This window comes from Bacillus sp. PK6-025, assembly GCF_056530265.1.
Window position 1 is genome coordinate 1,979,274 of record NZ_CP096509.1, and the last position, 115,343, is coordinate 2,094,616.

General features: G+C 42.9%; 127 protein-coding genes and 6 pseudogenes (2 of these 133 cut by a window edge). 93 read left to right on the forward strand and 40 right to left on the reverse strand.

Going from position 1 to position 115,343, the window contains the following annotated elements; all coding sequences use genetic code 11:
* From M1D67_RS10290 to M1D67_RS10415, 26 genes and pseudogenes are all read left to right on the forward strand, one after another.
* Positions 1-277, forward strand: the final stretch of a protein-coding gene (locus M1D67_RS10290) for a terminase large subunit domain-containing protein (protein WP_254636389.1). 371 nt of this gene lie to the left of the window's left edge; the window shows 277 of its 648 coding nt (coding positions 372-648); the start codon falls outside the window, past its left edge; the stop codon is at positions 275-277.
* 265 nt (positions 278-542) lie between these two features.
* Positions 543-1,622 (forward strand): annotated as a pseudogene (locus M1D67_RS10295) (terminase large subunit); the annotation flags it as partial.
* A gap of 11 nt (positions 1,623-1,633) precedes the next feature.
* Positions 1,634-1,804, forward strand: coding sequence for a hypothetical protein (locus M1D67_RS10300; RefSeq protein WP_198403082.1), 171 nt, complete (start codon positions 1,634-1,636; stop codon positions 1,802-1,804).
* 5 nt (positions 1,805-1,809) lie between these two features.
* Positions 1,810-3,057: a phage portal protein gene (locus M1D67_RS10305; RefSeq protein ID WP_096748155.1), complete on the forward strand. Its 1,248-nt coding sequence runs from the start codon at positions 1,810-1,812 to the stop codon at positions 3,055-3,057.
* Positions 3,047-3,676, forward strand: a complete 630-nt coding sequence (locus tag M1D67_RS10310) for an HK97 family phage prohead protease (RefSeq protein ID WP_479831808.1) — start codon at positions 3,047-3,049, stop codon at positions 3,674-3,676. Before M1D67_RS10305 ends, M1D67_RS10310 begins: the two co-directional genes overlap by 11 nt.
* A gap of 39 nt (positions 3,677-3,715) precedes the next feature.
* On the forward strand, positions 3,716-4,921 hold the full coding sequence (locus M1D67_RS10315) for a phage major capsid protein (RefSeq protein ID WP_081376398.1): 1,206 nt from the start codon (positions 3,716-3,718) through the stop codon (positions 4,919-4,921).
* A gap of 16 nt (positions 4,922-4,937) precedes the next feature.
* A complete protein-coding gene (locus tag M1D67_RS10320) occupies positions 4,938-5,231 on the forward strand; it encodes a hypothetical protein (protein WP_065643963.1) in 294 nt (97 codons plus the stop codon).
* Positions 5,232-5,256: 25 nt separating this feature from the next.
* Positions 5,257-5,706, forward strand: a complete 450-nt coding sequence (locus M1D67_RS10325; RefSeq protein ID WP_096748154.1) for a collagen-like triple helix repeat-containing protein — start codon at positions 5,257-5,259, stop codon at positions 5,704-5,706.
* Between the two features lie 15 nt (positions 5,707-5,721).
* Positions 5,722-6,072: a head-tail connector protein gene (locus M1D67_RS10330; protein ID WP_059231687.1), complete on the forward strand. Its 351-nt coding sequence runs from the start codon at positions 5,722-5,724 to the stop codon at positions 6,070-6,072.
* Entirely contained in the window at positions 6,002-6,376 is a 375-nt protein-coding gene (locus M1D67_RS10335; RefSeq protein ID WP_075213406.1) for a phage head closure protein, read from the forward strand. The genes M1D67_RS10330 and M1D67_RS10335 overlap by 71 nt, the downstream gene beginning before the upstream one ends.
* Positions 6,369-6,752, forward strand: coding sequence for an HK97-gp10 family putative phage morphogenesis protein (locus tag M1D67_RS10340; RefSeq protein WP_096748153.1), 384 nt, complete (start codon positions 6,369-6,371; stop codon positions 6,750-6,752). Before M1D67_RS10335 ends, M1D67_RS10340 begins: the two co-directional genes overlap by 8 nt.
* Positions 6,749-7,129 carry a tail completion protein gp17 gene (gene gp17 / locus M1D67_RS10345; RefSeq protein WP_096748152.1) on the forward strand — a complete coding sequence of 127 codons (381 nt, stop codon included), beginning with the start codon at positions 6,749-6,751 and terminating at the stop codon, positions 7,127-7,129. Before M1D67_RS10340 ends, gp17 begins: the two co-directional genes overlap by 4 nt.
* On the forward strand, positions 7,129-7,734 hold the full coding sequence (locus tag M1D67_RS10350) for a major tail protein (RefSeq protein ID WP_315968925.1): 606 nt from the start codon (positions 7,129-7,131) through the stop codon (positions 7,732-7,734). Before gp17 ends, M1D67_RS10350 begins: the two co-directional genes overlap by 1 nt.
* Before the next feature lie 65 nt (positions 7,735-7,799).
* A complete protein-coding gene (gpG, locus tag M1D67_RS10355; RefSeq protein WP_096748150.1) occupies positions 7,800-8,135 on the forward strand; it encodes a phage tail assembly chaperone G in 336 nt (111 codons plus the stop codon).
* Between the two features lie 2 nt (positions 8,136-8,137).
* Positions 8,138-8,320: a hypothetical protein gene (locus M1D67_RS10360; protein ID WP_096748149.1), complete on the forward strand. Its 183-nt coding sequence runs from the start codon at positions 8,138-8,140 to the stop codon at positions 8,318-8,320.
* A gap of 12 nt (positions 8,321-8,332) precedes the next feature.
* Positions 8,333-12,223 carry a phage tail tape measure protein gene (locus M1D67_RS10365; RefSeq protein WP_479831809.1) on the forward strand — a complete coding sequence of 1,297 codons (3,891 nt, stop codon included), beginning with the start codon at positions 8,333-8,335 and terminating at the stop codon, positions 12,221-12,223.
* A complete protein-coding gene (locus tag M1D67_RS10370) occupies positions 12,223-13,059 on the forward strand; it encodes a phage tail family protein (RefSeq protein ID WP_096748147.1) in 837 nt (278 codons plus the stop codon). Before M1D67_RS10365 ends, M1D67_RS10370 begins: the two co-directional genes overlap by 1 nt.
* A gap of 12 nt (positions 13,060-13,071) precedes the next feature.
* A complete protein-coding gene (locus M1D67_RS10375) occupies positions 13,072-14,781 on the forward strand; it encodes a phage tail protein (protein WP_096748146.1) in 1,710 nt (569 codons plus the stop codon).
* A 36-nt stretch (positions 14,782-14,817) separates the two neighbouring features.
* Positions 14,818-17,463, forward strand: a complete 2,646-nt coding sequence (locus tag M1D67_RS10380) for a peptidase G2 autoproteolytic cleavage domain-containing protein (protein WP_479831810.1) — start codon at positions 14,818-14,820, stop codon at positions 17,461-17,463.
* Between the two features lie 13 nt (positions 17,464-17,476).
* Positions 17,477-18,826, forward strand: coding sequence for a phage baseplate upper protein (locus tag M1D67_RS10385; protein WP_198403081.1), 1,350 nt, complete (start codon positions 17,477-17,479; stop codon positions 18,824-18,826).
* Positions 18,827-18,838: 12 nt separating this feature from the next.
* Positions 18,839-19,159, forward strand: a complete 321-nt coding sequence (locus M1D67_RS10390; protein WP_059231669.1) for a hypothetical protein — start codon at positions 18,839-18,841, stop codon at positions 19,157-19,159.
* Complete coding sequence (locus M1D67_RS10395) at positions 19,159-19,341, forward strand: XkdX family protein (RefSeq protein ID WP_479831811.1); 183 nt, start codon at positions 19,159-19,161, stop codon at positions 19,339-19,341. Before M1D67_RS10390 ends, M1D67_RS10395 begins: the two co-directional genes overlap by 1 nt.
* A gap of 63 nt (positions 19,342-19,404) precedes the next feature.
* On the forward strand, positions 19,405-19,674 hold the full coding sequence (locus M1D67_RS10400; RefSeq protein WP_069500916.1) for a hemolysin XhlA family protein: 270 nt from the start codon (positions 19,405-19,407) through the stop codon (positions 19,672-19,674).
* Between the two features lie 15 nt (positions 19,675-19,689).
* Positions 19,690-19,953, forward strand: a complete 264-nt coding sequence (locus M1D67_RS10405) for a phage holin (RefSeq protein ID WP_075753490.1) — start codon at positions 19,690-19,692, stop codon at positions 19,951-19,953.
* 135 nt (positions 19,954-20,088) lie between these two features.
* Positions 20,089-20,718: pseudogene (locus M1D67_RS10410) on the forward strand (peptidoglycan recognition protein family protein); the annotation flags it as partial.
* Between the two features lie 96 nt (positions 20,719-20,814).
* Positions 20,815-21,084, forward strand: a pseudogene (locus tag M1D67_RS10415) (peptidoglycan-binding domain-containing protein); the annotation flags it as partial.
* A gap of 32 nt (positions 21,085-21,116) precedes the next feature.
* On the opposite strand, the gene M1D67_RS10420 reads toward M1D67_RS10415, so the two are convergent.
* On the reverse strand, positions 21,117-21,452 hold the full coding sequence (locus M1D67_RS10420) for a hypothetical protein (protein ID WP_096748141.1): 336 nt from the start codon (positions 21,450-21,452) through the stop codon (positions 21,117-21,119).
* 16 nt (positions 21,453-21,468) lie between these two features.
* Positions 21,469-22,986, reverse strand: coding sequence for a T7SS effector LXG polymorphic toxin (locus M1D67_RS10425; RefSeq protein ID WP_096748140.1), 1,518 nt, complete (start codon positions 22,984-22,986; stop codon positions 21,469-21,471).
* Between the two features lie 195 nt (positions 22,987-23,181).
* Here M1D67_RS10425 and M1D67_RS10430 point away from each other — a divergent pair, with 195 nt between their 5' ends.
* Positions 23,182-23,325, forward strand: coding sequence for a hypothetical protein (locus M1D67_RS10430; RefSeq protein ID WP_021837703.1), 144 nt, complete (start codon positions 23,182-23,184; stop codon positions 23,323-23,325).
* 254 nt (positions 23,326-23,579) lie between these two features.
* The gene (locus M1D67_RS10435) at positions 23,580-23,810 is read left to right on the forward strand and encodes a helix-turn-helix domain-containing protein (protein ID WP_011198296.1); all 231 of its coding nucleotides are present in this window, start codon (positions 23,580-23,582) and stop codon (positions 23,808-23,810) included.
* Positions 23,811-23,833: 23 nt separating this feature from the next.
* On the opposite strand, the gene M1D67_RS10440 is transcribed toward M1D67_RS10435, so the two are convergent.
* Positions 23,834-24,202 carry a YolD-like family protein gene (locus tag M1D67_RS10440; RefSeq protein ID WP_479831845.1) on the reverse strand — a complete coding sequence of 123 codons (369 nt, stop codon included), beginning with the start codon at positions 24,200-24,202 and terminating at the stop codon, positions 23,834-23,836.
* Between the two features lie 101 nt (positions 24,203-24,303).
* The gene (locus tag M1D67_RS10445; RefSeq protein ID WP_096748138.1) at positions 24,304-24,879 is read right to left on the reverse strand and encodes a hypothetical protein; all 576 of its coding nucleotides are present in this window, start codon (positions 24,877-24,879) and stop codon (positions 24,304-24,306) included.
* A 627-nt stretch (positions 24,880-25,506) separates the two neighbouring features.
* Here M1D67_RS10445 and M1D67_RS10450 point away from each other — a divergent pair.
* From M1D67_RS10450 to M1D67_RS10460, 3 genes are all read left to right on the forward strand, one after another.
* Positions 25,507-25,710: a hypothetical protein gene (locus tag M1D67_RS10450; RefSeq protein ID WP_023857616.1), complete on the forward strand. Its 204-nt coding sequence runs from the start codon at positions 25,507-25,509 to the stop codon at positions 25,708-25,710.
* Between the two features lie 1,075 nt (positions 25,711-26,785).
* Positions 26,786-27,253: a DUF6323 family protein gene (locus M1D67_RS10455; protein WP_020451555.1), complete on the forward strand. Its 468-nt coding sequence runs from the start codon at positions 26,786-26,788 to the stop codon at positions 27,251-27,253.
* Between the two features lies 1 nt (position 27,254).
* Entirely contained in the window at positions 27,255-28,691 is a 1,437-nt protein-coding gene (locus tag M1D67_RS10460) for a DUF6179 domain-containing protein (RefSeq protein WP_479831812.1), read from the forward strand.
* A 112-nt stretch (positions 28,692-28,803) separates the two neighbouring features.
* Here the strand turns inward: M1D67_RS10460 and M1D67_RS10465 are convergent, their stop codons facing one another.
* Positions 28,804-29,121: a hypothetical protein gene (locus M1D67_RS10465; RefSeq protein WP_039072731.1), complete on the reverse strand. Its 318-nt coding sequence runs from the start codon at positions 29,119-29,121 to the stop codon at positions 28,804-28,806.
* Positions 29,122-29,787: 666 nt separating this feature from the next.
* Between M1D67_RS10465 and M1D67_RS10470 the strand changes: the two genes are divergently transcribed.
* The 9 genes and pseudogenes from M1D67_RS10470 to M1D67_RS10510 all read left to right on the forward strand — a co-directional run bounded on the left by M1D67_RS10470 (position 29,788) and on the right by M1D67_RS10510 (position 35,447).
* Positions 29,788-30,216, forward strand: a complete 429-nt coding sequence (locus M1D67_RS10470; RefSeq protein ID WP_101560910.1) for an HIT family protein — start codon at positions 29,788-29,790, stop codon at positions 30,214-30,216.
* A gap of 630 nt (positions 30,217-30,846) precedes the next feature.
* Positions 30,847-31,149, forward strand: coding sequence for a hypothetical protein (locus M1D67_RS10475; RefSeq protein WP_101560911.1), 303 nt, complete (start codon positions 30,847-30,849; stop codon positions 31,147-31,149).
* A 234-nt stretch (positions 31,150-31,383) separates the two neighbouring features.
* Positions 31,384-32,364, forward strand: a complete 981-nt coding sequence (locus tag M1D67_RS10480; protein WP_479831813.1) for an alpha/beta hydrolase family protein — start codon at positions 31,384-31,386, stop codon at positions 32,362-32,364.
* A gap of 59 nt (positions 32,365-32,423) precedes the next feature.
* On the forward strand, positions 32,424-32,645 hold the full coding sequence (locus tag M1D67_RS10485; RefSeq protein WP_026579662.1) for a hypothetical protein: 222 nt from the start codon (positions 32,424-32,426) through the stop codon (positions 32,643-32,645).
* 110 nt (positions 32,646-32,755) lie between these two features.
* Positions 32,756-33,353: pseudogene (locus M1D67_RS10490) on the forward strand (class I SAM-dependent methyltransferase).
* A 105-nt stretch (positions 33,354-33,458) separates the two neighbouring features.
* A complete protein-coding gene (locus tag M1D67_RS10495) occupies positions 33,459-33,941 on the forward strand; it encodes a DUF4944 domain-containing protein (protein ID WP_020451566.1) in 483 nt (160 codons plus the stop codon).
* 33 nt (positions 33,942-33,974) lie between these two features.
* Positions 33,975-34,547, forward strand: a complete 573-nt coding sequence (locus M1D67_RS10500) for a GNAT family N-acetyltransferase (protein ID WP_095290608.1) — start codon at positions 33,975-33,977, stop codon at positions 34,545-34,547.
* A 130-nt stretch (positions 34,548-34,677) separates the two neighbouring features.
* Complete coding sequence (locus tag M1D67_RS10505; RefSeq protein ID WP_026579660.1) at positions 34,678-35,154, forward strand: Rok-like winged helix domain-containing protein; 477 nt, start codon at positions 34,678-34,680, stop codon at positions 35,152-35,154.
* A 122-nt stretch (positions 35,155-35,276) separates the two neighbouring features.
* On the forward strand, positions 35,277-35,447 hold the full coding sequence (locus M1D67_RS10510) for a hypothetical protein (RefSeq protein ID WP_195536448.1): 171 nt from the start codon (positions 35,277-35,279) through the stop codon (positions 35,445-35,447).
* A gap of 352 nt (positions 35,448-35,799) precedes the next feature.
* Here the strand turns inward: M1D67_RS10510 and M1D67_RS10515 are convergent, their stop codons facing one another.
* Positions 35,800-36,420, reverse strand: coding sequence for a hypothetical protein (locus M1D67_RS10515; RefSeq protein WP_026579659.1), 621 nt, complete (start codon positions 36,418-36,420; stop codon positions 35,800-35,802).
* 560 nt (positions 36,421-36,980) lie between these two features.
* Between M1D67_RS10515 and M1D67_RS10520 the strand changes: the two genes are divergently transcribed.
* From M1D67_RS10520 to speG, 4 genes are all read left to right on the forward strand, one after another.
* The gene (locus tag M1D67_RS10520; RefSeq protein WP_020451571.1) at positions 36,981-37,565 is read left to right on the forward strand and encodes a TetR/AcrR family transcriptional regulator; all 585 of its coding nucleotides are present in this window, start codon (positions 36,981-36,983) and stop codon (positions 37,563-37,565) included.
* 80 nt (positions 37,566-37,645) lie between these two features.
* Positions 37,646-37,978 (forward strand): DMT family transporter, encoded by a 333-nt coding sequence (locus tag M1D67_RS10525; RefSeq protein WP_020451572.1) that lies wholly within the window; start codon positions 37,646-37,648, stop codon positions 37,976-37,978.
* A gap of 2 nt (positions 37,979-37,980) precedes the next feature.
* Positions 37,981-38,298 carry a DMT family transporter gene (locus tag M1D67_RS10530; protein WP_020451573.1) on the forward strand — a complete coding sequence of 106 codons (318 nt, stop codon included), beginning with the start codon at positions 37,981-37,983 and terminating at the stop codon, positions 38,296-38,298.
* 28 nt (positions 38,299-38,326) lie between these two features.
* Positions 38,327-38,869: a spermidine N1-acetyltransferase gene (gene speG / locus M1D67_RS10535; RefSeq protein WP_020451574.1), complete on the forward strand. Its 543-nt coding sequence runs from the start codon at positions 38,327-38,329 to the stop codon at positions 38,867-38,869.
* Positions 38,870-38,905: 36 nt separating this feature from the next.
* Here speG and M1D67_RS10540 read toward each other — a convergent pair whose 3' ends face one another.
* Positions 38,906-39,232, reverse strand: a complete 327-nt coding sequence (locus tag M1D67_RS10540) for a YxeA family protein (protein WP_206761302.1) — start codon at positions 39,230-39,232, stop codon at positions 38,906-38,908.
* A gap of 209 nt (positions 39,233-39,441) precedes the next feature.
* Between M1D67_RS10540 and M1D67_RS10545 the strand changes: the two genes are divergently transcribed.
* From M1D67_RS10545 to M1D67_RS10625, 17 genes and pseudogenes are all read left to right on the forward strand, one after another.
* The gene (locus tag M1D67_RS10545; protein ID WP_026579657.1) at positions 39,442-39,882 is read left to right on the forward strand and encodes a hypothetical protein; all 441 of its coding nucleotides are present in this window, start codon (positions 39,442-39,444) and stop codon (positions 39,880-39,882) included.
* A gap of 61 nt (positions 39,883-39,943) precedes the next feature.
* Positions 39,944-40,483 carry a thiol-disulfide oxidoreductase ResA gene (gene resA / locus M1D67_RS10550; RefSeq protein ID WP_105980974.1) on the forward strand — a complete coding sequence of 180 codons (540 nt, stop codon included), beginning with the start codon at positions 39,944-39,946 and terminating at the stop codon, positions 40,481-40,483.
* 76 nt (positions 40,484-40,559) lie between these two features.
* Positions 40,560-41,423 (forward strand): manganese catalase, encoded by an 864-nt coding sequence (locus M1D67_RS10555; protein ID WP_023857602.1) that lies wholly within the window; start codon positions 40,560-40,562, stop codon positions 41,421-41,423.
* A gap of 82 nt (positions 41,424-41,505) precedes the next feature.
* The gene (locus M1D67_RS10560; protein ID WP_020451579.1) at positions 41,506-42,306 is read left to right on the forward strand and encodes a DUF2935 domain-containing protein; all 801 of its coding nucleotides are present in this window, start codon (positions 41,506-41,508) and stop codon (positions 42,304-42,306) included.
* A 131-nt stretch (positions 42,307-42,437) separates the two neighbouring features.
* Positions 42,438-42,593 (forward strand): hypothetical protein, encoded by a 156-nt coding sequence (locus M1D67_RS10565; RefSeq protein ID WP_458118014.1) that lies wholly within the window; start codon positions 42,438-42,440, stop codon positions 42,591-42,593.
* A complete protein-coding gene (locus M1D67_RS10570) occupies positions 42,551-42,898 on the forward strand; it encodes a GNAT family N-acetyltransferase (RefSeq protein ID WP_229129055.1) in 348 nt (115 codons plus the stop codon). The genes M1D67_RS10565 and M1D67_RS10570 overlap by 43 nt, the downstream gene beginning before the upstream one ends.
* A 16-nt stretch (positions 42,899-42,914) precedes the next feature.
* Complete coding sequence (locus tag M1D67_RS10575; RefSeq protein ID WP_020451581.1) at positions 42,915-43,217, forward strand: hypothetical protein; 303 nt, start codon at positions 42,915-42,917, stop codon at positions 43,215-43,217.
* Between the two features lie 323 nt (positions 43,218-43,540).
* Entirely contained in the window at positions 43,541-44,146 is a 606-nt protein-coding gene (locus M1D67_RS10580; RefSeq protein ID WP_020451582.1) for a TetR/AcrR family transcriptional regulator, read from the forward strand.
* Between the two features lie 239 nt (positions 44,147-44,385).
* Positions 44,386-44,841, forward strand: coding sequence for a MarR family winged helix-turn-helix transcriptional regulator (locus M1D67_RS10585; RefSeq protein ID WP_020451583.1), 456 nt, complete (start codon positions 44,386-44,388; stop codon positions 44,839-44,841).
* Between the two features lie 368 nt (positions 44,842-45,209).
* Positions 45,210-46,149: pseudogene (locus M1D67_RS10590) on the forward strand (ring-cleaving dioxygenase).
* A 21-nt stretch (positions 46,150-46,170) separates the two neighbouring features.
* On the forward strand, positions 46,171-46,779 hold the full coding sequence (locus tag M1D67_RS10595) for a flavin reductase family protein (RefSeq protein WP_020451585.1): 609 nt from the start codon (positions 46,171-46,173) through the stop codon (positions 46,777-46,779).
* 201 nt (positions 46,780-46,980) lie between these two features.
* Positions 46,981-47,595, forward strand: a complete 615-nt coding sequence (gene wrbA / locus M1D67_RS10600; protein ID WP_020451586.1) for an NAD(P)H:quinone oxidoreductase — start codon at positions 46,981-46,983, stop codon at positions 47,593-47,595.
* Between the two features lie 310 nt (positions 47,596-47,905).
* Positions 47,906-48,046: a hypothetical protein gene (locus M1D67_RS10605; protein ID WP_023857597.1), complete on the forward strand. Its 141-nt coding sequence runs from the start codon at positions 47,906-47,908 to the stop codon at positions 48,044-48,046.
* A complete protein-coding gene (locus tag M1D67_RS10610; RefSeq protein ID WP_020451587.1) occupies positions 48,039-48,872 on the forward strand; it encodes a prohibitin family protein in 834 nt (277 codons plus the stop codon). The genes M1D67_RS10605 and M1D67_RS10610 overlap by 8 nt, the downstream gene beginning before the upstream one ends.
* 88 nt (positions 48,873-48,960) lie before the next feature.
* The gene (locus M1D67_RS10615) at positions 48,961-49,722 is read left to right on the forward strand and encodes a hypothetical protein (protein ID WP_025809940.1); all 762 of its coding nucleotides are present in this window, start codon (positions 48,961-48,963) and stop codon (positions 49,720-49,722) included.
* A 59-nt stretch (positions 49,723-49,781) separates the two neighbouring features.
* Positions 49,782-50,621 carry a thymidylate synthase gene (locus M1D67_RS10620; RefSeq protein WP_026579651.1) on the forward strand — a complete coding sequence of 280 codons (840 nt, stop codon included), beginning with the start codon at positions 49,782-49,784 and terminating at the stop codon, positions 50,619-50,621.
* A 294-nt stretch (positions 50,622-50,915) separates the two neighbouring features.
* Positions 50,916-51,344, forward strand: coding sequence for a NucA/NucB deoxyribonuclease domain-containing protein (locus tag M1D67_RS10625; RefSeq protein WP_145685458.1), 429 nt, complete (start codon positions 50,916-50,918; stop codon positions 51,342-51,344).
* Positions 51,345-51,541: 197 nt separating this feature from the next.
* Here the strand turns inward: M1D67_RS10625 and lexA are convergent, their stop codons facing one another.
* The gene (lexA, locus tag M1D67_RS10630; protein WP_020451591.1) at positions 51,542-52,165 is read right to left on the reverse strand and encodes a transcriptional repressor LexA; all 624 of its coding nucleotides are present in this window, start codon (positions 52,163-52,165) and stop codon (positions 51,542-51,544) included.
* 152 nt (positions 52,166-52,317) lie between these two features.
* Between lexA and yneA the strand changes: the two genes are divergently transcribed.
* From yneA to M1D67_RS10660, 6 genes are all read left to right on the forward strand, one after another.
* Complete coding sequence (gene yneA, locus M1D67_RS10635; RefSeq protein ID WP_020451592.1) at positions 52,318-52,629, forward strand: cell division suppressor protein YneA; 312 nt, start codon at positions 52,318-52,320, stop codon at positions 52,627-52,629.
* Positions 52,630-52,647: 18 nt separating this feature from the next.
* A complete protein-coding gene (locus tag M1D67_RS10640) occupies positions 52,648-53,295 on the forward strand; it encodes a YneB family resolvase-like protein (protein WP_020451593.1) in 648 nt (215 codons plus the stop codon).
* A 65-nt stretch (positions 53,296-53,360) separates the two neighbouring features.
* The gene (locus M1D67_RS10645; protein ID WP_020451594.1) at positions 53,361-53,594 is read left to right on the forward strand and encodes a DUF896 domain-containing protein; all 234 of its coding nucleotides are present in this window, start codon (positions 53,361-53,363) and stop codon (positions 53,592-53,594) included.
* A 163-nt stretch (positions 53,595-53,757) separates the two neighbouring features.
* A complete protein-coding gene (tkt, locus tag M1D67_RS10650; RefSeq protein ID WP_079289398.1) occupies positions 53,758-55,761 on the forward strand; it encodes a transketolase in 2,004 nt (667 codons plus the stop codon).
* Between the two features lie 154 nt (positions 55,762-55,915).
* The gene (sirA, locus tag M1D67_RS10655) at positions 55,916-56,353 is read left to right on the forward strand and encodes a sporulation inhibitor of replication protein SirA (RefSeq protein WP_003182234.1); all 438 of its coding nucleotides are present in this window, start codon (positions 55,916-55,918) and stop codon (positions 56,351-56,353) included.
* An 84-nt stretch (positions 56,354-56,437) separates the two neighbouring features.
* Entirely contained in the window at positions 56,438-56,656 is a 219-nt protein-coding gene (locus tag M1D67_RS10660) for a YneF family protein (protein ID WP_003182236.1), read from the forward strand.
* An 80-nt stretch (positions 56,657-56,736) separates the two neighbouring features.
* Here the strand turns inward: M1D67_RS10660 and M1D67_RS10665 are convergent, their stop codons facing one another.
* Positions 56,737-56,898, reverse strand: coding sequence for an aspartyl-phosphate phosphatase Spo0E family protein (locus tag M1D67_RS10665; protein WP_020451597.1), 162 nt, complete (start codon positions 56,896-56,898; stop codon positions 56,737-56,739).
* 242 nt (positions 56,899-57,140) lie between these two features.
* Here M1D67_RS10665 and M1D67_RS10670 point away from each other — a divergent pair, with 242 nt between their 5' ends.
* The 3 genes from M1D67_RS10670 (at position 57,141) to M1D67_RS10680 (ending at position 58,871) form a co-directional block, all read left to right on the forward strand.
* The gene (locus M1D67_RS10670; RefSeq protein WP_479831814.1) at positions 57,141-57,848 is read left to right on the forward strand and encodes a cytochrome c biogenesis protein CcdA; all 708 of its coding nucleotides are present in this window, start codon (positions 57,141-57,143) and stop codon (positions 57,846-57,848) included.
* 83 nt (positions 57,849-57,931) lie between these two features.
* Positions 57,932-58,303, forward strand: a complete 372-nt coding sequence (locus M1D67_RS10675; protein ID WP_020451599.1) for a response regulator — start codon at positions 57,932-57,934, stop codon at positions 58,301-58,303.
* Between the two features lie 73 nt (positions 58,304-58,376).
* Positions 58,377-58,871: a CcdC family protein gene (locus M1D67_RS10680; protein WP_020451600.1), complete on the forward strand. Its 495-nt coding sequence runs from the start codon at positions 58,377-58,379 to the stop codon at positions 58,869-58,871.
* A 35-nt stretch (positions 58,872-58,906) separates the two neighbouring features.
* Here the strand turns inward: M1D67_RS10680 and M1D67_RS10685 are convergent, their stop codons facing one another.
* The 4 genes from M1D67_RS10685 to sspO all read right to left on the reverse strand — a co-directional run bounded on the left by M1D67_RS10685 (position 58,907) and on the right by sspO (position 60,418).
* Positions 58,907-59,335: a DUF2621 family protein gene (locus tag M1D67_RS10685; protein WP_020451601.1), complete on the reverse strand. Its 429-nt coding sequence runs from the start codon at positions 59,333-59,335 to the stop codon at positions 58,907-58,909.
* Positions 59,336-59,539: 204 nt separating this feature from the next.
* Positions 59,540-59,947 (reverse strand): Hsp20/alpha crystallin family protein, encoded by a 408-nt coding sequence (locus M1D67_RS10690; protein ID WP_020451602.1) that lies wholly within the window; start codon positions 59,945-59,947, stop codon positions 59,540-59,542.
* A 136-nt stretch (positions 59,948-60,083) separates the two neighbouring features.
* A complete protein-coding gene (locus M1D67_RS10695; protein WP_003182250.1) occupies positions 60,084-60,230 on the reverse strand; it encodes a small acid-soluble spore protein P in 147 nt (48 codons plus the stop codon).
* Between the two features lie 41 nt (positions 60,231-60,271).
* Positions 60,272-60,418 (reverse strand): small acid-soluble spore protein O, encoded by a 147-nt coding sequence (sspO, locus tag M1D67_RS10700; RefSeq protein ID WP_020451603.1) that lies wholly within the window; start codon positions 60,416-60,418, stop codon positions 60,272-60,274.
* 234 nt (positions 60,419-60,652) lie between these two features.
* Here sspO and acnA point away from each other — a divergent pair, with 234 nt between their 5' ends.
* From acnA to M1D67_RS10735, 7 genes are all read left to right on the forward strand, one after another.
* Positions 60,653-63,379 (forward strand): aconitate hydratase AcnA, encoded by a 2,727-nt coding sequence (gene acnA / locus M1D67_RS10705; protein ID WP_023857591.1) that lies wholly within the window; start codon positions 60,653-60,655, stop codon positions 63,377-63,379.
* A 69-nt stretch (positions 63,380-63,448) separates the two neighbouring features.
* Positions 63,449-63,955, forward strand: coding sequence for a redoxin domain-containing protein (locus tag M1D67_RS10710; protein WP_020451605.1), 507 nt, complete (start codon positions 63,449-63,451; stop codon positions 63,953-63,955).
* A 71-nt stretch (positions 63,956-64,026) separates the two neighbouring features.
* Entirely contained in the window at positions 64,027-64,152 is a 126-nt protein-coding gene (locus M1D67_RS10715; RefSeq protein ID WP_023857590.1) for an FbpB family small basic protein, read from the forward strand.
* 68 nt (positions 64,153-64,220) lie between these two features.
* Positions 64,221-64,364, forward strand: coding sequence for an acid-soluble spore protein N (locus M1D67_RS10720; protein WP_003182261.1), 144 nt, complete (start codon positions 64,221-64,223; stop codon positions 64,362-64,364).
* 25 nt (positions 64,365-64,389) lie between these two features.
* Positions 64,390-64,626 (forward strand): small acid-soluble spore protein Tlp, encoded by a 237-nt coding sequence (tlp, locus tag M1D67_RS10725; protein WP_023857589.1) that lies wholly within the window; start codon positions 64,390-64,392, stop codon positions 64,624-64,626.
* Between the two features lie 104 nt (positions 64,627-64,730).
* Positions 64,731-65,147, forward strand: coding sequence for a YbgC/FadM family acyl-CoA thioesterase (locus M1D67_RS10730; RefSeq protein WP_020451607.1), 417 nt, complete (start codon positions 64,731-64,733; stop codon positions 65,145-65,147).
* The gene (locus tag M1D67_RS10735) at positions 65,147-65,449 is read left to right on the forward strand and encodes a hypothetical protein (RefSeq protein WP_020451608.1); all 303 of its coding nucleotides are present in this window, start codon (positions 65,147-65,149) and stop codon (positions 65,447-65,449) included. Before M1D67_RS10730 ends, M1D67_RS10735 begins: the two co-directional genes overlap by 1 nt.
* A gap of 223 nt (positions 65,450-65,672) precedes the next feature.
* On the opposite strand, the gene M1D67_RS10740 is transcribed toward M1D67_RS10735, so the two are convergent.
* The 4 genes from M1D67_RS10740 to plsY form a co-directional block, all read right to left on the reverse strand.
* Positions 65,673-66,035, reverse strand: coding sequence for a YxeA family protein (locus M1D67_RS10740; protein WP_130569491.1), 363 nt, complete (start codon positions 66,033-66,035; stop codon positions 65,673-65,675).
* A 426-nt stretch (positions 66,036-66,461) separates the two neighbouring features.
* Positions 66,462-67,493: a YdcF family protein gene (locus tag M1D67_RS10745; protein ID WP_035338659.1), complete on the reverse strand. Its 1,032-nt coding sequence runs from the start codon at positions 67,491-67,493 to the stop codon at positions 66,462-66,464.
* 267 nt (positions 67,494-67,760) lie between these two features.
* Positions 67,761-68,048 carry a HesB/YadR/YfhF family protein gene (locus tag M1D67_RS10750; protein ID WP_020451611.1) on the reverse strand — a complete coding sequence of 96 codons (288 nt, stop codon included), beginning with the start codon at positions 68,046-68,048 and terminating at the stop codon, positions 67,761-67,763.
* A gap of 102 nt (positions 68,049-68,150) precedes the next feature.
* Positions 68,151-68,744 (reverse strand): glycerol-3-phosphate 1-O-acyltransferase PlsY, encoded by a 594-nt coding sequence (gene plsY, locus M1D67_RS10755; RefSeq protein WP_023857586.1) that lies wholly within the window; start codon positions 68,742-68,744, stop codon positions 68,151-68,153.
* A gap of 178 nt (positions 68,745-68,922) precedes the next feature.
* On the opposite strand from plsY, the gene M1D67_RS10760 reads away from it, so the two are divergent.
* The 3 genes from M1D67_RS10760 to parC all read left to right on the forward strand — a co-directional run bounded on the left by M1D67_RS10760 (position 68,923) and on the right by parC (position 74,054).
* Positions 68,923-69,336: a CoA-binding protein gene (locus M1D67_RS10760; RefSeq protein ID WP_075754574.1), complete on the forward strand. Its 414-nt coding sequence runs from the start codon at positions 68,923-68,925 to the stop codon at positions 69,334-69,336.
* A 322-nt stretch (positions 69,337-69,658) separates the two neighbouring features.
* Positions 69,659-71,626 (forward strand): DNA topoisomerase IV subunit B, encoded by a 1,968-nt coding sequence (parE, locus tag M1D67_RS10765; protein WP_020451614.1) that lies wholly within the window; start codon positions 69,659-69,661, stop codon positions 71,624-71,626.
* A 4-nt stretch (positions 71,627-71,630) separates the two neighbouring features.
* Complete coding sequence (gene parC, locus M1D67_RS10770) at positions 71,631-74,054, forward strand: DNA topoisomerase IV subunit A (protein ID WP_216920680.1); 2,424 nt, start codon at positions 71,631-71,633, stop codon at positions 74,052-74,054.
* A 313-nt stretch (positions 74,055-74,367) separates the two neighbouring features.
* Here parC and M1D67_RS10775 read toward each other — a convergent pair whose 3' ends face one another.
* The gene (locus M1D67_RS10775; protein ID WP_479831846.1) at positions 74,368-75,459 is read right to left on the reverse strand and encodes a substrate-binding domain-containing protein; all 1,092 of its coding nucleotides are present in this window, start codon (positions 75,457-75,459) and stop codon (positions 74,368-74,370) included.
* Positions 75,460-75,810: 351 nt separating this feature from the next.
* On the opposite strand from M1D67_RS10775, the gene M1D67_RS10780 reads away from it, so the two are divergent.
* The 4 genes from M1D67_RS10780 to M1D67_RS10795 all read left to right on the forward strand — a co-directional run bounded on the left by M1D67_RS10780 (position 75,811) and on the right by M1D67_RS10795 (position 81,287).
* The gene (locus tag M1D67_RS10780) at positions 75,811-77,418 is read left to right on the forward strand and encodes a xylulokinase (RefSeq protein ID WP_023857581.1); all 1,608 of its coding nucleotides are present in this window, start codon (positions 75,811-75,813) and stop codon (positions 77,416-77,418) included.
* Between the two features lie 17 nt (positions 77,419-77,435).
* Positions 77,436-78,131 carry an L-ribulose-5-phosphate 4-epimerase gene (locus M1D67_RS10785; RefSeq protein WP_039072737.1) on the forward strand — a complete coding sequence of 232 codons (696 nt, stop codon included), beginning with the start codon at positions 77,436-77,438 and terminating at the stop codon, positions 78,129-78,131.
* Between the two features lie 43 nt (positions 78,132-78,174).
* A complete protein-coding gene (gene araA / locus M1D67_RS10790; RefSeq protein WP_039072738.1) occupies positions 78,175-79,599 on the forward strand; it encodes an L-arabinose isomerase in 1,425 nt (474 codons plus the stop codon).
* Between the two features lie 281 nt (positions 79,600-79,880).
* A complete protein-coding gene (locus M1D67_RS10795; protein ID WP_020451620.1) occupies positions 79,881-81,287 on the forward strand; it encodes a sugar porter family MFS transporter in 1,407 nt (468 codons plus the stop codon).
* A gap of 224 nt (positions 81,288-81,511) precedes the next feature.
* Here the strand turns inward: M1D67_RS10795 and M1D67_RS10800 are convergent, their stop codons facing one another.
* The 3 genes from M1D67_RS10800 to M1D67_RS10810 form a co-directional block, all read right to left on the reverse strand.
* The gene (locus tag M1D67_RS10800) at positions 81,512-82,294 is read right to left on the reverse strand and encodes a (S)-acetoin forming diacetyl reductase (protein ID WP_020451621.1); all 783 of its coding nucleotides are present in this window, start codon (positions 82,292-82,294) and stop codon (positions 81,512-81,514) included.
* 309 nt (positions 82,295-82,603) lie between these two features.
* Positions 82,604-82,729 carry a hypothetical protein gene (locus M1D67_RS10805; RefSeq protein WP_020451622.1) on the reverse strand — a complete coding sequence of 42 codons (126 nt, stop codon included), beginning with the start codon at positions 82,727-82,729 and terminating at the stop codon, positions 82,604-82,606.
* Between the two features lie 28 nt (positions 82,730-82,757).
* Positions 82,758-83,102: a hypothetical protein gene (locus tag M1D67_RS10810; protein ID WP_020451623.1), complete on the reverse strand. Its 345-nt coding sequence runs from the start codon at positions 83,100-83,102 to the stop codon at positions 82,758-82,760.
* A gap of 327 nt (positions 83,103-83,429) precedes the next feature.
* On the opposite strand from M1D67_RS10810, the gene M1D67_RS10815 reads away from it, so the two are divergent.
* Positions 83,430-84,842: an alanine/glycine:cation symporter family protein gene (locus M1D67_RS10815; protein WP_023857575.1), complete on the forward strand. Its 1,413-nt coding sequence runs from the start codon at positions 83,430-83,432 to the stop codon at positions 84,840-84,842.
* A gap of 45 nt (positions 84,843-84,887) precedes the next feature.
* Here the strand turns inward: M1D67_RS10815 and M1D67_RS10820 are convergent, their stop codons facing one another.
* The 9 genes from M1D67_RS10820 to M1D67_RS10860 form a co-directional block, all read right to left on the reverse strand.
* Positions 84,888-85,232 carry a hypothetical protein gene (locus M1D67_RS10820; protein ID WP_020451626.1) on the reverse strand — a complete coding sequence of 115 codons (345 nt, stop codon included), beginning with the start codon at positions 85,230-85,232 and terminating at the stop codon, positions 84,888-84,890.
* Positions 85,233-85,342: 110 nt separating this feature from the next.
* A complete protein-coding gene (gene narI, locus M1D67_RS10825) occupies positions 85,343-86,029 on the reverse strand; it encodes a respiratory nitrate reductase subunit gamma (RefSeq protein WP_026579647.1) in 687 nt (228 codons plus the stop codon).
* Positions 86,026-86,568: a nitrate reductase molybdenum cofactor assembly chaperone gene (narJ, locus tag M1D67_RS10830; RefSeq protein WP_023857572.1), complete on the reverse strand. Its 543-nt coding sequence runs from the start codon at positions 86,566-86,568 to the stop codon at positions 86,026-86,028. Before narJ ends, narI begins: the two co-directional genes overlap by 4 nt.
* A gap of 17 nt (positions 86,569-86,585) precedes the next feature.
* Positions 86,586-88,055, reverse strand: a complete 1,470-nt coding sequence (gene narH / locus M1D67_RS10835; protein ID WP_020451629.1) for a nitrate reductase subunit beta — start codon at positions 88,053-88,055, stop codon at positions 86,586-86,588.
* Positions 88,045-91,731 (reverse strand): nitrate reductase subunit alpha, encoded by a 3,687-nt coding sequence (locus M1D67_RS10840; protein ID WP_026579646.1) that lies wholly within the window; start codon positions 91,729-91,731, stop codon positions 88,045-88,047. The genes narH and M1D67_RS10840 overlap by 11 nt, the downstream gene beginning before the upstream one ends.
* Before the next feature lie 172 nt (positions 91,732-91,903).
* Positions 91,904-93,145, reverse strand: a complete 1,242-nt coding sequence (locus M1D67_RS10845; RefSeq protein WP_128822467.1) for a DUF438 domain-containing protein — start codon at positions 93,143-93,145, stop codon at positions 91,904-91,906.
* Positions 93,142-93,366: a DUF1858 domain-containing protein gene (locus M1D67_RS10850; protein WP_229129053.1), complete on the reverse strand. Its 225-nt coding sequence runs from the start codon at positions 93,364-93,366 to the stop codon at positions 93,142-93,144. The genes M1D67_RS10845 and M1D67_RS10850 overlap by 4 nt, the downstream gene beginning before the upstream one ends.
* A gap of 109 nt (positions 93,367-93,475) precedes the next feature.
* Entirely contained in the window at positions 93,476-94,579 is a 1,104-nt protein-coding gene (locus tag M1D67_RS10855) for a TIGR04053 family radical SAM/SPASM domain-containing protein (protein ID WP_023857568.1), read from the reverse strand.
* Between the two features lie 112 nt (positions 94,580-94,691).
* Entirely contained in the window at positions 94,692-95,159 is a 468-nt protein-coding gene (locus M1D67_RS10860) for a cyclic nucleotide-binding domain-containing protein (RefSeq protein ID WP_020451634.1), read from the reverse strand.
* 149 nt (positions 95,160-95,308) lie between these two features.
* On the opposite strand from M1D67_RS10860, the gene M1D67_RS10865 reads away from it, so the two are divergent.
* The gene (locus tag M1D67_RS10865) at positions 95,309-96,031 is read left to right on the forward strand and encodes a YwiC-like family protein (RefSeq protein WP_479831815.1); all 723 of its coding nucleotides are present in this window, start codon (positions 95,309-95,311) and stop codon (positions 96,029-96,031) included.
* A gap of 45 nt (positions 96,032-96,076) precedes the next feature.
* On the opposite strand, the gene M1D67_RS10870 is transcribed toward M1D67_RS10865, so the two are convergent.
* Both M1D67_RS10870 and M1D67_RS10875 read right to left on the reverse strand, forming a co-directional pair.
* Positions 96,077-96,790, reverse strand: coding sequence for a Crp/Fnr family transcriptional regulator (locus tag M1D67_RS10870; RefSeq protein WP_020451636.1), 714 nt, complete (start codon positions 96,788-96,790; stop codon positions 96,077-96,079).
* Between the two features lie 146 nt (positions 96,791-96,936).
* Positions 96,937-98,121, reverse strand: coding sequence for a nitrate/nitrite transporter (locus tag M1D67_RS10875; RefSeq protein ID WP_020451637.1), 1,185 nt, complete (start codon positions 98,119-98,121; stop codon positions 96,937-96,939).
* A 220-nt stretch (positions 98,122-98,341) separates the two neighbouring features.
* On the opposite strand from M1D67_RS10875, the gene M1D67_RS10880 reads away from it, so the two are divergent.
* The 3 genes from M1D67_RS10880 (at position 98,342) to M1D67_RS10890 (ending at position 101,803) form a co-directional block, all read left to right on the forward strand.
* The gene (locus M1D67_RS10880) at positions 98,342-98,581 is read left to right on the forward strand and encodes a DUF2164 domain-containing protein (protein WP_479831816.1); all 240 of its coding nucleotides are present in this window, start codon (positions 98,342-98,344) and stop codon (positions 98,579-98,581) included.
* A 43-nt stretch (positions 98,582-98,624) separates the two neighbouring features.
* Entirely contained in the window at positions 98,625-99,293 is a 669-nt protein-coding gene (locus tag M1D67_RS10885) for a Crp/Fnr family transcriptional regulator (protein WP_023857565.1), read from the forward strand.
* Between the two features lie 155 nt (positions 99,294-99,448).
* Complete coding sequence (locus M1D67_RS10890) at positions 99,449-101,803, forward strand: nitric-oxide reductase large subunit (protein WP_479831817.1); 2,355 nt, start codon at positions 99,449-99,451, stop codon at positions 101,801-101,803.
* Positions 101,804-101,847: 44 nt separating this feature from the next.
* Here M1D67_RS10890 and ric read toward each other — a convergent pair whose 3' ends face one another.
* Positions 101,848-102,561 carry an iron-sulfur cluster repair di-iron protein gene (gene ric, locus M1D67_RS10895; RefSeq protein WP_479831818.1) on the reverse strand — a complete coding sequence of 238 codons (714 nt, stop codon included), beginning with the start codon at positions 102,559-102,561 and terminating at the stop codon, positions 101,848-101,850.
* Positions 102,562-102,726: 165 nt separating this feature from the next.
* Here ric and M1D67_RS10900 point away from each other — a divergent pair, with 165 nt between their 5' ends.
* The 4 genes from M1D67_RS10900 (at position 102,727) to M1D67_RS10915 (ending at position 105,960) form a co-directional block, all read left to right on the forward strand.
* Positions 102,727-103,098: a DUF1360 domain-containing protein gene (locus M1D67_RS10900; RefSeq protein WP_277868623.1), complete on the forward strand. Its 372-nt coding sequence runs from the start codon at positions 102,727-102,729 to the stop codon at positions 103,096-103,098.
* A 425-nt stretch (positions 103,099-103,523) separates the two neighbouring features.
* Complete coding sequence (locus M1D67_RS10905) at positions 103,524-105,071, forward strand: cellulase family glycosylhydrolase (protein ID WP_041817446.1); 1,548 nt, start codon at positions 103,524-103,526, stop codon at positions 105,069-105,071.
* A 98-nt stretch (positions 105,072-105,169) separates the two neighbouring features.
* Positions 105,170-105,427: a YnfE family protein gene (locus M1D67_RS10910; protein ID WP_020451644.1), complete on the forward strand. Its 258-nt coding sequence runs from the start codon at positions 105,170-105,172 to the stop codon at positions 105,425-105,427.
* A gap of 26 nt (positions 105,428-105,453) precedes the next feature.
* Positions 105,454-105,960: a GNAT family N-acetyltransferase gene (locus M1D67_RS10915; protein ID WP_195536412.1), complete on the forward strand. Its 507-nt coding sequence runs from the start codon at positions 105,454-105,456 to the stop codon at positions 105,958-105,960.
* Positions 105,961-106,561: 601 nt separating this feature from the next.
* Here the strand turns inward: M1D67_RS10915 and M1D67_RS10920 are convergent.
* From M1D67_RS10920 to M1D67_RS10950, 7 genes and pseudogenes are all read right to left on the reverse strand, one after another.
* Positions 106,562-107,698 carry an alpha/beta hydrolase gene (locus tag M1D67_RS10920; protein ID WP_105980987.1) on the reverse strand — a complete coding sequence of 379 codons (1,137 nt, stop codon included), beginning with the start codon at positions 107,696-107,698 and terminating at the stop codon, positions 106,562-106,564.
* A 358-nt stretch (positions 107,699-108,056) separates the two neighbouring features.
* A complete protein-coding gene (locus M1D67_RS10925) occupies positions 108,057-108,614 on the reverse strand; it encodes a TetR/AcrR family transcriptional regulator (protein WP_026579640.1) in 558 nt (185 codons plus the stop codon).
* A gap of 21 nt (positions 108,615-108,635) precedes the next feature.
* Positions 108,636-109,814 (reverse strand): MFS transporter, encoded by a 1,179-nt coding sequence (locus M1D67_RS10930; RefSeq protein WP_035338663.1) that lies wholly within the window; start codon positions 109,812-109,814, stop codon positions 108,636-108,638.
* Between the two features lie 268 nt (positions 109,815-110,082).
* Positions 110,083-111,489 (reverse strand): right-handed parallel beta-helix repeat-containing protein, encoded by a 1,407-nt coding sequence (locus M1D67_RS10935; protein WP_105980988.1) that lies wholly within the window; start codon positions 111,487-111,489, stop codon positions 110,083-110,085.
* A 137-nt stretch (positions 111,490-111,626) separates the two neighbouring features.
* Positions 111,627-112,943 (reverse strand): branched-chain amino acid transport system II carrier protein, encoded by a 1,317-nt coding sequence (gene brnQ, locus M1D67_RS10940; protein ID WP_479831819.1) that lies wholly within the window; start codon positions 112,941-112,943, stop codon positions 111,627-111,629.
* A gap of 529 nt (positions 112,944-113,472) precedes the next feature.
* A pseudogene (locus M1D67_RS10945) lies at positions 113,473-114,345 on the reverse strand (NAD(P)-dependent alcohol dehydrogenase); the annotation flags it as partial.
* Between the two features lie 180 nt (positions 114,346-114,525).
* A protein-coding gene (locus tag M1D67_RS10950; RefSeq protein ID WP_197407309.1) for an MBL fold metallo-hydrolase crosses the window boundary here: on the reverse strand, positions 114,526-115,343 show its 3' portion. 283 nt of this gene lie beyond the right edge of the window; 818 of the gene's 1,101 nt are visible here — the last part of the coding sequence; the start codon falls outside the window, past its right edge; the stop codon is at positions 114,526-114,528.

Genomic DNA, 115,343 nt, shown 5'->3' on the forward strand with positions numbered 1-115,343 from the left:
CGCGCTCATGGCGTCTTATGAAGTGTTCCCGACCACCGAAAAACATCGGGTGTTTATTGCTGGATGGTCCCGGGAGCAGTCAGACGAAGTTTACCAGGCGATTCTTGAACAGCTGCAGCATGCTCCGATCCTTGAAGGAAAATATACATCTGCAAACGGCCGGGTAAAAAAGTATAAAACGAACTCAATAATTCAGCCTCTTTCCCGGGAGGCGCGGAAGCTCGGAGACGGTAAAAACCCTAGCTTGGGCATAGTCGATAAATTATTTGTCGCCTAACTTAGAAATAAGTTAGTGAAAATCAACCAAAAACGGTGGAATCTAAAAGCCATAGTTACAGGTTAATAAAACTGGCTCATGATAATACCGTGGTAAGCGAGAACATCACTCGCCACCGTAACGCATAGGGGCTGAGCGTTAAGAGAGCAAAAAAGCCCCCACGAGTGGTTGACACCTTACTATTCAGTTAAAGGTGAAAATATATGCTGACCTTACAGGAAACTGTAAGAAGTAGAGGATAAAAAGCCTTTACGATAACAATGTGGAATATCATGCCCACGAGACAAGTGAAATTTATGATGTGCTTGACAGTGGTATGGTCGCCCGGCGCAGCCCGTTAATGGCAATCATTACGACAGCCGGGTTTAACATGGAGCGGCCATGTTTTAAGGAATACCAATATACAAGCAAGATTCTCGATCCTGATGCCGACACAGAAAACGATGATTATTTTGTTATGATCTGCGAACTTGATCCAGATGACGACATAAAAGACGAGTCAAACTGGATCAAAGCCAACCCTATTGTTGCAACGTATCCGGAAGGTATGGAGTCACTACGCTCTGCCTTAAAGGTTGCGCTCGAAATTCCAGAAAAAATGCGAAGCTTCCTTACCAAGAATATGAACCGGTGGGTTGATCAAAAGGATAACGGCTATATGAAAATGTCAAAATGGCGCGCGTGCAGCGGTGAAATTCCTGATCTGGAAAACATGGCGGTATATCTTGGGCTGGATTTGTCCATGACTACCGACTTAACATCAGTCGGCTGGGTTGGTGTTCTTGATGGAATCTATTATGTCGGACAACATTCCTTCATGCCTGAAGGGCGCGCAAAAGAAAAAATGGCGACGGATAAAGTGCCGTATGATCTATGGAAAGAGATGGGCTACATTACGTATACGCCTGGCGACGCCGTTGATTATCAAATAGTTGAAAAATGGATCATTGAATTTATTTACAAGCATCGATTCCGGCCACAGGAAACCGCATATGACAAATGGAATGCATTGCATTTGGCCCAACGGCTTGAAGCTAAAGGCCATACCATGGTGGAGATTCCGCAAAGAATCAATCATCTATCTTTGCCGACAAAAGACTTTCGTCAAAAAGTGTATGACGGCAAAATTATTCACGGGGATGACCCGGTTTTAAATTGGGCGATCAATAACGCGATCATGAAAATTGATCCTCAGGAGAATATCATGCTGGATAAAGCAAAATCTCCTCAAAGAATCGACCCGGCTGCAGCTGTCATTAACGCATACGCCAGGGCGATGTATCACGAAACAAACCAAAAAGTAGACTTGAATGCACATTTCATGTCTGATAATTTCAGCTTTTAGGATGTGAGAGAATGAAAAAATTGCTGGCCTTTCTGCTTTTAATTTTAAATGATCTGCTGTTTGTGGTGGGGGCCGCCTTCATCCTTGCAGCTGCATACAGAGTTAACACAAACATCGGTCTGATTCTGACGGGTGTATTTTTTATGTTTTATGCCTATCTCCTGACCAAGAAAGGGAGGTGAAATAATTGCTAATTGATCGGGTGTTTGAGAAACGAACTGATTCCAAGGATATTAACGGCTTCAATGATTTGTTTTTAAATTTATTCGGCGGTAGACAGACGGCAAGCGGCGAAAAAGTGAATGAAAGAAATTCGCTTGTGCAGCCGGATGTTTTTGCCTGTGTGAATGTATTATCTGATGACATCGCCAAGCTCCCTATTCATACCTATCAAAAATTAGAATGCGGGATCGAGCGAAAGCCGAGTCATCCGGCTGCCTATGTTGTCTATGCTCGGCCCAACCCTTACATGACCGCGTTCACCTGGAAAAAACTCATGATGACTCATGTTTTGACTTGGGGGAATGGCTACTCATACATTGAGTTTGGAGCCAATGGCTATCCAAAAGGCTTGTATCCATTACGGCCGGACGCTACAAATGCCTTTGTTCATCCAAAAACGGGCATGCTGTGGTATCAAACTGTTCTCAATGGGCAGACAGTGGAACTTTTTGAGCATGAGGTATTACATTTCAAAGGCCTTTCCACTGACGGCATACAAGGAAAATCACCCATCGGCGTCGTTCGCGAACACATTGGAGCTCAGGCCGCCGCAACAAAATATAATGCGAAGCTGTATAAAAACGAGGCAACGCCGCGCGGGATCTTAAAGGTTCCTGCTTTTTTAGATGAGAAGCCGAAAGAAAATGTACGTAAAGAATGGAAACGAGTCAATCAAGGTGAAAATATTGCGATCATCGACAACGGTCTTGAATATCAACCCATCGCTATGCCGCTGCAAGAGGCACAATTCGTGGAATCGATGAAATTCAATAAGGCCCAAATATCGATGATTTACAAAGTACCTTTGCACAAGCTTAATGAGCTGGATAAGGCTACATTCTCAAATATCGAACATCAATCCATTGAATATGTGAGAAACACTCTCCAGCCGTGGATTATTAATTTCGAACAGGAGCTTAACGTTAAGCTCTTTATGGACCATGAAACGGAATCCGGCCACTATGTGAAATTCAACATTGATAGTGAGCTGCGCGGAGACAGCAAGACACAGGCCGAATATTTGAAAATACTCCATGAAATCGGCGCCTTAAATAAAAACGAAATCAGGGCATTAATTGAGCGGAATCCGATTGAATACGGAGAAAAATACATGTCCAGCTTAAACTATGTTTTTCTGGACTTTATGGAGGAATACCAGCGGCTTAAAGCTGGCGGTGCCCTGAAGGGAGGTGACAAAAAGGATGAAGGATAAAGAGATTCGGCAGTTAACCACACCTATAGAAATTCGTTCTGAGGGTGAGGATAAAAGCGAATTTGTGGAAGGATACGCCCTGAAATTTGAAAAATGGTCTGAGCGGCTTGGGGGGTGGTTTAAGGAAATTATTAGTCGGAATGCCCTGAATTCGACCGATCTAACAAATGTCATCGCGCTGTTTAATCATCGGCAAGATTTCCCGTTAGCTCGAAATACCGTCTCAGGGGACACAGGGCGGCTTGAATTAGAAGCGGACAACATAGGTCTCAAATTCCGTTTTAAGCCGTCAGATACGTCATACGCGCGTGATTTAATGGCGAATATAAAAAGCGGTGTCATAAACCAGTGTTCTTTTGCTTTTTCCTTAAATCACAATGAGGCGGATGCTGATGAATGGCGTTTTAATGATGAGGAAGACATTTATGAAAGACGGATCAATAAAATCCATCGCATATATGATATTTCACTTGTCACCACCCCGGCCTATAACGACACGGAGGCAGTCGTCGGATCCCGGAGTTTGGAGAAAGTGGAGCTGCTCAAAGAAGCACGGAGGTTGCCGGAAGACAATTTGAAAATGGAACTAGAACTATTAGACCTTATTCTCCCTGAATAGAGGTCTTTTTTGTGTCTAAAAACAAGGAGGAAACGATTTATGCCAATGCAAATGAGCAAAAAAGAAATTGAATTGAGACAACAATTTACGGAAAAGAAAAAAGAAGCTGATCAAAAGCTGCAGGAGGGAAATGCCGAAGAGGCTCGTACGCTTCTTGACGAGGCCAAGACCTTAAAAAATCAAATTGAATTATTGGCGGAAGGCCGTTCTCTTGCTGTTCCGGAATTACCGGAAGATAATTTTGGTTCAAAATTGGGGAGCGATTTGCAAAATCGATCAAACGGAAATGAAGACAAGGAAGAAAGACAAAAAGAATTTACTTCTGTCTTTGTCAAATCAATTCGTGGTAAGCGTCTGACTGAGGAAGAACGGGACTTACTTGAAAGCCCTGAATTTAGAGCTATGTCTGGTAAAAATGAGGAAGACGGCGGCATTTTAATTCCTGAGGATATTTCCAGAACTATTAAAGAATTAAAGCGGGAGCAGGAACACCAGCTTGAACAATACGTGACAGTAGAACCGGTTGCAACGCGTTCAGGAACAAGAATGCTCGAGAAAAACAGCGACATGACTCCGTTCGCGGTTCTTGAAGAAATGGATGAAATTCAAGAAACAGATCAGCCGAAATTTAGCAAGCTATCCTACAACATTGTTGATTATGCTGGAATCTTGCCTCTTTCAAATACATTGCTGCAAGATACAGACCAAGCAATTATGAACTATGTGGCAAAGTGGTTCGCCAAAAAGTCGATCACAACCCGTAATGCACTTATTCTTGCAGCTCTTGAAAAACTGAAAAAGGTTGATTTTAAAGGGTTAGATGCCATTAAGAAAACCCTTAATGTGACCCTTGATCCTGCGATTTCACCAAACGCTATCATTATGACGAACCAAGACGGCTTTGATTACCTTGACAATTTGAAAGATGGTGACGGCCGTTATCTTCTTAAAGACAACCCGACTGAGCCAACACAAAAAATGCTGTTTGGCCGCCGGGTTGTTGTCGTTTCTAACAGAGTGCTGAAAACAAAATCAGGAAAAGCACCTGTGATCGTTGGGGATCTGAAAGAGGCAATTGTCTTGTTCGACCGTCAACAGCAGTCCATCGCCTCCACGGATGTGGGTGCCGGTGCATTCGAAACCAACACAACAAAAGTGCGCGCTATTGAACGCGAAGATGTCAAACTGTGGGACTCTGAAGCGGCCGTATACGGTCAGTTAACACTTGAAGAGGCAGCAAAATAATGAGGAGGAAGCCTTGATGTCACATGTAACAAAAAACTATAACACCGATGGCGGAGATCGAACGGTCATTGGCGGTGTTTTAGAGATTGATGGCGGAAAAGTCATAAAGGACGGGCAGGAAGTTACTTTTGGCGGGGACGGATCAAATATCCGCGTGACTCATGAAATGCTCGATGACAAATCCGTTCGAAGTAACAACATCGGTACCGGCAGTGTAATGGAAGAGCATTTGAACTCGACTATTTTGAAGCGTTTTACCGATATTGAAGCCAAGCTGAAAGAGTTAGAGGGTTCATCTGGCACTGAATAAAATTTCAAGCAAAGGATGATGAAAAATGGCAGATCAATTTTTAAACCAGAGCAACGGTGTTTACACTTCCGCAGAGGATGATGGCACAGGTAAGCCTGTAACAGCTGTCTATTTGAAGAATAACAGTGAAGACAACCCTTTATACATTAAAGGGATGCAGGGGGAACCAGGGCCCCAGGGACCACAAGGGCCAAAAGGGGACAAAGGAGATACCGGCCCACAAGGCCCACAGGGAGAGCCAGGACCCAAAGGTGAGAAAGGTGATCCTGCTGTCATTGAAGACGGGAGCATCACCCACGAAATGCTTGGTGAAAATGTTGTCAGAAGTAAAAACATTGGTACTGGCAGCGTCATGCCGGATAACTTAAACAGCGAAGTAAAGGCCATGTTTGATAGTCTTCAATCTCAAATTGATGAGTTGAGAGAAAAAGTGGCAGGCTCTGACGATTCCGCGAACAATGAGCTACAAGAATAAGGCGGGTGAACCATCATGAATTTGGTGGATATGAAAAACTATCTCCGCCTAGACCACTCTGAAGATGATCAAATGTTATCGCAATTTATTGCGGCAGCGAAAAGCTATATTGTCAATGCTATTGGGCGGTTTGTTGATGGGAACCCACAATTTGAAATTGTGGTCAAAATGCTTGTCCAGCATTGGTACGAAAACAGAGGGATGTATGAGTCAGGGACAACAGGTTCGTCCATCCCTTTTACTGTTGAAAATCTATTGACGCAACTGCGTTATACGGATGATGAGGTGCAGGAAGATGAAGAAAAAGAGGACCAGCGATCTGCGGCACCGCCTGACCTTTCAAAAGAAGACCGAGATTCAGGATGAAGAGTTGAACTGGACCGAAACTTATATTGATTTATTCACCGTGTGGGGCGCTGTGGAGGGGGTTAGCTCTCTCGGAAACAATGAATCTATGATTGCGGGGGCATGGGGCGTTAAATCGCCTAAAAAGATCACCATTCGGTTTCGGCAAGATATTCAACGCGATATGAGAATTGTTGAACAGATCGGCACAAATGAAAAGGGTGAACCTGTTTTCCGAGCCTTTGACATCCTTGACTTTAACGATCCTGAAGATTCAAAAAAGTGGCTTGAAATTATGTGCCAGGAGGTGGGGCTCAATGGCTGAAATGAACTTTGAAGGGCTGGCCGACCTAGATCGATATTTTGAAAGAATCGGTGAAGACGTGGAAAAGGCGGAAGATGTGGCTTTGCAAGCCGGCGGGGAAATTATCGCGCAGCACCAGCGACAAAATGTTAATCGAAGCGATAAGAATCAGCCCCATATAGCTGATAACATTACGGTTTCAAAGGCCAGGGAATCTAAAGGCGCAGAAAAGTTCGTTTCAATTGGACCCAATAAAAAAGTCGCTTATCGGGCCAGATTCTTGGAGTATGGAACATCAAAAATGCCACCGTATCCTTTTATCGAAAAAGGCAGGAATGAAGGGGAGGCGTCAGCTGTGGAAGTAATGGCCCGTATTCTAACAGCTCCAATCAAATGAGTTTTGATGCAAAAGCAGAATTGAGTGCTGCCCTGGTCAACGATTTTTCATTAAAAGAACTGGTGACAGGCGGCTTTCATAATAGAGTCGCTTCAGATGTTAATGCATACCCAAGAGTCATATATACAGAATTGAAAAATGCTGATGATTCATATGCCGATAATCAGGCGCGATCCTCGGAGGTTCGCTTTCAGATCAGCATTTTTACCAATTCAAATACGGTTAATAAAGAAACCAAAATCGCAAAAGAAATTGACCAGCTTATGAAATCGATTGGATACCGTCGGTATGATTCACAAGATTTATACGAAAAGACAGACAAGATTTTTCACAAAGCTATGCGATATATCAAAGACTTTTTTGAGGAGGAAAAATAGTGCCAACAATTTACGGTTTAGATATGTTTCATTATGCAGAAGTCATTCAGGATGACGAAAAAGGTTTGGAATTTGGTAAGCCTGAAAGAATCCCAGGCGCGGTTAACGTAAAAGTTGATCCCAAATCAGAACAAACAAAATTCTGGGCTGATAATGGGGTCTTTGACAGCTTTAACAGCATGGGTGACATTGATTTAGAAGCAGAAATGGCTGACATGCCTTTAGACATACAAAATAAAATTTATGGACATCAAGTAGAAAACGGTGTTTCTTTTGCCAGCGGTGATGACCAAACCATTTATTTAGCTTTTGGGTTCAGAGCGAAGAAATCAAATGGAGGATACCGCTATTATTGGCTTCTTAAAGGATTACCCGAGTTATTAGGAGCCGAAGGCAAGACAAAAGAGGAAAAAGTCGATCCGCAAAGTACAAAATTTAAGGTTGGATTTCAATTGTTGCAAAATCCGAAAGGAAAGAAACGCTGGAAAGCGCAAGCGGAGGACAGCGACACATTTAATGGAGAAGGCTGGTTTGATCAGGTTGTCTATAACGGGTTACCTTTCGCAGCGGATTCTGGCGGTAAAGCAAACGATCTTGGAGACTAAAATAAAACAATCATGAGCGCTTATAGGCGCTCTTTTTTATTGTTCAAAAACAGGGAGGAATCAAGATGGAACCTATTTCAATCAATCTCAGAATCAATGATAAAAACAAAAAGTTTGTCACACCAAATTTCATTTCAGGAAAGCTGTTCCGGGAAGCGGCTGAGATCACAGAGGATATTGAGTCAACAGATGCTGAGCGCATTTTCACTGAAAAACAAATTGAATTTGTCTGTAATACGTTTGGGAATAAATTCTCAGTTGATGAGTTTGAAAATGGCATTGATGCGAGGTTGGTCACGAGAACAATTTACGGCACAGCAAACTACGTTTTAGGAAATATCGCTGAAGCCAGCCAGATTTTAAACCCTGATCCAAAAGACGGTGAAGAGCCGGGGAAGTAAATTTGTCTGACGCTGTCATTGACATGTACAACGCGTTAGAAGAAATCGGCTATACACAAAACCAGATTGATGAAATGGACATTGTTTACCACCTGCGGCGCCTGGCCCGCCGAAAAGAAGCCGGTGGAAAGCCCGCAGGAGAGAAAGAAGAAAAGCGCCTTTACATTGACCAGGTGCTCGGGTAAGGGGGTGACCGATTGGCAAAGGACATAAAAGTCAGACTGTATTCAAACTCGAACCAATTCAGAACGGAAATGCGTGCTGTTGCTCAGCAAATGAAGAACGTCAAATCTGAATTCGAAAAGAACCGTACAGCTGTAGGCGTATGGGGCAATGAATTAAGGACGTCTCAAGAAAAAGCGAAAACACTCAGCCGGCAGTTGGACATTCACAAGCGAAAAGTAAAAGCTCTTGAGCGTGCTTATGCTGATTCAGCTATAAAAAAGGGCAAAGATGCTCAAGAAACTCAGATGCTGGCTCGGCGGCTGAACTATGCGACAGCTGAAATGAATAAAACGCAAAATGCTTTGACGCAGACCACGCAGAGGATCAAAAGGCTGGAGGATGAATCTAGGAGCGCTTCTGCCACCATCCACAGAATGGGCCAAAGAATGAATGCAGTCGGCAGCACAATGAGGAATGTCGGTTCATCTGTCGCCATGACATCGGGTATTGCCTTTGGTGGTTTGGTCCTTCCTTTAAAAGATGCGGTTCAAGTTGGTATGGATTTTGAAAAGCAAATGAGTAAAGTGCAGGCGATTTCAGGCGGCACCGCGAAAGACCTCGCCAAGTTAACGGAGCAAGCGAAAGAACTTGGCGCCAGCACGTCTTTCACAGCCAGCCAAGCTGCAGAAGCACAGAACTTCCTTGCGATGACTGGATTTAAAACCAATGAGATTTACGGGGCTATGCCTGGCATGTTAAGCCTTGCAGCGGCCGGACAGCTTGAACTTGGAACAGCTGCAGATATTACATCAAACATCATGTCTGCCTTTGCATTAAAGGCCGAAGAATCGGCACATGCAGCCGATGTGATAGCCTATGCAGCATCCAACGCCAATACCAATGTTGAGCAAATGGGCGAGGCAATGAAGTTCCTGGCACCAAATGCGAACTCTCTCGGCTGGGGCATGGAAGAATCAGCCGCTGCCATCATGGCGTTTGGTGATGCCGGCTTACAGGGTACTATTGCAGGTCAAGCTTTTGGTACGTCCCTGATCCGTCTCGCAACTCCTGCCAGGAAGGCACAAAAAGAAATTGATCGACTTGGTTTTGAATTTTTTGATGCTGCCGGCAACATGAAAAGCATGCCTGAAGTCATCGCAGAAATGGAAAAGGGCATGAAAGGCATGACCAAAGAGCAGCAGGCGGCTACTCTGAAAACGATTGTCGGCGCTGAAGCCTATAAACATTGGGCTGTCCTTCTTCAAAAAGGTTCGAAAGCGCTCGGAGAAAATACGAAAAAGCTGAAAGAATCCGACGGCGCAGCCAAAAAGATGGCAGATACCATGCTTGATAATGCTCAAGGAAGCATCACAAAATTTCAGTCGGCTATGGAAGGCGCGAAAATTGCGTTAACCGAGGGACTTCTTCCTTCAATCGGTGACCTTGCGGATAAAGGCTCCGCCCTTCTTACCATGTTTAACAACCTGGATAAAGGCACACAAGCAACCATTGGAAAAACTGCGGTTCTTACTGCGGGAGTATTAGGCGTGACGACGGCTGTCGCTACACTGACGGCAGGAGTCGGCGCTCTTTTAGCTTTTACCGGTCCTGTGGGTTTGGCTATTGTCGGAGGTACGGCTTTATTGGGCTCTTTAGGAGTCGCCATGTATGCCGTTTCCGAACAAACCGAAAACATGAAGAAGAAGCAGGAGGAAGCCAGAGAAAAAACTTTGCTTTTTGGTGAAGGAGTTTCAAAGGCAACACAAAAAGCCGCAGGCTCTTATGTGGATTTGAGGGAAAAAGCGGAATCCCAACTTTTTGAGCTGACACGGGTTTCCGGTGAGGAAGCCGATAAGATGGCTACAAAATTAGTTCAAACGTATTCTGATATGCGAGACGAACTAATACAACAGCTTGAGATGTTGAAAAAAGATGCGATTGTTGTAATTGAAGGCTTGATGGAAGATACCGATAAGAACACCCAAAAAGCCGGTGAAAAAATCGTGGACAAAATGGTCGGCGATATAGACGCGGATATCGGAGAAGCCAGAGAAAAAGTCAAGGAACTGCAAAAACTTCAGAAAGAAACCGGTCTTGTCTCTTCCAAAATGAATGATGCTCAGAAACGAAAATACCAAGAGATCATTTCATATTTCGAAGAATCTACCAGCAAATTTGCGGCAAATCAAAAAGAAGCTCTTGCAATGCAAAAAGCGGTAACAGAGCAGCAAGGAAAGCTCTCTTTCAAGCAAGCAAAAGAATACAACGACAAGATTAAAAAAGTCTACGACGAGGGCAAAAAAGCCGCGAAAGAAGATTATGAATACCGGAACAAAGTCTTGAATCAGTTGTATGCACAGGGCTATATAGATGCTCAACAAAAAGAAGCTCTCTTGAAAAAAAGTACAGCAGACTTCCAAAAGACCCTTGCTAAAAATACAGCAAGTTATGAGGAAAATTCTCGTGCACTTTTCTCGAAAATGTCTAAGAACGGCGAGCTTCTTGACTTAGAAACTGGAAAGGCTCTTGAAAGACAGACGCAATTCATCTCTAATTCTATGGGGATGGTAAAAACTATTGAGGAAAAAGATTCTGAATATCAAGAACGATGGGCTCAAAAACAAATTGAATACTTAAACAAACTCGGAACAAGCAAAGAAAAAGCTATTGAGACGACCAGACAAGCCCTTGAGGATTTTTATGTCGGTCTCGGAAATACCCAGGAGGAAGCCGAAGCAAAAGCAGACGAAGCGATCCAAAACGTCCTTGAAAAAATGAACGGCGGCAATGAAAGAGCTGAACAGGCCGGACGAGAAAAAGGATCAGCATTCACTCTTGGTTTGAGCAGTACATTAGGACAGGCCCAAGAAACTGGGAGTCTTATTGGTAAAGGAGCTAATCAGGGATTAAGCCAAGGAAAGACGCAGCCGAAGCAGTTTGGAATGGAAAAAGGAAATGCCTTTGCTCTCGGTTTAAGAAACACGCTCGGGATTAATAAACAATCCAGCAGCGTGCTCCGTCAATCTGTCAACAGCGAACTGTCTAAAAATAGCGGCCAAGCCCGTACAGCCGGTAAAGAAAAAGGTGATCAACACAATGCCGGTTTAAGTTCCACAAAGCCTAAAAACAATAATACTGCAGCAAGCCTTTCAAAAAACGTGTCCGGTCGTCTCGGTCAGACAACTGACGGCGGGGGCGGTAAGAAAGCCGGTATGGACTTGACCAAAGGATTGATGAGTCAGCAAACCGCGTCTTACAATGCCGGTTCGAAGGTATCAAACAAGGCGAAATCCGGGTTGAAAAGTGTGAAAACCAGCAGTGTGGGTTCTGATTTTGTTTCTGGATTTGTTAATGGAATTAAGGGCGGAATCGGCAGTAACTCGCTTTTCAAAGCAGCTTGGAATCTTGGTAAATCTGCATTATCAGCATTGAAAAAGTCGATTGACTCCCATTCGCCGGCGAAAAAGAGTATGGCTGAAGGTAACAACTTTACAGATGGATTCGCGATAGGAATAAGTAAAACAGTCGCGCGTGCAAAACGAAGCGCCCAGGCGTTAGGGCAAGGAGCCAACCTGTCACTCAAACAGGAGATCAACAAAATGGCTTACAACATAAAAGGCGCGGCTGATGAGTTGCTGTCCTTGCGTTCGGAGTTAGTCGTCCGAAATGAAGTTGATACACCTTCTTTGAATCAGAAGCTGGATGCTCTCATTACGCTTCTTTCAAATGGTTTATCGTTTGGAGAACAAACAGAGCCAGCGGCCGCAGGCGGGCCAATTAGAATTTATCCGGCGCCTGTCAATATTGATGGAAAACAAGTGGCGGAAATCGTTTTTGAACAAGGTGACGGCAGGATTTTGGATAGGAAGAGTTTAGATCGATATGATCAAAATGCTTATCAGAGTGGGGTGAGACGAACCTGATGAACCTTTATTTAGATTTTAATAATGGCCTGGGGGAACAGAGCTTATCAAGTTTGCTCCCCCATTTTAAGTTGCTGAGCTTTACACCTGATTCACCGGCTATTGAACGGGAAACAGTGAAGATACCGAGGATCAACGGCCTTGTCTTGCCACAGCATCCCCGCGATGTTGTTTTTAAAGAGCGATCTATCAAGGTAGAAATTCTATTAAACTCGATCATCGCAGAAAATTTTTATCAGTACAGGCGAGAACTTTATGCGCTTTTGGTGAAGCCGTTCCCTTATTATATTTCAACCGATCTATTGCCTAATCTCCGTTTTCTCGTTACGTGTGACGGTAATTTCAGCATACAGAAAGAGAAACAGAAAAACCAAACTTCTTTTACTGTGGAATTTAATAACGTCACTGGCCTGGCAGAATCCAAATTTACATCTCTGACAAAGCAAAATTTTGACGGTGAACATTGGAGTCCAGGAATGAATATTCAAATGCGTGACGATCTGGAATACAGGTTCAAAAATCGAAGGAGGTTTCAGGTTTATAACACTGGGGACGCCTATATCAATCCTCTTGAGCATGACTACAATGTGACCTTATGGGCGGCCGGAAAAAATGTGACGATCATCAACCATACAAATGGTGAGAAACTGAAAATTGAACAGGAATTAAAAAAATCACAGCGCGTTTCTTTTATTAAGCAATACACGGTGATCAATAAAACACCTATCAAAACATCCGGCAGGCTCCCGGGACTCGATATAGGTATGAATGATTTTGAAATCCAGAATACCAATGATTTTGAAATCATATTCGATACCCGTTTCTACTACGCGTAAGGAGCATGCAAAATGGCAAACACAGATTTTATCAAGGAAATTGCACCAGACGCCCAAAGAGTCTATAAAAAGTATGATATTCTCGCGTCTCTCATTATTGCTCAAGCTTGCTTAGAGAGCGGATGGGGTAAAAGTGAACTGGCCCAGAAAGGGAAAAACTTATTTGGTATTAAGGGTACTTATAACGGCCAATATGTCCTCATGTGGACGACTGAATATGATAAGAGCGGAAATGCCACCCGTGTACAAGCCAAGTTCCGAAAGTATCCGTCTTGGTATCAATCATTTCAGGATTTAGCCAAGCTGTATGTGAACGGAACAAGCTGGGATCCTAATCACTATAAAGCTGTGGTCGGAGAAAAAGATTATAAAAAGGCAACCGCTGCGCTTGTAAAAGCTGGTTATGCGACTGACCCAAATTACGCAACAAAATTGAATAATCTCATTCAAACTTATAATCTAACCCAATATGATTCTATGGATGTGGTACCGAACGAACCAGATGTACCTGAAACACCGATACCGACGCCGGAGGTACCAAGCAAAGAATATGATGGGAAAGACGTTCCGCTTAATCAAAATTTGCCTACGGATGTTGATTTTCCACAGCTGCATGTACTAGCAGGAGACGGAAAGAATGTGGTTGAAATAACGGGCGTCTCGCTCGATCTGACGGACGATACGACGGGGAAGAAGAGTTTTACATTTACAATCACCAAAACGCAGGAAAATGCCATTGAATTTGATCTATTGGTGATCGATAACATTCTTTTTCTGGATGAACGGAAATTTAATCATCAAAAGTATTACATTACAAACGTTGAAATACGGCAAGAAAATAATGTGTTGAGGAAAACTGTTTCGGCCAGCCATATTTTCTCGGTCCTGCTGATCAACAATTATGTGACTGAAACGGTGTCTAAAAAAATGACAATCAAAGAGGCTTTTGATATCGCATTAAAAGGGACGCCATTCAAATATGTATTAAAAGCTCCAGTGAGTGACTTTCCGAGTGCCGAACAAGAAAACTTTGGTGACGGAAATTCCACGGAATTGGTGGATAAAATCATTTCGGATTACGGTCCTGAGCTGGATGTTGATAATTATAAGATCCTTGTTTATAAGAAAATTGGACAAAAAATCAATTTCACCTTAGATTCGCGCTATAACATGCCAGGTATTTCTATTAAGACAAACTCGCAAAATTGTACAACGCGCGCCTGGGGTTACGGGGCGTTGAAGAAGAGTAGCACCGACAGTAAAAACCCACAATATGAATTTGAGCCGATCTTATACGTACATCCGGATGAGAAAAAGTTTTTACTCGAAGGCCTGCCGCGCTGGGCCGATCCAATTAAAGATGAAACCATAAAAAAAGCCAGCAGTATGATTTCTGCATTAAAAAAACATGTGAATCCATATCCTGAATTGACTATTGAAGCAGATTTCCAAAAAATCTATGAGCCGAAGCTTTTAGAGATCGAGCAAGATTTTTGGAAAGGCGACACCATCCATGTCTTGGCTGTTACGGCATCAGGAATCATGTTTGAAGCCGATGTTCGGCTGATTTCAATTCAGTACAACCCGTTGAACCCATACAGCAGCCCAAAATTGACGTTCGCGAATTTCAGAAAAGATATTCAGGATATTGCAGTCAATCAGGTCAAGAAACTAAGGGATCAAAAACGATATATTGACCAGCTTTTCAAAACGCTCAGGTAGGCGTTTTTTATTTTGCCAAAAAAGGAGTGAGCAAAATTGATTCGGCTAATAAAAGATTATGATCATACGAGAAATTCCCGTCATCAAGCTCAGTTAAGATCTGATATTCACAACATAGAAAACACATTAAATGAACACGAATATAATTTAAAACGCCATGAATCTACCAAAGCCGCCCATACGTCGGAACAAATCGACCATGGCGGCTTTACTGTTGGAAACCGTCTTAAAAATTTATCAGCGCGCTTTGCCAACCTGGTCACAAATCACGACGGTTCAGATGTCAAAGAAGTAGTGGACGCCCGGGTGACAACTGAAGGAGAAATCGCGCAAACCTTGAAAGACCGGCTAGATTTAGAATTTAATAGGCTTGCTCAAAAAATAAAGCGCACTGTGTATGTTGATGACTTTGGGGCCGTTCCGGACGGGAAAACCGACAGCACCGAGGCTTTCAAAAAGGCATTAGGGAATGGCCGGGTGCGAATTGAGTTAAGTGCCGGTACTTATATTGTGAAAGGCATCAAGCTCCCATCCTGGACGTACTTGAATGGAAAGGGAAAAGGTATCACGACCATCAAGCTCCATGAGGATACGCCCGCCAGTGAATGGGTGATTACAAATGCAGACTATGAAAAGGGAAACAGAAATATTTTTGTACAGGGGATGTCGCTTGATTGGAACCCGAATAGACAAGGCGGAGTTCGGGCGACTGGCGGGCAACATTCCAGCTGCTTAACACTTGCCAATGTTAAATACGGCTGGGTGAAAGATGTTGAGGCGATAAACCCAGGACTGCACGGTTTTGATATTACAGCTCCTACTTATGATCATTTGCCAACAACCGATTATACGAAGAACGGAAGCCGTTATATATGGCTTGATAATTGTGTTGCTTATGGATATGGGGATGATGGGATTACCACACATTACAGTGAATATATTTTCATCTCCAATTCACATTGTGTTTATCCAAGCGGCAAAGCTCATAAACAGGGGGAGTCCAATTCCAACGGTATTGAAATTGACGACGGTTCAAAGCACGCCTGGATACTGAATTGCTATTCTGAGGGAAATGTCAGGGGCGTGGAGGTTAAAGCTCATGCCAAATGGCCGGCTGCTCAAAATGTCCATGTTATCGGTCATGTGTCTTATCGTGATGTGCGGTCATACGATATCCGTCACATCGGCCATCATTTAGCATCTGACCCTGAAAGTACGACAGCTTACGGTGTCACATTAACAGATTGTACGGCGATAGAACCGGTATTTAATTCCTTGTATAAGGACCTTTCACCGCGTGCGCTTGTCATTTCTGCCTATAAAAATGTCGTGGTCAACGGCTTTACAGCTATCGGTGACCCTTCATACGATTATAAAAACTATCCGGCTATCGCACTGCAATATCGCAGCCGAAACATCTCACTCAATGGGATTCAAGTGCGTGGGTTTAAAAAAGCTGAAGCGGATATTCGTCTTTTTGGCGGCAACCAGCGGACTGATAATGTCAACATTTCAAACTTCACGTTCTATAAATCTGCTAAAAGCGGCATTGTGATTGGCGGGGGAGTATATAACGTTAACATCAACAATGGGATCATGACAGGGGACAAGGGTGCTTATGGCATCACCTCACCAAACAGCCAAGCCAATATTGTGGGTGTTTATGCAGAGGGTTATGATTACTCGGCGATGATTAAAGGCCAAAAGTATAAATATGTGCCAAACAACTTAAAAGGCGGAACGAGGGTTGCCACAACTTCAGGATATGCGACATCAGAGACTGGTTTTCTTGCGGCTTCTTCCGGCGATCCTGTCGCTTCGGGAGAGGCTTCAGCTGTCATCGGATCAACCGGCGGATGTAAGGCACAGGGCACGCGGAATGTGGTAATCGGTTCTTCTGAAAGATCGACCGCAACCAAAGACGGAAGCCGGTCTGTCATCGGATCATCAAATAATGTCAGGATTGAGGGGGATGGAGTATCCCGAACAATTCTATCGTCACAAGCTGTCATCAACAATAAGAGCTATACGGTGGCGCTTGGATACGGTACAGGGAGTCCATCGGCTTCAAATAAAAAGGTAGAGATAAACGCAAAGGCTGGGAATGTTTTAGGCACCGGTCGTATTGAAAGTGTTTCTGACTTAAAGGACTTGGCTGAATACTTTGAATCCAAAGACGGCAGCAAGATTGATTCCGGTTACCTGGTAACGTTGGACGGCGATAAAATTAGGAAAGCAGAAAAAGGTGAAAAGGTTTTAGGCGTTATTTCAGAGACGGCCGGCGTCATTATGGGCGGCGCAGCTTTTTATTGGAATGATCGCTATTTAAGAAATGAGTTCGGCGGAATTATCTATGAAGAAATCTACGTTGAATCAGAAGACAAAGACGGTAATGTGGTAATTCAAAAAGAACTCGTTCCGAAAGAAAATCCACATTACGATCCGGATGTAGAATATATTCCGCGGGAAGAGCGGGACGAGTGGCATGTTGTGGGGCTGGTCGGCCAGGTCTATGTCAGGATTGATGATACGGTCCACGCAGGAGACAGCATCGTGCCCACAGGCGGCATTGGCACTAAATCAGAAGACGGAACAGGCTTTTATGTGATGCGTATTAAGCAGCCTTACTCTCATCAAAAAGGATATGGTGTCGCCCTGGTCTTTATGTATCCGCAGCTGTAAAGGAGGCTCATTGATGATTTATAAACAAGGTGGTATATCACTTGATATAAACGCGCGGAAATCGAGCGCACAATCAACCAATATCCAATTTTTCACCCAGGATACGGGCAGCGCAAAGCTGTCCTTTTCTTTTACAAAAGACGGCGTTCCATTGCCCCTTTCGGCCGTAGATGCCAAAATTGTCCTTCTATATGCGGATGATTCGTTTTATAAACGCAGCCTGACGCTGACGGACAAGGTAAACGGGAAAGCCGAATATGTGTTGTCTGACGAAGAACTCAAGCATTACGGCCAAGTTAAGGCCGAAATCAAGCTTTATTATACGAATGGTCAGGCGCTTGCGACGGTCTTTTTTACCTTCCACATCGAGAAAACTCTTGAAGATCAAAACATCGTGCCTGTTGCGGAGTACTATATTGACGATTTTGAAACGCTCCGGTCTGGCATTAACAAAACGGTGGCGGAGATCAGTCAAACTCTTGATGAGATTAAAGCAAAATTTGCGGAGTTTGAAAATATTGAAACAAAAGACGGGGCGACGGAAAAGGCGAATAAGGCTGAAGCGAATGCCAAGGAATACACGGACAAAGCTGAAGCGAGCGCGAAAGAATACACTGACAAAGCGGCAGTAAGCGCAAAGGAATACACAGACATTCATGCTAAAAATACGGATATTCATATCACGGCAGCGGAGCGGGATAAATGGAATGAGGCGGAGTCCCGGGCTAAGTCTCATATCAATAATCAGTCGAACCCTCATCAAGTAACGACAAAGCAGGTTACACTCATTAATGATTCAGCATTTCAAGATGCTTCTTATGAGGGAGATAATTATCCTGATGGAATCTCAACTTTTCCGCTTTTAGCTAATGAAGCCACAGGATACCCGAGTTCATATGGCGGTATTTTAAATGTGAAATCAACTCAATATCGGTTTGCCCAAGTTTTCTTTCCAGCAGGAAATTCGAAGGACCCGAGAATCTACATTCGTCATTGGTATCATAGTCTAGGTTGGACAGACTTTAGCATGATTCCAACTTCAAATGATCTAAAGCCTGCCTGGACTGAAGTTCCTTTAAAAAACGGCGCGAAACATGGGGCTAGAAAAGTTATGTGTGCGGTGGTTGGCGGTTTTCTGTGTTTAAAAGGCGAGATTATCACCAATAGAGGCGTGATTTTTGGGACGCTACCAGCTTCTTATAGACCTGACCAGCTCCGCAGTAGACTTGTTCCTATATTCGGTACAACAGGGATGTCCAAATTGTATATCGAAACAAACGGAAATATGAGGCTGGAGGGGCAAATCGCTGATAAGTCCGAGAACATAACTTCTTATGGTTTGGACGAAATTATTCCCCTATAGGAGAGATAAGTCATGAAAAATATTTTCAAATATGACAAAGAGACGTTCTTGTTGATTGATAATGATATCATTCAGCCTGATGATCAAGGGAACTATGAAATTCCGGATGGATGGACAGACATTCCATTTGACCCGGGTTTATATCTTCCGAAGTTTTTTCCGGACGAAAAGGTGTGGAAGGAGACGGCTACAAAAGAATACATTGAAAGCTTGCTGCCTCCGGAGCCTGAGCCAGACATAACCGATCTGTTGAAAAAACAAAATGCCTTGCTCTCATTGCAAATTGCACGCCTTCAGGCCGATGTTGAAGCGTTAAAAGGGGGTGGGGCATAATGAAATATCCCGCGCTTGCAGATATCAAACAATTCTATGATTGGGGGTGTTACACGGATGATGAGATGCGAGAGTATGTAAAAATCGACTGGATCACCCCGACAGAGTATGAACAGATAACGGGAAGGAGTTATGACAAACCCGCCGTCTGTGTGGATTTAGGAATGCCAAGCGCCCAATAAGGGTGTTTTTTATTTTGCCTCAAAGGAGGTGAAAACGATGTGAGAACAGGAGGATTTCAGGACATGACACAACCCAATGATTATGATGTTTTACAAAAAGAAATCGCAGAAATCAAAGCAGATCAAAGAACACAAGATCAGCGGATCACTACTCTCGAAAGAACGACTGACCGACATGATCAGCAGATCATTTCAATCAATGAAAAGCTGAACAAGATCGAGGAAAACACAACTTGGATCAAGCGCAGTATCACCGGCGCGATCATTACAGCGGTAAGCACCGGCATCATCGGCGGTGCAATCGCTGTTTTTTATAATCTACTGCAAAAATAAGGAGGAAAACACAATATGAAAAACTTAGACAAAGGCACAGTCGTCCGGACGGTGCTTCTTTTTATTGCATTGGTAAACCAGACTTTAATTATGTTCGGAAAGGCAGCTTTGCCGATCAGCGAGGACCAGGTCAATACGCTGGCTGACGCTTTGTATTTGGCCGGTTCTACGATTTTTACAATCGTCACGACCTTGGTGGCTTGGTATAAAAACAACTATGTCACAAGCAAAGGAAAGTTGCAGAAAGAGACTCTGAAACAAAAAGGATTAACAAAATGAGGTTGCCGGCTGGCAGCCTTTTTTATTTAAAACAAAATTGGAGGGTTTCAAATGGTTAAAGTCGTGAAAAACTTTGTGAAAGTCAATCAATATACCCGGCCAGGGCTGAAGTTGGCAGGAGTGAAAGGGATTGTCATGCACTATACGGCCACGCCCGGTGCGTCCGCACTGAATGAGCGAAATTATTTCAATGGCACATGTATCGCTGATAAACGTTACGCTTCAGCCCATTATTTTGTGGACCGTAAAGAGGCGCAGCACATCATCCCTGAAAATGAAGTTGCGTACCATGCACATGATAAAAACCGCTGTTATGTGAGTTTCCTTAAACCGAATGCTAACACAAAATCAATTAGCGTTGAAATGTGTGTCGAAAAAGATGGCAAGATTCACAGTGAAACGGTTCAGAATGCTGCTGAATTGGTTGCCGACCTGTGCAAGCGTCACGGCCTTTCTACAGACAAGATCGTGCGGCACTATGATGTGACAAACAAAAATTGTCCGGCTCCCTGGGTGAGCGATTCAAGCCAGCTGGCAGCATTCAGGAAAAAAGTTGATACCTTGCTTGGAAATAAAACTGTGTCAAAGACAACATCATCTACGAGCCAGTCAAGCAAATCCACAGGGACTATCCTGAAAAAAGGGTCGTCCGGTTCCCAGGTCAAGGCGCTGCAGAAACGTTTGATTGCCGCTGGCTTCTCACTGCCGAAATACGGGGCTGATGGGTCTTACGGAAATGAAACGGTGCAAGCTGTCAAAGCTCTGCAAAAGAAAGCGGGTATCGCGGTGGATGGAATTTATGGACCGGCTACAGAAAAGGCTCTCGCAGGTATTGAAGCGAAAAAGAAAAAGTCGTCCTCAAGCAGCAAAAAATCATCCTACCCGCTGCCGTCTGGCATCTATAAGGTAAAAAGCCCACTAATGAAAGGGACGGCCGTCCGCCAGATTCAGGAGGCTTTAGCTGCCCTCTATTTCTATCCAGACAAAGGGGCGAAGAATAACGGCATAGATGGCTATTACGGGCCGAAAACGGCGAACGCGGTCAAACGGTTCCAGATGATGCACGGGCTGTCTGCGGACGGAATTTACGGACCTAAAACTAAAGCGAAACTTGAAGCTTTATTGAAGTAGAAAAAGGCCCTCTATAAAAAGAGGGCTAACTGTTATTCGTTACTGTCCAATTCCCATACTGTCTGACCATCTACTAAAATTTTATTTGGCGGATCATCATAAAGTGAAATTTCAACAAACGAACTTTTCCCTTCTCTTAACCAATTATAAACACTGCCTTCACGGTTAGCGGGATGAGCCAACATATTATCTACTTTAAATACAGCTGCATGGTATTCTGTGTAATTCACATCGTCATCTTCTAATCCGTTGTCTGTTTCAAAGATTGTATCAACGTTACCCGTAATCTTAAATCCACTTTTCCATTCTATGATTAAATCACAATCTTTATAATGTTTTAATGTTTTTATTAAAGAATCGTATCCCATGAATATTCTCCTTTTCTTATGGGTGTGATGGTACTATATGAGCTCCGTTTTTTCCATAGTGTATAATCCCTCTTGTAGTCTCTACATACTTTTTGGCATCATGATCATAGTATTTTCCTATTACTTGACCACACTCTATTCTTTCCCTATCTTTTCTGAACAGATCACCTTTTCCCGCAAACTTATCAAGCAATTCTTGTGCTTTTTTATTATCTCCGTAGAAGATGCTTTTGTTTTTACGACCATTAGCTATTTCTTGTTTGTAGTTTGGTGTTCCAGGAATATGTTTTTCTTGAGCACCTGGTTTTACTTTTGCAGGGAAACCATGCACTTCGCGATACGGACCTTTCGGTACGGATTGTTTGCCGTAGGAAGGTGTTTTATCAACCTTCGCAACTTTCTTTCCAGCTTCTTCACCTTTAAATAACTTGAAGCCGCGCTTTCCGTACTTAAATGCCTTTCCAAAAGGTGTGACACTCAATCCGGCCATTAAACGATCACCATTATCTTTAACGATTTCGCCTGTCGCAAGGTCGTATCCAAACGCTGCTCTTACTGCATCATACACACCTGTAAATTCCATCGCTGTATCGAAATATTTAGCAAAGTCGCTTTTTTCCACATTCTCTGGAAGGGTGTAGGCGGGTTCTATCTTGACGATTGTATCACCGTCTATGTATGCCCGGTAAAGCGTATCGTTAAATACCCTATAATCTTTTTTCAGTTCATTCAATTCCTCTTGGGTGTACTCTTTCTTGGAAACCTTTTGTGTCGCCAATTTTTTTAATCGATCTGGATCGGCGAGAGTGTTAATGTCCGCATCTTCTTTGTCTCCGACTTTTTTCAACATGGCACCCATCGCTGTTTCTTGATTTCCACTCAATGTATCCATCTCATCCGGCTTTAAAATCGCGCCTTTTTGATAACCGGTGATTTCAATTTTGGGGCCGGTATACATCTTTTCGAGCCGGGCCATGTATCTCTGCATCGTCTCAAGATCGTTTTCAGCCGTTTTGAGGGCGTTGGTTTGCTCGCGGTCAAACGCATGCAGCTTTTCAAGAGTCGTGCTGATTTCCTTTAACGCTTTCTGATTTTGTTCATGAAAATCGCTGTCGTTCAAATCCGGTAAATCAACGATATGACTGACTTTTGCGATCGTCGCGTTAGTCTTAGAAACCAAATTTTTTGTTGTGCGATCAGCGGCATTTAAGCCATTCTCCAACTCGTGTTCGAGAAAGGACTGTGAAATAAATCCGTTATGGTTGGGTTCCAGAGAATTTAGCGCGCTTTTCATTTTCTTCAGCGTGGAACTGTATTCCTCTATGAAAGTATCATAAAACTGTAGAAAAGGGGTGTGACATTCCTCGTAAAAGGCGCGGATCGCATCGCCGCCTTTTCCTTTTAAAGCATCATCAAGTGATGTTATGCCCTCAACGGCTTTTTTGACTTTAGCAAATTCGTCTGATTGTTGTTTTAATTGTTCCAGCGTTTGATCAATTGCATGGTGCAGCGCTTGAACATCCAGAGTCTTCATGGCATTCTCCTCTAATCCTTTTGGTTACAATCAGTATAGAGTTTACCACTATACGGAAACCGATTGGGGAATAAATCCTGTTCATCCATGAAAATGAATCAATTTACATAGATAATTAAGCCTAGATATTTCAGTTATCTATTGACGGTTGTAAATAGGTTTGGTATAATTAAAATATAGAAAGGAGGTGCTAAAGTGGACGAGGTAAGAAACTGGATTCTTGCCACTGCTGGAGTGGTGACCATATTCAAACACATTTATGATATATGGCAAAACGAAAGCAAAAAAAGAGGCAAGAAAAAGAAAAAGCGCTCCCGCCGGGTAAGCAAGAAGCGCTAAACATAGTGAGCGAGAGAAGGGGAGAAATCCCCTTGCTCTCCAATTCATTATATCACGTCCACAAATTATGAAACAATATTTTAAGCATTACAGCTCATTAGACATGGCAACTATGCTCATCCTAATAGCGGGCATTTTTGCAATAGACTTTGAAAAAGTCGGTACTCTCGGGACAATCACAGGCATCATTTTATACCTGGCTGTGATTGTCACACTGTTAAAAGGATTAATTCTGATTTGGAGCGATAAAAGGCATGAAGGAAAACGAAAAAATTAAGTTTATCCAGGATGAAGTTTTGACAGCTGCAGAAGCAGGCGAGCTCCTCGGGGTTACAAGGCAGCGTTTAAGTGCATTGGTGACTTCCGGGAAGCTAAAGCCTGTGAAGAAGGTCGGTACAGTTAGCTTGTTTCTCCGTGATCATGTGGAGACTCAAAAGAAAGAACTTGAAGCTGGTCGAAAAAAATACCGCCCATATGATGAGTAAAGCCCTTCAGCTGTGAGAAGGGCTTACTTTATTTCCACACTGACGACATCCTCAAATTTAATGAGGTTGGTGTCTCCTTTAGAATCCACTACATGGAAAGTTTTCTTCAACTGGTTTATGTAATGGATATGGCTCTCTATTTGAACGATCTCCCCGGTTTCCGGTCCGTTAAGCATTTGCAGCGGCTTAAATACAGAAAACTGGACTGGATTATTAAACTCAATTGCTTCACTTATGGCCATTTCCATATCTTCGATCTGAGACATGTCAAGAACCGGCCTTTTTATTTTGTCCTGGCCGCTTTCTAACTCGCGAAGTAGGCCGACATGCTCCGGCAGCATCATAGCTGTCCATTTGATTGATCCACGATCTTTCAAGTTGTCATCTTTCATGGTGTTCATCTCCTTGAGATGATTATAAGGGAACATTTGTTCTGTTCTCAACAAGAAAAATAACCCATCCAAAGTAAAGCCCTCTTTAAAGAGAAGGCTTTTTATTTTGGTGGGCGAATTTCGATAATAAACATTTTGAAATTAGGGCGGAGCTTGAGTGTCAGTTCACAGATATCATTTGAAAGTGAATAATCAGGATCAGCTTCTTTTAAAGCCTTATTTAAATCATCCTGACTAAATCCCATAGTTACAAATAAAATATAAGCAGCCCCCATACCTTTCATTGACGGCTTTGAATAATCATCGCTGTTGGAAATAAGGTTAATTCCTGTTAAAACATCTTGTTTATTGAACATTCCTGATATTATATAGTCTCTATCCGTATTAGAGTTATCCTTTTCATTAGCCAAAATCTGAACAAAATTCTCTTTCGTCTCATTTAATTCACCATCCTTATCAAGCCTGGAAAGAGGTTCCTCAATAACATCCATGTCAATACTGTCTATGTTTTTATTATATTCATCAATAAATTCATTTAGAGTAAAACCGAAATCACTCTTTGCTTCGGTGGTTTCTGTCTTCTCTTCAGCTGTAGCTGTCTGGTTGTCAGTTTTATTTTGTGGTGCACTGCTGCATCCTGCTAACACCAAAAATAAAACCAGTAATATCTTTTTCATAAGGATCCCCCTCTTGTTTAAAACGAACATTTACATTTTAAAACAAAATAGGGGATTATCCAATGTGTTAACAGTTAAGTGAACACCCACAAATGCACCCACAAAACACCCACAAACAAAAAATATTTCTTGATATTTTATCCTACATAAAAAAATGAAACCCTTATATATCAACGTTCATGACCCAATATGATATATAAAGGTAATATAGGTTATAATCCGCACACAAGTCCACCCTTGGGAGCGCGAGCAGTATATGTCTCAGTATTAAGCTAGGAACCCCCTTGGCACCAGTGGTGCCAGGGGGGGTTGAATTTTGGTCAAAAGATTGGGTGACCAAAATATGACCAAAAAAATTTGAAGTTTCAATCTAACTCCATAATCGATGAGACATAACCTTCGTAATCTTCGATTCTATCTTGGTCAAGTTTCTTACTGATATTGGGAGTAAACATCAGCTGCTTTTCTTAATATATTTCATGTCTGTACCTGAATTCCAAGAGTAAAACCACGTGTGTTAGGCGAAAAGTGTGGTCAGCTTGGAATGACGCGGCAAAAGTGACCAAATACTGATTGGAATGAATATGTTATATTTAGGGGAACAATAAGCGAAGGGGAAACTATTAAATGTTTGAGTTGGATAAGATGATAAACAAAGTAAACGGCCTTAAAGAAGAGCACGCAAAGGGAACCCTTAAGGTTATTTGCGGAAAACTGGATAATCTAAAACACGCGGGTGGTCAATATACAGAGAAAGAATTTGTTGAAGATATTCGATCAATGATTGAGGATTTTCCAGAATTGGATAATAAAGAAGAGAATAATGAATAAAAAACCCTTCTTGCAAGAAGGATTTTTTTTATAACAATACCACACCGACGACATATACGATCGATTTAGTTATAAACAATTTTTTTAAAACGGGAGGTTTTGAAAAAGCGAAATAGTAATAACTAAGGTTGATAAAGAGCCCAAAGATATCAAAGATACAATTTTTCGGTTGTTTTGCTTTTTTGGAGATTTACTTAATTCATAGATTAATGCACTCCATAAAAGTATGGATGCCAAAATAATAATACTCATATACACATAATCCTCCTTTTTATGGTTAACATTGTCATCGATTTTACCACATTTAGGATTGAGATGTCGATGAAATAAGCATCTTTATTTCATTCTTTGACTGAAGAACAAAACCGTTTGTTTTCAACTCGGACATTATAGTTCCTTCGGAGTTCTCACTATGAACACTGGCATTCACTTACTCTCTAGTATGAGTTCCTTATTGAAATGTCTTTATTTCTTTTGTTGTCGAAAATGAAATGAAAACCTATCATATCCAGAACAGAAAGAGGCATTGAAACAAAAAGGTTAACAAAATGAGGTTGCAAGCTGCAGCCTTTTTAGTTTGAAAAAAGTTAGTACAAATGGAAAGAAATCATCCAACACACTGTTGGTCGGCATCTTTAAAGTGACAAACGCATGAAATGAAAGGAGCGGCTGTACGTCAGGTTCAGGAAACGTTGGCTGTTCTTTAGCCCTAAGAGAGCAAGGTATTGACGGCAATACGGTCAGAAAGCGGCGGGACCGTCACTGATGGTATTTACGGGTCTAAGACAAAAAATAGAAAAGTTAAATTACACAACAATTAATAGAATGAAGTATAAGCAGATAAAAATTTTGAACGAAATCTGTTGAGTTGAAGGGAAATTAAATTGGTCTTGAGGAATAAAAAGCTGATTTAAGAGGGAAAGAAACAATGCTGCTGAAAAACAACTATTGACATATGTAAGTAAATAGAATAAATTAATTATTGTTATAAAAAACACCTAATTTTATCATAGCACACAAGATATAAAAAGTCAATGTTTTTTTAAAAAAGATGCTTTTGAAAGGAAGAGAGGTTATGAACTTATCTCGTTTTTTGAATTCCATTCAATTATCCCCTCAATCAAAACCTATGATGGAACTGCTTGAATTAAATGAAAAAACAAAAGAGCATGGCTTGATCTTAACACCCAGCGATATCAAAACATTAATCGTTTATAGAAATAAAGTGCTTCATGATCATGGACGTATAGAGCTGGGGATTGAAGTACTAAAGGAATTAATTGAGGTGTTTGCTGCTTCACCCTATATGGATGAGGATCATGATGTCGAAACGTTAATCGAGCTTCAGGAGATTTTTTATTATCTCAGAAATGAAACAGAAGATAAGATAGGTGACATGAAACTGATTCATCAGATGATGGAGTGTTTTAACGGACCTTCTGCGGGGTCTTTAGAGTTATTAAGAAGTAAAATGGAGGAACTCGCGGAGAGTTTCAGAAGAAATACGATGAGAAGTGAGTCTTTATATAAAGGTGATGAATAACATGGGAAAAGAAAATACTTTAAATCGCTATGATTTGGTTTCAAATTTTACGATTGATAAATCAAAGTTAAAGCAAAGCCAATTTATGTTGTCGCTTCTAAAAGAAGGCCAAAGGGTTGGAGTTATTACCAGCGAAAAAGCTTACAAGATACAGGTAGAGATTATGCAAATCCTGCAACGATTGATAGGCCAGTATACCAAAGGGGAAAGTACGTCGGTTACTACAGAAACGGCGGAAGGGATTATGGTTTCCCTCATGTATGCAATAGATGCTTATGCTCTCCATTTTGAGAAACCTGAAGAGGTTATCGTACATTTACGTTCTGATAGTATAAAAAAAATATATACCAAAGGTGTCGAATTACTTCACTGTTATTTTGAAGAAGCTAAACAATTGTATCAAGACGTAAAAAAATTAAAGTTAGATGTGCCTGTTGATGCTTATAATTTAACCATTGACGAATCGTTACCTGTATTTATGAATCATTATAATATTATTTTTGAAGCTCAAAATACGATGGCGAGCATTGACTATCCTTTAGCTATTGACAACATGGAACTGCAAGGTGTTTTTTATATTAAACAGTATATAGAGCGACTGCTGATAGAAACGAGATTCTGTCACTTTTTTAACCATCAAGATCTAATGTATATCTTGACAAACTTCGGGAGAATATGCCGCTTTAATTATCGCATAGAACTTTTTAATATTTTTGAGTTAATGATAAACAATGCTGTTTTTTCACTGCTATCCGGGGGCGAAGCCAATCAAGTCAGAATTTCTGAAGTTCAATATGACAGGTTGAGTCGGTTGTTAAGTGATTGCCATGCTGATAAAAGGGCAAACTTGATTAACGAAGCATTTGATCGGTTACAGCGGGATTTAAAGACAGATCAAACGATTACTGATTATATCAATTTGTATCGCAATGAATGTATTCAAAGGGTAAATAACGCTGCGGAAATTGATGGCTTCAAAATGTTGATCATCAGAGAAATTGAAGAGAGAGAAAAACCAATAGCGTTAATGTTAAATGAAAATGATCGCATGAGTGATATTGAAATGCGGAAATTGGTGGATTGCATCATGGAAAGAAAAAACACAGCAGAAAAAATATCGCTGATCCGCGATCATTTTGTTTCACTGCATGATTATTTGGATTTGCTAAATTCGGGATGTCTGTTTGACGACGAATATAACGCACTTTTTGCTACGTTTGGGAATTTTGAATTGGCCATTTTTGCGAAAATTGTATTTTATGAAGAATTAAGAGGGGGAATCCTCAATTTCATTGACATTGTTGCTGACTGCTCTGAAGCAAAGAGCGAGTGGGAAACATATTATATGAAATTTATTAAACAATTAGAAGATGAGCGCATTGCAACGATTGGACAGCTCATCAATGATATTGACTATGAGGAGATATCGTTTTATTAAGTTAAAGACGTTTTTATAAGTTCTTTTACAAAGGAGAGTCTAAAAAAAGACGAAGATAAATAACAGCACTCGATAAATGCAATCTAGTTATTTTTCAACACAACTTAAAAGCTTAAAGTAATTCTACTCCAACTTGCTTAGTGAATTTTACTTTTATTCTCTCTTCTTCTCCAATACTTACAACCATGAAATTTTCAACTTTCTTAATGCTAGTTACGTTTTGAAAAACACCTGTAAATACCGCGAAATCTTTATAGGTTATATCCAGGCTGCAAGTTAGTTGATAAACATCCAGCGTCAAAATTAACTTGAAGTTTTGATTATCTTTATAAGTATAAATAAATTCGCCGGCCTCTGGATCATCAGCTATACTGGCTGGCTCACTCTCAAAAAGTTCTAGTAAATCATATTCATTATATTTTATAAACATCCAACTGACTCCTTAAAATTATAGTGATATTAATGAAGTTAAAAAAACCGCAGATCTTTAACTATATCGATCATTACTGGGCAATAAGAATTTCTGATTTTCAATCGCAACTCCAAACGCTGTCTTAAGGAAATAACTCATGTATCAATCGAACTGTATCTATATATAGGTTGATATGTTATTATCTGTATATAAAATAAGGTAGCATGCTAAGCTGCCGACAAATGATTAGATTAAATGAAAGAATTCGAAGCAATGAAAAATTATCAGAAGGGGAGATTGTTATTAGATTTTTGCCGCCGGTTTTCGCGGGTATTGCTGTATTTTTAGTGACTTTTTATATTGAGTATTCTTCCAAAAATTTATCCTTGGAGAATAAACTTATACTCAATGTTGCAGCGGCAATTGTCGGGTGTATTTTGGGAATGTTTATAAGAAAAAGAAATCAATATTAAAGAGACCGATTAATAAAGTTCGGTTTCTTTCTCTATTTTAACATGCAGGGAAAATATTCTTTGGATTAATAAAGGAAGGTAATCATTTCGAATTTCGGATTAAACATAGCTAGATCATTTTTCAAATATCTCTAGTTTATAAAGGATCTTAACGAGTTGTGAGTTTGGGCATCCGAAAAAACTTCAGAAAGAGAGGGACACTTAACAAAGTGTGGGTAGTCAAATGGACAAATGTATATTTTGTGAAATCGTTAGTCAAAAAATTTCAAGTTATGAGGTTTATAAAAATGACGATGTAACAGCATTTCTTGATATAAATCCTGTTACATGTGGCCATACAATAATCATACCAAATAAGCATATTGAAAGACTGGATCATATTAACGATCCCCATCTATCTAATGAAATAATGGATTCTTTAATTAAAGTACCTCAAATATTAATTCATTCAGGTATTTGTGATGATTACACGATACTCTCAGACAACGGTCACTTTGCTCAGCAAGATATTAAGCACCTGCATTTTCATGTCATACCGAGACACATGAATGAAAAGTTTGAATTCAAATTAAACACCGACTTTACTGCAGCTGAGAAAAGTAACTTACTTTCGGTATGGAGAAAGATTACAGGGAGATGATGAGAAAAGATTGTCCTAGAATTTAAAAATGGAAAGATGATTTGATATGATCTCGTGCAGGTTTTGCTGAATTCATCATTTCGTCCAGAAATTCTTTCCTTTGTTGTATAATGGTGATGATTAACAATGGTTGCAAGGGAGTAAATTATGTTTTTAATAGCTTTTGTATTGGCGTATTTTATCAAGCAGCCGATATTAAGTATGGGGACACTTTTTCTTTTCATCTACGGATTTAGATTTTCTTCTAAAGGCCTTAATGCTGAAAAATACGATTGTTATATTAATCAATATAGACTTATATTTTGCTTCGTCATCCCTTTCCTTAATTTTTATATGTCCTGGACAACGATAGGAGGGAATGCGGGAGTCGGGTTTACGTTTAGTCCACTTACCCTGATGCAAAAGCTGTCTTTCTTGTCCCAAGTTATTTTGATATTATTACCCGAGATTCGCAAATTTTTATCTCGTAAAAACTTCATTCATATTGATGAAAAGAAGCAGAGATTAGCATCGGTTTTGTATCCAATTGCTTTAATCCTAACAGTTTGTATGGCATATCGGTAAGGACCGTAAGCAAAGGCCTTACTCTACATAAAAGTTGCATCCACTATACTTTAAAGGGGACTATTGATGAATTTCGATCCGGAAAAACTAAGGAAATTTCTTAATTGCGCGTCAAACCCATCAAACCCAATGGAGACAAAAGTAAAGAATTACTATGTGAATCAAGAGATTCAAGAGTTTGCATCCTTTGATATTGACTTTGAAAATGTAGACATCGCCCTGCGTATTGCCGGTATGTTGGGGAAATCCGCCACGAAATTTACGATAAATCATTTTCTTTTCCCTGATACGAACAAAATAGATTATATTCAATTTATAATTTTTGAAATTAATGATCCAGAACTATTAGCATTTTTAGAACAACTATAACAGCATTCTTGTTTGAATACAGTTCTCTTGGTGAAAATAAAGCAAGTTCTACCCGATAAACCCGCAGCAATCATAATTACCTTTGGTGTTGCGAACAGCCCCTTTTGTCAAGGCAGCTTCGTGGATTCATCAGGCTCAGCCGATTAGATGGCCAATGGTCTGTGTGAAAGGACTTGGCGGAACTGCCTTCAATCAAAAAAGCACCATTACTTATACCAATCAGGAGGACAAAAAGTGTTTTTGGCAAAGATGATCGATCGTTTAGCGTTATATGATTTGCACAGGAAAAGAAGTAAAGAAAAACATTTTTCCGCTTTTTCATTGGATTCGATTGACAGGGACGAATTCTATCAAGCAAAAGCGGCTGATGTCTCCTTTACTCTTCATGAAGCGAGAAAAAACTATTTGGCTGGACATTTCAGCTATGAATCTACCATTCCATCTGGGGACCCTGTCAATGATAGTTTAAAAGGCGAGGTTTTTTTAAATAAGAATGATATAGATCAACCTAATGTTATTTTTGTACACGGCTGGCGAATGGATTCATACGACAGAATAAAAAAGATATTTCATGATTGTATGATGAACGATTTAGGCTGGAACATGTACTACTATTCTCTTCCGTATCATTTTGAAAGAGAGCCGGAATATTCGCTTTACAGCGGTGAATTGATGATAAGTGCGAATTTGAATCGTACAGTTGAATCAACAAGACAAGCTGTCGTGGATTTACGGGCACTCATTCACTGGATCAAAGCAAATAAAACCGGCCCTGTTATTATTGTGGGCGTCAGTTTAGGCGGGTGGGTTACAAATTTAATGGCTGCCCTTGAGACTGAAATCGACATCGTGGTATCGATATTTTATGCCAATCGTCTTTCTTATGCGATATGGAATACCATCCCGGGTAAATTCATAAGAGAAGAATTGGAACAGTACGGTGTGACATATGAAGATTTACAAACATATTGGGAAATTACAGATCCCAGTCAGGCTGTGCCGAAAGTTAACAAAGATCACATTTTGCTGATTTCCGCCGTTCATGACCAATATGTTCACTTAGAGGATGCTGATAAGTTATGGGAGAGCTGGGGGAAACCCGAAAGACATCTCTACAATTGCGGCCATGCCGGAATTGTTCTTTGTCGTAAAAAGCTGGCATTAGATACGATTTCTTTCATCCGAAAAAAATTAAAGCAGCTTCATGAGGGATAATTTCTTTAATTTATTAAAAAGCTGGCAATTTTCAAAATGTGCGAATAGGAGGTTTTTTTATGTACTTTGTTTCCGGATTTGTTTCAATTTTGCTGGGTCTATTAACGCTGTTTTTCTTACAGGTGTTATCTGTTGCTTTTCCTCATTATATAATGGATGCAGATGGCAATAGTGAAGCTTCGGTTTATTTTCAATCATCTGTATTGTTTTATCCTGTTTTGCTTCTCATTTTAGGCGTCATCATGATTATTGTTCATTTGCGAACAAATGATAAGGGTTAATTCGAAGGAGAGTATCGAGTTTGACTGCGAAGCGAAAATGAGATGCATCATCTAAAAGAAACGGGTATATCATTGATATGAAAGCTTCTAAAAAAAGGAGAACAAAAACGATGAACTTTTGGCACGAGCGCTTTCAAGATGAGAACTATGTGTATGGAACGGAACCGAATGTGTTTTTGGCAGATTCGCAGAAAAAACTTCAATTGTCGGGTGATGCTTTAGCCATTGCAGAAGGCGAGGGGCGAAAAGCGGTTTTTTTTAGCAGAACAAGGGATGAACGTCACGTCATGGGATTATGCCGAGTCAGGGTTGGAGAAAACGAAAAAGCTTGCTGAAACCCGTCATGTATCGGTGAAGACGGAGCTTGTTGACTTAAATGAAGCGTCTTGGAATCAAGGGCAGTGGGACGAGATTGTATGTATTTTTGGACATTTTCCAGAAGAGCTGCGCCGAAAAACACTTCTTGGAGTAAAAGAAGCCGTGAAGCCCGGGGGATTTTTCGTGACGGAAGTGTATTCGACGCACCAAATTCCTTACAAAAGCGGCGGGCCGCAGGATCCGGAGCTTTTATATACACCGGAAGAATTTTTACAAACCTTTTCAGATTGGCGTATTGTCCACTTTTTTATGGGGGAAGTCGTTCGTCATGAAGGGGCTTGGCACAACGGCCTGTCTCATGTCATTCAATTTATTGGTCAAAAGCGCTGAATACTCCGGGGAAATATGATTTTAAAAAGGTGCCGTTTATGGCGCCTTTTTTGCGTAACTTTTTTCACCGTCATCACTACTATTGTGATGAAAGCGGGGGAAATGATGAAAAACAAAAATGGACTCAAACGGCTGCTGATGATCAGCAGCGCATTTCTGCTTTTAATTGGCGGGGGATATGTCAGTGCAATGATCTTCGGAAAGAAAGTGGTGTATGAAGGAGAGGGGGAAAGCGGTCTGTGGCATGCTTCGATTGAGAAATCAGATAAAACGTCAATCGGGCCTAATTATTTTTTGAATTTGTATTGGGATGGCGCGAAAGAAGATGCGAAAAGAACGATTGTGAAAACAATCACCTTATACATAGACGGCAAAAAGTATGATGATAGAGGAGAATACGATCTTTCTGAGTATACCGGAGAGGAAATGGATGACGGAGGCCATATGGAAGATCATATCGCGACTTTTGATTTTATGCCTGAAGAGGATGTCATCGGGCATGCGTTATCAGTCAAAGTGGAGTGGAAAACCGGAGATGAAGAGAACGCAGAAATAATGAAATTAACCAAGATTCCGTGGTATAAATGAAGCGACAATCACTGAATAAGGAAGTGATTTAAAATGAATGAAATTGAGATCAGAAGGCCGCAAATTGACGACGTTGAAGAGCTGAATCAGTTTTTCAGAATCGTGGTCGAGGATACTTTTGCTAAAGAGGGGATATCCGATCTGCTTGATGATCAAGAAAGTGAAATTGAAAGTAAGAGGCAATACTTGAAAGCAGACTTAGACAGCAAAGGGAAGAGCCGGCACTTTTTTATCGCTTCAGATCAACGTCTGAATAAAATCATCGGTACAATCGAATATGGCCCTGCCAGCGAATTGATCGATATTTGTACGGATGGGGCTTTAAAGGATTTATATGAGGTAGGGACGGTATTTGTCCACCCGGATTATCAAAGACGCGGAATCGGGTCTTTGCTGTTCAACGTTATGTTTTTGACCTTTCTGAATCGGGGAGTGAAGGAATTTTGTTTGGACAGCGGTTATCCCGGTGCACAGAAAATATGGAAGAAGAAATTCGGCGAGCCTGACTATATGCTGAAGGATTATTGGGGGAAAGGATATGATCATATGATTTGGAGGAGACGGACGAAGGATATGCCGATTGATACAAGAACATCAATAACGTAATCATCCTTTATATTCCATATATGTTTTAACGATAAAAAGAACTTTTCTTGAATTTATTTTTAAATAAATTGTTAAAGTTAAAAAAGTCCTATAAACTATAATGGAATCTTAATTTTAGGATGTGGGAGATATGTTCGACGAAAGAGAAGCGTTGCGTTTGAGACTTGAACAGCTAGGTGATGCGGAGATTCAGGTGATGCGGGAATTGCGGAAAGAACGACAAGACATTTATTCGAAGCTGCGTGAATTGGATCGGGAGAGTGATCCCGCAATTAACAAAAAATCTTCATTAATCGACTTGGCAAGCGCTGCAGCAGAGGAATTAAAACAATCCCAGATTGCCGCTGACAAACATCCGCCCATCAAAACTCCATCTCATACTATTTTCCAATCAAAAACAACCATACAGCGTGAGGCTGCCTTAAACATTTTAAGCCGCTATGAAGAGGGCTTGAAAGGCATTAAGCTCAAAACTGAAATCGAGAAAGAAACCGGCTTTCCGATTAAAAACATGACAACATTTATGAAGAGCTTAATGAAACATCGCCCAGATATTAAAAAACCTGCCCGCGGCCATTATATTTTGCAAAAAGAAAAAGACCTTTGAGGTTTTCGTCATAATTCTAGATTCATATATGTCATAAATCAGAGCGGAATCTTTAAAAATTGAAACCAAACAGCACTTATATCGTATCGTTAGCTAAAATCAATGTAAGGGTGTTTTACATGTTGGATAAAAAGAAATACTTCATGATTATGGTACCGGCTTTAATTTTAGCGTTTTTATTTCAATTTTTTGTTCCCTCAGAGCAAGGGCACTTGGGGATTGTGTTTATTTTAGCAGGCGGGGTGATTTATTATCTTTGGGTGCATATAGAAAAGGACAAACAGAAAGATTGAGCGCATCCTTTGATTTGCGAATCCACTAAAAAAACGTCTATATAGACGTTTTTTTGTTATTGATATCCATTGTTAGCCAACCTGCTGGGCGGCAACCGACTGAGCCGGTAAACAAATGCTCAAGCAGCCGTTTCTCCCAGATTTTATCGATCTTTTAACTTTAAGGCGTAAGCTTTGAACTGTTAAGAGCTTTGATACTTAAGCTGTAAACGCTGAACGTTGAGCTTTGAGCTTTTATCTCAATGTTGGCACAGCGTCTCTTTGGCTGTGCAGATGAAATAAAAGGAGGGAGTCACCTTTCCCTCGGAAGGTGTTTAGTTTTATCGGTTTTCGGTTGGCTAACAATCGGCCGTTAATCGATTTTGATTTTGGTGAGTGTATTGCTCTCGGACAATGCAAAGTCAACTTCCATTTCAAAGTCCTCGATCTTTTTTGACAAGGAATCGATCTTCTCTTTTAGATTCAGCGGATCGATGATTTTTGCTTCATTTTCAGCGAGGAAAGATTTGACGATTTCCTGGTTTTCAGCCGCTTTTACTTTGCCGTCTTTTCCGAAAAGAGTCTCCAGGTGTTTGTCTAGTCTTTCTGTTACTTTTTGATTGACGCTCTCGGCCTCGTCGACTAAATCAGCGTACACTTCTTTCAGCTTATCCAAAAGTTGAATGTCGTAGCTGATGGAGGTTTTTCTTTCGATGGCTTCAGCCACAGTCATCTTGACTCCGGCCACTTCGATTTTGGTCGTCGCGTTGGATACAACAATGGCAGACTTAATGGCATTTCGCCTTTTGATTAAGGCTTCAATTGATTGATAATCGGCTTTCGCCCTAGTTTCCAAGTCTTCGGTTGTCCGAAATCCGTTCGGCAGTTTCTTTCCGATCATCAAGCCTCCGAATGTACTCTCATTTACGGCCCGCTTGATTCTTTTATCCAACATTTTGAGTTCGCTTAGTGCTCTGGTGATCGTAAGTTCCATTCTATAGCCCCTTCGTCGTTTATATATTTAAAAAAGCTCTTTATTTACTCATTAGAGTAATGATTATATCATATTGATTTTCCAAGTGTTATATTTTTTGTGCATATTTTCATATAGCATAATAGTCCAAAAAGATTCATAAAAAGCTGTAGGAGGTCTAATCGATTGTTCGATTTCATGATCACTATGCATTGCATTTCTCTTTAAAATGAACAGGGAGATCAACAAAAAAACTTTTAGCAAAAGAAAAGCTTTGCTGAGAACTTTTCCTAATTCCTATTGTTTGTCTTTGCTCCGTTTCACTGCAAAATATATTGCGAGGACGGCTGCGATAAGAGAGGCAGCTCCGCATGCCAGCTTGATCAGCGGTTTCAACAATATCAACTCCATCTGTTTTCGGTATATGTGTAAAGTATAAAAGGGATTCATATCCAAAGACAGCTTATGCTTAGGATTTTAAAGAAATTTTAAGGAAATAAGTCCTGCGCCGCCCGGTTGACAATGAAAAGCCGCTCCACTAAAATGAATGATAGTCATTCATTTTTAGGGAGGTCTGCAACATGCCAAAGCAAACGTCCGGGAAATATGAAAAGATTTTGCAGGCGGCCATTGAAGTCATTTCTGAAAAGGGGCTGGATAAGGCGTCGATTTCAGATATCGTGAAAAAAGCAGGCACTGCGCAGGGCACTTTTTATCTTTATTTCTCATCCAAAAATGCGCTGATTCCAGCGATCGCGGAAAATCTTCTGACACATTCTTTGGACCATATTAAGAGCAAGGTCGACGGAACCATGTCTTTCTGGACCGCCTTGGACATCATGATCGATGAGACGTTCAACATGACGGAACTTCATCAGGATATTATCGTTCTTTGCTACTCAGGTCTTGCCTTTGACCATTCGATGGAAAAATGGGAGGCGATCTATCAGCCTTATTATTCCTGGCTTGAAGGACTTATTGAAAAAGCAGTTGAGAAAAACGAGGTCATTCCGGACATCAATGTGCGCTGGACGGCCAGAACGATTATCAACTTTGTCGAAAACACAGCGGAACGTTATTACATCGGGGCGGAAAAAGACGAAGAGCTCAGTGTGTTCAAAAAAGAAATATTTACTTTTCTGAAGAGAAGCATAGGAACCAAGTGAAAAATGACCGGCTGCAGCTGTTCATTTTTTATCGGCCTAAAAATGACTGACGTTCATTCACAACAGGAAGGGTGTTATCATTGAGTTGGCTCCTCGTCATTATTGCGGGTTTTTTGGAAGTGGTTTGGGCCTCAGGTCTTAAACATGCGGATTCCTTCGCCGATTGGCTGATGATCTTTGTACTGATCGCGGCAAGTTTTCTCATGCTGATACGATCTTACAGGAACATTCCGATGGCGTCGGCTTATACCGTATTTGTCGGAATCGGAACGGCCGGCACATATGTGACGGGTGTTTTTATGGGCGAACCCTTTTCAGGAGGGCAAATATTTTTTTTGATCGTGCTGTTGGGAGGCATTATTGGCATGAAAATGTTTACAAAAGAGAACAATACCCAGTCAGGGGGTGATTGATCATGCCGTGGTTATTTTTGGTGATTTCTGGAATCGAAGAGGTCATTGCCGCCATCGCTATGAAATATGTAGACGGCACAAGAAAAAAATGGCCGATTATTGTCATGGTATTGGGGTTTGCTTTGTCTTTTTTCTGCCTTTCGAAAGCCATGCAGGCACTTTCAGCCGGTGTTGCCTATGCCGTTTGGACCGGGATCGGCAGCATCGGCATTACGGCAGTCAGCTTATTTTGGTTTAAGGAGCGGATTCGCGCTCCGCAGCTCATCTCACTTGGCTTTATTATAATCGGGGTGATCGGCCTGCGCCTTACATCATCTTAAATTTTAATTTATATTGGAGGTTGCTGATATGTTCAATCAGCTTAAATTGCGTCCGCTCGAAAGAGAAGACCTTCCGTTTGTCCACCGTCTTAACAACGATGCGAAGATTATGTCGTATTGGTTTGAAGAACCGTATGAGACTTTTGTTGAGCTGCAGGATTTGTTTGACAAACACATTCATGACCAAAGCGAACGGCGCTTTATCATAGAGAAAGAGACTGAGATGATCGGATTGGTTGAGCTGGTCGAAATTGATTATATTCACAGAAGGGCGGAGTTTCAAATCATCATTGATCCAGAGCATCAAGGGAACGGGTATTCGTCAAGCGCAACGTATTTGGCGATGAACTACGCGTTTTCCGTTTTGAATTTGCACAAATTGTATTTGATCGTCGACGAAGATAATGCAAAAGCGATTCACTTGTATAAAAAGGCAGGGTTCACAATCGAGAGCGAGCTGCAGGATGAGTTTTTCGTTGACGGCTATTATCGTAACGCTATTAGAATGTGCATTTTTCAGGATGAATTTTTATCACTTAAAAAAAGCAAAAAGGAAGGCATGCAAGGATAAACAAAAGAGATGGCGCCGCCATCTCCCGCATGTTTTTTAATTTTTCACACCTAATCGATCTTTGGCTTTGTTGGGAATATCGTCTTTTTCAACCTCTTCCCACGATTTCACGCCTTTATTTTCAGAATAGAAAAGCCGTAAAAACGCGCCTGTACGAAGGTTTTTATCAGCTGTGAATTCCATTGTTTTTTCTTGACCGTCCTCATCAAAACCGGCCAGTTCATATTTGAAGACGGAGTATTCCTCGCCGTCGTCAAACTTCGACGTGTCTTCCTTCCCGTTTCCGGTAATGTGAACATAATATTCGTCTGTTCCCACACGGTTTAAGTTACATCCGCTTAATAATGCGGTAAATATGATCATCAGGCTGATCCATACGATATGCTTTTTCACAATTTCACCTCATTTATCATTCTAAGATTCATTGTCTGATAAAAAAATCGAATAACGTGACATGAACATTACACTTTTTGTAAGGATCGTTCGGCACACTCATCTTGACACGGGAGATTAAATTTCAATATCCTTTTTATTCAATAAAGTTTATAATATGGAAAAAGGGAGGGGCGCCAATGAAAAAAATTTTATTTTTGATGTTGTTTTCAATCATGATGGCCTGCAGTTTTCATATTCACCCTGCTGATGCCGCGGTTACAAAAGATGAGAAAAAGACGACCATGACAATGAGTGAAGATCAAGTGGGATTTTTTATGGCGGACAGCACCAATGTAAATTACTACCCGACATGGCTGTATTATAAGTTTACGATTTTTAATGCAGAAGGCTGTACACTCAACATCAAGCTGCAGAGAATCACGTTAACAGGACATGCGATCACTTTAAGCGAGAAAGAATTTACTGGAAATCATCTTCATTTAAGTGCTGCAGATAAAGTGAGCGGGACGCCGCACCGCAATCATTTCCTGGATATCACAAAAGTGTCAGGCTGCGGAGATGTTGGAATTACAGGCTTTTACGGCTTTGAGCATGAAATGCCGGACTACTCATCATAAAGAAAGCCCAGCAGAGGAGAGTCCTTTTTTCATATTAGGGCTAACATATCGGGAGAAAAAAATGAAAAAACAAACGCTGCTTTTATTGAGAGGCGCCATCCTCTTGCTCCTATGTTGTGCGGCTGGTTTTGCTCTTTATCAGCATATTGCCGGAGGCCGGAATGAACAGGCAGGCACTGCCCTTCATCAGCAGGCATTACATTTTAAATTATCGACTTTAGAGGGCGGTGACATCGAACTGAAAAAATTACGGGGAAAGGCGGTGGTTGTCAACTTTTGGGGGACTTTTTGTACACCGTGCAAAGAGGAGATGCCGGTCATGCAAAAAGCTTATGACCGTTTTAAAGGAGACGGTTTTGAAATCATCGCTGTCAATGTGCGTGAATCGAAAGGTGCGGTAAAGAGCTTTGTCGACCGCCATGGCTTAACTTTTCCGGTCGCTTTGGATCAATCGGCTGAAGCTTACCGTTCTTGGGAAATTTATTATTTGCCTACAAGTATATTCATTAATCGGGAAGGAAGACCAGAGCGGATGTATGTCGGAGGAATGTCTGAGCGGCAAGTTGATATGTGGATTGAAGATCTTCTTAGCGGTTCATAGAAACTCATTTAAAAGGCATAGACAAACACCTATTGTTCTTATCGTTCATAAGGTAGCTCATGAGAGGAGCGATCTTATGTTTTTTCATATTAAAGAACTGCAGTATCATGCAAAGCCTGAAAAACCCGATCCATTATTTGCGAAGAAGCTGCAGGAAATACTGGGAGGACAGTTCGGCGAAATATCAGTAGCTCTGCAATATCTTTTTCAAGGCTGGAGTGTCAGAGGAAACGGCAAGTACAAAGATCTGCTGATGGATACAGGAGCTGAAGAGCTCGCCCATATCGAGATGCTGGCGACGATGATCGCAAGGCTTTTGGACGGTGCGCCGGTCGGCGATCTTGAAAAAGCGGCAAAAGATCCGGTGCTCGGTGCCATTCTCGGAGGGATGAATCCGCAGCATGCCATCGTATCAGGATTAGGGGCAATGCCGGCCGACAGTGTGGGAAACCGCTGGACCGCCGATTATATTATTGCAAGCGGAAATTTGCTTGCCGACTTTCGAGCAAATTTAAACGCGGAATCACAGGGACGCCTGCAGGCTGTCCGCCTTTATGAAGAGACGACGGACCGCGGTGTCAAAGATATGCTGTCCTGGCTGATTGCAAGGGATACGATGCATCAAAACCAGTGGCTTGCGGCCATTAAAGAACTGGAAGCGAAAGAAAATGTCGTCGTCCCAAGCACGTTTCCGCGCCATCTGGAAAAAAGGGAAGTCTCCCATGTATTATTTAATTTTTCAAGAGGCAACGAGAGCGCTACAGGCAGATGGGCGAAGGGACCGAGCATGGATGGGGAAGGCGTTTTTCAGTATGTTGAACATCCTCAGCCCCTTGCGAAAAAACCGGTGCTAAAACCTGCGCCTGCATATATTCATGATACGCCGCCATCGGTTATTCAACATCCCCGGGATGACATACTGCCTCCGAATCTTTATTGATCAGCTTCTATTTGCATGATCATATTTCGGGCTTGCAGCGAATAGCCATAGTGAAGAATGGTATTTAAAGGGAGGCGCAAGCTTGAAAACTTATAAGGAGACGGCCGTTTTTGAACATAAATTTTGGCTTCAAGTTTTGGGTGATCATGCGCGTTTTATTTTGGATTCTTTGGCTGAAAGGGAAAAAGAAGATATTCAAAAGGCGAAGCAGTTCAAGCAGACGTTTGATGTTTTGCTGAAAAAAGTGAATGCTTCGCCTGATTTGTATTCATTAACGCTTGAAGCTGAAGAATATGCCCTTCAATTCAGGAAATTTAAACTCTCCATCATTAAAAGGCACCTGACAGGCGATATTAAAATTCACCTTCCTCCGACTTTTATTAACCATATGGTAAATGAACTGGAGGAGTACTTGCTTGTGCTAAAATACTTAAAAAAACGGGAAGTGCCGCCTGTTTTCCACGAGTTGCACCACCATATGCTGTGGCTGATGGATGCCGCCGGACATGCTGGAGCAATTGCCGATGACCTGGATGCGGTGGAAAAACGGTTGAAAGAGAAGAGCAGGGAGTTTGTCAAACACTTTGAACAGTTCTATATTAAATCCGTTGAATTGACGGGGTATCTCAGAGCGAATGTTGAATCTTTTCCCGCTCTCAGAAGGATGAATAAAGACGTGAAGCTTGAGATTGAGCTGTTTCGTACCTTTTTGAAAGAAGTGGAGGAGCTGGAGCTTACAGATCAGATGCTCGGTACGTTCTCCGCGCTGATGGCAGACCACATGATGAGGGAAGAATGCTATTATTTAATGAAAATCGCCGAATCGACAAATACGCAAAAACCTGCGTGCGACCCTGCGAAACCGAGGCTGCTTGAAAAGTAATGCCGGCGGTTTTGCTATTTTTTTTGATGAAGCCGCGAATCGATCTTGGCACCTGCGGTTTGCATAGCCTTTTTCATGCGATTATAATTCAGAATATATAGATAATCTAAAAACTGTTTGGAGGGCCTTTCTTGCATGTCAGAAAATTAACAGCTTTAGATGCAGAAAACTATCTGAAGCTTTGTGAAACGATCGATAACGAAAGCTTCAGGCACAACGTCAAATCAAACAGATCCAATCCGGCGTGTGTGAAGTTTTTGTTTGTGCGGCTGATGACGGAAGCTTAGTCGGATATGTTGCAGCAGTCAGAGGACAGGTTCAGAGAACACGCCACCGTGCCCATATCATCATCGGCATACGCCAAACATATATTGGACAAGGTATTGGAGTAAAGCTGTTTCAGGCATTGGAAAAATGGGCCTGTGAAGAAAAGCTTCACAGACTTGAGCTGACTGTCATGACCCATCATACAGCCGCCGTGCGTTTATACAAAAAAATGGGTTTTATCATTGAAGGCACTAAAAAGCACGCTTTGAAAGTAAAAGGACAATATGTTGATGAATATGTCATGTCCAAATTAATCAACGAATAGCAAATGGAGGTTTCAAATGAAAGACGGGTGCCATCAGGCCATCGCGGCTGTCAGCTACTACAAAACAGAACGGACGATTGATTTTAACCGGCAAACCTATACAAAAAAGCATAATCAAATGTACCTGTACAACGATAAAATTTTAACTGCAAGCCGCCAGTATCGCCTTGAGCACGTCCACGATGTATCATACAGACCTTTTTCCGAGGCCGGTTTGCTTTACCTCCATACGAACCAGGGGGTATTTGCTTATGAAGTGGATGCGGACCCCGGGTATTTCATAGAGGCTTTTAAAAAACAGAAAAATCCAATTAAATAAATTACAATATATATGAAGTTTTTAGCAGTAAATGCTAGAATGAATGTTGGGAATTTTGCAAGGAAAGGAACATACGGCTACCGGCCTGTTAGGGCGATTGACCTTGTTGACTTACCGGGCTAATGTCACTTGGCGGTGTTTATATGTCACTGCTATGCTTGATGAAAGAACGTCCGCTTAGGCTGCAAGTGTATGTTTGAGCAAAAGATTTTAAGCGTCTTTTTCCAATTTTCTTTAACATAACGAGTCCTTGACGTTCCCAGTATATCTCAATACATAGATGGTTAACTTAATTAGAGAAGTAGAGAGGACAGGACAGCTTAATGAAAAAGAAGACACAGAATACGGTTCAAAAGATCGTAGAAGCCGGATATCATCTGTTCGCCCAAAATGGATATTCGGCAACCTCTGTAGATGAAATTATGAAAGAAGCCGGATTTTCTAAAGCTACGTTTTATTTGTATTTCAAGTCAAAGGAGATGCTGTTTCTCCATATTATGAATGAGCAAATGGAAGATCGCTTTCAAACCAGCATGAATTGTTTTCGAAAAAAGACGCTGAGGGGATTGCTCGCAGGGATTGAACACTTGATTCAAACATCAAATAAAGAGCATTCGACAGCTTTGTTTTTGGAATTTATGGCAAATAGTCATAGATATCCTGAGATTCAAAGAAAAGTAGCCCTTCTGTATGAGCAGTGGAGAGAGTTTTTTGTCGAACTGATCGAGCAGCTTCAGGAAGAAGGCATCGTTCAAAAACAGCTCAATCCGAAGGTGATGGCCACCACGCTGATTGCAATCTTTAACGGATACAACCATCAACACCACGCGGATCCCTCGATTAATAAACAGGAACAGCTTCAGTCCATTATTTTCTTGCTGAATCCGAAGCTGCATCTCCAGATAAAAGACAAACTATTTCATGTATGACAAGACTTCTGAAACAGCCGGCGCTGCCGACCTTGAGTCGGCGGTTTTTTGTGTTAGATCCGAATCCTGCTTGGTCAATGGTACGCCCAAATCAACTGCACCCGTTTAACAATTCTGTCTCATCGGTTTTAACTCGTAATAATAATAACCCGTTTTAAACCCGTTTTAAAAAGTTGACAACAGCAAATCGTTATTATACAATTATCTCGAATTCGAGATAATTAAAAAGGATGAATACCGTGGGCAGTCAGGAAATGGAGAGATACGAAGAGGAGTTGTCTTTAAAGGCATTTATTGTGTTGTCTCGTGCACTGCAATCGATTAAAAAGCGTGTGGAAGAGGATATTAAATGTTTAGGACTAAACCCAACTGAGTTTGCTGTTCTAGAATTAGTCTATAGTAAAGGCGATCAGCCGATCCAAAAAATAGGCGAAAAAGTATTAATCGCAAGCAGCAGCATTACCTATGTTGTAGATAAGTTGGAGAAGAAAAAGTTAATAGAGAGAAGGCCTTGTCCTAAAGATCGCCGTATAACATACGCTGCTTTAACGAATGAAGGAACTGCACTGATGAACAATCTTTTTCCAAAACATAAAACAGCTATGAAAGGCATTTTCGGCGGCTTAGACATAAAAGAAAAAGAAGTTCTAATTGAAAAGTTAAAAAAACTTGGCTTCCATGCCCAAAGCATGTAAATTTTTTTATGACAATATCTCGAATTCGAAATATACAAATTCATGATAATGAGAAATAAATATTGAACTGGGTATTCTATTTCTGTACATGAGCTTCATGACATAACAAGATCCTGGGCTCATCGGCAGTCATCATCGTTTTGGGTGACAAAAAGGCTTTTCATCAAGCAACAGAAATCTACGGAGGTTGAAAACTGCCCGGAGTCCTATAAAGAAAAAGGCAGGGATGCTTGTCCATTGATTTTGATCTTTTAAAGAAGGAAAAAATAAAAAGCAGAAAAACCACGGGGATTTAGAAAACCTGTAAATGAATTTGTAACGTATTTCTCATCATAAAGCTATGTTTCATGAAAGAGGAGTGAAGTGGAATGAAAAAGAAAACAAGCGGAATCCATCACATTACAGCGATTGTCGGCCATCCGCAAGAGAACGTGGATTTTTACGCTGGCGTTCTTGGTTTACGTTTAGTGAAAAAAAACCGTTAATTTTGATGATCCGGGAACATACCACCTCTATTTTGGCAATGAAGGCGGGAAACCGGGAACGATTATTACATTCTTTCCTTGGGCAGGTGCCCGTCGAGGAGTCATTGGAGATGGTCAAGTGGGAGTGACTTCTTACGTCGTTCCTAAAGGCGCAATGGCTTTTTGGGAAAACAGATTAGCAAAATTCAATGTGCCTTATACAAAAATGAACCGTTTTGGAGAGGAATACTTGGAGTTCGATGATCCTCATGGTCTTCATCTGGAAATTGTCGAAAGAGAACAAGGGGAAAAGAACAGCTGGAAAGTAGGGGAAATAACACCGGACAATGCAATCAAAGGATTTGGCGGAGCAACACTGTTATCCAAACAACCCGAAAAAACGGCTGAATTATTAGAAAAGGTCATGGGACTTGAAAAAGTCGGAGAAGAAGGAGATTTTGTACGTTTTCGTTCTGCTGGTGACATAGGAAATATAATTGATTTGAAGCTAACAACTATAGGAAGCGGACAAATGGGGACGGGTACAGTTCACCATATTGCCTGGAGAGCCATTGATGACAATGATCAATTGGAATGGCAAAAATATGTTGCGGAAAACGGATACCGTGTTACACCTGTGCAAGACAGAAATTATTTTAACGCGATTTATTTCAGAGAACACGGGGAAATCTTATTTGAAATTGCAACAGATCCACCAGGATTCGCCCATGATGAATCGTATGAAACAATGGGAGAACAGTTAATGCTGCCGGCCCAGTATGAACACTACAGAGAGCAGTTAGAAAGAAGATTAATTCCTGTAACAGTGAAGGCGCTGGATTAATTTTTGTAAGGAAGTGATTCGATGCTGTCCATTGATCCCAATACAAAAACAGAAAGAGAGAACTACAAGTTTTTAATCGGGAGTATTATACCGAGACCTGTTGCATTTGTTACAAGTTTATCAGAGGAGGGCGTCTTAAACGGAGCTCCTTTTAGCTACTTTAATATTGTATCTTCAAATCCTCCGATGATCTCCCTTTCTATTCAACGTTTTGAAGGGAGCCAAAAGGATACAGCGAGAAACATTTTGAACAGCAAAGAATTTGTGGTCCATATCGTTGATGAACAAAACGTTGAAAAAATGAATTTAACGGCCGCCAGCCTACCACCAAGTCAAAGTGAAGTTCAGTTAGCGGAGTTAACCCCCGTTGAAAGTATGAAAGTCTCGGTGCCGGGCGTGATAGAAGCAAAAGTGCGTATGGAATGTGTTCTGGAGTATTCATTAGAGTTGGGAGATAAGCACTCTGACGGATGCGATTTTATGATAGGCAGAGTCGTTCAATATCATATCGAAAGCGGCATCTATGAAAATGGAAAAATCGATCCAAGAGGCCTCGGCGCCATCAGTCGTTTAGCCGGGCATGATTACGCAAAGATTGGCGAAATCTTCACCAGAAAAAGACCGAAGTAATATAACCATCCATAATATCTCGAAATTGAGATTTATTAAATTGAAATGTTTTAAGTTTATTCTAGCAAGGAATAATAATGGCAGCGAAACACTTCAAGGGGGTGGTTCTTAAAAGGTTTGCCGAAAAGAAAACAAAAAAGCAGGTGTGAAAACATGGGATTTTTAGACAAACTATTTAGAAAATCAAAGGAGCTGGATCATATGTCAAATGTAAAATTAGCTGTAGTTTTTTATAGTATGGGCGGAACAAACTATCAATTAGCCAAATGGGCTGCAGAAGGTGCAGAAGAAGCCGGTGCTGAAGTCAGAGTTTTAAAAGTACAAGAATTGGCTCCGCAATCAGCCATTGAGGGAAATGAAGTGTGGAAATCCACTGTTGATGCAACAAAGGACATTCCAGTCGTATCCTCAGAAGATATAGAGTGGGCAGATGCTATTATATTCAGTACACCAACACGCTTTGGCAATATGGCATCCCAAATGAAACAGTTTCTTGATACACAAGGCGGACTTTGGGCAAACGGAAAGACAGTAAATAAGGTTGTAAGCGCAATGTCCTCCGCTCAAAATCCACATGGTGGTCAAGAAGCAACAATCTTGTCCTTATATACTTCAATGATGCACTGGGGAGCTATTATTGCTTCTCCGGGATACACTGATCCTGTCCTCTTCGGGGCTGGCGGAAATCCATATGGAACGAGTGTTACAGTCGATCAAAACGGGAAGATGATTGAAGACGTGGAAGCTGCAGTGAAACATCAAGCTAAACGCACAGTGACTGTAGCTGAATGGGTTAAAAAGGGCAATCAACAATAATTGAAATTTAATATTTTTAAAAGAGCCAATCATTTGGCTCTTTTTTTAGTATGTGCCCAGCTGATAGTTGGTTCGGCATGCCGCTTCGTCTTCATTTGACTGCGAACACGCCATGATATACGCGGCATAAAGAGTAAGTTATCCGACATATCCTTTAACGATGCCATTGATTTCGCAATTGCAATGATAAAATTTTTTCTATTACATTTTAAAAAAATGAAACTTTAAGTTCATATGAACGTAAACATAAGTGAAATGATTTTATTTAGTCATACGATCAATCAACAAATGCAAAAGGGGTGAAACAAAAGTGAAAGTCATGATTGGTTCGATCATATTGCTATCCATTATAGGGTTTGGCGTATGGCTTATGTTAAGCCCGCTTTTTAAAAAAGTCGGAAGCGGGGCGAGCAAAATAAAGAAAACGCTGGAGGATGACAAAGATGAATGAAAAACAACCAAAGAAGAATAAAAACAAAACGCTGCTCGGCGGAATCATTGTCGCTGTTGCTTTAATTATCGGAGGATTCACAGCTTCCTTGTTCATCGAGAAAATTCCGAACGGATATGTCGGCGTCGTTTATTCTCCGAATGGCGGGGTGAAATCGGAAACGCTTGATCAAGGCTGGCATTTAGTCGGACTGTTTGACAAAGTCACAAGATATCCGGTGCGGATGCAGACTGTAAACAATCAGGATATTCAAGTGGCTACTTCTGACGGCAAAAACATCTCAATGGACATCGCCTACAACTATGTCGTTCAGCCTGATAAAGTCGTAGAATTGTTTAATAAATTCGGAGCGGTCGATATTGAATCAATCGAAAACAGCTACTTGAAAACAAGGCTGTGGGACGCTGCAAGAAAGTCGATTTCCAAATACTCCGTCATTGATACATACGGACAAAAATCATCTGATGCCGCCGCAGAAATCCAAAAAACATTTGCAGATGATATGAAGGGGCTCGGCTTTGTCATTGACGATTTAACACTCGGTGTGCCAAAGCCTGATAAAGCGACCCAGGAAGCGATTGACGCGCGCGTGAAGTCTTCGCAGGAACTGGAAAGAACGCAGACAGAGCTGAAGATCGCCGAAGCGGAAGCGAAAAAGAAAAAGATCGAAGCCCAAGGTATTGCCGAGTATAATGAAATTATTAAAAAATCGATGTCAGATGAAATGATCAAGTATCAATGGATCCAAAAATGGGACGGAAAAATGCCTAAAGCGACAGGATCGAATTCCCTGATCCAGATTCCGACTGATGAGAAAGGAAAATAAAACGAAAAAATCCCTTGCTAAGGGATTTTTTTCGTCTCGGTCGCCCGTATATAATAGTGTTAACAATCGCTTCTGGACAGGGGGGAAGATGATGTTTGCTCCGGATGCCATTCTCCGTACGTGGAGAAGATTCGACGCTTTTCCGATGGAAACGCTGACAAAGGCATGGTTTTATCATCAGGGAGGGGATCAGAAACAGCGGAACGTCTCAATGATGAAGGAACACCACCAAGAGTACGGCATTGCCGGCAATTGCTTTGACCTTTCGATTTGGCTGCTGGACGAGTTTACAAAAGACGGAGTGGAAGCTTTTCCGATCGGCCGTTCGTTCAAAACAGAACGCGCGCATGCCGCAGTCATCGCGCTTGATGAAAGAGGACGGCGCTTTTTATGTGATCTGGGAGATCAATGGCTGCAGCCGATTCTGATCGACTGCGAATGTGAAGATTATACCAGTGAAAAGCTGGACGGTTTTTTCCCGGCAGCACAAATTCAAGTCAAGCCGACAACCGGCGGAGTTAAGGTCCTTTACCATCGGCCGAACGGAAAGGTGTCAACTCAAGTCTACTCTACAGAGCCTGTTGACATGTCCGTTTTTTGGGAGGCAGCTGAATGCTCGCAAGCGGCATTGAAGCCTGCGCCATTACTGGAATGCAGAATTCCGTTTCAACATGAAATCGCGCATTGGGAATTCAGCGGCTGGGACATATATCTTAGCACGAGCAAAGGATTATACAGAGAAGCGAAGCCGGACACAATCGAAGGCTGGACTGAGAAAATCCATGATGTCACCGGATACGATAAAAATGTTATCAAGAAAGCGTTGGAGATTTATCAAACCCGCGCATGATCTTAAATCTTGAAAAAAACTCATTTTATACATATCATGTGGAAAGAGGAGAGGATAAGATGAGCCATTATGACCAGCAATACAATGCAATCATTCAAAAAATTATTGAATCAGGGATCTCCGATGAAGAATATCAGGTCCGGACGAAGTGGGATTCAGACGGAACGCCGGCTCATACGCTGAGCATCATGAGCGAAAAAATGCGGTTTGACAATTCGGAAGTGCCGATTTTGACGACGAAGAAGGTGGCGTGGAAAACGGCCATCAAAGAGCTGCTTTGGATCTGGCAGCTGAAATCCAATGATGTTCAAGTTTTGAACGATATGGGGGTTCATATTTGGGATCAATGGCGGCTTGAAGACGGCACAATCGGAGCAGCCTACGGCTATCAATTAGCGAAGAAAAACAGAACGGTTAACGGGCAGAAAGCCGATCAAGTGGATTATTTGCTCCATCAGTTAAAGCATAATCCGTCTTCACGCAGGCATTTGACCATGCTGTGGAATCCCGATGACTTGGACGGCATGGCCTTGACGCCCTGCGTCTATGAGACGCAATGGTATGTGAAAGAAGGAAAGCTCTCTTTGGAAGTAAGAGCGAGAAGCAATGACATGGCGCTTGGCAACCCGTTCAATGTGTTCCAATATAACGTCTTGCAGCGCATGATCGCCCAAGTCCTCGGTTATGAGCTGGGCGAATACATCTTCAATATCGGCGACTGTCACATCTATACCCGTCACATCGATAATTTAAACATTCAGATGAAACGCGAGCAATATGAAGCGCCGAAGCTGTGGATCAACCCGGACATCAAAAACTTTTATGACTTTACAATCGATGATTTTAAATTAATTGACTATAAGCACGGCGACAAGCTGACATTTGAAGTTGCCGTATAAACAGGCGGATTTTCCGCCTGTTTTTTTGTTGTGTGAATGAATCATTTTTAAAAAATACAACGATGAAAAAATTTGCATATCCGGCAGCCGCATGTTTCCTGACGGCTCCCGTGTATACCGTTTAGAGTGGACGCAAAAAGTACATGCAGTTTTTCACGGGTATGCCCCGAGCATTTAACTTACGTTTATTTACACAATCTAAACGTCTTTTTCACAAAGAGCCCGAAAAGCAAAAACAATTCTCTCTTAATCTGTTAGTGACACCAGCATATACAAGAGGAGGTTGTTTTTGTCATGATCAAAAAATGGGCGGTTCATCTGCTGTTTTCCGCATTGGTGCTGCTTGGGCTTTCGGGAGGGGCTGCATATTCTTCTCAGCATGCCGAAGGCGTTGCAAGGTATGATGACGTATTGTATTTTCCGGCATCGCGCTATCCTGAAACCGGTGCTCATATAAGCGATGCGATCAAAGCGGGCCATTCAGATGTCTGCACAATTGAAAGATCTGGAGCGGATAAGCGCCGTCAGGAATCATTAAAAGGGATTCCGACTAAGCCGGGCTTTGACCGTGACGAATGGCCGATGGCCATGTGTGAAGAAGGAGGAAAAGGAGCGTCGGTCAGATATGTCAGCTCATCGGATAACCGCGGAGCCGGCTCCTGGGTCGGGAACAGGCTGAGCGATTACGCTGACGGGACGAGAATTTTGTTTATCGTTCGATAAAAGGGAGACAATGAAAAATGTTTCCTCAAGGAAACATTTTTGTTGACAAGAAAACTCGTTTGGGGGATAATGGTAATGTAAGCATATGATCAATCCCTCTGTTTCAGGCTCGCATCCTTCATTCCGTCTGGATGTGGGCCTGTTTTTTCGTGCGAAAAAAAACCGCCGACCGGCGGTTTTGCTGATGAGTCCGTTTTTTAATGAACCGTGCGGAATACGCCAATGACTTTTCCGAGAATCGTCACATTCTGGAGGATGATCGGTTCCATCGTCGGGTTTTCCGGCTGAAGGCGGATATGGGTTTCTTCCTTGAAAAACCGCTTAACAGTCGCTTCGTCGTCTTCGGTCATCGCAACGACGATATCTCCGTTGTTTGCGGTGTTCTGCTGTTTGACTATCACATAATCCTGATCAAGAATTCCGGCATCGATCATGCTTTCGCCCATGATCTCCAGCATAAAGACATGCTCATCCGGCGGCGCCAGGCGGTCTGGAAGCGGAAAGTATTCCTCAATGTTTTCGACTGCGGTAATCGGCGTACCGGCCGTCACCTTTCCGATGACCGGGACATTGACAACCTGGTTTTTCGGAATGTGAATTTCTTCCTCTGTATCGAGAATTTCGATCGCTCTCGGCTTCGTCGGATCCCTTCTGATCAATCCCTTCGTTTCAAGCCTTGCCAAGTGGCCGTGTACCGTTGAACTTGACGCCAGGCCGACCGCTTCTCCGATCTCCCTGACGGAAGGCGGATAGCCTTTGCGTTTCACTTCTTCTTTAATGAAACGCAAAATATCAAGTTGTCTTTTTGATAGCTTCGTCATTTTTTGCACCTCAAAACGTCGATTTTAGCTAGATTATAGCATGTTTTTCCTTTGAGTACAAACATAGGTTCGAAAAAAAACGATTGACAGAAACATTTGTTCGTATGTATACTGAAATCATAAAACCGAACAAACATTCTGGGGTGATGGATATGAAAAGAGAATCATTGATTTTTGTCAGTCTGTTTACTGCTGTGATCAGCTGCTGTATTCTGTTTGTGTCTTTTGCCGGTAAAATCGAAGAAAGAAAGCAATATGTTAAAATAGAAGTGCAGGAAGGCGATACATTGTGGGAGCTGGCCGACCGGATCAAAGGCGGAAAACCCGCTGACAAACAAAAATTCATCGAATGGGTCGCCGATAAAAACAATCTGCCGACCTCCGTTATTAAACCGGGCGATGTTTTGGTCCTGCCGGTAGCCAAACAGCACTCCGATCAATATCAGCTTGCAGTTGTAGAATAAATGATTGAGGGGATTTCCATGAATGCGATTATTTACACCAGGGTAAGCACTGCGAAGGAGCAGCAGGAAACCTCATTAAAACGGCAGGCTGAAGAGCTCCAGTCGCTTGCCGCCGAGCACGGGATGAACGTCGTGAACGTCATTTCCGAACAGGCGAGCGGATATGAGATGGACCGCGACGGCGTCTTCGATCTGCTCGAGGAAATCAAAACATCAGACATTGACGCAGTTTTAATACAGGATGATACGCGACTTGGAAGAGGGAATGCCAAAATTGCCCTTCTTCACTGTTTATATAAAGAAGGCGTTCAAATCTACACGCTGGCTCACCGGGGAAAACTTGAGCTTTCCGAAGCGGATTCGATGGTTTTGGAGATTGTCGGCATTGTCGAAGAATACCAGCGGAAAATACATAACCTGAAAATTAAGCGGGGAATGAAGAAGGCGGTCGAAAACGGCTACCGCCCGGAGAGGAATCTGAAACACCGCAATGAAGGCGGCGGGAGAGAGCGGATCGAAGCGCCTCTTTCAGAAATCGTCAGGCTCAGGGAGAACAAGCTGACGTTTGCGGAGATTGCAGCCGTGTTGAGAGGGTTCGGATACAGCATTTCAAAAGCAACCGTTCACCGCCGCTACCAGGAGTATAAGGACGGCCTTGCAGACTAATCTGTTGTCAAACGAAAGCGGATTTAGTAGTATGATGGATATATACCGAATCAAAGGAGTATCTTATGATTTCTAATGAAAAAATAGCCAGAATTAACGAGCTTGCCAAAAAAGCAAAGAGCGGATCTTTAACAGACGAAGAAAAAGCAGAACAGCAGAAGCTTCGCCAGGAATATCTTCAAGGCGTCCGCGCGTCTATGAAAAACACGTTGAAAACTGTGACGATTGTTGATCCTGAAGGTAATGATGTGACGCCTGAAAAGCTCAAACAGGAAAAAAGAAACCGCCGATTGCATTAATTTGGGGAATACGCCGATATCGTATTCCCTTTTTGTATATACTACAATTTAAAATGAAGGCAAAGATTCGTCATTTTTCACTGCTTTTGAGCTGAAATGGTTGTGAAAACCGATGGGTAGATTTATGATAAGAAAGTAGAGTCCATACAGGAAGGGGATCATAATGAAAACGATTGAATTAAAATCTGTCGCAACAATACGAACACTCTCCATAGACGCGATTGAAAAAGCTAAATCCGGTCACCCCGGCATGCCGATGGGGACTGCTCCGATGGCTTATGCGCTTTGGACAAAAATGATGAATGTCAGCCCTGAAAATCCGAATTGGTTTAACAGGGACCGTTTTGTGCTGTCCGCCGGACACGGATCAATGCTTCTGTACAGCATGCTTCACTTAAGCGGATATGACGTTTCAATTGAAGACCTCAAGAATTTCCGCCAATGGGGAAGCAAAACGCCTGGACATCCGGAATTCGGACATACTCCGGGTGTAGATGCGACGACAGGCCCGCTTGGCCAAGGAATCGGAATGGCTGTCGGAATGGCGCTTGCTGAACGTCACCTTGCGGAAACTTACAACCGTGACGACTATCGCGTCGTTGATCATTATACATACAGCATTTGCGGTGACGGAGACTTGATGGAGGGAATTTCATCGGAAGCGGCTTCGCTTGCGGGACATTTGAAACTCGGCCGTCTCATCGTGCTTTATGATTCAAATGACATTTCGCTTGACGGTGAATTAAACCGCTCATTCTCTGAAAATGTGAAGCAGCGTTTTGAAGCGATGAATTGGGAAGTGCTTTATGTTGAAGACGGCAATAACATTGCCGAGATTACGGCGGCCGTCGAGAAAGCGAAACAAAATGAAAAGCAGCCGACATTAATTGAAGTGAAAACAACGATCGGTTTCGGCTCTCCAAACCGCGCGGGAACATCCGGCGTTCACGGTGCTCCGCTTGGCTCAGAAGAGGCGAAATTAACGAAGGAAGCGTATGAGTGGACATACGAAGAAGATTTTCATGTCCCTTCTGAAGTGTACGAACACTTTAACGAAACAGTGAAAGAAGCGGGCAAGAAAAAAGAGGCGGAATGGAACGAGCTGTTCTCCGCATACAAGAAAGCCCACCCGGAACTTGCCGAAGAGCTTGAACTTGCGATGAAGGGCGAGCTTCCTGAAGGTTGGGATCAGAAAGTACCTGCGTATGAGAAAGGAAGCAGCCTTGCTTCGCGTGCATCCTCAGGGGAAGTATTAAACGGAATCGCACAACAAGTGCCGTTCTTCTTTGGCGGATCCGCTGACTTGGCCGGCTCCAACAAAACGACAATCAAAAACGGCGGAGATTTTTCAGCGAGAGATTACGCCGGCAGAAATATCTGGTTCGGTGTACGTGAATTTGCGATGGGAGCAGCTTTGAACGGAATGGCTCTCCACGGTGGCCTTCGCGTATTCGGCGGAACGTTCTTCGTTTTCTCCGACTATCTGAGACCTGCGATCCGTCTTGCGGCATTAATGGGGCTTCCTGTCACATATGTGTTTACACATGACAGCATTGCCGTCGGAGAAGACGGACCGACTCATGAGCCGATTGAACAGCTGGCATCACTTCGTGCGCTGCCGAACTTGTCCGTCATCAGACCTGCAGACGGAAATGAAACAGCAGCAGCCTGGAAACTGGCGCTTCAATCAAAAAGTCAGCCGACTGCGCTTGTGTTGACACGTCAAAACTTGCCGACAATTGATCAGTCTCCTGAAGCAGCTTATGAAGGCGTTGAAAAAGGTGGATATGTCGTTTCGAAAAGCCAAAACGAAAAACCGGAAGCGATCTTGCTTGCGAGCGGATCTGAAGTTGGCCTTGCGCTTGACGCACAAAGCGAGCTGAAAAAAGAAGGCATTGACGTATCCGTTGTCAGCGTTCCGTCTTGGGATCGTTTCGACAAGCAGCCGGCCGAATATAAAAACGCTGTTCTTCCAACTGATGTGACAAAGCGTCTCGCAATTGAAATGGGATCACCGCTCGGATGGGAGAGATATACCGGCACTGACGGGGACATTCTCGGAATCGACCATTTCGGTGCTTCAGCTCCCGGCGAAACGATCATGAAAGAATACGGTTTTACGCCTGCGAATGTAGTTGACCGGGTGAAAAAACTGTTAAATCGCTAATCGGGCATATGAAAGAGAATGATCTGCGGATCATTCTCTTTTTTTCATTTCGACAAAATTAGTCGCTTCTTTTATCATCATCAGACAATTATTTCTAACCCCCTTTTGTATAATAGAAAGCATATATTCTTCGATACAGGGGGATGAGACAGTGATGGAACGCCATTATTATACGTATTTGATAGAAGAGGAATTTGCCAGCCATTATTTTGGAAGAGAGTCTGTCATGTTCAAGCTGTTTTACGATTATCATTGGACGAGCCCCGATCAAAAGTCTCAATTAGCCGCCAAGCAGATCGAGTTCATTACAAAACCGATTCCCGCAGCCCATATACACAAAAGAATGAAAATGAACCTCTGCCGGGAAGACTATACACAAGTTGACTATGTATACAGATTGATTGTTCCAAAAGGAAGCGCTTCTTTTATTATCAAAGACCGACATATTGAGATTTTGGCGAAGGGTCCATTCGATGCCGAAACGGTATTCTTTGAGGTTTTGCGGAAAGTAAGTCCATGTTTCCTTGCGATGGATTTTAATATGAAACGTTACGGCTGGCTGAACCCTGTGAAAGAAAGAAATTTTGTATAAAAAAAAGAATTTGGACTGTAAATGTTGTATAATAGCGTTTGGTTTAGTACACTTTATACGAGACAACATGAAGGAGGAAATTAAATGGATTTATGGGTTGTCATCCTAGTGGGCGTTTTAGCATTGCTCGCAGGTGTTGCACTCGGATTTTTTATTGCTCGTAAATATATGATGAACTATTTGAAAAAAAATCCGCCAATTAATGAACAAATGCTGCGCATGATGATGATGCAGATGGGTATGAAACCATCCCAGAAGAAAATTAATCAAATGATGAAAGCCATGGAAAATCAAACGAAATAATACGAATGCGATTATGACATAGAAGGAACATGGTTATAAAATAAAAAACCCGCTTCCGGGTTTTTTATTTTGATCTATGATTATTGTGTATGTCCGAGAGATAGTTTTTGGTATTCCAAAAGAAGGATATCCAGCTGCTGGCTGTGCTGAATGGTGATATGTGAAGTCATGCCGTTTGTCATGACGATTTTTAGCAGCTCTTTTCTTTTTTCCTCAATTTCATGAAGCAGATTTTCTTTCATCACAGGAATTTATCCTTTCTTCTGTAAAAATCATCTTTTTGTTGCCTACTAAATGTTATTATATCCATATATAGGTTCCTTTTCAATTCTGAAGGTGATAAGGGTAAATTGTCAAAATTGATTATATAAAGAAATTCGTGAAACCAACATCCTTTTTTGTGATATGTTAGGAAATTGAAATGTAATTGTCATATCAAATGATTTTCTTTCATAGTATTCCAAAAAATAGAAGGGAGAAAGAGATGGCTGATATCAACTATATTCTCGCTTTCGGTGCAGGGTTTCTATCGTTTATTTCGCCATGCTGCCTGCCGCTGTATCCCGCTTTTTTATCATATATTACAGGTGTCAGCATGAGTGAAATCCATTCTGACAGACTTATGTTTCAAAAAAGGAGCCTGATACATACGATCTTTTTCCTGATTGGCTTTTCGATGATCTTTGTGGCTCTCGGCTACAGCACATCGCTTGTCGGGTCCTTTTTTAAGGATTATCATCAGCTCATCAGGCAGCTTGGCGCGGTATTCATCATCTTTTTTGGATTTGTCACACTGGGGGTTTTTAAGCCTGAATTTTTAATGAAAGAAAGGCGCCTCCATTTTAAAAACAGGCCCGGCGGCCTGCTCGGTTCTGTCGGAATCGGAATGGCATTTGCCGCCGGCTGGACGCCCTGCACCGGTCCGATTCTTGCAGCGGTCATCACACTTTCCGGAACGAACCCGATGTCGGCCGTGCCTTATATGGTGCTTTATGCGCTCGGATTCAGCCTGCCGTTTCTGCTCCTGTCTTTTTTCATGACAAAGATGAAATGGCTTCGGAAGCATCAGCTCATCATCATGAAGATCGGCGGAATTGCAATGATTGCAGTCGGAATCCTGCTGTTCTTTGACTGGATGACGAAAATCATTATCGTACTGTCAGGCCTGTTCGGCGATTTCAGAGGCTTTTAGATACCTGGCTAAGGACCGCCTTGGTTTTTTGTTATAATAGGACTTATTCACAGCAAAATTGAATAATGATGTTGGAGGGGAGTATGACAAGGGTTTTAATTGTTGATGATGCAAAATTTATGAGAGATAAAATCAGAGAAATACTTGAAACAGAAGACTTGCAAGTCGCGGGTGAAGCCGGGAACGGGGAAGAAGCTGTTTTGCTTTATCAAGAGCTGCAGCCGGACTTGGTTATCATGGATATTACAATGCCTGTGAAAAACGGGATTGAAGCTTTAAAGGACATGATCCAGCTGAACCCGAAGGTGAAAGTGATCATGTGTACGGCCATGCGGCAAAAGCGAATCGTTGTTGAAGCGATCGAAGCCGGAGCCAAGGACTTTATCGTCAAGCCTTTCGAGGAGACGAAAGTCGTCGAAGCGATTCGCCACGTGCTCGGAAATCCTTGCAGCTGAAAAACCTGAACATGGTTTTTTTCTTCGTTTTGGAGTATAGTAACAAGTAGAGAAATTAGCTTTAGAAAAAGGGATGATATGTATGATGATCGTCGTTTCATCTATACTTGCCGTCGTGATGGCCGTCATTGTCATGGCTGTCAGAATCAAGTCATCTGAAAAACCGGCTACGGCCAAAAAAATTATACTGCCTCCGATTTTTATGAGCACCGGTGCTCTCATGTTTTTATTTCCGATGTTCCACGTGACCGGTGCCGAATTTTTGGAAGCTCTCACAGTGGGCATGATCTTTTCTATTTTCTTAATTAAAACCTCAAAATTTGAAATCCGCGATGATAAAATCTATATTAAACGCTCCAAATCGTTTGTGTTTATTTTAATTGCGCTGCTCGTCATCCGGATCGCGATGAAGAGCATATTAAGCACAACGATCGATTACGGCGCACTGAGCGGAATGTTTTGGATTCTGGCTTTCGGGATGATCGTTCCTTGGCGGATTGCCATGTTTTTATCGTTCAGAAAGCTTTCAAGCCAGATTGAAGCGTCAAATCACATACAGGTCAATTAAAACAAAACCTTTCCTTCTTTCAGGAAAGGTTTTGTTTATTTAAAAAGCTCTTGATAGGAAGAGTGATCAATGTTCTTTTCTTTTAAACGCTTTACGAGGAACTTATGGTCTTTTTTCGGTGTGGCCATAATATAGCCTCTGACGATTAAATCCCGGTCGATTGCGCCTGCTTTTTCCTTTAATGCGAGTTCTCCGATCTTTCCGGCGATTTTCGCTTTTGCTACATCGCGAAACAGTTCGGGTACGGGAGAAACTAATTCTTCAAGCAGTTCTTTTTCTTCTTCATTCCACAAATGCCTTGTCTGTTCAATATAATAATCCTGCCAGTCCAGCTCAGATTTCCCATCTTCTTTAGGCAGCCTTTTTAAAAATTTGCGAAACATGAAAAAACCGCCGATTGACAAGAGGACGATCATGATGACGATCCAAGCGAGCATCAGCCATAAAAACCATCCTTCCAGCATCTCTCATCACTCCTTTGTCTATAACCTATTTTACATGAAGGCGTTTTAGAAGAACATAGAAAAAATAATATAAAATGGGACACCGGCCTGATCAAAAGAGGTGCTAGAACATAATCTATTGTATAGCAATTCCCTAATCGGCCATAGAGAATTGCTAGCGGATATTTGACGAACGAACGGAAAAAACCCGGATGGCAAAGTGTTTTACGCGCTGTCCGGGTTCTGCTTGTTGTGCATGTATGATATAAAAGGAATATGAAATGAAAGCGAAACTTCATCTTGGCTTGCTTCCTTATTGATTTTAACTGCAAGAATGCTGTTCTCGCATTCCGCTTCGATCTGTTTGTCATTCAAAAAGAAAGGAAGCATCAGCGATTTTTCGTAATGCTGTTCATCGGTTTTAACCGCAAGCTTGAAATCGTAGCCGGAAAACGTCATGTCAAGGTGCCGGGCATTCAAGCGGCTTAAATCTGCTTCGATTATATATTCAGTGCTCGTTTCATAAAGGTCGATCGGAAAAGTCTCATCATAGAGGAGAAAAGGGTCGTCAACAAACTGTTTCATCCATTCTTTATCAAAATCTGCGGAATCGAAACGTTTTGTATTTGTCATTTGATCATTCCTCCATACCTAGCCTTACCGTTAGATTATGCACAGCTGTGAATTCATGTGAAGGAGGCGATTCGAAGGGGGTTGCATCGCCAGAGAGGTAAAGTAAAAAACCGCGCCGTGAAAGACGCGGAAAATGTTACATATCGTGACTGGAATTATGTTTTTGTCTCGTATGGTTCCGGTTTTTAACTTTTTTGCTTCCGCTCAAAGGCTCTGGCTGCCCAGGCTGAGCTCCTTTCGGTGCGTTTTTGCGCATATCTTTGCCGTCGTTTTTATTTGTCAATGTCTTAACCTCCTAAGCCATTCATGAAGGATTTTTAGGATTTATTGATTGGTCTTCCGTTTTTTGTTGTTTTGGCGTTCCGCCTCAGTGAGAATATGCTGGTCATCTTCAATATATCCCGCGCCGTTTCCTTGGCGTTTAGCATTGTTCATTCCATTGATGACATGATTTGCTTTTCGTTTGGCCAATTTCGATCACCTCAGACTGTAGTATAGCCTTAGCGGGTGTATTGTATAAAAAAATGTATTTCCAGTAAAATAAACTTTTTTCCTTATATAAGGCATTCTTATTGAATTTAATAAAAACATTGATATTTACTTATGTTTAAAATTGTTTTAAGATTAAATTGTGAGAAAATTGTGGTGAAATATGCCGATTTTTCTGGCGTATGATCTTGATCTTTAAAGGGGGATTTTGGAGAAATGGCGAATCAGCAACAAGTCGCAAAAAAAGACGCTTTTCAATCAAGAAAAACGTTTACAGTACAAGGCAAAACGTACAGCTATTATTCTTTAAAAGCATTAGAGGATCAAGGAATCGGAAACGTATCAAAACTTCCTTATTCCATTAAAGTTTTGCTCGAATCCGTTCTTCGTCAAGTAGACGGGAGAGTCATTACAAAGGAACACGTTGAAAACTTGGCAAAATGGGGCACTGCCGAATTAAAGGATATTGACGTTCCTTTCAAACCATCCCGCGTTATTTTGCAGGACTTTACCGGCGTTCCAGCCGTTGTAGACCTTGCTTCATTAAGAAAAGCGATGGCTTCAGTCGGCGGAGATCCGGATAAAATCAATCCTGAAATACCGGTAGACCTTGTCATCGACCACTCCGTACAAGTTGACAAAGCGGGTACGGAAGATGCATTGACAATTAATATGGACCTTGAATTCCAACGAAATGCAGAGCGTTACAAATTTTTAAGCTGGGCTAAGAAAGCGTTTAATAACTATCAGGCTGTTCCCCCTGCTACAGGTATTGTTCACCAGGTGAACCTTGAGTATTTGGCAAACGTTGTCCATGCTGTGGAAGAAGACGGTGAGATTGTCGCTTATCCTGACACGCTTGTCGGTACTGACTCCCATACAACGATGATCAACGGAATCGGCGTTCTCGGCTGGGGCGTCGGCGGAATTGAAGCTGAAGCGGGCATGCTCGGCCAGCCTTCATATTTCCCTGTACCTGAAGTAATCGGAGCGAAGCTTGTCGGAAAGCTGCCGAACGGCACGACGGCGACGGACTTGGCGCTTAAAGTAACACAGGTGCTGCGTGAAAAAGGCGTGGTCGGAAAGTTCGTCGAATTCTTCGGACCGGGTGTTGCAGAACTTCCGCTTGCAGACCGTGCGACAATCGCAAATATGGCTCCTGAATACGGCGCGACTTGCGGTTTCTTCCCTGTTGATGAGGAAGCATTGGAATACATGCGTTTAACAGGCCGTGATGAAGAACATATCAATGTGGTGAAAGAATATTGCCGTCAAAACGGATTGTTCTACACGCCTGATCAGGAAGATCCCGTATTTACCGATATCGTTGAAATTGACTTGTCAAAAGTTGAAGCGAATCTTTCAGGTCCGAAGCGTCCTCAGGATCTCATTCCGCTGACTGACATGAAAGAGACATTCCACAAGCATTTGGCAAGCCCTGCAGGGAACCAGGGATTCGGTTTAAACGCGAGTGAGGCTGACAAAGAAATCAAATTTAAGCTTGAAAACGGCGAAGAAGCCGTCATGAAAACGGGTGCGATTGCGATTGCGGCGATCACCAGCTGCACAAATACATCAAACCCTTATGTCTTAATCGGTGCGGGCCTTGTCGCTAAAAAAGCGGTTGAACTGGGATTGAAAGTACCGAACTATGTGAAAACATCCCTGGCTCCGGGTTCAAAAGTCGTAACAGGCTACTTAGTCAATTCAGGCCTGCTTCCATATATGCGCGAGCTTGGATTTAACATCGTCGGATACGGCTGTACGACATGTATCGGGAACTCCGGACCGCTTGCGCCTGAAATCGAAAAAGCGGTTGCCGAAAATGACCTGCTGATTACGTCTGTCCTTTCCGGAAACCGTAACTTTGAAGGCCGGATTCATCCGCTTGTCAAAGGAAACTACCTGGCGTCTCCGCCGCTTGTCGTAGCCTATGCATTGGCGGGCACGGTAGATATTGACCTGAAAAACGAACCGATCGGCGTCGGAAAAGACGGTCAAAACGTATACTTCAACGATATTTGGCCGACGATGGACGAAATCAACTCCGTCGTGAAGCAAACCGTTACTCCTGAGTTGTTCAGAAAAGAATATGAGCGCGTGTTTGATGACAATGAACGCTGGAATGCGATTGAAACAACGGATGAAGCCCTGTATAAATGGGATGAAGAATCCACTTACATTCAAAACCCGCCGTTCTTTGAAAACATGTCAGTTGAGCCTGGTACGGTTGAACCGCTTAAAGGCTTGCGCATTGTCGGCAAATTCGGAGATTCTGTCACGACAGACCATATTTCTCCTGCGGGAGCGATCGGCAAAGACACGCCAGCCGGAAAATATCTGCAGGAAAAAGGCGTTTCTCCTAGAGACTTCAACTCATATGGTTCAAGACGCGGAAACCATGAAGTCATGATGAGGGGAACATTCGCCAACATCAGAATCAAAAACCAGATCGCTCCGGGTACAGAAGGCGGTTATACAACGTATTGGCCGACCGGAGAAGTAATGTCCATCTACGATGCCTGCATGAAGTATAAAGAAGACGGCACAGGTCTGGTCGTCATTGCCGGAAAAGACTACGGAATGGGTTCTTCCCGCGACTGGGCGGCAAAAGGAACAAATCTGCTCGGCATCAAAACCGTCATTGCAGAAAGCTTTGAAAGAATTCACAGAAGCAACCTTGTGCTGATGGGCGTTCTTCCGCTTCAATTTAAAGAGGGAGAAAACGCTGAAACGCTCGGTTTGACCGGGAAAGAAACGATTGAAGTTGACGTGAGTGAGACGGTTCGCCCGCGGGATCTCGTTCAAGTCAAAGCGATTGCCGAAGACGGCACAGTCAAGTCGTTTGAAGCTGTTGTACGCTTTGACAGCGAAGTAGAAATCGATTATTACCGTCACGGCGGAATCCTGCAAATGGTGCTCCGCAATAAAATGAAACAGTAATTGAATGAGGAGAGAAAGCCTTTAGCTTTCTCTTCTTTTTTCAGCGTGATCCTGAATTGGAGGATGCCGATGATGAAAAAATTGCTGGCTGCCGCGTTTCTTTTCGTTTTGGCCGGTCTTGCGGTATGGAACTTCACAGGGCAAAAGGAAGCCGAAATCGGCATTGCGAAAGGAGACAAGGCGCCTGATTTTACGCTTCCGTCTTTAAAGGATGGAAACGATGTATCTTTATCAGACTTTAAAGGAAAAAAAGTGCTGTTAAATTTTTGGGCCACCTGGTGTAAACCGTGTGAAATAGAAATGCCTGCAATGGAAGAACTCCAAAACGAAAATCAGGACATTGCCGTTTTGGCCGTCAACTTTACCTCTTCCGAGAAAAACGAAGAGTCGGTCAAAACGTTTGCCGAAAGGCACGGTTTACATTTCCCTATCGTCTTAGATCGAACGGGCATCAATGCGAAATACGAGATTTTTTCGTATCCGACAACATTTATTATTGATGAAAACGGAATGATTCAAGATATCGTCCTTGGGACGATGTCGAAAAAGAATATGGAAGAAAAGCTGGGATTATAAAAAATCCCGGCTTTTTTGCTTATATCGCCCAAAAAATGGTGAAAATGAAAACAAGCTGGAGGTGATTCAACATGAAAAAAACGAAAAGGCGGACATTTGAAGAACTTGTCTTGGAAAACAAAAAGGAGCTCATGACCAACCAGGAGTTTCTTGATCGGCTGGAAGATAAGCTTGAAGAGAAATTTAAGCTGAAGTGACTTTTTAAAAATCGATTCATGTTTACGCTCCTTTTTGAGAATCCTAATGCTGAAAAGGAGGGATAGACATGCCGAGGGAACATGACAAACAGTCTAAATTTGCCCCGAGCCATCTTGGGACAAAACCGGTAGAATATAAGCGCAACAAAGGAAAAAAGATGCATGATAAATCAGGAGAAACGCCGATCATTATGCAGACAAAGGGCGAGTAAAGAAGAAAAGGAGGCAGAGACCCGCATGACACACCAAAAACATCATCCGGATGACAGATCAGACAACGTGGAGAAGCTTCAAGACATGGTGCAGAACACAATCGAAAATATCGAGGAGTCTGAGGAGCAGCTGTCTTTTGCCAACCAGGCGGAACAGGAGCAGATCCGCGAAAAAAATCAACGCCGAAATGAGAGCATTGAGGCGATGCGCAATGAAATCCATGACGAGGCGGAAGACCGCGAAAACGGATATCATCAATAAACCAGGGCGACCTGGTTTTTTTGCATGAAGCCGTCTGTCGTGTTTTTGCCCATTCTATATGCTAAGATTGGATTATATATATTGTGAAAAGGGAGTAGAGGAATTTGTACGTCTCAAAAAAAGAAATAGAAGTCCGCTATGCCGAAACAGACCAAATGGGCGTCGTCTATCACGCCAATTATTTGATTTGGATGGAGGTTGGACGGACGGCTTTAATTAAAGAACTCGGCTTCTCTTACGCCGAAATGGAGAAAGACGGCATCCTGTCGCCTGTCGTGGATATCAATGTCCGCTACGTCAAACCTCTTCGCTACGGTGAAACCGCGACGGTACATACATGGATTGAAGAATATAACGGCTTTAAAACGGTATATGGGTATGAAATCTTCAATTCCGCTGGTGAAACCGCTGTGAAGGCCACATCGTCCCATATTTGCGTTGACGGGGACAGCTTCAAACCGGTTCAGTTCCGTAAGCTTTATCCAAAGTGGCATGAAGCTTATGAAGAGGCCAAAAAGTAATGGCATTCGGTATTAAAAGAAACGAGCTGAACGAATGGAAGCGCGCCGTTTTAAACGGCGAAGTTGCGTTCCTCACGCATTACTGGCTCGATGACAGGTATCCGGATGTCAATACCGTGACAAAAGCCGGATGCGGCAACATTGATAAGCTTGCAGAGTGGGGCAAACAGTACGGACTGAAAAAAGAGTGGATCCATAAAAGAAGCAAATTTCCTCACTTTGATTTATTGGGAGAGAAGCAGATCGAGATTTTAAAACAAGAAAAGCTCTCAAGCCATATCAAGCGTTTCAGGCTCGAATAATCCGGTGTTTTAGAGAAACCCGGACACCCTTGAAACAAGCAAGGATTGTCCTTGCTTGTTTCATCCTGACGAGCAAACATTGAAGGAGAAAAAGTCGGAACGATATCTTTAGTTTCAAGATGTCGTACCTTAGTGTTTTTCATGCCTTGATAAGGCCGCAGTCATTTTATTTTTCGTGAAAAAGTCCCTAAAACAAGAAGTTTTAGGGAGCAGAGTGAGCGTCTCATTGACTTTGATTGTTTAATTTGTGCAGGATGTCCTGATCTATTTGCTTCTCGCTTGCTTTTTCTTTGCTGGATATGATTTCTCTTCTGTCTTCCCAATGAATAATATAATACTGACCTTTCTGCATTTTTTCCTGAGAAGAGAGTTTTAGGTTTTTGGGTTTTCCATCTTTATCATAACCCGTAACATCATAGTTATAATTTATATATGTGTATCCATCACTTGTTTTTTCTTTAACGACTTTTGGATCTGTTGTAATTTTGACGTAATAAGCTTCCGTTGAATAATATCCGGAATATAAAAAATAGCCCCCGGCCAAAATCATCAGTCCTACCGTTAAAATCCCTAAAAACCATTTCATCTTTTATCACCTCGAACCCATCATATATAAAACCTCCAAACGAAACCATTGATTTATCTTACATATTCCTTTCACTGTTGTAAGCATTTAAAGTCCAAGCGCACCAAAAAAACAGCTACTTGAAGTAGGAAGAAGCATTAAGAAAAAAGAATCTGTTCACCATTAGATCTGATAAGGGTAAATTGAGGCTTTAGCATTTGAGAAAATCACTTTTCAGTTGTGGCTTGTTGCAGATAAAAGAAGGGGAGGTTTTTGCGAAATAGGGGGAAAATCGTTTTCCATTCTATCAATCGCTGTTATGCTGACTATTAAAAAGATATTTGAAGCATCAGTGCAGTGAAATTATATTTTCCAAGCAAAAAGACATCTTTTTGGTGAAGATGTCCTTCGAAAATACCCATCATAATCAATTGAGACTGCCATTTTTTAATCAATGAAAAAATTAAATGCGGTCAAAAGGATAGAAATGCCCAATATAGTTCCCACGACAATGCTATGCCGTTTACGATTCATCACAACAACAGCGATATATTCACGGATCATGGCGTTCGGCCAATAATAAAAAGCGGTCTTTGAACCGATGCCATCGCTTTTCAAGCCTGCTCGTTTTGCATATAGGCTGGCACGGAACAGATGGAAATTGTTTGTTGTGAAGATGCTGTTATATTTGCCGTCTGTTAATGAGTCCATCAGTTGTTTGGAGAAAAGCATATTTTGATATGTATTTACAGAACGGTCTTCTTTCAAAGTGTGCTCTCCAGGTATCCCTTTTTTTATAGCATATCTTTGCATAGCTTCGGCTTCAGAAAGATTTTCATCAGGTCCTTGCCCGCCGGAGAAAATGATTTTTGGCGGAGAAGCAATAGCTGTCTGTTTCCAATAAAAATCGACAGCCTTATTGATCCTGCTTGCTAAAAGCGGGGGTACTGTATCGTTAATTAATCCACTCCCGAGAACGATGATGTAATCCTGATTAAGCTTCGGTCTGTTAAATTGATATAGAAAATAAGCTGTTAAGAAATTTGTTAAATGAAAAAAGAAATAGACCGTAATAAGCGATGATCCCGCAAACAATGGCTGAACATTTGGCGATAAAAAACGAGCGGGGTCAATCACGGATAATAGGAAAAATATGATAATGCCTAACCCGGAAATTAAAGTCAAACAATTAGACAATCGCCGTCCTTCTCTTTTGATAAGAATTCTCGCATTCAGAAATAACCCGATCATTAAAGCAAATAGACCAAACGTTAGGATAAAGAAAAAGATCAGCAGCGGTACAATGACGAACAGTCTGAAAAAACCGATTCCGACAACGTATGCCAGATAGTAGGATAGAACAAGAAATGAACAAAAAAATAGATTGAATAAAAAACCGTTGATGATCCTTCTTCGGTCCGTTAAATAAAAGATCAGAAAAACAGCTAGCAAAATAAAGGTTATCACACCGTAAACCATGTCAAACACCTCGATATCAATGACTCTGTATAATATGGGAAAATCCTTGCCGGTTTATTTTAGACGAACTGCATTTTAGATATACAGAATCTATACTCACTCGGTTATTCGGGAGGTGTACGCAGCGTACGGTGTGCAGCTGCCGCACACTCAGGCGAGCCAGTCTATGTGTTGGAAGGCTTTTTTCGGTACTTTAATTAAGATGAAAAATAAAAAAACTTGCAGAAAAACAAGAGTTTCTCTGCAAGTTTTATAAAATGCTCTTTTTTACTGATATTCAAAAACAGGCTCTTCCGAAGATTCGTTATAGGTGACAAGCAGATCATGGCCGTCGAAATACCATACATCGCTTTCTTCAACGAAAAACGTAATGCCGTCTTTTTCCGCGCTCACACCGATTTGCTGCGGCTCATCTTTTGAAACCCCAAGGGAGAAGCCTTTTTGAACATTGCTGCAGCCTCCGTAACGGACAAAGAAGCGAACCTGATCTCCTTCTTTTAAATCAAGCTCGTCCTTATACCATTTAAGCGCCTCTTCATTAATTTTCAAATTCACGGGCAAGCACTCCTTCATCATTTGTTTCAAAGCATGCTGAATCTATTTATAGTATATAACGATTTTGTCCGATCATGAAAATATAATGTTTTTCGGATAGGCTCATTTTTTGCCGGACATCCACTTGATTTTGGGCTCGGTTTTATCCATAATGCGTTTAATGTTCGTCCTGTGTCTGTATACGACAAACGCCGTTAGAAAGGCGACGACTGCCACCAATAAAAGATCTTTCGTAAACAGGCTGTAAACCGTTGTATACAAGCCGGTTAAAATGGAAGAAAGCGATACATATTTTGTGATATACAAAAACAGAAAGAACACCGCAATCATTGTGAGAAACAGAAAAGGCTGATAGCAAAGCAATACGCCTCCGGAAGTAGCGACAGCTTTTCCGCCTTTAAATTTGGCGAACACAGGGAACATATGCCCGATGACTGCGGCTACACCGGCCAACAAAGGGTGTACGCCGATGTGGAGGATGGTGGGCAGAAAGGCGGCGAGCGTCCCTTTCAAAATATCCGCAGCCACCACGATGGAGCCGGCTTTCACCCCAAGTGTCCGGAATGCATTGGTGGCGCCAAGATTGCCGCTGCCGTGTTCCCTGATGTCGATTCCTTTGGCGGCCTTTCCGACAATTAAGCCGGACGGAATGCTGCCGAGTAGATAGGCTAAAACAAATAATAAAGCAATTAACATTTCATTTCTCCTTTTTAGATGATCCCTTCTCTTTATTTTAACATGAGAGGCGCTTTTCATGACGGCTTTTCTTTAGAAGTACCGTATATATCATACAAGATAATGCGCCCTAATCATATGAAAATTTTGATTATCGCCTTTGATTTCGTGTAAACTGAACGTAAAAGGAGTGATCGCCATGGAAAACCCTTCTAAACAGGAAATCAAAAGCATTCTTGAAAACAGTAAACGAATCGCGGTAGTCGGCCTGTCCGACAATCCTGAAAGAACATCGTACATGGTATCAAAAGCGATGCAGGACGCGGGATATGACATCATCCCTGTCAATCCGTCCATAGATGAGGCGCTGGGCGTCAAGGCTGTGGCATCATTAAAAGACATTGAAGGACATGTCGATATCGTCAATGTGTTCAGAAGATCCGAACATTTGCCCGATGTCGCAAAGGAATTCCTGGAGATAGACGCAGATGTGTTTTGGGCGCAGCAGGGGCTTGTCAACGAAGAAGCTTATCGGCTTCTGAGCGAAAAAGGCTATACGGTGATTATGGATTTGTGTATAAAAGTGGCACACGCGTTAACAAAATCGGCATAAAAAAGACAAAAATCCTTGTTTATTCAAGGGTTTTTGTCTTTTTTATGCGAGAATATGTTTGCGAATTGCTGTGAAAAACGGCTACAATAAGTCTTGGACAGTTTTTTTAAGAATGATTTTCCAATTGCTGGTGGAAAAGCCTTGTCCTCCAGGGGGCGAATCGTGTAAAATGACGGCTGTGCAAAAAAACGGCATTCATTTAACATTTTCCCGACAATGCTTGAAGCGATTGGAAAAGAATCGGATAATACTTTGCTTTACATGACAGAGTGTGTATTATTCTTTATAAGCAATGTTTGATTTTTGAAAGGGGTTTATGCATTTGGTTAAGAAACAGCAATTTGACTATAATGATGATTCCATACAGGTGCTCGAAGGCCTTGAAGCGGTCAGAAAACGCCCCGGTATGTACATCGGTTCGACAGACAGCCGGGGTCTGCACCATCTCGTATATGAAATCGTCGATAATTCCGTCGATGAAGTCCTTGCGGGCCATGGGAATCATATTATAGTAAAGATACATAAAGATAACAGCATATCGGTGCAAGACAGAGGCCGGGGAATGCCAACAGGAATGCATAAGCTCGGCAAACCGACTCCCGAAATTATTTTGACAGTGCTGCATGCCGGAGGAAAGTTCGGCCAAGGCGGCTATAAAACGAGCGGGGGGCTGCACGGCGTCGGTGCATCCGTTGTAAACGCCCTGTCTGAGTGGCTGACAGTCACAATTGAGCGGGACGGAAATGTTTACAGACAGCGTTTTGAAAACGGCGGCAAACCGGTGACATCCCTTGATAAAATCGGAACGACCAAAAAGACCGGCACCCTGATTCATTTCAAGCCTGATCCTACGATGTTCAGCACAACGACTTTTAACTTTGAAACGCTTTCAGAGCGTCTGAGAGAATCAGCCTTTTTGTTAAAAGGATTAAAAATCGAATTGATCGATGAACGCGATCAAACAAAAGAAACGTTTTTATACGAAAACGGAATCGAAGCTTTTGTCGCTTATTTAAATGAGGAGAAAGACGCGCTTTCTGAAGTGGTCTCATTTGAAGGGGAGCACAACGGCATCGAGGTGGACTTCGCGTTTCAATTTAATGACGGCTATTCCGAAAACATCCTGTCATTCGTCAATAATGTCAGAACAAAGGACGGAGGAACCCATGAGTCCGGTGCGAAAACGGCGATGACAAGAGCATTCAACGAATATGCGAGAAAGGTGGCCCTTTTAAAAGAAAAGGACAAAAACCTTGAAGGAACGGACATCCGGGAAGGCCTGTCAGCCATCGTTTCCGTCCGGATTCCAGAAGAGCTTCTTCAATTTGAAGGACAGACAAAAGGAAAGCTCGGCACGAGTGAAGCAAGATCAGCCGTTGATGCGATCGTCTCCGAGCAGCTCGCATATTTCCTTGAAGAAAACAGGGAAACGGCAACATTGCTCGTCAAAAAAGCGATTAAAGCCTCCCAGGCAAGAGAAGCTGCGAGAAAAGCAAGAGAAGAGGCAAGAAGCGGAAAGAAAAGAAAGAAATCCGAAGCGACGCTCTCCGGCAAGCTGACGCCTGCACAATCAAGGAATCCGTCCAAAAACGAATTGTATCTCGTGGAGGGTGACTCTGCCGGAGGATCAGCAAAGCAGGGAAGAGACCGGAAATTCCAGGCTGTCCTGCCGCTCCGCGGAAAGGTTATCAATACGGAAAAAGCGAAGCTGGCCGATATTTTTAAAAATGAAGAGATCAATACGATTATTCATGCGATCGGCGGAGGGGTCGGCGCTGATTTTGACATTGAGGACATCAATTACGACAAAGTCATCATCATGACAGATGCGGATACAGACGGCGCTCATATCCAAGTGCTGCTCCTGACTTTTTTCTACCGCTATATGAAGCCGCTGATCGAGCACGGAAAAGTGTTTATCGCGCTGCCGCCGCTCTATAAAGTCAGCAAAGGGTCTGGCAAAAAAGAAATCATTGAATATGCTTGGTCTGATGAAGAAATGGACGACGTCCTCAAAAAAGTCGGAAGAGGATATACGATTCAGCGCTATAAAGGTCTCGGCGAAATGAACGCTGACCAGCTTTGGGAAACGACAATGAACCCCGAATCAAGAACGCTTGTCAGGGTTAAAATCGATGACGCAGCCCGTGTGGAAAGGCGCGTGACGACATTGATGGGCGACAAAGTTGAGCCGAGAAGAAAATGGATTGAGAAAAACGTCGCCTTCGGACTTGATGAAGAAAGCAACATTTTAGAAAACGAGAATTTATCGGTCGCTGAGGAGGTTTAAATAAATGGCACAGCCAGAGATTTATCATGATTTACCATTGGAAGACGTGATCGGCGACCGTTTCGGCCGATACAGCAAATATATTATTCAGGATCGGGCGCTCCCTGACGCCAGGGACGGCCTGAAGCCTGTTCAAAGAAGAATCCTATACGCCATGCATGCGGAAGGGAACACGCACGATAAGAATTTCCGCAAGGCCGCAAAAACGGTCGGTAATGTAATCGGGAACTATCATCCTCATGGAGACAGTTCGGTCTACGAAGCGATGGTGCGGATGAGCCAGGACTGGAAGGTTCGCAACGTGCTGGTTGAAATGCACGGTAACAACGGAAGCATCGACGGTGATCCGCCGGCTGCGATGCGTTATACAGAAGCAAGGCTCGCAGCGATCGCTTCAGAGCTTTTGCGAGATATTGACAAAGAAACGGTCGAGTTTGTGCCAAACTTTGATGATACAAGCAAGGAGCCCGTCGTCCTTCCGGCGATGTTCCCGAACCTGCTTGTCAACGGATCGACAGGGATTTCCGCCGGGTATGCGACTGACATTCCGCCGCATCATCTCGGGGAAGTGATCGATGCCGTGATAAGGCGGATTGACTCGCCGAACTGCAGTGTGGATGACCTCATGGAGCTCGTAAAAGGACCGGACTTTCCGACCGGAGGAATCATTCAGGGTAAAGAAGGCATAAAAAAAGCCTATGAAACCGGAAAAGGTAAAATCATCATCAGGGGCAAAGCCGAGATCGAAACCATCAGAGGCGGCCGCCAGCAAATTGTCATTACTGAAATTCCGTTTGAAGTCAACAAAGCGAATTTAGTGAAAAAAATGGACGAATTCAGGATTGAACGGAAGGTCGAAGGGATTTCCGAAGTCCGTGACGAGACCGACCGGACAGGACTCAGAATCGTGATTGAGCTGAAAAAAGAAGCGGATGCACAAGGTATTTTAAATTTCTTGTACAAAAACTCGGATTTGCAGATTCCGTACAACTTTAACATGGTGGCTATTCATAACAGAAGACCGATGTTGATGAATCTCACATCAATTTTGGACGCTTATATCGGCCACCAAAAAGAAGTCATCACCAACCGTTCTCAGTATGAGCTGAAAAAAGCGAAGGAAAGGCATCATATCGTAGAAGGATTGATGAAAGCACTGTCCATTTTGGATGAAGTCATTGCGACGATCCGTTCCTCCAATGACAAGCGCGATGCCAAAAACAATCTGATCGAAAAGTTCGCATTTACAGAGCCGCAGGCTGAAGCGATCGTTTCATTGCAGCTGTACAGGCTGACAAACACAGATATTACGGCCCTCCAGGAAGAAGCAAAAGAACTCGACCAGAAGATCAAAGAGCTGGAAGAGATCCTTTCCAATGACAAGAAACTCTTGAAAGTGATCAAAGACAGCTTGAAAAAGGTGAAAAAAATCTATGCCGGTCAACGGCGCTCTGTCATCGAGGAGAAAATTGAAGAAATCAAAATCAATCTTGAAGTGATGGTGGCGTCTGAAGACGTTTATGTGACCGTGACGAAAGACGGTTATATTAAACGAACGAGCCAGCGGTCTTTTGCTGCATCAAACGGCCAGGACTTCGGCATGAAAGATACCGACCGTCTGCTCTGTCAGCTGGAAATGAATACGACAGACGTACTGCTCTTATTTACAAATAAAGGGAGCTATGTGTATTGTCCGGTTCACCAGCTTCCTGATATCAGATGGAAAGACTTGGGTCAGCACATCACAAATATCATATCGATCGACAGCGATGAATCCATCGTCAAGGCGATCCCTGTCAGAGAGTTTACCGAATCTGAATACCTGCTGTTCTTTACGAAAAACGGAATGGCGAAAAGAACTCAGCTGATGCAGTATAAAGCACAGCGCTATTCAAAAGCATTGGTCGCTCTTAACTTAAAAGACGACGATGAAGTGGTTGATGTTCATGTAACGGACGGAACGAAAGATTTGTTTATCGCGACACATTCCGGCTACGGTCTGTGGTTCTCAGAAGATGAGGTCAGCGTCGTCGGTGCAAGGGCGGCCGGTGTCAAAGGCGTCAATTTGAAAGACGGCGACTTTGTCGCCAGCGGGCAGGTTTTAGAGGAATCGGATGTGCTTGTGCTCGTGACCCAGCGCGGATCTATTAAGCGGATGAACCGCACTGAATTTGAAAAAACGTCACGGGCGAAACGAGGGGTTCTCATGCTGAGGGAATTGAAGAAAAAACCTCACCGCATCACCGGGCTGCTCGCATGCTCATATCATGCTCAAATCACGCTTCAAACCGAAAAAGGCATCACAGAGGAGATGCTTGTCAAAGATATCAAGCTTCATGACCGGTACAGCAACGGTTCTTTCATCATCGACGAAGATGAGGCAGGGGAAGTAACGGATGTATGGATCAGCAAACATGAACGGGAGTGAAATCGACCTGCGCCCAATTCTAGGGATATCACCACATGCCTATCAAGAATAGAGCCATTCTGCAAGACAACGAAGAATGCTGCAGAAAAAGAGCATGCCAGATAAACTTTACACAGGTTCATTTTTAAATGCTAGGCTACTTTCTTGTGATACAAGCTTTTTCCCGTATCGGTGAGATTTTCGCTTTCTTTTTGGAGCAAGCGTCAAATACATGAAAATTCTCTGCTGCTTAATTAATAACAGAGTAAAACAACCCAGTCCGCGTTCACGCCTTTAGTGCACATGGACTGGGTTTTCCTTGATCACACCAAGATTATTGTACATCTAACTCTTTTACGGTTTCACCTTCAATTAACACAGGCTGATAGTAGGTTTCGTTTGGTAAGTCTTTCTTTCCTTGCAATTTCTTGATGACCCAATCAGCTGCATCGTGTCCCATTTGTTCTTGAGGATGTGTCAATGTTGTTAGTTTGATATTCGCATTTTTGGCAATATACGAATTGTCCTGTCCAATAATTGACAATTTGTCCGGGACAGAAATATTAAGTTGTCTGCATACATTTGCTACTTCCAACCCTACTTCGTCGTTATAGCAAACAATTGCAGTCAACACGTCTCTCTTTTCATTTAGAAACATCTTCAGGTTTGTGTATAGTTCCAGCTTCGTCTCTGTATTGTACGAAAGCACATGCTCTGGTTGAAATCGTAATTTGGCTTCACCAAGCGCTTTTATATACCCCTTCATTCGATACTTTCCTTGTAAATCATCCATTTTTGAAATGAGACCAATTTGTGTATGTCCTTTTGATATTAATTCTTTTGTTGCGAGATAGCTGGACTGCACATCATCGAGACAAAGAAAAGGAACATCTAATTCTTCATAATAAGCATTGATCATGATGAAAGGAATATCCTGTTCCTTAAACGATAAATAGTAAGCAATATTGGGATTGTATAGATTACTTTTCGTAGGTTCAACAATTAAACCATCGACGCCAAATGACAACATCATTTCCAAAGCTTTTTTTTCTTGTTCGACATCATTATTTGTACTAGCTAATAGTAACGAATAATTAGCCTCATTCAATCTCCCTTCAATTCCGCGAATAATTGAGGGGAAAATGTAATCTGAAATGTAGGTCGTAATTACACCGATTATTTTATTATTGGAATTCCCTCCAGGTTTTGATTGATACTGATTACTTACATAAGTGCCAGACCCTTTTTCACTTCTTAAAAACCCCTCGTTCGCCAGCTCTAAAATCGCCTTTCGAACAGTGTGCCGGCTGACTTTGTATTCTTCTTGTATGGCGGATTCAGTAGGAATTTGTTCTCCTACCCTGTAAACTCCTGAAAGGATTTTACTTTTTATATCATTAATGATGACCTTATACTTTGGTTTCATTTCACTCACTTCTTTCATAGTTGTTCGCATTCTAATTTTTTTAATTGAATGATTTGTGTGGACATATTTTATCATGGCTTTCAATGAATGAAAAGATTTCACCTTATTTTCGTGAAAATGAATAAGTAATTCTCATTTTTTTCTTTAAATTTCATGTTATACAAATACTTTTTATTATAAGCATGAAGAGAAAAAGAATATAAATATCGTTGTGATATTTATATGAACATATTATATTATTGATTGACAAATGTACGTACAAAAAATATACTAAGTCTGTAATTAAGTTAAGCGAAAAGGGGAATGCCTTCTTTCGAATAATATTGAAATCGCTATCAGAGGGGGGATAACGTGAAAGCGAATCAAGTAAACATCAAGCAGGCGATAACTGAAGGAGAAACATCGCTTGGAATTGAATTCGGATCCACACGTATTAAAGCAGTGTTGATTGATAGCAGTTTTGAAACAATCGCATCTGGAAGTTATGAGTGGGAAAACCGCTTGGAAGATGGATTTTGGACGTACAACTTAGTAGATATTATCACTGGGTTGCAAACAGCTTATAGTGAGATGAAGAATGATGTTGAACGAAATTATGGCATCACCATTCGCAAAATCGGTTCTATTGGATTTTCTGCAATGATGCATGGATATATGGCTTTTGACAACACAGGGGAGCTGCTTGTTCCGTTTCGAACTTGGCGTAACTCAACAACCGGTGCTGCAGCAAAAGAATTAACTGATCAATTTCAATTCAATATCCCTGAACGGTGGAGTATTGCTCATTTATATCAAGCGATATTAAATGAAGAGAAACATTTGCCTCGCATTGATTATATCACCACTTTAGCTGGGTACATTCACTGGTTGCTGACTGGCAATAAAGCAATTGGCATTGGAGATGCTTCGGGCATGTTCCCAATTGATGAATCAACGCAAAATTACAATGAATCGATGCTCAAGCAGTTTGATGAACTGATTTCGAACAAAGGCTATCCTTGGAGTATAAAGGATATTCTTCCTGAAGTTTATATTTCAGGCGAGCAAGCAGGCGAATTAACCGAAATTGGCGCGAAAATTCTGGATCAATCAAAAAATTTACAGCCAGGTATCCCGGTTTGTCCGCCGGAAGGCGATGCTGGAACAGGAATGGTTGCTACGAATAGTGTGAGGAAACGCACTGGAAACATCTCAGTAGGAACTTCAGTTTTTGCCATGATTGTATTAGAGAAAGAACTTTCGAAAGTATATCCAGAAATTGATTTGGTAACAACGCCAAACGGCAGTCCGGTTGGAATGGTTCATGCGAATAACTGCTCAAGCGATTTGAATGCTTGGCTAGGGTTGTTTCGTGAATTTTTTGAGGCAATGGGACAAAAGGTTGAAATGAATAAATTATTCGAAGTGGTGTTGAATAAAGCATTGGAGGCTGACTCAGACGGCGGTGGCTTACTAAGCTACGGTTATTTCTCTGGTGAAAATATTACAGGACTAGAAAAAGGCCGACCGTTATTTGTCCGCTCACCAGAGAGCCGTTTCGATTTAGCAAACTTCATGCGGACACACCTTTTTGCAGCTTTTGCAGCTTTGAAAATCGGAATGGATATTTTGACCAAAGAGGAAAATATTGATATTGATAGCATTTTAGCTCACGGCGGTTTATTCAAAACCCCTCTTGTCGGACAAAAAATTGTTGCAGCTGCAATGAATACGCCAGTATCAGTTATGGCAACTGCCGGAGAGGGCGGTGCGTGGGGAATGGCTATTCTTGCATCTTACATGATGAACAAAGATCAACAAGAAAGCTTAGAAGATTTCCTCGACAAAAAAGTCTTTGAAGAGGATGCCGGGCAAGAAATTTACCCTGATCAATTAGATGTTGAAGGATTTGAAGCATTTATCGAACGGTACAAAAAAGGTTTAATGATTGAGCAGGCCGCTGTGGATCATTTGATTTAATGAGTGGAGGGGTTGACGTGCTAGAACAACTGAAAGAAGAAGTGTTACAAGCAAATTTGGACTTGCCTAAATACGGACTTGTGAAATACACATGGGGAAATGCAAGTGCCATTGACCGTGAAACTGGTTTATTCGTTATCAAACCTAGTGGTGTTGATTATGAAACAATGAAAGCTAGTGATATGGTGGTTGTTGATTTAGATGGCAATATTGTTGAAGGAGAGCTGAGGCCTTCATCAGATACAGCGACTCACGCGGTACTTTATAAGCATTATCCTGAAATTGGAGGAATTGTACACACTCATTCAACTTGGGCGACAATCTGGGCTCAAGCAGGCCTTGATGTTCCGGCGATGGGGACCACTCATGCAGACACATTCTATGGTTCCGTGCCATGTGCCCGATACTTGACACAAGAGGAGGTTGATCGAGGTTACGAAGTAGAAACAGGTAATGTCATTATCGAAACATTTGAAGAGCGCGGGTTAGATATTTTAGCTGTTCCCGGTGTCTTACTTCATGGTCATGGTCCATTTACTTGGGGCAAAGATGTAAAATCAGCAGTATTGAATAGTGTGGTGTTGGATGAAGTCGCGAAAATGAATTTATTTACCCGAGAATTAAATCATTTTGCAAAAGAATTACCACAATGTATTTTAGATAAACATTATTTACGAAAACACGGTAAAAATGCTTATTATGGTCAAAAGTAAAATCAATTCTATCAAACTATTCATTTAAGAAAAGAGGGTTATGATGTTAACACAAGGAAAAAAAGAATTCTGGTTTGTCGTAGGTTCACAACATCTTTATGGGGAAGAAGCGCTTGAAGAAGTCAGAGCGCACGCGCAAGCCGTGACTGATGCATTAAATGAAAGCGCTGTATTGCCATACCCGCTTGTATTGCAAGATTTAGCTGTTAGTGCAGATAAAATCACAAGCATCATGAAAGAAGTGAATTATCGTGACGAAGTTGCCGGTGTTATCACTTGGATGCATACTTTTTCACCTGCAAAAATGTGGATTCGCGGAACAAAATTATTACAAAAACCGTTACTTCATTTAGCGACACAATTTAATGAAAGTATTCCGTGGACAACGATTGACATGGACTTTATGAACCTAAACCAATCTGCTCATGGGGACCGTGAATATGGTTTTATCAATGCCCGTTTGCAAAAACAAAATAAAGTTGTCGTAGGTTATTGGGAACGCCCTGAAGTGCAACAGCAAATTGCGGAATGGATGGACGTAGCGGTTGCTTATAACGAAAGCTTCAACATCAAGGTCGCCCGATTTGGTGACAACATGCGTAACGTTGCTGTTACTGAAGGGGATAAGGTTGAAGCGCAAATTCAATTTGGCTGGACAGTTGATTACTTTGGCATTGGTGATCTTGTTCAATACGTGAATGCGGTTACAGATGAAGAAATTAATCGATTGTTTGCTGAATATGCAGACCTTTATGAATTTGATTATGGTACTTACAGTCAGGAAGATTGGGAGAAGAGCGTAAAAGTACAAGCAAGCTATGAAATCGCCATTAAACGTTTCCTGGATGATGGTGGTTATAATGCCTTCACAACTAACTTTGAAGATTTATATGGGATGAAACAACTTCCGGGTCTTGCCGTCCAACGTTTGATGGCCCAAGGATATGGCTTTGCTGGTGAAGGAGATTGGAAAACTGCAGCGCTCGATCGTTTACTCAAAGTGATGAGCCGTAACCAATCAACCGGCTTTATGGAAGATTACACATATGAATTAGCTGCCGGTCAAGAATCAATCCTTCAATCACATATGCTTGAAGTTGACCCATCTTTAGCAAGCAGCAAACCGAAAATTATCGTATCTCCATTAGGTATTGGTGATCGTGAAGACCCGGCACGCTTAGTGTTCGACGGAAAAGCAGGAGATGGTGTGGTTGTTTCGATGGCAGACTTTGGTACGCATTACAAACTGTTGATTAACGAAGTTTCTGCATTTGAACCAACTGTTCCGGCACCAAACCTTCCGGTGGCACGGGTGCTTTGGGAAGTGAAGCCTAACTTTCAGGATGGAGTGAAAGCGTGGCTTGAAAACGGCGGCGGTCACCATACAGTTGTTTCATTGAATTTAACAACAGACCAAATGATCACTTATGCAAAGCTGGTTGACCTGGAATATGTAGTAATTAAGTAATGCCTCTAACCTCCGAGGAGGCTCTGCTTCCTTGGAGGTGAAAAATAGGGATATCAGATATCAAAATATTCATGATTTTGTAAGCGTTATCGTTATATTCCGGAAAAATTGAAAGCGTTTAATAATAGGCGAATAAAACCATGAGGTTTAGTGAGAAATCCCACCAATATCCTAGCATGTATTTGCAGTTTGGAAACACTTTAATGATTTCTGAAAAAGCCATCGATAATTTTGGTGGCTGGATTACACAATATAATTTCAACCTTGAGGAGGGAACTTAAATGGTTAATGAAAAGAAAATCTCAAGTGGCTTCATTTATTTTTTCGGGGCTTTTGCCGGCATTCTTTTCGGTTATGATATCGGCGTTATGACGGGTGCTTTGCCTTTTCTGCAACACGATTGGAACCTTCAAGACAACGCCGGGGTTATTGGCTGGATTACTTCTTCGGTCATGTTAGGCGCTATTTTTGGAGGCGCCCTGGCCGGACAACTTTCTGATCGTTTGGGACGTCGCAAAATGATTTTAATTTCCGCTGTCATTTTTGTTGTTGGATCCATTTTGTCAGGAATAGCACCTCATAATGGGGTACTGTTTTTAATTGTTTCTCGGGTTTTATTGGGATTGGCCGTTGGTGCTGCCTCTGCATTGGTCCCGGCCTATATGTCGGAAATGGCGCCTGCACGTTTACGCGGACGGCTGTCAGGAATTAATCAAACCATGATTTGTTCTGGAATGTTGCTTTCTTACATTGTTGATTTTCTATTGAAAGATTTGCCGGAAACAATGGCATGGCGGTTGATGCTTGGTTTGGCTGCCGTACCTGCTGTGATCTTATATGTTGGAATGTTAAAGTTACCTGAATCACCTCGTTTTTTAATCAAGAACAATAAACTTGATGAAGCACGCAAGGTGTTGAGCTATATTCGCTCTAACAAAGGAGAGATTGATTCTGAAATAGCACAAATACAAGAAACTGCCAGAGAGGAAACAAAGGCAAATCAAAAAGCATCATGGGCTACACTCTTAAGTAATAAATATCGTTTTTTATTAATTGCTGGTGTGGGTGTTGCCGCTTTTCAACAATTCCAGGGTGCTAACGCAATTTTTTATTACATTCCTTTGATTGTAGAAAAAGCAACAGGGAATGCGGCAAGTTCAGCGTTGATGTGGCCGATTATTCAAGGTGTTATTCTCGTGCTAGGTTCATTGCTATTCATCATGATCGCTGATAAATTTAATCGCCGTACTTTATTAACAGTAGGCGGAACCGTTATGGGGCTGTCCTTTATTTTGCCGGCAATATTGAATATATTAATTCCTAATGCAAATCCAATGATGATGGTTGTCTTTTTAAGTATCTATGTAGCACTTTATTCATTCACGTGGGCTCCTTTAACTTGGGTCATCGTTGGAGAAATTTTCCCTCTGGTCATTCGCGGGCGCGCGTCTGGAATAGCTTCATCATTTAACTGGATCGGCTCTTTCTTGGTTGGATTGCTATTTCCTATTATGACCGCTTCGATGTCTCAAGAAGCTGTGTTTGCAATCTTCGGTGTTATTTGTTTACTTGGAGTTGTATTTATCCGGACACGCGTCCCTGAAACTCGAGGTCGCAGTTTAGAGGAAATCGAAAAAAATGGAGGAAATAAACAAATTGGCGGAAAAAGCGCGCAAATAAACCTATGAGGCTTGGAGTGGAATCGAAAGGAGCTATCTTGGGTGCCGCTTATCGCAGGGGAAATCTTCGCACTAGTTCATTTTGAAACAGGGGGTTTCAAAAGGGAAGACGCTCTTTGGTCCAAATTTTTAAACGGGGCGTGATTGGACGAACCGTGACATATCAGCTCCAGCTTGTTATTTCAATATGGAGGCGGAAAACTCCGCCCTCCATATTGAATATGATTTTAAAATTAATTAAATACCATTCCGCCATCAATGATAAGAGACTGGCCGGTCATATAATCTGAATCCGGCCCTGCAAGATAAGAAACGCATGCTGCTACATCTTCCGGCTCTGATAAGCGTTTTAATGCAATATTTTTAGCGAATTGTTCCATTCCCCATTCAAATGGCTTGCCTGCTTCATCAGCGGTTTGCTGTGCAATCCCCATCATCATAGGCGTTTTTACGATACCCGGACAAAAGGCGTTAACCGTAATGCCTAATTCAGCTAGATCTTTTGCCGCCGTTTGCGTAATCCCGCGAACAGCGAACTTTGTTCCGCCGTAAACTGCCAAGCCCGGGTTACCGACTTGACCGGCTTGAGAAGAAGCATTAATGATTTTCCCGCCGTGTCCAAGTTCTTTAAAGGCTTTTACAGCTGCTTGAATTCCCCAATAAGTACCGCCGACGTTAACATCATAGATTTTCCGATAATCTTCATATGTAATGCTTTCAATAGGTGTGGTTGGTCCAAGACCTGCATTATTGATCACCACATCAAGACCGCCGAGGCGTTTAACCGTTTCATCGACTGCTTTAAAAACATCGTCCCGATCAGCAACATCCACTTTAACTGCAATTGCCTTACCGTTATGCTGGTTAATGTCCTCAGCAACTTGTGTTGCAGTTTCTACATTATAATCGGCAACTGCAACAGCGAACCCATCCTCCGCCAAACGTTTGCAGATTGCTTCGCCAATTCCTTGGCCTCCGCCAGTAACAAAAGCAATTTTTCCAGATACTTTACTCATATGAACATCTTCTTTCTATAAGTAATTGGTATTTAATTGGTACAGAAACATTATATCTTATATTTGTAGATTTGAAATAAAATCCCGGCAGTTGTTGAAAAAATGTTTAAAATTTTTCGAAAAAATTTAATTGTTTTTGAAGAAGATGGAAAATCTGTATTTAAGTATAATAGGATTGTTCCGCTTTTACTGCAATCACAAGACGAAGGAAGACCAAATGAAAAGGCATGAATCCGTGCAGTGCCGGACTCATGCCAATCAAACTGTTTCATGAATTTTATTGTCTAGCTTTTTCAAATCGCTTCAAATTCAGCTGTCCTGGCGATTGAAAAGGTCGGTAATCGCGTGCATGAATTCAATTCCTTGAAAAACAAACAAATTGATTGCTGCTAATGAAAATAGTCCAATAATCACCGTTCTTATAATAAATAACATGTTAAAACCTCCCGTTTTTTTCGTATGGTTATGGTTTTAAAACATGCGCTTTATCGAAATAAGAAGAGTGATAGAACACCGCGAGCATAAATGCCTTCAGATGCTCTTTCCGCCTGTTCATCATGAACGCCTGGCCGGAAGCCGCAGCTAAGATGAAGAGAAGGATGGATTCAGCTCCGAAGCCGAGTGAATTCCACAATGATTTCGCCTTTTCTTCACCATATTTGCCGGCTGTCAGTTCATGGAGTTCGTCTCCTGAAACAGCGGCTTTTTGCGTATGGTGATTTGCCGGCATCTGGGGCATTGAGAACGAATGAAGGCTCGCAATGACTAAAAAGAATATGGACAGTTGCAGAAACAATGTCTTTTTCATTTGATCTCATCCCCTTAGTATCTCATCATCTTAGCATATTTTATGTTATAAGAAAAGATGATTATTTTGTGACAGTTGGCAAATATTTATTGACAATATGAGATTTTTCGCAACGCACTTGGAATGAAAGCGCATTTTTATATATGAATAAAGATAATACTCTGCTATAATGAGCATTGGGACTAAAGTAATAATGATGTTAACAGCCTTTATGTTTAAAAGACAGAAAATTCTATCTAGTTTTTCTTGTGTCATTATTATGATATAATCCTATCATGTTAGAAAACTTAACATCAAAACAAAATTCGTTTGTTTCAGGAGGGTGCTATGGAAGAAATTTTAAGCGAAATCATCAATGTCCCAAGCGGTTTTATTTGGACTTATTTAGTCTATATATTAATAGGAATAGGCCTGTTCTTTACTTTTAAATTGAAATTCGTTCAATTCCGCTATTTCTTCGAGATGTTTCGTATCGTCGGACAAAAGGAGGAGAAAGGAAAAGGCGTCTCGTCTTTGCAGGCTTTCTTTATTTCCGCCGCTTCGCGTGTCGGCACGGGTAACCTGACCGGTGTCGCGCTTGCTGTTGCAACAGGAGGACCTGGAGCGGTCTTTTGGATGTGGGTTGTCGCGCTTGTCGGTATGGCTTCCAGCTTTGTGGAGAGTACGCTGGCTCAAGTGTACAAGGTCAAAGACGGCGATCATTTCAGAGGGGGCCCAGCTTATTACATGGAAAAAGCGCTGGGTGCCAGATGGATGGGCATTATCTTTGCCGTTTTGATTACGATTACATTCGGATTGATCTTTAATGCGGTGCAAGCCAATACGATCGTCGGTTCGATGGAAGGGGCTTTCAACCTTGATAAAACAACGGTCGGAATTGTTTTGGCGGTATTGACCGGATTTATCATTTTCGGCGGTTTGAAACGCGTTGTGACAGTTTCGCAGTTGATCGTTCCGGTTATGGCGGTCATTTATCTTGGACTTGCTTTATTTGTCGTGCTGACGAATATTTCTCAAATACCGGCCGTTTTCGCGATGATTGTGAAAGATGCTTTCGGGATCGAGCAGATTGCAGGGGGTACGCTCGGCAGCATCATTATTATCGGTGCGAAGCGCGGCTTGTTTTCAAACGAAGCCGGAATGGGAAGCGCGCCGAACGCAGCGGCGACTGCCAATGTCTCTCACCCGGCGAAGCAAGGTTTTATCCAAACGCTTGGCGTATTCTTTGATACGATGGTTATCTGCAGTGCGACAGCCTTTATGATTCTGCTGTTCAATCTGACGCCGGGCAAAGAGCTTGACGGCATTCAAATTACACAAGCAGCCATGCAGCATCATGTCGGAAGCTGGGCGCCTGCGTTTGTCGCAGTGGCGATTTTCCTGTTCGCTTTCAGCTCAATCGTCGGAAACTACTATTATGGTGAGACGAATATTGAATTTATTAAAAAGAGCAAGACGACGCTTGCCGTTTACCGTACAGCTGTTGTCGCAATGGTCATCTTCGGATCTGTATCCGGTTTTCAGCTTGTGTGGGACATGGCGGATTTATTTATGGGATTAATGGCGATCATTAACCTGATTGCGATTCTGCTTCTTTCCGGAATTGCCGCGAAAGTGCTGAAAGACTATACTGATCAGCGTAAAACAGGGAAGAACCCTGTCTTTAAGGCAAGCTCGATTCCAGGTCTGAAAAACACAGAGGCTTGGGAAGACGAGAAGGAAACATTGCAATCGAAATAAACAATATGAAAAAAGGCGTCCTTGGGGCGCCTTTTTCTTGTTTTTTTACTGACAGCTGAATGAGGTAATCTCGTTCAAGTCAATACCGAAGTAAACCCAGCGGAATTGACGCGGTCTCCAGCGGTAGCCCGCAATCGAATAACGTCCGACGAAAACCGGGTAGAACCAAAAGCGGCTGCCGTTTCTTAAGCGGATGAATGTATATTTGAACAGGCATCTTCTGATTCCGCCGGGATCAACGGCAAATACCGAAGGGCCGGTGTCTTGCGGAAATTGGCTCGGCGGCGGGGGGAGAAACTGCTGTTGCTGCTGTCCTCCAACTCCTGGAGGCGGCCCCGGCGGAAATTGCTGGCGATACGGATCATATAGTGAAGGATCGTATGGATACAATAAAAACGCTCCTTTCTGATGGTTTGCTTTATCGTATGATTGATAGGGAATAAGGGTAGCTTGCCTATAGAGAAAAAAATCCCTAAAGCCGTTTTGGCTTTAGGGAATGTTTAAATGCTTTTGCGGGGCGCCCGTTTTCGGTAAACAACATAGCTTCTTGTCAAATATTTTAGCGGCATGCTGAATACGTGGACGAGCCGAGTAAACGGCCAGACGATGAAAATGACGTAGCCCATCATAATATGAAGCTTAAACCAGAGGGGCACGCTCACCATAAGTCCGGCATCAGGCTTGAATAAGAAAATGTTGCGAAACCAAGGGCTGATTGTTGTCCGATAGTCGAATCCTTTTGAATCGATGTTCAAGAAGGTTGCCGCAAGCCCAGTCGTCATGACGAATAACAAAGCGACCAGCGTGATGAAATCACCGGCAGAGCTCGTTTTTCGAATTCGTTTGTCCGTGAATCTGCGGTAGGTCAATATGATAAGTCCTGACAGCGCGGCGATGCCCGCGGGCAGTCCGAAACCGATCGCGATTTTATGGTACATATGCTCTGATACGCCGAGCGCTTGATAAAGGCTTTCCGGAATTAAAATTCCCATCACATGCCCGCCGATGACAAAAAAGATTCCCCAGTGAAAAAGGCTGCTGCCAAGCGCCAATTTTTTCTTTTCGAGCATTTCGCTTGATTTGGCCGTCCAGCCAAACTGATCATGTTGATAGCGGTATATATGCCCTCCGATAAAAATGGTGATGACGATATAGGGGAGGATGACCCACAGGATTTGTTCGATCATGGCTGTACATTCCTTTCAACACCAATTTCCTCTAAAATCATCGTTAATCCGTCTAATAACGGCGTATAGATGCTTTCATTCTCTGAAAGCTGCAATCTTAATTCTTCCAGGTTCGCTGCGTATTTTTGGAATACAGCCGCAGCTTTTTCATGATCGGCGACTGCAGCAAATTCAAGCATGAGCGGCAGATAATCCGGCAGCTCTTTGTCTGTCGGCTGAAAACCGGACTGCTGATACAGATCTTTCAGCTGCAGCAATTCAATTCCGCGCTCCCTTTGTTCACCGGAGTTGAAATAGGTGACATAAAGGTTCGTTTTTTTGCCGAAATCAAACGTATATACGTACGTTTCGATCAATTCCTCAGACGAATAGGAAGCCGCGCTTTCCAAAAAGGCAAGCAGATGCCCTTTCAGCGCTTCATGTTCGATTTCGCCGATGATCTGCTGCCATTCGGAACGTTCTTTTCTCCACTCTTCATCAGGGTAGGAGAGGAGGTGAGAAAGAGCGGCAAAAACGGTTTGTTTGTCTGTTCCATTCATGAAGCTTCCCTCCAGTGTTATATGTTTTGGCAAGAGCCGGGTCCTCCGGCAAACGATAATCCGCAGCTTCCTTGTTCCATGTACAGATCCGCGACTTCTTCGCGATGGGTTTGCGGAATGACAAAGCGGTCATCGTATTTGGCGATCGCAAGCAGACGGTACATATCTTCAATCTGCTCTTCAGTCAATCCGGTATCTTGAATCAGGGCTGAATCGATCTGTTTGTTTGTTTGAGTCGCTCGCATGTACATACGCATCACAGACATTTTCTTTAATGTCGTTCTTATATGGTGTGTATCACCGGCAGTCAGCAAATTGGCCAAATATTCGATCGGAATCCGCATTTCATCAATGGCAGGGAAGATATCTTCAGCTGATTGGGCCGTTCCTTTTCCTTCAAACATATTCATAATCGGACTGAGCGGCGGAATATACCATACCATCGGCAATGTCCGGTATTCAGGATGCAGCGGCAGAGCGATTTTCCAATCGATGATCATTTTGTAGATCGGCGATTTTTGCGCTGCTTCGATCCACTCCAGCGGAATGCCTTGAGCTTTTGCTTCTTCTGCGACAGCGGGATCATTCGGATCAAGGAAAATTTCCAGCTGGGAGTGATATAGATCTTTTTCATTTTCGGCTGAAGCCGCTTCTTCGACTTTATCTGCATCATAAAGCATGACTCCGAGATAGCGGATTCTGCCGACGCATGTCTCAGAGCAGATTGTCGGCAGTCCTGCTTCAAGACGAGGGAAGCACAATGTGCATTTTTCCGCCTTGTTCGTCTGCCAGTTGAAATACACTTTTTTATAAGGGCATGATGATACACAGTGTCTCCATGAGCGGCACGCATTTTGATCGACGAGAACGATCCCGTCTTCTTCGCGTTTGTACATCGCTCCCGACGGACAGGAGGAGACGCAGGAAGGATTGATGCAGTGTTCGCATATCCTTGGCAGATACATCATAAAGACGTCTTCAAATTCAGTCTTGATCGATTCTTCCATTTTTTTGACGTTTGGATCTTGAAGGCCTGTAATGTGGCCGCCGGCAAGATCGTCTTCCCAGTTCGGACCCCATTCAAGGTTCATGAAGTCTCCCGTAATAGAAGACTTCGGCCTTGCAACAGGCTGGTGTTTTTTCTCCGGACTGTTTGTCAGCGTTTCATAATCATAGTTCCAAGGTTCATAGTAGTCATCGATCGTCGGCTGGTACGGGTTGTAGAATAAATTCATGAGCCGCGTTGTTTTGGCGCCTGATTTGAGCTGAAGTTTGCCTTTTTTCAGCTCCCAGCCGCCTCTGTATTTATCCTGGTCCTCCCATTGTTTAGGGTAGCCGATGCCCGGTTTTGTTTCGACGTTGTTGAAGTACATATATTCTGCACCGGAACGGTTTGTCCATGTGTTTTTGCATGTGACGCTGCATGTATGGCAGCCGATGCATTTATCAAGGTTCATTACCATTCCGATTTGAGCTTTAATCTTCAAGCCAATCGACCTCCTTCAATTTTCTGATCACGACATTGAGGTCGCGCTGATTTCCTGTCGGCCCGTAGTAGTTGAATCCGTAGCTGAGCTGGCCGTAGCCTCCGATCATCTGCGTCGGCTTGACATGGATGCGTGTCGGACTGTTATGGGTTCCACCGCGGTTATTCGTCAGCTTTGTTCCCGGTACATTGATATGCCGGTCTTGGGCATGGTGCATAAAGGCCATTCCTTTTGGAATCCGGTGTGATGTCACGGCCCGTGCGACGACGACTCCGTTTCGGTTGAAGCATTCGATCCAGTCGTTGTCCTGAATGTCGGTTTCTTCCGCATCGTCTTTATTCATCCAGACTGTCGGCCCGCCTCTGAAAAGGGTAAGCATCGGCAGGGAATCAAAATACATGCTGTGAACCGACCATTTATTATGCGGCGTTAAATAGTTTAAAACGATTTCTTTTCCTTCCTGATCCGGACGCTTGTTCAAGAAAGGGCGGTGGATCAGGATCGGCTTGAATGTCGCCATGTTCTCGCCGAATTCCGTCATCATTTCATGATCAAGGTAAAAAGACTGTCTGCCGGTCAGCGTTCTCCACGGAATCAGTTTTTCAACGTTCGTTGTAAACGGCGAATAGCGCCGTCCGCCTTTTTCAGAACCGCTGAAAGCAGGGGAGGTGATCACCGTTTTCGGCTGAGCCGAAATTTGCTCAAATGTAAAGCATTCCTCTTCCCGTTCTTCAGCTAAGTCTTTCAACTCAAGATTCGTTATTTTTTCAAGCGATTCCCACGCTTTAACGGCTACTTTCCCGTTTGAAGTGGAAGAGAGGGTCAATACCGCTTCCGCAGCCTGTCTTGCATCACTGATGTCAGGACAGCCTTTGGCGATCGTGTCGTCTTTTACGACGCCGATCGTTTTTTTGAGGGAATCATATTCCGCTTCAACAGACCAGTTCATACCTTTCGTACCAAACGGCTGTTTGACAACATTCGGCCCAAGCGATGTCATCTTATTGAAAATCTGCTTGTAATCCCGTTCCACAACATGAATTTGCGGCATTGTTTTGCCGGGAACGGCAGGGCAGTCGCCTTTGCTCCAATCTTTGATTTTCCCGAGCGGCTGCGCCATTTCCTGTGGAGTGTCATGGAGAAGAGGAGTCGCAACAGCCTCTTTTACAGGTTCCATGTCCATTTCTTCAGCCAGATTGGAAACCGCTTTTGCCAATGCTTTGAAAATATCCCAATCAGACTTTGCTTCCCACGGCGCGCTGATTGCCGGGTTAAACGGGTGGATGAACGGATGCATATCCGTGCTGCTGAGATCGTGTTTTTCGTACCAGGTGGCCGCAGGGAGCACGATGTCTGAATAAAGGGCTGTTCCCGCCATCCGGAAATCGAGATTGACCAGTAAGTCGAGTTTGCCTTCAGGCGCTTTGTCACGCCATGTGATTTCTTCGGGACGGACGCTGTCCTGATCATCGTTCATCAGTCCGTTAGTCGTGCCGAGCAAGTGCTTCAGAAAATATTCATGACCTTTGCCGGAGCTCGAGATTAAGTTGGCTCTCCAGACAAATAGATTTCTCGGGAAGTTCTTTTCATTGTCAGGATCTTCAATTGAAAACTTGAGCTTTTTCTCCTCAAGCTGTCTGGCGATATAGCTTCCGACTTGCTGAGCGTTCTCAGCGCCTGCTTTTTCTGCTTCTTTATACAGATCAATACCGTTTTTCTCAAACGTCGGATACGAAGGAAGCCATCCGAGTCTTGCCGCCAGCACATTGTAATCGGCGTGGTGCTTGTAGCGCGATGTTTTTGCGATAGGGGAAGCAAGCCCGCTGATTTCCTGATCTTCATAGCGCCACTGGTCGGTAGCGAAGTAGAAAAATGATGTTCCGTTTTGTAGTTTGGCAGGGCCTCCCCAGTCTTTGGCCGTCGCGATCGTCTGCCATCCTTCGGCCGGCCGGAGTTTTTCCTGGCCGACATAGTGGGCCCAGCCGCCTCCGTTAACCCCTTGAGCTCCGACGAGAAGCACAAGATTCAGCACAGCTCTGTAAATGGTGTCTGAATTGAACCAATGGTTAATACCGGCGCCGACAATGATCATTGAACGGCCCTCTGTGTCAATCGCATTTTGCGCGAATTCCCTCGCGATCTTGATCACCATTTCACTTTTAATGCCGGTAATCGGCTCTTGCCAAGCCGGTGTAAACGGTTCAGGATCATCAAATGATGCCGGCGTCTGTCCGTCAATTCCGCGGTTGACGCCATAGTTGGCGAGCGTCAGGTCGAAAACGGTAGAAACAAAAACTTCCTCTCCGTCCAGAATCATTTTTTTGATCGGAAGCGGTCTTTCAAGCACTTTATTGCCGTCATGTGAGAAGTAAGGAATGTTGACCGTGCCGATCATATCTTCGTGTCCAAGCATGGAAAGCCGAGGTGTGATCGGTTTTTCTGAATCCTCATCAACCATGCGCAGATTCCATTTTCCTTGGCCGTCCCAGCGGGAGCCCATCGTGCCCTGCGGAATCGCAAATCCATCTGTGTCTTCATCCCAAACGGCAGGCTTCCACTCATCATGTTCTGTCGCACGCCCGATATCTTTAGCATGGAGGAAGCGGCCTGCTGTGAACGTTCCGTTTTCCTCTTTCAAAGTCACCAAAAACGGGAAATCGGTATATTGTTTTGCATAATCAATAAAACGCTCCGTTTTCTGGTTGACATAAAAGTCTTGGAGAATGACGTGGCCCATCGCCATGGCCAGTGCGCCGTCCGTGCCTTGTCTGATGCTCAGCCAATCATCGGAAAACTTTGAGGACTCGGCAAAGTCCGGGCTGATCGAAATCACTTTTGCCCCTTTATAGCGGGCTTCGGCTAAAAAGTGAGCGTCAGGCGTTCTGGTAAGCGGCACATTAGAACCCCATGTCATGATGTAGCCTGAATTGTACCAGTCGCTGCTTTCCGGAACGTCGGTTTGATCTCCCCAAATTTGCGGTGAAGCAGGAGGGAGGTCGGCATACCAGTCATAGAAGCTCAGCATCGGCCCGCCGATCAGGGACATAAAGCGTGACCCTGCTGCGTGGCTGAGCATCGACATGGCTGGAATCGGCGAGAAGCCGACATTTCGGTCAGGACCGTATTTGGCAATGGTGTACAGAAGGGAAGCCGAAATCAGCTTCAGGACTTCGCTCCATTCGGCGCGGACAAATCCGCCTTTTCCGCGCGCCTGTTTATAGGCCTTTGCTTTTTCAGGGTTTTCGATAATTGATTTCCATGCTTCCAGCGGATTTTTGCTGCTGTTTAGCGCCTCGCGCCACATCTGGATCAGCACACCGCGTACATACGGATATTTCACGCGGAGCGGGCTGTATATATACCAGGAAAAGCTCGCTCCCCTCGGACAGCCGCGCGGTTCAAAGTCCGGCATATCAGGGCCAGTCGAAGGGTAATCGAGTCGCTGCCCTTCCCATGTGACGATTCCGTTTTTGACGTAGATATTCCAGCTGCAGGAGCCTGTACAGTTCACCCCGTGGGTAGAGCGAACCACTTTATCATGCTGCCATCTATTTCTGTATACATCTTCCCAATTCCGGTCTTCATAAGTGGTTTGGCTGTGTTGATTGGAATGGCGTTCAATAGGAGAGAAATAATTTAATCTCCTGAAAATGGGACTCTGTTTCTTTTTTTTCATTGCTGGTTCACTCCTTCTGAGTCAGTGATGCTACCCTCACTATATATGGAGGAGGCGCTGGACCTTGTTAAATTTGTCACATGGTTTCGGGTTTTCACAAATTTGTCACATTTTCAGGAGGGGAGAGGGAGGACAAAAAAACAGCCTGCATGGAAGCGGGCTGTCGAATGGGTCAATCGCTCGTGTTCAAAATTCTCTTTTCCCCGGTAATCTCTTGAATCGGGGCGATGTTCTGGGTGAATTCCAAAGTTCCGATATAGCGGCCGTTTTCATCGCGTACGGCAAAATAGCGGATGAACACGTATTTGTCTTTAAATTTGATCCAAAAGTCTTCAACGTCTTTTTTGCCTGATTTAAAGTCGTCAAGAAGTTTGTTGACGATATGGACGCTTGCCGGCGGATGGCAGTTTTGGACGGTCCGGCCGATTACGGCTTTTGTCCTTGCGAAAATCCGTTCCTTTCCGTGTGAAAAATAGCGGACCACATCGTTTTCATCGATGAAGGTGATATCGACCGGAAGATGGTTCATCATGTGCTCAAGCTGGGCCACGGACAGAATACCAGTAGAGAGCCTGACATATCCGTCAGCCGCCTCTTCTGTTGTTTTGAGCTGATGGCGTTCAGGCTTCCACACCGTTTCCGGAGCAGTCAGGCAATATCCTATCTCGTCGCTTTCAGCCGCGATTTTCAGCCATTCGTCTTCTGTCAGCGTTCTGAGCGCCATCGGCAAGAGGATATTTTCTTCTTTATAAATCATTTCCGTGCCTTCTTGAATGATAAACGTTAGCTCGCGGATGACTTCATCTTTTTTGTCCGGCGTATACTCTTCCAACAAACGCTTCACTTCTTTGATGCTCTTGCGGATAAAATCATCGACAGCCCACATCACTTGGCTGGGCCCAGTAATTCCATACTTTTCTAAATAGGGGAAGAGAAGATTTTCTTTTCTGCTGTAATGTTTGTCGACATCGGCGAGCAAGTTTAAGTCTGTGAGCAGCTTGAGAATGTTGTCGCGGTGATCTTCTTTTTCAAAACGTTCCAAATGAAGCTGCATTTTAAAGTTCAAAAGGAGGTCGATTTCTTTATTTTCTTTCATAAAAGTATGAACGGGATGGCCTGGCTGCTTATCGGCGTCAGCGCGGTGAATGTCTTCAATCGATCCTTTAAACACAGCGGCGTGAACGGAACAAAGCTCTTGAATTTCTTCGGGGGTAATGCCTTCTTCCTTCATTAACGCCTGTTCCAGCTGAGCGATTTCTTCAGCATTGACTGAACCGAACGCCTTTTCAAACCGTTTTTTGACGTCGGCAAGCGGTTTTCCTTTATGAAGGTCGATGATGATTTCTTTCAGAAGCTGCTTTTTTTCCTCTGGCAGACCTTGCTGCGTTTCCCGGTTGTTAATCATTTCGCTCATTGTTTTTCTCCTTTCCAAACGGGGTCAAATCCGTGCGCTTTCAATATGTCTAAGACATGCGGCCATTCGATTTGCATCATTCGTGCGCCTTTCGGAATCGTCACGATACGCCCGGCTGTTTCCAGCATGCCGGGCTTCGTTATGTTTTTAAACCCGGCTTCCTTCATCACGGCTTTTAGTTCAGGATGCAATGTGCAAAGTTCGTATACGGAATCGTTCAAATCAATTTTTTTATTATGCAGAGGGATCACATCCTTTGATAGTGATGATCATTCTCATCTATACCGTAATACAAGTATGCTGAAAAAAATGTGACGTACATCACATTTTTCAGCGCAAAGCCTTCGGAATATAAATACAGCTCGGGTCGCTTTCCAGATAATCGCCTGTCAGAGCATAGGCACGTGAGCGCGAACCGCCGCACACATGGCGGAATTCACAGACGCCGCATTTTCCTTTAAATCCGTCCGGATTTCGCAAATCCTTAAAGATCGGTGATTCGCGATAAATCTCAGCCAGCGGCTGTTCGCGGATGTTTCCGGCTTTAAACGGCAGGAGTCCGCTTGGATATACATCGCCGATATGGGAGATAAACATAAAGCCGTTGCCATCGTTCACACCTTTCGGAGCCCGGCCCAATCCGCCGATCGCATCCATTTTCCCTTTCTGCAATGCGTGTTCATAGCGGATTTTCATGTTGGGGTCTTTCGCTTCCCGCATTTTTTGTTGAATAACGACCCGTCGGTAGTGCTGGGCTGCTGTCGTTTTGATGTCAAAAGGCGCTTCTTTTGCCAAACGGCTGAGCCAAAGAAAGACTTTTTCATGGTCCACCGGCGAAATCATATCTTCCCGCTTCGCGCGGCCTGTCGGGACGAGAAAAAATACACTCCATAATACACAGTTCAATTCTTCGATCAGCTTTGCCATTTCATCCAGGTAATCGATGTTATAAGCGGATATAACGGTATTAATCTGCAGAGGCAGATGGCATTCATGAATGTAGCGTATGGCCTTCATGGTCAGGTCAAAGGAACCGTCCGTTCCTCGAAAATGATCATGAATCTCTCGGGTTGGGCCGTCCAAGCTGAACGCCCATCGGGATAAGCCGATTTCTTTTGCTGATTGAATCGCTTCTCTTGTAACATTCGGCGTAGCACTCGGGGTCATGGAGACGCGAACCCCTTTTTGGACGGCATACTCAATAATGGCGAATACGTCGTCTCTCATTAAAGGGTCACCCCCTGTCAGCACGAGGAGGGGATTGTCCATCGCATGAATTTGATCAATTAAATCTTTTCCCTCTTTCAGGGTGAGCTCCCGCGGATCGCGTTTATTTTGAGCCGATGCCCGGCAATGAAGGCACTTGAGCTCGCACGCTCTTGTCAGCTCCCAAATGACGATAAACGGAGACTTGTCGAAATCGCAATGTATCATCTTTCATCTGTCCTTTCGTTTGCATTCATGTGTATCGTAGCGGAAATGAAAAAGAAAAAAAGTTAAGTAGATCACATTTAGAAAAGGAAGGGAAAGAAGGGGGAGGCCCTTCTCACGCGTCGTCTTCTGCGGAGGAGTTGAGGTAACGCAAAAAAAGCTGGTAGGAAAAATACAAATTCTGCTGAAGCAGCATGAGAAAGTTCGTCTGTAATTGGCGGTTATAAGTCATCATTTTTTTGAAAGTATGAAATGGAATTTCAAGTACGGCGGTTTCTGCGGCAGTGTTGACTGAAATAAACGGAGATACGAAAGGTTCGCCTTTTTGATCAATAGGGAAAACATCGCCTTTTTCCCACTCGGCGATCGTTCGGGATTCTTCTGGAAGTCTTCTGTCAGAAAAATGAACTTCCCCTTTTAAAACAAAATAGACGGATTGCGAATGAAGGAACGATCGCGAATGCTGAGATGGCTGGATATCGATCACCTTCCCGTTTTTCAGCAGCCTTTTGATGATCGGAAGGGGTACCCCGAGAAACATAGGAAGATTTTTCAGAAACAATAAGTAGTCAAACCGGTCCATGGTATATCCTCCTTCTATATATTAGCATTTAGTATAAAGCGCCGGGCTGGAGGGCGCAGTGATTTATTTCACACGCCTGTATGCAAAATGTCACTGTGTAAAAAAGACGAAACTTTTATAATGTAATAGAAAAGAAGGGAGGATGCGTGATGAAAGTGTTCATACCGAAGCAGCACGGCGCCTGGGCGATGCTTGTCATCCCGTTTGTTCTCGGCATGTTCGCCGGGGGCGCGGATGTAAAGCATATTCCGCTGTTCTGCGGATGGCTGTTTCTATATCTAGCGGCATTTCCGGCTACGATGATGGTGAAGAAGAAAAATATCGTTTACTATCAAAAATGGGTTCTCATCTACGGCATTCCGGCCATCGTTTTCCTGCTTATTTCGGTCTGGCTGGAGCCGCGGCTCGTTTTTCTCGGGCTGCCGCTGTTTCCGCTCTTTCTCATCAATCTTTATTATGCGAAAAGAAACAACGACAGGGCGCTTTTAAATGATATTGCTGCAATCCTTGTTTTCAGCGCGGGCGGGCTTGCAAGCTTCTGGATGGGAGCGGGGAAGCTTGATGGTGAAGCATTGTTTGTTTTTATCCAGTCCGTTTTGTTTTTCACAGGGAGCGCCTTTTATGTCAAGTCGATGATCCGCGAAAAGAAAAACAATCGGTTTAAACTTTATTCATGGGGATACCACGTATTCCTGCCGTTCATCTCGCTGGCCGCGGGGGCAGGATGGGCCGTGCTTGGTGTAGTGCCGAGCAGTTTCAGAGCGTGGTTTTTACATGGAAGGAAACTGTCGATTAAGACAATCGGAATCTCAGAGCTGGTGAATGCCTGTTTCTTTATGGCCGTGTTGATCGTTTTTCTGCTGCAAACGTAACAAACAAGGACACTGTGCTTCATGTCCTTGTTTGTTTTCGTTTTTTCAGTCGATATTGCAGATGTCGAGCGGGCAGTTTTCACAGTCGATTTCGCGTTTTAAATAGTTGAGCTGATGAATGACGATTTTTCCCGAGTCCTCAATAGAAATGACACCGTTCTTCCGGAGGTCGCTCAGCATGCGGTTGATGCTCTCCCTTGCGGCGGCACAGAATTTCGCCAGATCCTGGTTCGTCAGCACAATATTGATGAGAATCCCGTCGCTTCTTGTGATGCCGTAGCTGTTTGCGAGACGGATCAAGGTGGAGTAGAGCGCGCCTTTTTTACCATTCAGCAAAAGGTCGCGGATTTTCGATTGAATCTTTCGCAAATGCGTGCTCATCCATTTCATAAACTCAAACGTCAGTGCACCGTTTTGTATGAGTTCTTTTTCAAGCTTATCTTTATTGATGACCAACACTTCGCCATCAGAGAGGATCTTTGCGCTCAGCATATATTTCGCATCTTCTGTAAAAAGCGTAAGCTCCCCGACAATATCATTTTTTTTGCACATTCTGAGTGTCAGTTCTTTGCCATCGGACGTCAATTTGCCGATTTGGACAAGTCCCGACTGAATAAGATACAGTTCCTCCGCATCCATCCCTTCTTGAAAAAGGAATGTGTCCTGCCTGATTTTTCGTCGTGTACTGATTGATTCCAGCAAGTGATGCAGATCGTCTGAGAGCAAATCTGTGTCTGATTTTCTAACAGAAATATTCATTGAGCGTCACCCCTTTAGCAGTTCTTATTTTAACGTTAAATAAGGCTGAGTGACCTTTTAAATATAAACAATATTGTGAACTTATGAATAAAGTCCCAAAAAAGAGCCTGAGCACATCAGCTCAAGGCTCCTTTTGCAGGAAAGGTTTATAAATGGTTCGTCTTCGTTTTGGTCGATGTTTTGCTCACTTCCTGAAAATACATCCAGACCACGATCACAAAGCTGGCAAGGGCTGCTTCTGACAGCGCCATGAATCCGATCGCATAATGGCCGGTTGCCTGAAAAACGCTTGACAGGATGAGTGGCGGGAAGAATCCTCCCAAGCCGCCCATCGCTGATACAATCCCATTGACGATGCCGGCCTGATTTGAAAAATAAAGCGGCACAAGCTTAAAGATGATCCCGTTTCCAAGACCGGCGCACACGGCAACGGTTAATACCCCAAATCCGTAAAGTCCGAGGCTGGGTGAAAAGGCCAATAAAATCCCTGACAAGGTACAGCCGGCAAATACATACATCAACAGCTTCAGCGGGTTGAATTTGTCCGCGAGCCAGCCGCCGACAGGCCTCAGAAAAGTTGCGACAGCGATAAATCCGGCGGTTCTAAGCCCTGAATCAACGGGATCAAGCCCGAAGTGATTAACAAGAAAGTTCGGAAGATAAATCGTAAACGCGACGAAAGATCCGAATGTAATGAAGTAAAACAAGCTTAAAAACCATAATGTCTGATTTCGGTAGACTGCCTTCATTTGCTCTGTTACAGAAACCGTCACTTTTGTTTCTTTTCGATCTCCAAGGATAAAGTTCAATAAAGCGAATACGGCGACTAACACGATGTACATCCGCACCGTATTTTCCCACCCGGCTGTCTTTGCTACGACAGGAGCGGCAAACGTGGTAATCGCTGTACCGACGTTCCCGGCGCCGTAGATCCCATTGACAAACCCGTGTTTTTCTTTAGGGTAGTATTTCGGCAATGATGTGACCCCGATGGAAAAGACCGCTCCGCCGATGCCGAGGAAGAATCCGCCAAGGATCAAGTCGAACAGCGAATCGGCTGTGCTGATCCAAAAAATCGGGAACAGAAGCAGCACAAAGCTGATCATGAACGTGATTCTCGCACCGAATCTGTTTGTGTAGTATCCCAGCGGAATCCTCAGAAGCGAGCCGAGTATGACCGGAATGGCCGTGACAAGGGAGATCTCACTGTCTGTCAGGGCGATGTCCTGCTTAATGTGGGGCATTAAAGAGGAAATCAACACCCAAACCATAAATCCTGCGACTAAACTAAATGACTGCAGCGGTAATTGTATTTTTTGACGATTTACCATTGCGTTTTTGCTCCTTTCAAAGGGAAAAATGAATAAATCAATCAGCATGTTTATCTTACAAAAAGTCTTTTAAAAACATTGTGAATTACGTCACACGGTCATTCGTTTGATTCGTGTTTAATATCGGTAAGTGAGGGATAGTAAACGGATGTAAAAAATAAATGGTTCATTTGCGGACTTTTTCGTTTATCATGAAAATAAAAAAAGGAGTGCCGCTTTTATGTTTATAAAGCTTACGCAAGGAGAAAAGCAAGCGATCATCGAGGAAATCAAACGCTTTTATGTTGAAGAAAGGGGAGAAGAGGTTGGAGACATCGCGGCGATTCAAATGTTTGAATTCGTAAAGGAAAAGCTGGGCCCTTACTTTTATAATCAGGCGCTGAAGGACAGCCGCAGAGTCGTGGAAGAGAAGGCAGCGGCGATTGAAGAAGAGCTCTTTGCGCTGGAGCGCCGTCTGTGACAACGCGCTCTCCTTTAGCAAAACCGAAGGGATTGAAAGACCAATGGAGTTTCTGAAGCAATTTATGATTTTCAGCGGGCTGAATGATGAAGAGTTCAAACAAATCGAGCAAATCGCGGTCAAGCGCACCTATCAGCCGAGAATGTTTGTTTTTATGGAAGGGGAAGAGAGGGAAGCGGTATTCTTCATTAAATCCGGTCTTGTTAAAGCCTTTAAAATCGATGAAGACGGCAATGAGCAAGTGATTTCGATTCTGCAAAGCGGGGACATGTTTCCCCATGTCGGCTTTTTTGACCGCTCCCCATACCCGGCAACAGCCGAAGCCGTTCAGGAAACCGAGTTGATCGTAATCCGCATCGCTGATTTTAATGAACTTTTGATGAAATATCCGGAAATGACAATAAAAGTGATGCAAATCATGGGGAAAAAGATTCTCGATTTGCAAGAGCGGATCCAGGGTTTTATTTCAAAAGATGTCCAGCACCGCTTGACGCATGTATTAATGAAGCTCGCTGCAGAACACGGCATTCCTCAAGAAAAAGGGGTCTACATCAGCCTGCCCATTACCAATCAGGATTTTGCGAACATGGTCGGAACGTCAAGGGAAACGATTAACCGCACATTAAATGAAATGAAAAAGAAAAATCTGCTGACAGCTGACAGGAGCGGAATTTTCATACATGATACAGACTGGCTGAACGGCTGCAATTGAAGGATAAGATGAAGGCTTTCCATTGAACAACAGATGGAAAGCCTGTTTTTATTTTGTTCACAAATCCGCCATTATTTAAGTGATCTGGTTCACAACCGGTGTGCTGCATATCCAGTATCTTAGGACATGCAAAATCAAAAAAGGAGTGAACCGCAATGGAAGTTCAAAGAAAGACGGTGCCCGTTAAAAAAGCATCGAAAAACGGTTTTTTGAAATCTGTTCTCGTCTTTACTTTAATCGTTAGTTTTTCGGTGCTGCTTTTGGGAGGCTATTGGATCTTCAAAGGACTTGCACCAAGACCAGTTGAAGTGTCCGGGCCAAACGGAGAGGTGCTCATGACCAAATCGTCCATTTCAGGCGGTCAGGCCGTATTTCAAAAATACGCGCTGATGGATTATGGCACGATTTTGGGGCACGGATCTTACATGGGGCCTGATTACACGGCCGAAGCCCTGAAAATCTATACGGAAGGGATGCAGGATTTTAAGGCGGAGGCACGATACGGCAAGCGCTTTAAACAACTTTCAGATGAAAAGCAGTCCACCATCCGGAATCAAGTCATCCGCGAAATGAGAAAAAACCGTTATAATCGCGCGTCAGATACATTGAAGCTGACAGATGCGCAGGTTTATGGATTGCAGCAAGTGCGTGATCATTACCGCAATGTCTTTAAAAAAGGAGACGGCTGGGGGCTTGAGCCCGGTTTAATTAAAGAAAGCCACATGCCTAAACGCGACAGAGCGTGGGTTGACAGCGAAGACCAAATCACGCAGATCTCCGATTTTATCTTCTGGACGGCATGGCTTTCTAGTACATTAAGGCCTGGCGACGACATTACGTACACGAACAACTGGCCGTATGATGAAGATGCCGGAAACACGATGTCATTTGCCGCCGTTTGGTGGAGCGGCGCAAGCGTCACCATCCTTATTTTATTTGTCGGCATTATTTTATTCGTGTTTTACCGTTACAAGCTTGGAATGAAAGAGGCTTATCAGGAAGGGGCGTTTCCGGTATTTGATCTGGATAAACAGCCGCTTACGGCATCACAGGTTAAAACCGGAAAATATTTCGCCGTTGTGTCGCTGCTGTTTTTTGTTCAGGCCATGTTCGGAGCTTTGCTTGCCCACTATTATATTGAGCCGGACAGCTTTTTTGGGATCGATTGGATCAGGGATATGTTGCCATTCAGCATATCTAAGGGATTTCACCTCCAGCTGGCGATCTTCTGGATTGCGACTTCATGGCTCGGTATGGGCATTTATGCAGCGCCGCTTGTCGGAGGCCGCGAGCCGAAAAGGCAGGGGCTGCTTGTCGATATTCTGTTTTGGGCGCTGATCGTCCTTGTCGGCGGAAGCATGGCTGGCGAATGGCTCGGAGCGAAAGGCCTTTTAGGAAACAACTGGTTCTTATTCGGCCACCAAGGAATGGAATATATTGAACTCGGCCGCTTCTGGCAGGTCATTCTCGCACTCGGCATGCTGATATGGCTGTTTATCGTTTTCAGAGGCATTAAGAGCGGCCTCAAGCGGGAATCTGATAAAGGCGGTTTGATTCATCTGCTGTTTTATTCTTCGATCGCCATTCCGCTGTTTTACGGTGCAGCCTTTTTCTTTAATCCCGGCACAAATATTACAATGTCGGATTTTTGGCGGTGGTGGATTATCCATCTTTGGGTGGAAGGGATTTTTGAAGTCTTTGCCGTCGTGGTCATCGGCTTTTTGCTCGTGCAAATGAACCTGGTTACGAAAAAATCGACCGTCAGAACGCTTTATTTTCAACTGACGATCCTGCTGGGGAGCGGTGTCATCGGGATCGGACATCATTACTATTACAACGGTTCTTCCGAAGTTTGGATCGGCCTCGGTTCCGTCTTCTCATGCCTGGAAGTGATTCCTCTTACCCTGCTTGTATTGGAAGCTTATGAACAATACAAGATGATGAAAGACGGAGGCCATCATTTCCCGTATAAAGCAACGTTCTGGTTCTTGATTTCAACGGCGATCTGGAATCTGGTCGGTGCAGGGGTATTGGGCTTTTTGATCAATCTGCCTGCTGTCAGCTATTTTGAGCACGGCCAGTTCCTGACACCTGCCCACGGGCACGGGGCGATGATGGGCGTGTACGGCATGTTTGCCATTGCTGTCTGGCTGTATACGCTACGCAATATCGCCAAAAAAGAAGCGTGGAATGATAAATGGCTGAAAATAGCCTGCTGGTCGCTGAACATCGGCTTGTTCGGAATGGTGTTTATCAATTTGTTGCCGGTCGGATTTCTTCAATTGAAAAAAGCGTTTGAAGACGGGTACTGGAGCTCAAGGGCGCCTGAGTTTTTACAGCAGGATACGGTGCAAACGCTGCTGACTTGGAGGGCTGTGCCGGATACGATCTTTTTAGCCGGAATCGTGATTTTGGTCATATTCAGCATCAGAGCATTATTCCATCTCCGCAAACCGACGCATCAGGAAGGAGAAGCGCTGCCAGTTAAAGACATTGCTTCAGATGAATAGATAAACAAAAAGACAGAGGAAGTGAAATCCTCTGTCTTTTTATTTTATTGATTGGCTTCCGCTTCAAGCCGCGGGAACAAAATATTGTTTTCCAGGTGAATGTGCTGAAAAAGATCTGTTTCCAATTCATCAAGCTTTAAGTAAGTCAGTGTATATGTTGTGCATGCCCCTTCAGGAAGGGTATAGTCATTGGTCACTTTTCTCAGTTCCTTCAAGATGCTGCCTGCGGCTTCATGCTCTTGTTCAAGGACGTCGATCGCCTGAACCGCTTCTGCCAGGCTGTCCATTGATCGCGTCTCTTCATAGGCCGTCACTTTCGGGAAAATGAGTTCCTCTTCCTGAAAGAGATGGTGTTCCAGTTCAGTTTTCAGCTGATGGAACAATTGATGGACCTGGGCGAGTTCCGGATGATGGATGCCGTGAACCCGGTAGACTTTTGTGACAAAGCCTGATAGTTCAGGAAGCACCTCATACAGGTAAGCATGGTGCGTATGAATCACATGGTCGATCAGCTGTGAATAAAGGGCTTCACTCCAGTTCGTCTCTTTTGCGTTCAATGCCTTTGTCTCTTGATATAATGTATTGATTTTTGCTAAAATTTCTTCTTCATTTAAATCCTGTTCTTTTATCGCTTCACCGATCGGGCGGTTGCCCCCGCAGCAAAAGTCGATGCGATATTCTTTCAGCAGCCGGCTGGCTCTTGGAAAACGCGTAACAATATCACCTGTTTTTGTGTTTTGATCAAATACTGCTTCCATTTGTAAAACCTCCTGAAGTGTTTTTTATGCTATGGGTTAAATGTAACGGGTTCACCGATGGAAAATCGTGATCTACATCACATTCGGGAAAAATGACAAAAAAAGCAATAAGTCAGAAGAAATCGGGAAATAGCTATAGATAACTTTTCATGTTGGAGGCCTGCAATGGAGCATTTATCCTGGCTTACATTTACGATGCTGATTCTCGCCAGTTACCGGCTAACTCATTTGATTGTTTTTGACAAGATTACGGAGTTTATCCGGAAACCGTTCATGAAGAAAAAGCAGACGGTTGATGAACAAGGGCAAGTAGAAACGAAAAAAGTGCCGAAATCAAACTTCGGCTATTTGCTGAATTGCTATTGGTGCGCAGGGATATGGTGCGCTTTGATCATCGCTGTCGGGTATCTGATTGTCCCAAAAACGATATTCCCGTTAATTTTAATTTTATCGGTCGCAGGTGGACAGGCGATTCTTGAAACGCTTGTCGGTGTCGCAACAAAACTTGTCAGCTTTTTCTCTGATTTAAAGAAATAAACCATTCCAAGCGGATGGTTTTATTTTTTTGACAATAAAGTGACACAAACAGCAGAGAGAACATGTCCGCTTTGTGAACTTTTTACAGCGATTTTTTCCCGGTTGCCGCATTTTAGGCAGAGGGAAGACATTATTTTGAAGAAGAATCAGGTTTTAAAATTTCGAATTGAGAGAAAAAGGAAGCACAAAGTCCCCGGTCATACTTTTTTAGCTTTTCATCATTAGCATTCAGACCTCCCATTTCATACGAAAAGAGGAAATAGATAGATTTTCAAAACGAAAAAAACGTGAAATATGGTTGATAGACAATCAATGAATAGTTTTTTTACAATCAGTAACGTGCTACAAGCCAAGAAAGGGGTGAAAATGTCTGCCAGAAAGTGTTTTTGGAAAATAACATCATTGGAGGAAAAAGAATGTCATACATGAAACGTTCCATTTCTGTCTTCATCGCCTGCTTCATGGTAGCAACACTCGGCATCAGCGGTATCATCGCACCTAAAGCGTCTGCCGCTTCTCAAACACCCGTTGCTGTAAACGGACAGCTCACCTTGAAAGGTACGCAGCTCGTCAATCAAAAAGGAAAAGCGGTTCAGCTGAAAGGAATCAGTTCACACGGGCTGCAGTGGTATGGCGATTATGTCAACAAAGACTCGTTAAAATGGCTGAGAGACGACTGGGGCATCAATGTCTTCCGCGCGGCTATGTATACGGGTGAAGGCGGCTATATTGACAATCCGTCGGTTAAAAACAAAGTGAAGGAAGCCGTCGAAGCGGCAAAAGAACTCGGAATCTATGTGATCATCGACTGGCACATACTGAGCGACGGCAATCCAAACCAAAACAAAGCGAAAGCAAAAGAGTTTTTCAACGAAATGTCAAGGCTTTACGGCAAGACGCCAAACGTCATTTTTGAAATTGCCAACGAGCCGAACGGCGATGTCAACTGGAACCGTGACATTAAACCTTACGCTGAAGACATTTTGTCCGTGATCCGCAAAAATTCTCCGAAAAATATTGTGATCGTTGGGACAGGCACTTGGAGCCAAGATGTCAACGATGCGGCGGACAATCAGCTGAAAGACGGCAATGTCATGTACGCGCTCCATTTTTATGCGGGTACGCACGGTCAGTCTTTGCGGGATAAAGCAGACTATGCACTCAGCAAAGGAGCGCCGATTTTCGTCACAGAATGGGGAACGAGCGATGCTTCCGGAAACGGCGGTGTCTACCTCGACCAATCCAGGGAGTGGCTGAAATATTTAGACAGCAAAAAAATCAGCTGGGTAAACTGGAGCTTGTGCGACAAACAAGAGTCGTCAGCTGCTTTAAACTCCGGCGCCTCTAAAAAGGGAGGATGGTCTCAATCCGACTTATCCTCATCAGGTAAATTCGTCAGGGAAAACATCCGCAGCGGATCAAACGGTTCGTCAGGAGACTCTGGATCGGATTCGAAAGGGTCAGATCAAAAAGACCAGAAAAAGGATCAGGATAAACCAGGTCAAGACAGCGGCGCTGCAGCCAACACGATAGCAGTACAATACAGAGCGGGGGACAACAATGTAAACGGCAACCAAATCCGCCCTCAGCTCAACATTAAAAACAACAGCAAAAAAACCGTGTCTTTAAATCGAATCACTGTCCGCTATTGGTATAAAACGAATCACAAAGGACAAAATTTTGACTGCGACTATGCCCAAATCGGCTGCAGCAAAATCACGCACAAATTCGTCCAATTAAAAAAAGCGGTAAACGGAGCAGACACGTATCTTGAAGTAGGATTTAAAAACGGTACATTAGCGCCGGGTGCAAGTACAGGCGAAATCCAGATCCGTCTTCACAATGACAACTGGAGCAATTATGCCCAAAGCGGCGACTATTCATTTTCTTCAGGTTCAAACACGTTTAAAAATACGAAAAAAATCACGTTGTATGAGAATGGAAAACTGATTTGGGGCGCTGAACCTAAATAACGGCACTTTAACGGACACCGAATTTGGTGTCCGTTTTCGTATATATTATAATGGAAGGAATGAGGAATATTTTTGTAAACATGAAAGGAGATGGATGTATGAATGAAACATTGCAGCAATACATGATGCTTGTCAAGGAAAACTACGACACGATCAATGGACCTGATTACGCAGGCAAAGAGGAAGACATTGAAAAGCGAAAAAAACAAATCGCGCTTTACGCCAAAACGCTCCAGCAAGGTTTTTCAACAGATGACGACTATGATGAATTCGCAGATGCCGTGATTAAATGCGCATACGGAGATCTGACAATGGAAGAATTAGAAACGGTTTATCGGGAATTAACGTCTTCATAATCAATAAAATAAGGGGGAGAAGAACCATGAAAGATACGATCATGAAGACAGACCGGATGATTTTGCGAAAAATGAGGCGTGATGACGCGGAAAACCTGCTCGAAATCTTTTCTGACCCGACAGCCATGGAATATTATCCATCGACAAAGAATGAAAAACAGACATTGCAATGGATCGACTGGACGCTTGAAAACTATGAAAAACATGGAATCGGTCTGTGGGTTGCCGAACATAAACAAACAGGCGAATTTCTAGGTCAATGCGGCATCGTGCCACAGGAAGTCGAAGGATCGGACGAAATGGAAATCGGCTATTTGTTTAAACGGAGCGTCTGGAAAAACGGCTATGCAGCCGAAGCGGCATCAGCATGCAAACAGTATGGATTTGAGGCATTTCACCTGAAAAAAATCGTATCTTTACCTGATGCGAAAAATCTGCCGTCCAGAAAAGTTGCCGAACGAATCGGCATGACTTTAGAAAAAACGATACATAAATGGGGAAAAGAAATTGCCGTATATTCAGTTTATCGATAAAATTTTTTATTCTGTCTCACTAACTTGAGTATACTTTGAGATTGAGACAGAATTTCTTTTCAATCCTTAACTTCCGAGAATATATATTATGTAAACTAGAAAGAAATGAAGGTCAGGATTATGCAATGTTCCTCCATCAGCTGTACGACACAAAACCCTTGGTTGCATTAGCCCTTGAACTACTTTCACTAAACAGTTCTTTGACATAAAATGCAGCCATAATTTCCATTCCTATAACCCATTCTTCGCAAACTCCTTTAACTTACATTGTAATTTTGGCTGGTTCTCTCAACTTTACTTTACTGATTTGAAATGTCCACAACATTATATGTAATAGTTCATTGACTTCAACATCAGCATTCACATGTAATGTATTAACTTCACTCCATACATTAAGCATGCAGTTTGCATATTCATTTAGTTTTAATTGGACGCGATTCTCCCAAATCAACACTCATCTCAGTATCTAGACAAAAGCTTGTATCACTTAAAAACAATGCCTGAAATATGAGAGAGCCGATAACCGCGTAATAGGGTTATCGGCTCTGTGTCTGTACGGCTAGCTCTTTGACATGCGTTTATCAGCAACCTCTCGGCTATGTCACTTGTTGCTGGTCTTCTTGATCAAGTCCACGCCATCGTATGCCAGACTTTCCACACTTGCAGCCTTCTGCAGTATGTAATGATCAAAAAAGTTCTTCGTATAGTTTGTAACAAGATTTCGCATCTCCATAGCATCCCGTTCGCCTCTGAGTTCCTCATTAACACTGGTAAACACGATGTCGCAGTAATCTAAATGCGCAACACGATCAACAGAGAAATAATAGGTTTCCATGCTGTTGTTAGCGCCAATGATCGCATTCATATTATAGTTAGGTTCAGAAAACAGTAGCAAAAAGGGTTTCTTCAGGTCGCTGTCGCGAAGGCCGAACGCACCGCTATCCAAGCCAATCCCGCAGGCGAACCGGTCGTCGTCCCGGCAAACAATCGCCGTCGTAGGCCCTCCATAAGAATGTCCGACTATGCCCATGCCGATGTCAAGCAACAATCTGCCCTTAAAGATGGAATTCAGTTCTCCAGAGTCCAGTTTGTAAAGATAATCGGCTACATACCTTACATCTTCTGCCTGTAATTCACTATACTCTGTTAACTTGGCAAGTATCGGCAGTGTAAGCACGTTACGGCACATCTCAATGGCAGTTTCATCGTCAGGCCGCATCTCCATCTTACCAGCCAACGCCAGCATCTCCGGATCTTCAGAAAACGCCATAATGGCATCCGAAAAATCCTTTGATACATTAAACAGGCGCCCATCTTTACGCTTATACATCGTGCTATTCTGATGGCCGATGCTTACCACAACATATCCCATGCTTGCCAAGTCTGTACAGATCACTGTACCCCATTCTGGAGAACCGCCCCCGCCGCAAACATAGAATAACACCGGATAGCGCTTTTCCTGCGCGGAGAGAGCAAGGTCGTCGTAACACTGGGTCTTGATATCTATAGAGTAAGCATCCTTCAACGCAGTGAGAAGTGGCTGCTCATCAAGCATTTCGTAGACCTCAGGAAACATGTACGTTGATGCAGTCTTGCCTTCGCTACTGTCGGACGGATAGTACACAAACGCCGTCAGTTCTCTTTTTGAGTGGTCTGATGCCGTGTAATCAAAATCCATCTGGGTTCGACCGACAGTATAGCCGCCAATTGGTTCTGGAAATGCGTCATAAGTTTTCATTTTCTTGTTCCCCCTTAATTAATAAAAGTCAGCAAAGTACTTGCTGAAGATTCAAAGAAAAGCCACAATTAGATATAGACACTTCTTAATGGAGGTAACTTAAAATTAATTTGTTATTATAAAAATGGGGGACGGTAATAGACTAAAGTTAGTGAAATAAGAGCTTCTACAAATGAAATCGAAATGATAATCTTATGATTCACAGGTGATTTTCTAGATATTAACTTTTGACCGATATAGTTTAGGAAATAAAACACAAGAAAGAAGCATACGATTCCAAAAATAACTCCAGACAAGCGGCCTCCCCCCTTTCTGCCTTTCAACCATGGATTCCAGCTCTAAATTAAATCAGATGCACCTACAATAGTCCGCGCCAAAAAATATCAAATGATATCTCTAAAGACCGTTCAAATGATTGTTTGTTTTCGTATACCAGTTGAATGTTAAGCCCGTCATAAAGCGTAATAAAGCCTATCGCACATTTCTCCGGCGGACAGTTCACATCCGATTCCTTAAAAACATTCGCTACCCGTTCTTTTAAAGTATGCAGATATAAAAGGTATTGGGCTGAAATAAAATCGCTTACTTCAGCAGGCGCCTTAAAGGACATTGCCTGCAAAAAAGCCACATTTGGCAATGCATGAAAACGGACTTGGGTTTCTTTTAAAAAGTCATATATTTGACTCTTTGCAGGCATATGTTTTCTTGAATCGAAGAATTCGTTGATAAATGAAATTTCCTCTTCCACAATCTCGGGGTATATTTCCATCAGCAGCTCTTTTTTTGACGAAAAATGATAAGCGAGAGATTGTTTTCTGATTCCCAATTCTTGTGCGATATGCGACATTTTGACTCCCTCATATCCCAATTCATTAAATTGGCGAACCGCTGTACGCTTTATATTCTCTCTGGTCAATATACCGTCCTCCCCTATTTTTCAGGCTGTTTTTCTCTTCATGCAGATATATAAAATATATAATAAAAGAAACAGAAGGTACATGAAAATGGCGGTAATATAGATCTCCCGATAGGAATAAACTGTCGCCACCAAACCTAATAATAAGGACCCTCCGCCAATCCCCATATCGAAAAAATTAAAGAACGTTCCCATTGCATCCTCATGTTCATGCTCTTCCACAAGATTGATACACCATGTTTGGATGGCGGGAAAAATTGAGCCGAATCCAAAACCGTAGCATATAGCCGCTGTAAAAAACATTGCATTTGTTTGCGCGAAATATAATATTGACAGCCCTGCTATTGAAAATAGCGAGGCGGGAATAAGGATGGCGGCAGCTCCGTATCGGTCAAATGTTCTGCCGGAAATAAGCCGTATAAAAAAACTGGCTCCTGCAATCAAAAAGAAAAACATCCCGACACTATGAAACCCCTTTTCGATTGCATAGAGCGAAAAGAAAGACATAATTCCAGATGCAGCAATACCAACGAATAAAATAAGTATTGACGGAAACAGTACACGTTTTTCCAATACTTTTAACTTTGCAGTTCCTTTTCCGCCAGTGCCAGTTGTTTCCGGCTGTCTGCGCACGAAAACAGCCATAAGTACCGCCAGCAAAAGAACGGACATCCCGCCTAAAAAAAGTCTTTGAAAATCATAAAGCTCCAGAGCCGCGATACCGATCATCGGTCCAACGGAAACTGCAATTGTCTCACCTACTCCAAAATATCCAATTCCTTCACCCCTGCGCTCTTTAGGAATAATTTCAGCTGCGATTGTTGCAAAATAGGTCGTCGCTAATCCAAACCCGGCGCCATGTATTAAGCGAATCAGTAATAAAGCGGTGACATCAGACGCCAGGTAATAGGCGCCTGTTGAGAAAGCGCTGATCACAAGTCCTAAAATGAGCAAATATTTTTTATTAAACCGTAAAGCCAGTGCCCCTGCAAAAGGACGAACAGCAATTGCAGAGATCATAAAAATACCTGTAACATACCCGACTTGTTTTGCCCCTCCCCCAATAGCCGTCACAAACAAAGGCAATGTCGGCAATAACATTTCAAATACCATAAACAAGAAAGCATTTGCAAACGTCACAAAAACAAATGACAATGACCATATTTTTGCAGTATTTATTTTTTCTACATTCAATTCCATTTGGCTACCTCTCACTCACTGATTTTATTTTCCTTCTTAAGCATTCACTTTAACTGACCATGGTCAGTTTGTAAATATAATTTAAGCTATTAATAAGCAGAATTTAAAAAATAAAACTTGATTAAACTGACTGTTGACAGATAGAAGTTGAGTCGCAAAGGGTATCTTCCAATAAATAAAAAAGCTACTCTCAAAGAGTAGCTTTTGTGGTGCGTGCAGGCATTAAACTTCCATACGCTTCATAAATTAAGCCTGTTTTCCTATGAAATTATTTAACGACCGGCCAAGCCGGTGAAGCCGGATCTAATGTAAAGTCATAAGACGTCTCGTCGCGATACATCGGATCGGCATAAATCGAGTCTTGATCTTGATTTGTCGCATGTTGATACGACGAAAACGAGTCGTATTCATTCTGTTTCCAAATCCACAGACCGTCTTTGCCGGCTTCCTTGTGGTACACGTTATGATTTACTTTATTTCCTTCATTTTTCGTAAAATCGTTTGCGATAAATATTCGCGAATCGCTTGCTGTGATGATGTTCTTTTCAATTTTGTTGCTTTTTGTGTCATACTGGAGCAAAAGCTGTCCGCCGTCCAGCCCCTTTGTATCATTGCGGTAAACAATATTGTGCGCAATAACAGAATGGCTGGTGCCTCCCCGCTTTTGGTCGTATCCGCCGATAGAAATGCCCGTGTACGCATTCTCATACACTTTGTTGTCGGTTATTTGAATATCATCAGCATATTTCCCTTTATGTTCAGACGTTGCTTCTATCCCGATATCGTTGCCGTAGACCGTGTTTTTCTTAATGTCAATGCTTTGTCCTCCGTCAACATAAATTCCGCCCGCAGAGTAATCATCCCCATAGGCGGGATTTCCGTAAGTGGAGTTATTGTAAACCGTGTTGTTTTCTACGATACCGTTGCGCACAAAATCGTTTTGAGCGGCCGTTCCTTCATAACCGATCAGATCAATTCCAATGTTGTTATTGTCGCGAACCACATTGCCTCTCACCGTGAAACCGTCAATGTTTCCGTTCAGCACAACCGCTTCACTCGCCCCGAGTGTCAGCTTTTCAACCGTATTGTCCTCGATCTTAATGTCTTTCATGCTGCCGGAGCCATAGACGGCAATCCCGTGGGCATTGCCGTCATCCGCTGTTGTTTTTATATCCCGGACGTGATTGTTTTTAATGGTAATATGACTGCTGGAGCCTGAAACATAAATTCCCATGGCGGTTGCTTCTTCCGATGAAACGGAAAGGTCTTGAATCGTAAGGCCGCTGATTGTGATGTACTGTTGATTGTGAATCTGAATGAGCGGTGTTTCATATTCAGCGTCCTGAATAGATTCTCCGCTGATGACGACTTTTTCATTCTCATAGTTTTGAAATGTGATAGGCTTTTCAGCCGACCCGCTCTCCTTCACATCAAGCGTTTCATGATACGTGCCTTCCCGAATCATAACAGTTGTGCCAGGGACAGCTTTTTTTGCTGCATGTCCCAGAGTTCGAAACGGCTTTTCTTTCGTTCCTTCATTTTGATCATTTCCATCGGGGGAAACATACAAGCTGTTAGCCGGTTCTGCTTCTTTTGCTCCGGTCTTATCGTAAGCAAAAGCGATGATAACAGAAACTAAAATACATGCTGATAAAATAAAATACCATTTTCTCATACTCAGCTCTCTTTTCTTTTCAAAATGGATAAACTAACACCATTATAGAATATCCATTTATGGAAAACCATCGCAAACATTTGAAAGAAAAAGGCAACCCTGTGATCAAAGGGTTGCCTCCATGTTTATGAGTTTATTCAGCACTTCCGCAGTCTATGAATAATATAGCCGCCTATTCCTCCTAGAATCGCCGGAAGCACCCATCCTAATCCGATGTCATACATCGGGAGAAACTGATTGAAAAATTGATTAATAGCTGCAATTTTGAGTCCGGCAGCATTCAGGCCGTCAAACAAGCTGATGATAAAGGTCATTATCAGACTGCCTTGATACACTTCCCTCTTCCCTTTAAATAAGGGATGTAAAAATGTTAAGAATATTAAAGAAATCGCAATGGGATACAAAGTTGTTAAAACCGGCATTGAAACGTTAATCAGCTGTGTTAATCCTATATTTGCTACAAGGGTGCTGAACATTGATAGAATGACAGCAATTTTTTTGTAGGAGATGTTTGGAAACAAGCCGTGGAAAAACGAAGAGCATGCTGTGATGAGTCCCACACTTGTTGTCAGACATGCCACCGTGATCATTAAGCCCAAAAAAACGGAACCATATGGTCCGAAATAATAGGATGAAACCTTCGCTAAAACCTCGGCTCCATTTTCTAATAGACCCAGTTTTTCAACGCTGGAAGCCCCCATGTATGAAAGCGCTGAATAGATCAGAGCCAGGAGCGCTGCTGCAATCGCCGTCGATTTTGCACAAACGATCATGAGCTGTTTTTTGGAGACCGCTCCCTTCTCTTTCATGGCGTTCACAATGATGATTCCAAATACAAAAGCGACAAGGGCATCAAGTGTAAAGTAACCTTCTTTGAACCCTTTAAAAAACACGTGTGATGCATATCCTGCAGACGGAGCTTGAAAGCTTCCGATTGGATAAATAATTGCCGTAACGACGAGTAATCCGATAAATGTTAATTTAATAGGAGTTAAAAATTTTCCGATAACATCAATAATTTTAGTTGGATTCAGAGACAGCAAGCAGGCCACCGTGAAAAATAATACGGTAAATATGATTAAGGCAACAGGGCTTGCATCATGAGATAAAAAAGGTTTAACCCCTATTTCAAACGATACATTACCGGATCTGGGAATCGCGAAAAAAGGGCCGATTGCTAAATAGAGAACCGTCGTAAATACAATGCCGAACAATGGATGCACACGACTGGCCAGAGACTGCAAATCATTTTTTCCTGAAAAAACGAATGCGGTAATGGCGAGTAATGGCAATCCGACTCCGGTCACTAAGAATCCTGCATTGGCTGTCCATACATTCTCTCCGGCCATCTGACCAAGCATAGGCGGGAAAATGAGATTTCCTGCACCGAAAAATAATGCAAACAGCATTAGTCCTATGATTAGGATAAATGAAAAAGGAATTTTTTTTGCCATCATGAGTCCTCCGATTCGGGTTAAGCTATTAGTGCGTTTTAGTAGTCAGCAGTGTAGCACGATAAAAATTTCATAAATGAATGTCCTGAATTATCAGTAAATATTAAATAAAAGTACTATCCTACTATAGTAGCTGTTGCTTGTATTGTCAAAGGTTTAGTTTGTATATGCTTTTACTTTGAAATGGATTTACAAGTTTGTTACAACATGTAAAAATAATAACGGAAAGGAAATTCACATGTGGGAGGTTGTGAAATGCCATTAGGGCCTGCAATCATTTCGGTATTAATAGTATTCGGCATCGTATATGTCATCATGAGAGCTGTGAGGAAATCTAATTGATGGCAGAACGTCTCAGCTCTGACTCTCTTGTCGCAAACTGCACTTTTTCAGAGATCCAAGCCCGCCAATTTCCAAGCGAGACATATAGAATGAAGCTGTATGTCCATCCGCTCCGCTTAAATTGCCGGATCAGGCGAAAAAAGGCCAGTCAAATAAAATGACTGGCCTATCTGGTATTACATAGGATTTACAAAGTGGAGATATCAATCACGAATCGATAACGCACATCGCTGCGAAGTACGCGCTCATACGCTTCATCTTGCGGAGCGATGCCGTGTTCAGCAGCGAAATCAAGCATCTCTTGTGTCTCGCGAATGCCGCCGACTAGCGAACCTGCAATGCTGCGGCGGCCCATAATTAAGGAAAACACACTGTATTGATCCGGTTCTGCCGGCGCGCCGACGTTAACAAGTGTTCCATCTACGCGAAGAAGCGATAAATAGGCATCAACGTCCAGATTGGCGGACACCGTGTTTAAAATGAGGTCAAAACGGCCGGCCAGTTCAATAAATACAGCAGGATCACTAGTTGCAACATAATGGTCTGCGCCAAAACGCAAGGCTTCTTCTTGTTTATTCAAAGAGCGGCTCAGGACCGTTACTTCTGCCCCCATGGCATGCGCGAATTGGATGGCGACATGGCCGAGTCCCCCCATTCCAGCAACGGCAATTTTCTTGCCGGGACCTGCGTTCCAATGCTTCAAAGGAGAGTACGTGGTAATGCCCGCGCATAAGAGCGGGCTGGCAGCATCCAAGTTCAGACTGTCCGGAATGCGGACAACGAAATCTTCTTTGACCACGATGTACTGGCTGTAACCGCCGTATGTCGGATGACCATCCTAGTCTAAACAGTTATACGTTTGGATCACGCCTTTCGTACAAAATTGCTCCTCTCCGCTCCGACAGTATTCACATTCGCCGCAGGAGTCGACGAAGCAGCCGACCCCGACGCGGTCGCCGACAGCAAATTTTTTAACGTCTGGTCCTACTGCTTTGACAACGCCGGCGATTTCATGTCCCGGAACCATTGGAAAGATTCCGCCTCCCCATTCATCATAACTCTCCTTGCTTTTTTCGATTAAGGCTGCGAATAAGCTGCATCTACAGAATAATCGTTAAAGTCCACTTTAACGCAAGGGTTTTTGTGAAATTTCCTGATAAAAGCCGTCTCCAGCCTGCGCGGGAAACGGCTTTTTTTAGAGTTGCAAAGGATATGACTTGTATACGGATAAACGGCCTGTTTACATATCCCACCAAAAGGACTCGGGAAGCGAGTATTGGCCGTTTAACAGGATTGTTTCACCAATCGCGGGAGCAATCATGTTGGCGCCTTTTTTCTCAGCTTCTTTCAAAGCACGTTCAATCGGCTCTTTCCAGCCATGATAGGCGAGGGTGAACGCGCCCCAGTGAATCAACATCATGTTCTTTCCTTTTACATCTTTGTGGGCTTGTACAGATTGTTCGGGTGTCATATGAATCCCGGACCAGCGTCTGTCATATTGACCGCCCTCCATTAAGGTGATATCAAAAGGGCCGTATTTTTTGCCGATTTCCTTAAAATGTTCATCATATCCTCCGTCGCCGCTCGTATAAAAACGCGTATGTTTTCCGAGGATAACCCAGCCGCCCCACAGGGTCGTGTTTCGATTCAACAACCCTCTACCCGAAAAGTGTTTGGACGGTGTCAAGGCTATCGTCAAACCTTGAAACTCCGTTTCATCCCACCAATTGAGCTCTGTGATTTTTTCTTTCTCAACTCCCCACCGTATCAAGTGTGCGCTGACTCCGTGGGGAACGAAGAAATGACCGGCCTTTTCCTTCAGCTTTAAGATGGATGGATAATCTAAGTGATCATAATGATCATGTGTGATCAAGACGGCGTCAATCGGCGGCATATCATCGACCATATGCAGGATGTCTTCGCTGTAGCGTCTGCTTCCGATAAATGATACGGGTGAAGCGATTGAACCCAGCATAGGATCTACGAGTATTTTTTTGCGGTCGATGCTCAGTAAAAAAGCGGAATGTCCAAACCATGTTAAGCTGTCTTCGTTATCTT

Coding starts and splice junctions, on each gene's coding strand:
- M1D67_RS10300 (WP_198403082.1), top strand. CDS start 1,634: ATGAAAAAATTGCTGGCCTTTCTGCTTTTAATTTTAAATGATCTGCTG.
- M1D67_RS10310 (WP_479831808.1), top strand. CDS start 3,047: ATGAAGGATAAAGAGATTCGGCAGTTAACCACACCTATAGAAATTCGT.
- M1D67_RS10315 (WP_081376398.1), top strand. CDS start 3,716: ATGCCAATGCAAATGAGCAAAAAAGAAATTGAATTGAGACAACAATTT.
- M1D67_RS10320 (WP_065643963.1), top strand. CDS start 4,938: ATGTCACATGTAACAAAAAACTATAACACCGATGGCGGAGATCGAACG.
- M1D67_RS10325 (WP_096748154.1), top strand. CDS start 5,257: ATGGCAGATCAATTTTTAAACCAGAGCAACGGTGTTTACACTTCCGCA.
- M1D67_RS10330 (WP_059231687.1), top strand. CDS start 5,722: ATGAATTTGGTGGATATGAAAAACTATCTCCGCCTAGACCACTCTGAA.
- M1D67_RS10335 (WP_075213406.1), top strand. CDS start 6,002: ATGAAGAAAAAGAGGACCAGCGATCTGCGGCACCGCCTGACCTTTCAA.
- M1D67_RS10340 (WP_096748153.1), top strand. CDS start 6,369: ATGGCTGAAATGAACTTTGAAGGGCTGGCCGACCTAGATCGATATTTT.
- gp17 (WP_096748152.1), top strand. CDS start 6,749: ATGAGTTTTGATGCAAAAGCAGAATTGAGTGCTGCCCTGGTCAACGAT.
- gpG (WP_096748150.1), top strand. CDS start 7,800: ATGGAACCTATTTCAATCAATCTCAGAATCAATGATAAAAACAAAAAG.
- M1D67_RS10370 (WP_096748147.1), top strand. CDS start 12,223: ATGAACCTTTATTTAGATTTTAATAATGGCCTGGGGGAACAGAGCTTA.
- M1D67_RS10375 (WP_096748146.1), top strand. CDS start 13,072: ATGGCAAACACAGATTTTATCAAGGAAATTGCACCAGACGCCCAAAGA.
- M1D67_RS10385 (WP_198403081.1), top strand. CDS start 17,477: ATGATTTATAAACAAGGTGGTATATCACTTGATATAAACGCGCGGAAA.
- M1D67_RS10390 (WP_059231669.1), top strand. CDS start 18,839: ATGAAAAATATTTTCAAATATGACAAAGAGACGTTCTTGTTGATTGAT.
- M1D67_RS10395 (WP_479831811.1), top strand. CDS start 19,159: ATGAAATATCCCGCGCTTGCAGATATCAAACAATTCTATGATTGGGGG.
- M1D67_RS10400 (WP_069500916.1), top strand. CDS start 19,405: ATGACACAACCCAATGATTATGATGTTTTACAAAAAGAAATCGCAGAA.
- M1D67_RS10405 (WP_075753490.1), top strand. CDS start 19,690: ATGAAAAACTTAGACAAAGGCACAGTCGTCCGGACGGTGCTTCTTTTT.
- M1D67_RS10420 (WP_096748141.1), bottom strand. CDS start 21,452: ATGGGATACGATTCTTTAATAAAAACATTAAAACATTATAAAGATTGT.
- M1D67_RS10425 (WP_096748140.1), bottom strand. CDS start 22,986: ATGAAGACTCTGGATGTTCAAGCGCTGCACCATGCAATTGATCAAACG.
- M1D67_RS10435 (WP_011198296.1), top strand. CDS start 23,580: ATGAAGGAAAACGAAAAAATTAAGTTTATCCAGGATGAAGTTTTGACA.
- M1D67_RS10440 (WP_479831845.1), bottom strand. CDS start 24,202: ATGAAAGATGACAACTTGAAAGATCGTGGATCAATCAAATGGACAGCT.
- M1D67_RS10445 (WP_096748138.1), bottom strand. CDS start 24,879: ATGAAAAAGATATTACTGGTTTTATTTTTGGTGTTAGCAGGATGCAGC.
- M1D67_RS10450 (WP_023857616.1), top strand. CDS start 25,507: ATGTTTGAGTTGGATAAGATGATAAACAAAGTAAACGGCCTTAAAGAA.
- M1D67_RS10455 (WP_020451555.1), top strand. CDS start 26,786: ATGAACTTATCTCGTTTTTTGAATTCCATTCAATTATCCCCTCAATCA.
- M1D67_RS10460 (WP_479831812.1), top strand. CDS start 27,255: ATGGGAAAAGAAAATACTTTAAATCGCTATGATTTGGTTTCAAATTTT.
- M1D67_RS10465 (WP_039072731.1), bottom strand. CDS start 29,121: ATGTTTATAAAATATAATGAATATGATTTACTAGAACTTTTTGAGAGT.
- M1D67_RS10475 (WP_101560911.1), top strand. CDS start 30,847: ATGAATTTCGATCCGGAAAAACTAAGGAAATTTCTTAATTGCGCGTCA.
- M1D67_RS10485 (WP_026579662.1), top strand. CDS start 32,424: ATGTACTTTGTTTCCGGATTTGTTTCAATTTTGCTGGGTCTATTAACG.
- M1D67_RS10495 (WP_020451566.1), top strand. CDS start 33,459: ATGAAAAACAAAAATGGACTCAAACGGCTGCTGATGATCAGCAGCGCA.
- M1D67_RS10500 (WP_095290608.1), top strand. CDS start 33,975: ATGAATGAAATTGAGATCAGAAGGCCGCAAATTGACGACGTTGAAGAG.
- M1D67_RS10505 (WP_026579660.1), top strand. CDS start 34,678: ATGTTCGACGAAAGAGAAGCGTTGCGTTTGAGACTTGAACAGCTAGGT.
- M1D67_RS10515 (WP_026579659.1), bottom strand. CDS start 36,420: ATGGAACTTACGATCACCAGAGCACTAAGCGAACTCAAAATGTTGGAT.
- M1D67_RS10520 (WP_020451571.1), top strand. CDS start 36,981: ATGCCAAAGCAAACGTCCGGGAAATATGAAAAGATTTTGCAGGCGGCC.
- M1D67_RS10530 (WP_020451573.1), top strand. CDS start 37,981: ATGCCGTGGTTATTTTTGGTGATTTCTGGAATCGAAGAGGTCATTGCC.
- speG (WP_020451574.1), top strand. CDS start 38,327: ATGTTCAATCAGCTTAAATTGCGTCCGCTCGAAAGAGAAGACCTTCCG.
- M1D67_RS10540 (WP_206761302.1), bottom strand. CDS start 39,232: ATGATCATATTTACCGCATTATTAAGCGGATGTAACTTAAACCGTGTG.
- M1D67_RS10545 (WP_026579657.1), top strand. CDS start 39,442: ATGAAAAAAATTTTATTTTTGATGTTGTTTTCAATCATGATGGCCTGC.
- resA (WP_105980974.1), top strand. CDS start 39,944: ATGAAAAAACAAACGCTGCTTTTATTGAGAGGCGCCATCCTCTTGCTC.
- M1D67_RS10555 (WP_023857602.1), top strand. CDS start 40,560: ATGTTTTTTCATATTAAAGAACTGCAGTATCATGCAAAGCCTGAAAAA.
- M1D67_RS10575 (WP_020451581.1), top strand. CDS start 42,915: ATGAAAGACGGGTGCCATCAGGCCATCGCGGCTGTCAGCTACTACAAA.
- M1D67_RS10580 (WP_020451582.1), top strand. CDS start 43,541: ATGAAAAAGAAGACACAGAATACGGTTCAAAAGATCGTAGAAGCCGGA.
- M1D67_RS10595 (WP_020451585.1), top strand. CDS start 46,171: ATGCTGTCCATTGATCCCAATACAAAAACAGAAAGAGAGAACTACAAG.
- wrbA (WP_020451586.1), top strand. CDS start 46,981: ATGTCAAATGTAAAATTAGCTGTAGTTTTTTATAGTATGGGCGGAACA.
- M1D67_RS10610 (WP_020451587.1), top strand. CDS start 48,039: ATGAATGAAAAACAACCAAAGAAGAATAAAAACAAAACGCTGCTCGGC.
- M1D67_RS10615 (WP_025809940.1), top strand. CDS start 48,961: ATGATGTTTGCTCCGGATGCCATTCTCCGTACGTGGAGAAGATTCGAC.
- M1D67_RS10620 (WP_026579651.1), top strand. CDS start 49,782: ATGAGCCATTATGACCAGCAATACAATGCAATCATTCAAAAAATTATT.
- M1D67_RS10625 (WP_145685458.1), top strand. CDS start 50,916: ATGATCAAAAAATGGGCGGTTCATCTGCTGTTTTCCGCATTGGTGCTG.
- lexA (WP_020451591.1), bottom strand. CDS start 52,165: ATGACGAAGCTATCAAAAAGACAACTTGATATTTTGCGTTTCATTAAA.
- yneA (WP_020451592.1), top strand. CDS start 52,318: ATGAAAAGAGAATCATTGATTTTTGTCAGTCTGTTTACTGCTGTGATC.
- M1D67_RS10640 (WP_020451593.1), top strand. CDS start 52,648: ATGAATGCGATTATTTACACCAGGGTAAGCACTGCGAAGGAGCAGCAG.
- M1D67_RS10645 (WP_020451594.1), top strand. CDS start 53,361: ATGATTTCTAATGAAAAAATAGCCAGAATTAACGAGCTTGCCAAAAAA.
- tkt (WP_079289398.1), top strand. CDS start 53,758: ATGAAAACGATTGAATTAAAATCTGTCGCAACAATACGAACACTCTCC.
- sirA (WP_003182234.1), top strand. CDS start 55,916: ATGGAACGCCATTATTATACGTATTTGATAGAAGAGGAATTTGCCAGC.
- M1D67_RS10660 (WP_003182236.1), top strand. CDS start 56,438: ATGGATTTATGGGTTGTCATCCTAGTGGGCGTTTTAGCATTGCTCGCA.
- M1D67_RS10665 (WP_020451597.1), bottom strand. CDS start 56,898: ATGAAAGAAAATCTGCTTCATGAAATTGAGGAAAAAAGAAAAGAGCTG.
- M1D67_RS10670 (WP_479831814.1), top strand. CDS start 57,141: ATGGCTGATATCAACTATATTCTCGCTTTCGGTGCAGGGTTTCTATCG.
- M1D67_RS10675 (WP_020451599.1), top strand. CDS start 57,932: ATGACAAGGGTTTTAATTGTTGATGATGCAAAATTTATGAGAGATAAA.
- M1D67_RS10680 (WP_020451600.1), top strand. CDS start 58,377: ATGATATGTATGATGATCGTCGTTTCATCTATACTTGCCGTCGTGATG.
- M1D67_RS10685 (WP_020451601.1), bottom strand. CDS start 59,335: ATGCTGGAAGGATGGTTTTTATGGCTGATGCTCGCTTGGATCGTCATC.
- M1D67_RS10690 (WP_020451602.1), bottom strand. CDS start 59,947: ATGACAAATACAAAACGTTTCGATTCCGCAGATTTTGATAAAGAATGG.
- acnA (WP_023857591.1), top strand. CDS start 60,653: ATGGCGAATCAGCAACAAGTCGCAAAAAAAGACGCTTTTCAATCAAGA.
- M1D67_RS10710 (WP_020451605.1), top strand. CDS start 63,449: ATGATGAAAAAATTGCTGGCTGCCGCGTTTCTTTTCGTTTTGGCCGGT.
- M1D67_RS10715 (WP_023857590.1), top strand. CDS start 64,027: ATGAAAAAAACGAAAAGGCGGACATTTGAAGAACTTGTCTTGGAAAAC.
- M1D67_RS10720 (WP_003182261.1), top strand. CDS start 64,221: ATGCCGAGGGAACATGACAAACAGTCTAAATTTGCCCCGAGCCATCTT.
- tlp (WP_023857589.1), top strand. CDS start 64,390: ATGACACACCAAAAACATCATCCGGATGACAGATCAGACAACGTGGAG.
- M1D67_RS10735 (WP_020451608.1), top strand. CDS start 65,147: ATGGCATTCGGTATTAAAAGAAACGAGCTGAACGAATGGAAGCGCGCC.
- M1D67_RS10740 (WP_130569491.1), bottom strand. CDS start 66,035: ATGAAATGGTTTTTAGGGATTTTAACGGTAGGACTGATGATTTTGGCC.
- M1D67_RS10745 (WP_035338659.1), bottom strand. CDS start 67,493: ATGGTTTACGGTGTGATAACCTTTATTTTGCTAGCTGTTTTTCTGATC.
- plsY (WP_023857586.1), bottom strand. CDS start 68,744: ATGTTAATTGCTTTATTATTTGTTTTAGCCTATCTACTCGGCAGCATT.
- M1D67_RS10760 (WP_075754574.1), top strand. CDS start 68,923: ATGGAAAACCCTTCTAAACAGGAAATCAAAAGCATTCTTGAAAACAGT.
- parC (WP_216920680.1), top strand. CDS start 71,631: ATGGCACAGCCAGAGATTTATCATGATTTACCATTGGAAGACGTGATC.
- M1D67_RS10775 (WP_479831846.1), bottom strand. CDS start 75,459: ATGAAACCAAAGTATAAGGTCATCATTAATGATATAAAAAGTAAAATC.
- araA (WP_039072738.1), top strand. CDS start 78,175: ATGTTAACACAAGGAAAAAAAGAATTCTGGTTTGTCGTAGGTTCACAA.
- M1D67_RS10795 (WP_020451620.1), top strand. CDS start 79,881: ATGGTTAATGAAAAGAAAATCTCAAGTGGCTTCATTTATTTTTTCGGG.
- M1D67_RS10800 (WP_020451621.1), bottom strand. CDS start 82,294: ATGAGTAAAGTATCTGGAAAAATTGCTTTTGTTACTGGCGGAGGCCAA.
- M1D67_RS10805 (WP_020451622.1), bottom strand. CDS start 82,729: ATGTTATTTATTATAAGAACGGTGATTATTGGACTATTTTCATTAGCA.
- M1D67_RS10810 (WP_020451623.1), bottom strand. CDS start 83,102: ATGAAAAAGACATTGTTTCTGCAACTGTCCATATTCTTTTTAGTCATT.
- M1D67_RS10815 (WP_023857575.1), top strand. CDS start 83,430: ATGGAAGAAATTTTAAGCGAAATCATCAATGTCCCAAGCGGTTTTATT.
- narI (WP_026579647.1), bottom strand. CDS start 86,029: ATGATCGAACAAATCCTGTGGGTCATCCTCCCCTATATCGTCATCACC.
- narJ (WP_023857572.1), bottom strand. CDS start 86,568: ATGAATGGAACAGACAAACAAACCGTTTTTGCCGCTCTTTCTCACCTC.
- M1D67_RS10840 (WP_026579646.1), bottom strand. CDS start 91,731: ATGAAAAAAAAGAAACAGAGTCCCATTTTCAGGAGATTAAATTATTTC.
- M1D67_RS10845 (WP_128822467.1), bottom strand. CDS start 93,145: ATGAGCGAAATGATTAACAACCGGGAAACGCAGCAAGGTCTGCCAGAG.
- M1D67_RS10855 (WP_023857568.1), bottom strand. CDS start 94,579: ATGATACATTGCGATTTCGACAAGTCTCCGTTTATCGTCATTTGGGAG.
- M1D67_RS10860 (WP_020451634.1), bottom strand. CDS start 95,159: ATGGACCGGTTTGACTACTTATTGTTTCTGAAAAATCTTCCTATGTTT.
- M1D67_RS10865 (WP_479831815.1), top strand. CDS start 95,309: ATGAAAGTGTTCATACCGAAGCAGCACGGCGCCTGGGCGATGCTTGTC.
- M1D67_RS10870 (WP_020451636.1), bottom strand. CDS start 96,790: ATGAATATTTCTGTTAGAAAATCAGACACAGATTTGCTCTCAGACGAT.
- M1D67_RS10875 (WP_020451637.1), bottom strand. CDS start 98,121: ATGGTAAATCGTCAAAAAATACAATTACCGCTGCAGTCATTTAGTTTA.
- M1D67_RS10880 (WP_479831816.1), top strand. CDS start 98,342: ATGTTTATAAAGCTTACGCAAGGAGAAAAGCAAGCGATCATCGAGGAA.
- M1D67_RS10885 (WP_023857565.1), top strand. CDS start 98,625: ATGGAGTTTCTGAAGCAATTTATGATTTTCAGCGGGCTGAATGATGAA.
- M1D67_RS10890 (WP_479831817.1), top strand. CDS start 99,449: ATGGAAGTTCAAAGAAAGACGGTGCCCGTTAAAAAAGCATCGAAAAAC.
- ric (WP_479831818.1), bottom strand. CDS start 102,561: ATGGAAGCAGTATTTGATCAAAACACAAAAACAGGTGATATTGTTACG.
- M1D67_RS10900 (WP_277868623.1), top strand. CDS start 102,727: ATGGAGCATTTATCCTGGCTTACATTTACGATGCTGATTCTCGCCAGT.
- M1D67_RS10905 (WP_041817446.1), top strand. CDS start 103,524: ATGAAACGTTCCATTTCTGTCTTCATCGCCTGCTTCATGGTAGCAACA.
- M1D67_RS10910 (WP_020451644.1), top strand. CDS start 105,170: ATGAATGAAACATTGCAGCAATACATGATGCTTGTCAAGGAAAACTAC.
- M1D67_RS10915 (WP_195536412.1), top strand. CDS start 105,454: ATGAAAGATACGATCATGAAGACAGACCGGATGATTTTGCGAAAAATG.
- M1D67_RS10920 (WP_105980987.1), bottom strand. CDS start 107,698: ATGAAAACTTATGACGCATTTCCAGAACCAATTGGCGGCTATACTGTC.
- M1D67_RS10930 (WP_035338663.1), bottom strand. CDS start 109,814: ATGGAATTGAATGTAGAAAAAATAAATACTGCAAAAATATGGTCATTG.
- M1D67_RS10935 (WP_105980988.1), bottom strand. CDS start 111,489: ATGAGAAAATGGTATTTTATTTTATCAGCATGTATTTTAGTTTCTGTT.
- brnQ (WP_479831819.1), bottom strand. CDS start 112,943: ATGGCAAAAAAAATTCCTTTTTCATTTATCCTAATCATAGGACTAATG.